Here is a 110,308-nt window from a genome sequence, read left to right as displayed (position 1 = left end):
GGCGCTGCCGCAGATACGGCGGAGGGCGTCGGGCCCGGTGGCCGGCGGCGAGGACTCCGGCTCCTTCGACCGGCGCCGAATCCGGCTCGCCCTCGCCATCTCCCTCGGTGCGGGACTCCTCCAGTACGCCGCCCAGGACCTGCGCTGGCTCTCCCTGCTCCCCGGCCTCGCCGGAGCCGCCCTGCTCGTGCCCGCCGTCCTCGGCCTGCTGCCGCGCGGCACCTACCGCGCCGCCCGCGGCCTGCCCTCCGTCGTACTGCTGCGCGGGGTGGCCGCCGGGTCCTTCATCGCCGCGGAGTCCTTCGTGCCGCTGATGCTGGTCACCCAGCGGGGGCTGTCGCCGACGCTGGCCGGGTTCTCGCTGGCCGCGGGCGGGGTGACGTGGGCGCTGGGCTCGTGGGTGCAGTCCAGGCCGCGCCTGGAGCAGTACCGGGACCGGCTGATGACCGTCGGGATGGTGCTGGTCGCCGCCGCGATCGTCACCGCGCCGAGTGTGCTCGTGCAGGCCGTGCCCGTCTGGACCGTCGCCGTCGCCTGGGCCTTCGGCTGCTTCGGCATGGGGCTGGTGATCGCCTCCGCCAGCGTGCTCCTGCTCCAGCTGTCCGCCCCCGAGGAGGCCGGCGCCAACTCCGCCGCCCTGCAGATCTCCGACGCCCTCTCCAACGTGGTCCTCCTGGCCGCGACCGGCGCCGCCTTCGCCGCCCTCGGCGGCGGCAGCAGCACGGCCACGACAGCCGACCCCACCCGCCCCGCCGCCTTCGCCGCCGTGTTCCTGCCGATGGCGGGGGTGGCGCTGGTGGGGGCGTGGGTGACGACGCGGCTGCGGGAACGGGAGGGGGAGCGGGGGCGGGAGCGGTGAGGCTGCGGCAAATTGATCGCCGAGTGGTGACGACAGACCCTAGTCTTCCCGCATGTACGAGCTGTACGAGCTGACTCTCTCCCTCGACCCTGCCCTCCGGCACGCGCTGGACGACCTCGCGGACGCGTCCGGGCGCCGTACCGAGGAGGTGGTGCTGGAGGCCGTACGCCGGTATCTGGGCGAGGAAGGGGCGGCCGTCCGCGCCCACGCCGAGCGCCTCGCGCTCAGCCACGCCGGCCTGTTGCGGAGGCTGGGCGAATGAGCCGCCACCTCACCGTCGCCGACGTCACCGCCATCGCCGAGATCGCGTTCGGCGGCCGACCGCCCGAGGCGCGGGAGCCCGGGCTGCTGGCCTCCGCCGTACACCGGCCGCGCGCCCGGATGTTCGGTACGGCCGCCTACGAGGACCTGTACGAGCAGGCCGCCGCCCTGCTGCACGCCCTCGCCGCCAACCACCCCTTGGTCGACGGCAACAAGCGCACCGCCTGGCTGGCCACGGTCACCTTCCTCGCCCGCAACGGGGTCGATCTCGCCGACGTCGACCAGGACATGGCATACGACCTGGTCATCGATGTGGCCTCCGGCGACCGCAGCGACATCCCGCAGATCGCGGGGCGGCTGCGGGAGTTGTGACGTGGGTCCCACCTACGGGCGACCCGGCCTCGTCCGGGCGTTGACGGGGAGGGGGCGCCGGTAGGGTGGCCCGGTTGTCATACGTAGCCGAGCCGCCCCAACCCCCCATCCACGGAGACCGTGACTACCACCGCCGCTTCCTCGACGCACTCCCACCACCTCTCGCCCGCCTTCCCGGGCCGCGCGCCCTGGGGTACCGCCAGCAAGCTGCGTGCCTGGCAGCAGGGGGCGATGGAGAAGTACATCCAGGAGCAGCCGCGTGACTTCCTCGCGGTCGCCACGCCCGGCGCCGGCAAGACGACCTTCGCGCTGACCCTCGCCTCCTGGCTGCTGCACCACCACGTCGTGCAGCAGGTCACCGTGGTCGCACCGACCGAGCACCTGAAGAAGCAGTGGGCCGAGGCCGCGGCGCGGATAGGGATCAAGCTCGACCCCGAGTACAGCGCGGGCCCGCTCGGCAAGGACTACGACGGTGTCGCCGTCACGTACGCCGGTGTCGGCGTGCGCCCCATGCTGCACCGCAACCGGGTCGAGCAGCGCAAGACGCTCGTGATCCTCGACGAGATCCACCATGCCGGTGACTCCAAGTCCTGGGGCGAGGCGTGCCTGGAGGCGTTCGAGCCCGCGACCCGCCGGCTCGCGCTGACCGGTACGCCGTTCCGGTCCGACACCAACCCCATCCCCTTCGTCACGTACGAGGAGGACAACGCCGGCATCCGGCGGTCCGCCGCCGACTACACCTACGGGTACGGCAACGCCCTCGCCGACCATGTCGTCCGGCCGGTGATCTTCCTCAGCTACAGCGGCAACATGCGCTGGCGTACGAAGGCCGGTGACGAGATCGCCGCCCGGCTCGGCGAGCCCATGACCAAGGACGCCGTCAGCCAGGCCTGGCGCACCGCCCTCGACCCGCGCGGCGAGTGGATGCCCAGCGTGCTGCGCGCCGCCGACCAGCGGCTGACCGAGGTCAGGAAGGCCATCCCGGACGCGGGCGCGCTCGTCATCGCCTCCGACCAGGAGTCCGCGCGCGCCTACGCCAAGCTGATCCGCGAGATCACGGGGACCAAGGCGACGCTCGTGCTGTCCGACGACGCCGGCGCGTCCGGCCGGATCGACGAGTTCAGCGGCAGCAACGACCGCTGGATGGTCGCGGTGCGGATGGTGTCCGAGGGCGTCGACGTGCCCCGGCTCGCGGTCGGGGTGTACGCCACCACCATCTCGACTCCGCTGTTCTTCGCGCAGGCCGTGGGCCGTTTCGTGCGGTCCCGGCGGCGCGGCGAGACCGCCTCCGTGTTCCTCCCGACCATCCCCGACCTGCTCACCTTCGCCAACGAGATGGAGGTGGAGCGGGACCACGCCCTCGACAAGCCGAAGAAGGAGGGTGAGGAGGACCCGTACGCCGAGTCCGAGAAGGAGATGGACGAGGCGAACAAGGAGCAGGACGAGGACACCGGCGAGCAGGACATGCTGCCCTTCGAGGCGCTGGAGTCCGACGCCGTCTTCGACCGGGTGCTCTACGACGGCGCCGAGTTCGGGATGCAGGCCCACCCCGGGAGCGAGGAGGAGCAGGACTACCTCGGCATCCCCGGACTGCTGGAGCCCGAGCAGGTGCAGCTGCTGCTGCAGAAGCGGCAGGCCCGGCAGATCGCGCACAGCCGCAAGAAGCCGGACGACCAGGCCGACCTGCTCGAACTGCCCGCCGAGCGGCGGCCGGTGGTCAGCCACAAGGAGATGATGGAGCTGCGCAAGCAGCTCAACACGATGGTCAGCGCGTACGTCCACCAGAGCGGCAAGCCGCACGGGGTGATCCACACCGAGCTGCGGCGGGTGTGCGGGGGGCCGCCGAGTGCGGAGGCGACCCCGGGACAGCTGCGGCAGCGGATCGCCAAGGTCCAGGAGTGGGCCACCCGTATGAGGTGACCCCCACCTGAGGTGACTCCCACCTCCGTGTGTGCATCGCGTCCATGCGTGTATGCGGACGAATGCTGGCAGTCCGTCCCCGCCCTTGCCCGGATTCTGGACGGAGGCTTCCGCTCAGCGAACCGGCTTCGCTACTGTCCCGCTACGCACACGCCCCGTGGCAGCGCCGCCGCGGAGCGCAGCCGTGAAGCGACATGGTCCGGAGCCGCCGGGCCGTCCTGCCGATCGGCGGCCTCTGAAGCGCGTCGCCGACGGGACTCGGTCACGCATCTGCCGCTCAGAGGTTGCCGACCTCACCGCCGAAGGAGTGGGCGTCGTGACCGCGGAGACATCCCAGACGCTCGACCGGGGACTACGTGTCCTCAAGTTGCTGGCCGACACGGACCATGGCCTGACCGTCACCGAGCTTTCCAACAAACTGGGCGTGAACCGGACCGTGGTGTACCGGTTGCTCGCCACGCTGGAGCAGCACGCGCTCGTACGCCGTGATCTGGGCGGGCGAGCCCGGGTCGGGCTCGGGGTGCTGCGGCTCGGCCGGCAGGTGCATCCGCTGGTCCGGGAGGCCGCGCTGCCCGCACTGCGCTCGCTCGCCGAGGACATCGGGGCGACGGCGCACCTGACGCTGGTGGACGGGACGGAGGCGCTGGCCGTCGCCGTGGTCGAGCCGTCGTGGACGGACTATCACGTGGCCTACCGCGCCGGTTTCCGGCATCCGCTGGACCGGGGAGCCGCCGGCAAGGCGATTCTCTCCGCGCGCCAGTCGCCGTCCGCCGATCCCGGGTACACGCTGACGCACGGCGAGCTGGAGGCCGGTGCCAGCGGGGCCGCCGCGCCGCTCGTCGGTGTGACGGGTGTCGAGGGCAGTGTGGGTGTGGTGATGCTCGCGGACTCCGTCCCGGAGAGGGTGGGGCCGCGGGTGGTCGACGCGGCGCGGGAAGTCGCGGAAGCGTTGCGCTGAGCGGTACACGACCGTCCGCAGCTACCTACAGCCACCTGGCTTTGGCCGTCGCTCCAATCCGTCCCCTCAACCTTTGGCCGTTCCCCTCACCTCCTGCCGGACCCCCCTCCGCATCATCAAGGGCCATACAAGCCCCAATGCGGAGGGAGCGGCACGGTGGAGAGAGTCGGGACCAGGCCACGGGCCGAGGAACAGACAGGGAAGAGCAGGCTCACGCGGCGGCAAGCCGTGGGCACGCTCGTAGGTGAGGCCGCTGCCAGTCCGCTCAAGCGGACCATGGGAGTCGCACAGCTCACGCTGCTCAGCGTGGGGGCCACGCTCGGTACCGGGATCTTCGTCGTGCTCGGGGAGGCCGTGCCGGAGGCCGGTCCCGCGATCGTCGTGTCCTTCGTGCTCGCCGGAGTCACCGCTCTGTTCTCGGCGCTCTCCTACGCCGAGCTGGCAGGCATGATCCCCGGGTCGGGATCGTCGTACAGCTACGCCTACGCCACCCTCGGCGAGCTGGTCGCCTGGGTGTGCGGCTGGTGTCTGATCCTGGAGTACGGGGTGTCCGTGGCCGCGGTGGCCGTGGGCTGGGGGCAGTACGTCAACGAGCTGCTCGACCTGGCCTTCGGTGTCACCCTGCCCGACTCGCTCAGCGCCCCGCCCGGTCTCGGCGGCACCCTCAACATCCCGGCCGCCCTCATCGTCGTACTCGCGATGGTGGTCCTGCTGCGCGGGGCCAAGGAGAGTGCCCTCGCCAACACGATCATGGTCGGCGTCAAGATCGCCGCGCTCGTGATGTTCTGCGCCGTCGCCTTCACCGCCTTCCGCGCCGGGAACTTCCACCCCCTCTTCCCGCTCGGCGCCGCCGGCATGAGCGCAGGGGCCGCCTCCCTCTTCTTCTCCTACATCGGCTTCGACGCCGCCTCCACGGCCGGTGAGGAGGCCAGGAACCCCCAACGGGACCTGCCGCGCGCGATCATTCTCTCCCTCGTCCTCGTCACCGCGCTCTACGTCCTCGTCGCCGTCGCCGCGCTCGGCGCCATGCCGTGGAAGCAGTTCGCGGGGACCGAGGCGACCCTGAGCCAGGTCCTCGTGCGGTCCGTCGGGGGCGGGAACCTGTGGCCGATCCTGCTGTCGATCGGGGCCGTCGTCGCCACCACCAGCGTGGTGCTCACCGTGCAGTACGGGCAGATCCGCATCCTGTTCGCGATGGCCAGGGACGGGCTGGTGCCTCCGCTGTTCGCCAAGGTCCACCCGCGCACCGGGGTGCCGCGTGCCAACACCGTCATCGTCTCCGGCTTCATCGCCGTACTCGCCGCCCTCGTCCCCCTCGGCAGCCTCGCCGATGCCACCAGCATCGGCACGCTCTTCGCGTTCATGCTGGTCAACCTGGCCGTCGTCATCCTGCGCCGGCGCAGCCCGGGCGCCCCGCGCTCCTTCCGGGTCCCGCTCTCGCCCCTCACACCCCTGCTCGGCGTCGGCTTCTGCGTCTACATGCTGTTCAGCCTGGGCACCGACACCTGGATCGCCTTCGGGGCGTGGATGGCGGCCGGGCTCGTGATCTACGGCCTCTACGGCATCCGGCACTCCAAGCTGAACAAGCTCGACGCACCGCACGAGGACCCCGCATGACCGTCCTCGACCTCACCGCCGACGTCGTCACGCTCACCCGGGCCCTCGTCGACCTGCCCTCCGAGAGCGGACAGGAGGAGCGGATCGCGGACGCCGTGGAGGCGTCCCTGCGTGACCTGCCCCACCTCACCGTCGACCGGGTCGGCAATTCCGTCGTCGCCCGCACCACCCTCGGCCGGCCCGAACGCGCCCTGCTGGCCGGTCACCTGGACACCGTCCCCGCCGCCGGGAACCTGCCCTCCCGGCTCGACGGCGGGCGCGTCCACGGGCTCGGTGCCTGCGACATGAAGGGCGGGGTGGCGGTGGCGCTGCGGATCGCCGCGACCGTCACCGAGCCCGTCCGCGACCTCACCTACGTCTTCTACGAGTGCGAGGAGGTCGAGGGGGAGCGCAACGGGCTCGCCCGGATCGGTGCCGCGCGGCCGGAGCTGCTGGCGCAGGCCGGCCTGGCGATCCTCATGGAGCCCTCCGACGCCGGTGTCGAGGCCGGCTGCCAGGGCATCCTCACCGCCGACATCGTCGTCAAGGGCGCCCGCGCCCACACCGCCCGCGCCTGGCAGGGCGTCAACGCCGCCCACAAGGCCGCCCGGGTGCTCCAGCGGCTCGACGAGCACACGCCCGAGCGGGTCGTCGTGGACGGGCTGGAGTACCGGGAGGGGCTGAGCGCGGTCGCGGTGCGCGCCGGGGTCGCCGGGAACGTCGTACCGGACGAGTGTGTCGTCACCGTCAACTGCCGTTTTGCGCCCAGTCGCTCGGCCGAGGAGGCGGAGGCGTACGTGCGCGGGCTGTTCCCGGAGTACGAGGTCCGGGTCACCGAGGTCGTCGCGGGCGCCCTGCCCCGGCTGGACCGGGTCGGCGATCTGGTCGCCGCGCTCGGCGCCGAGCCCCGGCCCAAGCTCGGCTGGACGGACGTGGCCCGGTTCGCCGCGCTCGGCGTGCCCGCGCTCAACTACGGCCCCGGGGACCCCTCGCTGGCCCACACGGCGGGCGAGTACGTGCCCGTCGAGCACCTGGAGCAGTGCGAGGAGCGGCTCAGGCGGTGGCTCCGCTGAGCCCGGCCAGCACCCTCAACTGAAGCCACAGCACCAGCCGTTCGTCGGGGTCGTCCAGGTCGACCCCGGCGTGCTGCTGGAGTTGCCTGAGCCGGTAGCGGCAGGTGTTGGGGTGCACGGCGAGGAGCTTGGCCGCGCCCGCCATGTCGCAGCCCGCGTCGAACCAGCACACCAGCGTGCGGGCGTACTCCGTGCCGTTGGCGGCGTCGTACGCCAGCACCCGCCGCCATGCGCCCGCGCTCAACTCCCGTCGCTCGCCCATCACTTCGGCCAGCCGCAGCAGGGTCACGCGCGGGCGCACCTCGTCCACCGTGGCGAGGGGCAGCTCCGCGTCCAGCACCCGCAGCACCAGGTCCGCGTCCGCCCGGGAGTCCGCGAGGCCTGCCGCGTCCGGCACCACCTCGCCCAGCGCCGCCCGCACCGGCACCCGCAGCGCCTGCCCGGCCCGCCCGACGATGTCCTCGGCCAGTGTCCGATGCCGCTCTCCGGGCGCCGGGAGCACGGCGTACACCACCCCGTCCACCAGCACGCACGCGTGCCGGCCGTAGCGCGCCTCGCACTGCAGGCGTACGACGTCCAGCAGGCGCAGCGCGGTGCGTTCGGCGTCCGGGACGCTCGCGGCGGAGTCCAGCACGAACGCGGCCACCCGGGCCGGGCCCGGGACACCGAGCCGCCGGGCGGCCGTCGGCGCGTCCGTCGTGCCCTCCAGCAGGCGGCGCAGCAGGTCGCTGCCCCGGTGCCGGGCCAGTTCGCGGGCCGCGCGGGCCCGGAGCAGGAGCAGGGCGGCCGTGGAGGCGCCCTGGACGAGGGTGTCCTCGGCGTCGGGGGCGAGCGAGCCGCCGTCGATCACCCAGACGGAGCCGAGCGTCTCCCCGCCGGCCCGCACCGGCATCGCGAGCCGGGGCAGGCCCGAGGCGGTCAGCGCGGGCAGCCGCACCGGCCGGTCGGCCGCGAACAGCCGCCGGTACTGCTCGGTGTTCTCCGCGCTGGGCGGCACCTGGAGGCCGAGGATGCCCTGCCGCCGGTCCTCGTCCACCGCCTGCCCGGGGACGGTCGAGTAGGCCAGGATCCGCTGCCGCGGGTCCTCGATCGCCGTGGCCCCGCCGGTCCCCGCCGCGATCGCGTCGGCCAGCGCGAACAGGTCACCGAGGCCGGTGTCCGAGGCGGTGGCGGGCCGTGCGCCGATGGCCGAGGCCAGCAGCAGGTGCACCTGGTGCCAGGCCGCGTCCTCGGCGACCGACAGCAGTGCCACACCGTGCGCCTCCGCCTCCCCGACCGGCCCGTCCGGGCCCCGCACCACCACTCCGGTCAGCCCGGCCTCCGCCGCGGCCCGCACCAGGGGGCCCGCCTGTGCCGCAGGTACCCCGACCGCCAGCAGCAGCCCGCCGGGCAGCCGGGGGAGCGGGGTCCGGCCGTCGTGGAGCAACGCCTCGGTGACCGGTACGCCCTGCCCGGCGGGGGCGGTGTGCAGGTGCAGGGCGGGGCCGCCGACGACGTCCAGGAGGTCGCCGAGGGTGCACGCGTCCATGGGAGTCCTCGCGGGGTCGGCTTGGCTGATGCTGAAATGAACGTACGCACCCCTTGGCCGCTCGCACAACACACGGCTCTGCGCATCCTCCGAGACTCGTGCCATGACAGCAGGAGTCATGACCACAGGAGTCACCGTCCGCACGGTCCACGACGTCGCCGGGCTCGCGGCCGTGGCCGATCACTTCAGCGACGTCTGGCACACCCCCCGTACCGCCCCGCCCTACCCGGCCGAGGTGCTGCACAGCCTGGTGCACGCCGGTGGCGCCGTGCACGCGGTGTACGACGGGCAGCGGCTGGCCGGGGCCGCCGTGGCCGTGCTCGGAGCGGAGCGCAGCACGTACTCGCTAGTGGCGGCCGCCGACCGGGGCCTCGGGTACGCCGTGAAGCAGGCGCAGCGCGACTGGGCCGTCGGGCTCGGCGCCCGCACCATGCGCTGGACCTTCGACCCGCTGGTCGGCCGCAACGCCCGCTTCAACCTGGTCAAGCTGGGCGCCGTCGGCACGGAGTACCTGGTCGACTTCTACGGCGCCATGACGGACGGCGTGAACGACGGCGACGAGAGCGACCGGCTGACGGTCACCTGGGATCTGACGGCCACCTGGCATCTGGCGGCGCCGAGACCGCTGTACGACCCGGACACGGACACGGGCGCCCACGGTCCGGTCACCCGGACCGCCCCGGACGGCGGCGCGCTCGCCCGCCGTGACCTCGCCGACCGGTACGTCTGGTGCCGGGTTCCCGACGACATCGTCCAGCTCCGCGCGGCCGACCCCGCGCTCGCCCTGCGCTGGCGGCACGCCGTGCGCGAGGTGTTCCTGGAGGCCTTCGCGGAGGGCTTCCGGGCGACGGGCATGTCCCGCGACGGTTGGTACACGCTCACCCGGACGGAGGCGGCCGCGTGAAGCTGGAGCGTGTGGAGATCGTGCACGTGGCGATCCCGCTGGTCACGCCCTTCCGTACGTCCTTCGGCACGATGACGACGAAGGACACCTTCCTCCTGCACGTCGTCACGGACGCGGCCGAGGGCTGGTCGGAGTTCGCCGCCGACCCCGAGCCGCTGTACTGCTCCGAGTTCGTGGCCGGCGCCGAGATCGTGCTGCGCGACTTCCTGCTGCCCCGCGTGGCCGCCCTGCCGCACCTCACGACGGCCGCGCTGGCCCCGGCCATGGCGAAGATCAAGGGGCACGAGCTGGCGAAGGCGGCCCTGGAGACGGCGGTGCTCGACGCCGAGCTGCGGGCGTACGGCATGCCGCTCGCGACCTACCTCGGCGCCGTACGGGACCGGGTGCCCGCCGGGGTCTCCGTCGGCATCAAGAACTCCGTGCCCGAGCTGCTGGACGACGTCGAGCGCTACCTCGCCGAGGGGTACGTCCGCATCAAGCTGAAGATCGAGCCCGGCTGGGACGTCGAGCCGGTCCGGGCGGTCCGCGAGCGCTTCGGCGCCGGGCTGCCCCTCCAGGTCGACGCCAACACCGCCTACACCCTCGCGGATGCCGAGCACCTGCGCAGGCTGGACGAGTTCGGGCTGCTGCTGATCGAGGAGCCGCTGGAGGAGAACAACCTCCACGCCCACGCACAGCTCCAGAAGCGCCTGGCGACCCCGGTCTGCCTGGACGAGTCCCTGCACCACGCCCGGGACGCCGCCGCCGCGATCGCCATGGACGCCTGCCGGGTGGTGAACGTCAAGCCCGCCCGGGTCGGCGGCTACCTGGAGGCCCGCCGGGTCCACGACGTGGCCCACGCGCACGGGGTCCCGGTCTGGTGCGGCGGGATGCTGGAGACGGGCATCGGCCGCGCCCCCAACCTGGCCCTGGCCGCCCTCCCCGGCTTCACCCTGCCGGGCGACACCTCGGCCTCCTCGCGCTACTTCGCCGAGGACATCACCGAGCCGTTCGTCCTGGCGGACGGCCACCTCCTGGTGCCGACCACGCCCGGCATCGGCGTCGAGCCGCTTCCGGACGCGCTGCGCCGGTTCACCCGGGAGCGACGGGATCTTTACGCCGCATAGGGAGGCATGGGAGACGCATAGGAGACAGGGGGAGGCGGGTGGCCGTCACGTAGATTGATTACGTGCTCTCACGTCTCACGCGTTCCCAGGCCGTCGCCGTCTGCGCCGTGCCCGTCGTGGCCCTGCTCGCCACGGCGGTCTTCGCGCCGCTGCCGTTCTCGGTGGCGCAGCCCGGGATGACGGCGAACGTGCTCGGGAAGAACCAGGGCACCCCGGTGATCACCGTCTCCGGCGCGCCCACCCGGACGACCGGCGGGCAGCTACGGATGACGACCATCGAGGCGACCGGCCCGGACGCCCCGGTTTCCCTCAAGGACGTGATCGGCAACTGGTTCCGCACGGACCGGGCCGTGATGCCCCGCGACTCGGTCTACCCGAGCGGCAACAGCGTCAAGGAGATCGAGAAGCACAACGCGGAGCAGATGCAGCAGTCCCAGGACGCGGCGACCCAGGCGGCGCTGAAGTACCTGGACCTGAGCGCCGACAAGGTCAAGGTCGACCTGAAGCTCGCCGACGTGGGCGGTCCCAGTGCGGGGCTGCTGTTCACTCTGGGGATCATCGACAAGCTGAACGGCGACGGCAGCGGCGGCGACCTCACGGGTGGCCGCACCATCGCCGGTACGGGGACGATCGACGCCGCCGGGCAGGTCGGCGCGGTCGGCGGGGTGGCCCTGAAGACGCAGGCCGCCCGACGGGACGGGGCCACCGTCTTCCTGGTGCCGAAGGCCGAGTGCGGCGATGCCAAGTCCGAGCTGCCCAAGGGGCTGCGGCTGGTCCCGGTGACCACGCTCAAGAGCGCGGTGGACTCCCTGGTGGCGCTGGAGAAGGGGAAGGGCTCGGTTCCGAGCTGTTAGGCGATCACCGGCTTAGGGACGGCCGCGAGACGCAGGCCGAGCTCTACGAGGGTCCAGCCGACGCGGGTGAGTAGTTCGACCTGGGGCTTCGTCTCGGTGGCGAGGCGGTGGGCGGCGGCCTGGGCGCGGAGGTCGGTGGCGTGGAACTGAGCGAGCTGGGCGTTCGTCTGCATCGCGGGGCCTCTCACTTCGTCTCGATGGGGAACAGGTGCGTGTGGATGCGTACTTGCTCGGAACCGGGCGTGTCCGTGTCGGAGACACGGCCCCGGTAGTCGTCGATCAGGGCGTGCATCTTCTCGACGAGTTCGGCGGCCAGCCCGGGTGTGAGCCGTAGCGTCGCGTCGCTCATGTCGGAGGCGGCGCGGGTCCAGTCCCCGGACCACTGGTCCCGGGTGCTGAGCCAGGTGGACAGTTCGCGGGCGTGGTTTCCGGCGACCTCGTGCAGGAAGGCCTCGGCCATCCCACGCACTTCCGGTCCGGCACCCTCGAAGTCGGCGCTGTCGAAGACGATCCCCTGGTCCACGGCCCGCCACCAGCGCTCCCGGCCCTTGCCGTGCTCGGGTGCGTCCTCGACGAAGCCGTGGGCGGCGAGTTGGCGCAGGTGGTAGCTGGTCGCGCCGCTGGACTCGCCGAGCCGCTCCGCCAGTTGGGAGGCGGTGGCGGGTCCGCTCCGGCGCAGCGTGTCCAGCAGCTGCATCCGCAGCGGGTGTGCGAGCCCCCGCAGCGAGCGGGGATCCAGCCGGCGCTGCTTGCGTTCCTCGTGCTCCGTCATGCGTACAAAGATAGCTATGCAAAGAGTCCTTTGCAAGGACTTCTTTGTATCGAATCGGGTCCGCGCGGCCGCAGCAGCATCTCCGCCAGCGAGGCCAGCCAGTCGACCAGCAGGGCGAGGGCGAGGGTGAGAACCGAGCCGAGCACCAGCACCGGCATCCGGTGGTCGGCGATGCCCGTGGTGATCAGCACGCCCAGGCCGCCGCCTCCGCCGAACGCCGCCAGAGTGGCCGTACCGACGTTGAGGACCAGGGCCGTACGGACGCCCGCGAGGATCAGTGGGGCGGCGAGGGGGAGTTCGACGCGGGTGAGGATGACGAGCGGGGACATGCCGATGCCGCGGGCCGCCTCCAGCAGGGTGGGGTCGTTGGCCCTCAGGCCCGCGACGGTGTGGGCGAGGACGGGCAGGACCGCGTAGACGGCGATGCCGATCAGGACCGCCCTCGTGCCCGAACCGAGCGCGATCACCAGCAGGGCGAGCAGGCCGATCGCCGGGGTCGCCCGGCCCAGGCCGGCGACCGCCGTCGCCGCCGGGGTGACCCTCAGGAACGCCCGGCGGGTCAGCAGGACGCCCAGGGGGATCGCGACGGCCAGGACGAGCAAGGCCGAGAGCGCCGTCAGCCGCACGTGCTGCCACAGCGCCCCGGAGACCCGCCCACCGGACAGCGCGTCCGCGGAGACGGGGTCGAGGTCGGCCTGCCGGAACCACAGCCAGGTACCGAGCAGCAGGGCGACCAGGAACGCTGGCAGCAGGGTCAGCCGCTGCCAGCTCAGCCGGCGCGCGGGCTGGTCCGGCCGGGACGATGGAGCCTCCTGCTCCGCGGCGCCCGCGTCGCGGCGGGCGGACGTGGCCTTGCGCTTGCCCTCGTCGCGGGGGGTGCACCTGGCCTTGTGCCTGCCCGCGTTGCGAGGGGCGGGCCCGGCCTTGTGCTTGTGCCCGGCCGCGTGCTCGCTCTCGGGGTGGAGGGTGAGGCGGGGCTCGTACTCGCCCTCGTGGCGGCGGGCGATTCCGGCTTCGTGCTCGACCTCGTCGTGCCGGGCGAGCCCGGCCTCATGCTTGCCCGCGTCGCGGTCGGCGATCCTGACCTCGTGTTTGCCCTCGTTGCGGTCGGCGATCCTGACCTCGTGTTCGCCCGCGTTGCGGTCGGCGATCCTGACCTCGTGCTCGGCCTCGTTGCGGCGGGTGAGCCCGGCCTCATGCTTGCCCTCCGTGTGGCGGGCGAGCCCGGCCCCGCGCCTGCCCCCGACACGCCGGGTCGGCCGGATCGCGTGCTCGCCTCCGGGGCGCCGGGCGGTGCTCATGCCGTCCTCCACCCTCCCCTCCACCCTCCGTCGCGCCGGGCGCGGGCCGGCGCCGGTTCGTGCTGGTGCTCCACGGCGTCGAGGCGGTCGGTCTCCGGCAGCCTGTGCACGGAGTTCATGAAGGTCTTCATGTCGACGCCACCGAGGTACTCCCCGTGACGCCCTGTGACCGCGACCCGCCCCGCCCACGCGCTGCGGTACGTGACGATCCCGACGAGCACCCCCGACGGCAGCCGCCACGACCAGGCACAGCAGGACCGCACCCGCGTGCTCGCAGGCGTCCGTGAGCAGGTGCCGGCGGCGGCTGCTCAGGTACTCCCAGAGGCTCAAGGGTGCTCCAGGTCGGCTGGCTAGGTTCCTTCCCGACTGTCCTCGGCTGCCTGCTCCACCAGCGGGATGATCCGCAGCGGAACGGGGTTCTCCATGACGATCGCCGTGGAGGCCCGGACGATGCCATCAAAACCGACGACCCGGTCGATCACCCGCTGAAGATCGGCGTTCGAGCGGGCCACCAGGCGGCACAGCATGTCCCCGCTGCCGGTGGTGGTGAGCAGTTCCAGCACCTCCGGCACGGTCGCCAAGTGCGCCCGGACATCGGGCCCTTGGCCCTGCCGGATCTGCAGCGTGGCGAACGCGGTGACCGGGTAGCCGAGGGCCGCCGGGTCCACCTGGGGCCCGAAGCCGCGGATCACTCCATTCGACTGAAGCCGGTCCAGCCGGGCCTGCACCGTCCCCCGGGCGACCCCCAGCCGCCGGGACATCTCCAGCACGCCGATGCGCGGCTCCCGGGCCAGCAGCACGATGATCCGGCCGTCCAGATGATCGATCGCCACGGCGCCTCCCGGGGTGGTCATCCTGTACAGAGGGACTGCAGAAACGGTCACACCACTGAGCAGATTGCCCAGTGAACAAAGAAACTATTGCGCACCTTGCAGGGCGGGGCCACCCTTCCGGCATGACGCAGACCACACACCACACTCCCGACACCGCCCGGCAGGCCGACCCCTTCCCGGTCAAGGGAATGGACGCGGTCGTCTTCGCCGTGGGCAACGCCAAGCAGGCGGCGCACTACTACTCCACCGCCTTCGGCATGAAGCTGGTCGCCTACTCCGGACCGGAGAACGGCAGCCGCGAGACCGCGAGCTACGTGCTCGAGAACGGCTCCGCCCGCTTCGTGTTCACCTCGGTGATCAAGGCGAGCACCGCCTGGGGCGAGTTCCTCGCCCGGCACGTGGCCGAGCACGGCGACGGCGTCATCGACCTGGCCATCGAGGTCCCGGACGCCCGCCGTGCCTACGCCTACGCGATCGAGCACGGCGCCCGCTCGGTCGCCGAGCCGTACGAGCTGAAGGACGAGCACGGCACCGTCGTCCTCGCCTCGATCGCCACCTACGGCGAGACCCGCCACACCCTCGTCGACCGCTCCGGCTACGACGGCCCGTACCTGCCCGGGTTCGTGGCCGCCGCGCCGATCGTCGAGCCGCCCGCCCAGCGCACCTTCCAGGCCATCGACCACTGCGTCGGCAACGTCGAACTCGGCCACATGAACGAGTGGGTCGGCTTCTACAACAAGGTCATGGGCTTCACGAACATGAAGGAGTTCGTGGGCGACGACATCGCCACCGAGTACAGCGCGCTGATGTCGAAGGTCGTCGCGGACGGCACCCTCAAGGTGAAGTTCCCGATCAACGAGCCCGCGATCGCCAAGAAGAAGTCCCAGATCGACGAGTACCTGGAGTTCTACGGCGGTGCCGGCGTCCAGCACATCGCGCTGAACACCAATGACATCGTCGCGACCGTCCGCACCATGCGCGCGGCCGGAGTCAAGTTCCTCGACACCCCCGACTCGTACTACGACACCCTCGGCGAGTGGGTGGGCGACACCCGCGTGCCGATCGAGACCCTGCGCGAACTGAAGATCCTCGCCGACCGCGACGAGGACGGCTACCTGCTGCAGATCTTCACCAAGCCGGTCCAGGACAAGCCGACCGTCTTCTTCGAACTCATCGAGCGGCACGGCTCGATGGGCTTCGGCAAGGGCAACTTCAAGGCCCTGTTCGAGGCGATCGAGCGCGAGCAGGCCAAGCGCGGCAACCTGTGACGCGGCAACCCGCACCGCACCTGGGCAACCCGCACCGCGCCTAGGACAGGTCGGCGGGCAGGGGCTCCTCCGGCAGTTCGTCGAGCCCCTGCAACGCCGCCCGTGCCGCCGGGACCTGCAGCGGCGAGAAGTACGGGTTGATCCGCAGCGCCTCCTCCAGGTGCCGCCGGGCGGGCCCGTACAGGTCCAGCTCGCGCTCGATCATGCCCCGGTGGTACGTGTACAGCGCGCTGCGCACCCCGCCGCCCTCCGTCTTGTCGGTCGCGGTCGTGGCGTATTCCAGCGCCTCCTCGTCGTCGCCGGCCCGGTGCAGCGCCCAGCCGAGGGCGTCGGCCACCTCGATCCCGGGCTGGCGCTGCCACTCCTCCTCCAGGCGCGCCACCGCGTCCTCCGGGTCCTCGTGGTCGGCCTCGAACTGCCCGATCAGCAGCTCCTCGTCGACCCCGCCCGCGGCCGCCTGCCGTACCCGCTCGCGCAGCAGCGCGTACTGCTCCTGGGCCGGTCCGAACTGCCCCAGCGACTCGTACAACTCGCCGAGTTCCAGCGCGACCTGCGGGTCCGCCCGCTTGGCCAGGGCCGCCCGGTACGCGGCGAGCGCCTCGTCGGTGCGGCCCAGCGCGGCCAGCGCCCGCCCCTGCCCGGCGAGTGCCGCCCGCTGGTCCGGGTCGAGGCGTACGGCCGCCCGGAAGTGCCGCAGCGCGTCCTCCCGGTCGCCCCGCTCCCAGGCCAGCTGCCCGACCCCGGTCAGATAGGCGGCCTGCTCGGCGGGGGTGCGGGCGGTCGACGCCGCGTCCGTCAGCTGGGCCACGGCGTCCTCGCGCCAGCCCCGGTCCCGGTAGACCGCCGAGGCCTGCGCCATCACCGCGGGCCGCTCGGCCGCGTCGGTGCGCAGCCCCATCAGCTTGTCCAGGGCGCTGCGGGCCGCCTTGTAGTCGCCGAGCCCGTTGTAGGCCTCGATCAGCGGTGCGTACGACGTCCACCGCTTCGGCGCCAGCTTCAGCGCCTGCTCGCCGTACCGCTTGGCCGCCGGGAAGTCCCGGCGCGCGTTCGCTAGCGCGGCCAGCCCGCCCAGCGCCTGGGCGTTGCCCGTGCCCCGCACCTCCAGCGAGGTCTGCAGCGCCCGCTCGGCCTTCGGATAGTTCGCCGCGTCGGCGCTGTGCCGCCCCTGCTCCAGGTACGCGCTCCCCAGCACCGCCCACGCCCGGGCGTCCCGCGGCTGCGCCCGCACCCGGCTCTCCTGCTGCCCGATCAGCGCCGCCAGCTCCGGCAGCGCGGCCGGCAGCCCGGAGGTGACCGCGGCCAGCGTCTGCGCCTGCGCCCGGGCCTGGGCCTGCGGGCCGGGCGCGGCCGGTGCGGCCCGGTGGTGCGGCTCGGCCGGCAGCAGGATCAGGGTCACGCCCGTGGCGACCCCGCAGACACACGCGGTGACCAGCATGCGCCGCAGCCACCGCCGGGGGCGGCGCGGCGGAGGCGGCTCGCCCACCAAGGACGTACCGGGGACGGAGTGGTCGTACGGTCGGATCTCCATGCCGCTCACTGTGCGGCAGTACGACCGGCACGTCCGGGTGGCCCAAGGGCGGCACGGACGGGGTTCACACCGATGGCCCCGGGTGCGACGCTGTGATCATGAGCCGTATCGAAGCGCGTCGTGACGAAGACGCAGCACCCACCGGTAACCTCACCGACCGGCTCCTGGCCGGCCTGCCCGCCGAGGCCGTCCTCACCGACCCCGACGTCACTTCCTCCTACGCCAACGACATGGCGAGCTTCTGCCCGGCCGGCGCCCCGGCCGTGGTCGTCCTGCCGCGCACCGTCGAAGAGGTCCAGCACGTCATGCGCACCGCCACGGAGCTGCGCGTCCCGGTGGTCCCGCAGGGCGCCCGCTCCGGTCTGTCCGGGGGCGCCAACGCCACGGACGGCTGCATCGTGCTGTCCCTCACCAGGATGGACCGCATCCTGGAGATCAGCCCCGTCGACCGGATCGCCGTCGTCGAACCGGGCGTCATCAACGCCACCCTCTCCCGCGCCGTCGAGGAACACGGCCTGTACTACCCGCCCGACCCCTCCAGCTGGGAGATGTGCACCATCGGCGGCAACATCGGCACGGGGTCGGGCGGCCTGTGCTGTGTGAAGTACGGCGTGACCGCCGAGTACGTCCTCGGCCTGGAGGTCGTCCTCGCCGACGGCCGCCTGATGTCCACCGGCCGGCGCACCGCGAAGGGCGTGGCGGGCTACGACCTCACCCGGCTCTTCGTCGGCTCCGAGGGCTCGCTCGGCATCGTCGTCCGCGCGGTTCTCGGGCTGCGGCCCAAGCCGCCCCAGCAGCTCGTCCTGGCCGCGGAGTTCGGCTCGGCCGCCGACGCCTGCGAAGCCGTGTGCCGGATCATGGAGGGCGGCCACGTGCCCTCCCTCCTCGAACTGATGGACCGTACGACCGTCAAGGCGGTCAACGACCTTGCCCACATGGGTCTCCCGGAGACCACCGAGGCGCTGCTGCTGGCCGCCTTCGACACCCCGGACCCCACCGCCGACCTCGCCGCCGTCGGCGCGCTGTGCGAGGCCGCCGGCGCCACCCAGGTCGTCCCGGCCGACGACGCCGCCGAGTCCGAACTCCTCCTCCAGGCGCGGCGGCTCTCGCTGACCGCGCTGGAGGCGGTGAAGGGCACGACGATGATCGACGACGTGTGCGTGCCCCGCTCGAAGCTCGGCGCGATGCTCGTCGGCATCGACCAGATCGCCGCCAAGTACGGGCTCACCATCGGGGTCTGCGCACACGCCGGCGACGGCAACACGCACCCCACCGTCTGCTTCGACGCCCAGGACCCCGACGAGTCCCGGCGGGCCCGCGAGTCCTTCGACGAGATCATGGCCCTCGGCCTGGAACTCGGCGGCACCATCACCGGCGAACACGGGGTGGGCGTCCTGAAGAAGGACTGGCTGGCGCGGGAGATCGGCCCGGTCGGCGTGGAGATGCAGCGGGCGGTGAAGCAGGTCTTCGACCCGCTCGGCATCCTCAACCCCGGCAAACTGTTCTGACCCTGCCTTCTCAGACCCTGCCCTCACTGGGCGAGCAGTTGGTCGAGCGCGTCGTCGATGCCCAGCTGCCCGGCCTCGCTCCCCGGGGGCACCACGCGCAGCGTCCGCTCCAGCCAGGCCGACACCGGGGCGGACGGCGCCTCCAGCAGGGCGTCCCCGTCCGGCGAACTCAGCGCCATCAGCACGACGCTGCGCCCGTCGACCTTGGTCGGCCACACCCGCACGTCCCCGTGCCCGCACGGCCGGAACACCCCCTCCACCAGCAGTTCCCGGGCGAACGTCCAGTTGACGGGGTGCTCGGAGTTGATGTGGAAGGTGATGTGGATCGCATAGGGGTCGTCGCAGCGGTAGCTGAGCCGGGCCGGGACCGGGATGCTCCGCTCGGGCGACAGGATGAGCCTCAACTCCAGCTCCCGCTCCACCTCGGTGTGCTGCATGACCTGCTTCTCCTCTGTGCCGGGGCCCTTCGGACCGGGCCCGTACCAGGGGAGAGGGGGCAGGGGCACGGGCATTACGCGGGTTCGGGAAACTTTTTCGGGCCAGGTGTGGGACCCGTGCACGGCGTTGCCCGGAAAGGGGTGGGTACGGCGGGACTGGCGGTGCGGCGTGCCCCGGTCTGATAGATGTGGGGGACCCCATCCCACCCCCGAGCAGATACGGGACGACGGACATGAGCGCCCCAACCCCGGCCCCCGGTGACGACAGGCCCCGCGAGGGCTACTACCCGGACCCGTCCATCCCCGGCTACGTCCGGTACTGGAACGGCGCCTCCTGGGTGCCGGGCACCAGCCGGCCGGCGCCGAAGGACGGCGAACCGCTCACCCCGCCGCCCGGCGCCCGCCCGGCGGCGCCGTCCGTCGAGGAGACGGGCCCGCACTTCTTCGACGAGGACCCGCAGCCGGAACCCTCCGGGCAGGACCAGCCGTCCGCCTGGGGCACCGACCCCCGCGTGCCCGCGGACAACCCCGCCCAGCCGTCCGGCCACGCCGCCCGCACCGACGGCACGGCGTCGATCCCGCCCGCGGACGACGGCGCTCCCGACCCCGGCACCTTCATCTTCCGCCGCCCGGTCCCGGGCCCCGCGGCGGTCACGGACGACGGCACGATGACGTTCGGCCCGGGTCAGGGCCGGCAGCCCGGCGCGGCCGGCTCCTCGGGCCCGGCGGCCTCGGGCTCCTCCGGCACGCCCGGAGCACCCGGCTTCGGCCCACAGGCCTCCGGCCCGGCGGCCGCGGGCGGTCCCGGCGCGGGGGGCTTCGGCCCGGGGCCGGCAGGGCCCGGTGCGGGTGCGGGCTTCGGTGCGTCGGCCTCCGGTCCGGGGGCGGCGTCCGGTGGGTCCGGTAGCGCGGGCCCTGCCGCGCGGGCGTCCGGCTCGGCGGCTGCCGGTGGCTTCGCGGCCCAGGGTCCGGTCGGGGCGCCGCACACGGGGCCAGGTGGCCCAAGCGGTGCTGCCGCGGGCGGACTTGGCGGTCCCGGTGCGCAGGGCCCGACCGGGGCGCCCGGCGCAGGGCCGGCGGCGCCCACCGGTCCCGGGTTCGGTGCCGGGAAGGCCGCAGCCGCTCGTGCCGCGGCCGCACAGCCTCCTCAGGCGCCCCAGGCCTCCGCCGCGGTGGCCCCCTCGGTGCCGCAACAGGCCGGCCCCGGCACCCCGGTGACCTCGGGGGCGGGTGGCGGGCAGGCCTCCTGGGCCCAGCAGGTGCACCAGCTGGCCGGGGGCGCGGACGAGCAGGTCGCGCCGTGGAAGCCGCCGGTGGAGGACATCTTCCAGGCGGCCGCCCGCCGGCAGGCCGCGGCCCGTCCGGCCGGACTCGGCAGACGGTTCGCCGCCCGCCTGATCGACAGCCTGGTCGTCGGCGCCGTGACCGCCGCCGCTGCGGTCCCGTTCGGTGCACCGGCGGTCGACCACGTCCAGCAGAAGATCGACGAGGCCAAGCTGTCCGGCCGTACCGTCACGGTCTGGCTGCTCGACGGCACCACCGGCACCGCCCTCGGCATCGTCCTCGCCGTCCTTCTCCTCTTCGGCGTCCTGTACGAGGTGCTGCCCACCTCCAAGTGGGGCCGCACTCTGGGCAAGAAGCTGTGTGGCCTGGAGGTCCGGGACATAGAGGCGCACGAGCCCCCGACGTTCGGCGCGGCCCTGCGCCGCTGGCTGGTCTACAGCATCCCGGGCCTGCTCGGCATCGGGATCGTCGGCGTGCTGTGGTGCCTGTTCGACCGGCCCTGGCACCAGTGCTGGCACGACAAGGCGGCTCACACCTTCGTCGCGAGCTGACCCGACGGGCGGCCCCGTACCCCGTACGGCCGCCCGCCGGATGCGGAGCCGGGGCGTTCGCGGTCAACTCGGGCCATGAGCAGTGAACCGCCCCCCGGCTCCGGAGAGCAGCCCCCCGAGGACGACCCGTTCAGGAAGCGGCCCCCTGCGGACCAGGGGTCGGGCTCGCCGTACGACACCCCGTCCGGAGCCCAGCAACCCCCACCGCCCGGCGGCCCGCCCCCGCCTCCGGGCGGTGAGCAACCCCCGCCCGGAGGGCAGCAGCCTCCGCCCTGGGGAGGCCAGCAACCCCCGCCCTACGGCGGCCAGCCACCCCCTTACGGCGGTGGCGGTCCCTACGGTGGGGGTGGCCCGTACGGCGGTCCCGGTGGTCCCGGTGGTCCGGGCTACCCGGCCGACCCGCTCGCCGGCATGCCCCCGCTCGCCGACAGCGTCAAGCGGACCATCGCGCGCATCATCGACATGATCCTCGTGGGCATCGTCGTCTGGCTGGTCACCTGGCCCCTCGGGGTCCACCAGTACTCCATGAACGGAGAGCGGGTCGAGGTCAGCCGGTCCCTGTGGCAGTCCTTCGCCGCCGCCGTCCTCTACGTCGCCTACGACACGATCATGATCGCCAGGACGGGGCAGACCCTCGGCAAGAAGTGGTTCAAGATGCGGGTGGCCAACCTGAACGACGGTGCCACGCCCTCGATGCAGACCTCGCTGATCCGCGCCCTGGTGCTGTGGCTGCCGTTCGCCTTCTGCTGCGCCTGCATCTGGACGGTGATCTGCGGTGGCTGGAGCTACTTCGACAAGCCCTACAAGCAGGGCCTGCACGACAAGGCCGCCAAGACCGTGGAGGTCAGCACCGAGTGAGCACCGCCGTGTGAGAAGTGCCGTGTGAGAAGCGCGGTGTGAGAAGTACGGCGTACCGCGCACGCGAGAGCGGCGGGTCCGAACTCCCACGGACCCGCCGCTCTCGTGTGCGTCGTGCGTGCGCGCCGTTCACAACGTGGTCGGGACGCGCTCGCTCTCGGGCGCGGTCTCGGCCGGCGGGGCGATCGTGCGCGGCCTGGGCAGGGGCACCGTCATCGCGACGAGCAGCCCCAGCGCGAGCGCGGCCAGGGCGATGACGGTGACCCCGAGGCCCGAACTCGTCTGGGACAGCAGCAGCATGGCTAGCGTCGAGAAGATCACGGTGCACGAACCGTAGGCGAGCTGTGCGGCGGTCGGACGAGGCATGGCAATCGTGTCCTCGGAAGAAAGGTGGGGGCGCCATTCGACTCTTATCGCGTGCATGCCCGAGCCGGACGCTTGGTAAGCGTGACCTAACCCACGGTACCGGTGCACGGGGGGCGCACGGAGTCATGGGGTCCGGGAAGTGGACGGGCGTACGCGCCCGTTGACCGACAGGCAAGCGCGTTCGTAAAGCGAACGTCCGCTCCGCATAGTGCACTTGTCCTGCTCAAGTCAAGATCTGTCTTTTCTTCTAAACCTCTAGTCAAATGTCGTCACTTGATTACACGCGTTGATCGTGCGTGCACGGACCCTTCCATGACCAGGACCCCCTGTCCGTGTGCGCGGCGCGGGGGAGGAACTCATCAAGTGACCAGCAGACCCTGGACGTTCAGAGCTGCCGCCATCGGTGTGACGCTCGCCACGGCCTCTGCCACCTTCGCGACGTTCGCCGTCGCCGAGGCGAGCACCACGGCCCGCCCGGCTGCCGCGAACCGGCACGACCCGGCCCCGGTGAAGCAGCAGAAGCACGACCTCGACGGTCCCCTGAGCAAGACGCAGAAGGCCCAGCGTCAGGAGGCCCTGAACCAGCTCATATCGGGGAAGGCCAAGGCCAAGGACCGCAACGGCTCGAAGGTCGTCCAGCTCAAGAGCAAGAAGGGCGACAGCAAGTACGTCGAGCTGAGCCGCGAGAAGACCGACAAGATCTTCACCATCCTGGTGGAGTTCGGGAACCAGACCGACCCCAAGTTCGGTGGCACCGCGGGCCCGCTGCACAACAAGATCGCCCAGCCGGACCGTAAGAAGGACAACTCGACGGCCTGGCAGAAGGACTACAACCGGAAGCACTACCAGGACCTCTACTTCGGCACCGGCAAGAACGTCGAGTCGATGAAGAAGTTCTACGAGAAGCAGTCCTCGGGCCGCTACTCCGTCAACGGCGAGGTCTCGGACTGGGTCAAGGTCCCCTACAACGAGGCCCGTTACGGCAACAACGCCTGCGGCTCCACCAACTGCCCGAGCGTGTGGAACGTCGTCAGCGACGGCCTGACCTCCTGGGTGGCCAAGCAGAAGGCGGCCGGCCGGTCGGACGCGCAGATCAAGGCGGACGTGGCCAAGTACGACCAGTGGGACCGCTACGACTTCGACGGCGACGGCAACTTCAACGAGCCGGACGGCTACATCGACCACTTCCAGATCGTGCACGCCGGCGAGGACGAGTCCGCGGGCGGCGGTGCGCAGGGCAAGGACGCGATCTGGGCGCACCGCTGGTACGCCTTCGGCACCGACACCGGCGCCACGGGCCCCGCGAACAACAAGCTGGGTGGCGCGCAGATCGGCGGCACCGGCATCTGGGTCGGCGACTACACCATCCAGCCGGAGAACGGCGGCCTCGGCGTCTTCGCGCACGAGTACGGCCACGACCTCGGCCTGCCGGACCACTACGACACCACCGGCAACGGTGACAACTCCACCGGCTTCTGGACGCTGATGTCCTCCGGCTCCTGGCTCGGCCGGGGCAAGGACACCATCGGCGACCTGCCGGGCGACTTCAGCGCCTGGGACAAGCTGCAGCTCGGCTGGCTGAACTACGACACGGCCAAGGCCGGCAAGCAGTCCACGCACAAGCTGGGTGTCGCCGAGTACAACACCTGGGACAAGCAGGCCCTCGTGGTCAACCTGCCGGAGAAGGCGGTCACCACCACGCTCGTCACCCCGGCGCAGGGCGCGACCCAGTGGTGGAGCGGCAGCGGCGACAACCTCAAGAACACGCTGACCCGTTCGGTGGATCTGACCGGCAAGTCCTCGGCCGCGCTGAGCCTGGACGGCTGGTACGACATCGAGGCCAACTACGACTTCCTCTACGCCGAGGTGTCGACGGACGGCGGCGCCAACTGGACTGCGCTCGACGGCACGGTGGACGGCCAGGCCATCCCGCGTGACGCCAGCGGCGCACCGGCTCTGACCGGCACGGTCGACGCGTACAAGAAGCTGTCGTACTCGCTGGACGCCTACGCGGGCAAGAAGATCGACGTCCGCTTCCGCTACCAGACCGACGGCGGTGTGGCGCAGAAGGGCTTCGCGGCGGACGAGATCACGCTGACCGCGGACGGCGCGACGGTGTTCTCCGACAACGCGGAGAGCGTGGACGCCGGTTGGACCGCGAACGGCTTCTCCCGGGTCGGCGCGTCCTTCACCAAGGACTACGCGCAGTACTACATCGCCGAGAACCGCCAGTACGTGTCGTACGACAAGACCCTCAAGGTCGGCCCGTACAACTTCGGCTTCTCGAACACCAAGCCTTCCTGGGTCGAGCACTACCCGTACCAGAACGGCCTGTTGATCTGGAAGTGGGACACCTCGCAGGCGGACAACAACACCAGCGTCCACCCGGGTGTCGGCCTGGTCCTGCCGGTCGACTCGCACCCGAAGGCGCTGAAGTGGTCCGACGGCACGCTGCTGCGCAACCGCATCCAGGCCTACGACTCGCCCTTCAGTCTGTACCGCACGGACGGCATCACGCTGCACAACGCGGGCGTCGAGCTGAAGATCCCGTCGTCGAAGGGTGTGTCGTTCTTCAACGACCACACCAGCACCTACTACGACGCGGCGACCCCGACCGCCGGTGTCAAGATCACTGACACCAACACCAAGATCAAGATCGTCAAGGAGGCCAAGGATGGCTCGACGATCCTGCTCAAGGTCGGCCCCGCGGTGAAGTAGCGGACATTTCCGCAGGTCAGGAGCGTATCGGCGGTGACCCCCTGGCGGGTCGCCGCCGATCGTGTTTAGGTGCGTCCTGTGGCTCGCTTATTGACACCGACCGAAACGGGGATGTGACCGCATGGCCGCAGGAGGCTTCTGCAAGTTGCCGAACGGCACAGTGGTGGTGGCACTGAATCTGCCCAGCCCAGGGCCTGCCGGCGGCCCGACCGGGGTGCGTGTGCTGGTCCACGCCCAGAACCGCGCCCGGGCCCTGACCCGCCTGCGGAACCTGGGTCTGCGCGCCGTGTACCTCCGGGGCAACGCCGCGCCCCCGACCCCGGACGAGATCACCGCGGTGCTGCATCACCCCGACGGCCTGATATGGCGCACCGCACCCGACAACGGTGTCATCGTGACGGAGCTGTGGCATCCCATCCGGGCGCTGCTTCGCAGGTCGGCGGTGGTGCAGCAGGGCTGAGGGCGGCTCCGCCGGGTCGGCTGTCCGGCCCGGCGTCATCCATGGCCCGGCACCCCCGCCTGCTAGCCGCTGACGACCGGCTTGCCCGTGAGTTCCACGCCTGCCTCGCGCAGCTCCTCCAGAGCGCGGTCGGTCGTCTCCCGGGACACTCCTGCGGTCAGGTCCAGGAGCACCTGGGTGCGGAAGCCCTCTCTGGCCGCGTCCAGGGCGGTGGCGCGGACGCAGTGGTCCGTCGCTATGCCGACCACGTCGACCTCGTCGATGTGGCGCTCCCGGAGCCACTCGGCGAGGCTGAGTCCGTTCTCGTCGGTGCCCTCGAAGCCGCTGTAGGCCGCCGAGTACGCGCCCTTCTCGAAGACCGCGTCCACCGCCCCGGAGGCGACCGCCGGGGCGAAGTTCGGGTGGAAGCCCACCCCCTCCGTGCCCGCGACACAGTGTGCGGGCCAGGAGTGGACGAAGTCGGGGTTGTCCGCGAAGTGGCCGCCGGGCGCGATGTGGTGGTCCCGGGTGGCGACCACGTGGCGGTAGCAGGTACCCGCCGCCTGGCCGATCAGCTCGGTGATCGCGGCGGCCACGTCCGCGCCCCCGGAGACGGCGAGGCTGCCCCCTTCGCAGAAGTCGTTCTGCACATCTACGACGATCAACGCGCGACGCATGATGGGTGTCCTTCGACCGAGGGTTAAGTAACTGAGCCTAGAGACTTTGCAGCCCGTTCGGGAGGGGGCGTTGACAGGGTGCGGACGGCGGTCGCGGTCTAGCTACCCGAGCGCCCCTGGACGTACTCCGTCGGAATCACGGGTTCCCCGCGGGAGAGCTGTGTAGCGGACAGCGGCAGGTTGGCCCGCGCCGCGATGTGCCGCGCACGGGGCACGTCGAGCGGCTCGCGGGCGACGACCTCGCCGCCCTTGACCAGCTGCACGAGCAGCTGCCGGTCGGCCAGCTCGGCCGGCACCGGTCCGGTGCCGATCACCTCGGCCTCGGCCACCCCCGCGTCGTCCAGCCGCCGCGCCGCCCACTTGCGCCCGCCGATGGAGGTCTTGCCCCCGCTGGACTTCTTCGCGACCGGCACCAGCGGCGCCGCCGGGTCGGCGGACTCCGCGCGGGCGACCAGCTTGTAGACCATCGAGCAGGTCGGATGCCCGGAGCCGGTCACCAGCTGAGTGCCGACGCCGTACGCGTCCACCGGCGCCGCGGCCAGCGAGGCGATGGCGTACTCGTCCAGGTCGGAGGTCACGACGATCTTCGTGCCGGTCGCCCCCAGCTCGTCCAGCTGATGCCGGACCCGGTGGGCCACCAGGAGCAGGTCGCCGGAGTCGATGCGCACCGCGCCCAGACCGGGCCCGGCCACCTCCACCGCCGTACGGACCGCCTCGGCGACGTCGTAGGTGTCGACCAGCAGGGTGGTGCCCCGGCCGAGGGTGGCCACCTGGGCCTTGAAGGCATCCCGCTCGTGGTCGTGCAGCAGGGTGAAGGCGTGCGCGGAGGTGCCGACGGTCGGGATGCCGTACCGGAAGCCGGCCGCGAGGTCGGAGGTGGTGGTGAAGCCGCCGACGTACGCCGCCCGGGCCGCGGCCACCGCCGCCAGCTCGTGGGTGCGGCGGGCACCCATCTCGATCAGCGGGCGGTCGCCCGCGGCAGAGGCCATCCGGGAGGCCGCGGCCGCGATCGCCGAGTCGTGGTTGAGGATGGAGAGGATCACGGTCTCCAGCAGCACACACTCGGCGAAGGTGCCCTCGACCCGGACGATCGGCGAGCCGGGGAAGTACACCTCGCCCTCGGGGTAGCCCCAGATGTCACCGCTGAAGCGGTAGTCGGCGAGCCACTTCAGGGTCTCCTCGTCCACGATGTTCCGCTCCCGCAGGAAGCCGAGGACACCCTCGTCGAAGCGGAAGTTCTCGACCGCGTCCAGGACCCGCCCGGTGCCCGCCACCACGCCGTAGCGGCGCCCGTCCGGCAGCCGCCGGGTGAAGACCTCGAACACGCTGCGCCGCTCGGCCGTACCGGCCCGCAGCGCGGCCTGCAGCATCGTCAGCTCGTACTGGTCCGTGAAGAGCGCCGTAGAGGGAACGTCCACCGGCAGCCCAAGGTCCGCTGTGTTCATGGCAAGGGATCGTACCCCCATTTCGTCAGTGTGACGATTTATCAAGCGCGTGGCAGCATGGGGGGTGTGACGTCACCCGCGCCCGTAGAGATCGAACGCACCGAATCGGCGGAGGAGGTCTTCGCCGTACCCGAGCCCGACGTCCCCTGGGTCACGATCGTCCACAACGACCCGGTCAACCTCATGAGCTATGTGACGTACGTCTTCCAGGCGTACTTCGGCTATCCGAAGGACAAGGCCACCAAGCTCATGCTCGACGTCCACCACAAGGGCCGGGCGGTCGTCTCCAGCGGCACTCGCGAGGAGATGGAACGCGACGTGCAGGCGATGCACGGCTACGGACTGTGGGCCACCCTCCAGCAGGACCGGAAGTAGCGAATCCTCTTCATGTCCGGACACTTCGAACACATCCCCGGCGGCGGCGCGGCTGTCGCACTCGACGACGTCGAGATCTCCATCATCCGGTCGCTGGCCGTCCAGCTCCTGGAGCTGATCGGCCCGGGGCCCGCCGCGGACGCCCCCGCCGACCCCCTGGCCGAGCTGTTCGCCGAGGGTCCGAGCGAGCCGCCCACCGACCCCGTCCTGCGCAGGCTCTTCCCGGATGCCTACAACGACCCGGAGCAGGCGCCCGGCTCCCCGGCCGAGGCCGAGGAGCTCCTGGCGCACTCGGCCGAGTTCCGCCGCTACACCGAGAACGACCTCAGGGCCGGCAAGCGGGAGAACGCCCTCGCGGTGATCCGCAGCCTGGACGCGCTGTCCCCGGTGGACGAGGGCGGGGCCGTCCTCAAGCTGTCCTCGGAGGAGTCGAGGTACTGGCTCGGTGCCCTCAACGACCTGCGCCTGGCGATCGGCGCCCGGCTGGAGATCACGGACGAGGACGACACCGATCTGCTCTACCGGCTCCCGGATGAGGACCCGCGCAAGCCGATGGTGATGGCGTACCTGTGGCTCGGCGGCCTCCAGGAGACGCTCGTCACCACCCTTATGCCGTAACTTGTCCCGATTTTGAGTGCATGTGGTGTTCGCTCAGAGGACGCTCAAATCCAGATAACGATCATGTCACCGTTGCGGCCTGGTTTGCCGCTTTAGGGCGTTCTTTGTCCCCTTCTTCCTGTGCGGTGCGTCACATCGTGCTTCAGTGATCAATGTTGCGGCCGTGATAAATCTTCACGACCGCCCGGCCAACACCACCCATGTTCGGCCGGGTGCGCCACCGAGCCGGCGACCGCCGGCCAGGCACGAGCGGGCTCGCGAAACCCGCTCAGCTCCATCAATCCGGGGGGATCGAAACCCGATCCGAGGCCGACGAAAGGCCCGGGTCGGCATGGAGAAAGGCGCACCACGACATGACCTCTGAGAGGGTCACCGAAGCCCCTGAGGAGGGCTACGAGCGAGGGCTCGGCAGCCGCCAGGTCCAGATGATCGCGATCGGCGGCGCCATCGGCGTCGGTCTGTTCCTCAAGGCCGGGGCCAACATCGAGAAGGCGGGCCCCAGCCTCATCCTGATGTACGCCCTCGCAGGCGTGATCATCTTCTTCATCATGCGAGCCCTGGGCGAGCTGCTGCTCTACCGCCCGGTCTCCGGCTCCTTCGCGGACTACTCCCGCGAGTTCCTCGGCCCGTTCTTCGGCTACTTCACGGCCTGGACGTACTGGCTGATGTGGGTGGTCACCGGCATGGCCGAGCTGACGGCCGCCGCGATCTACATCAACTACTGGTTCCCGGCCGTACCGCAGTGGGTGACGGCACTCGTCTTCCTGGTGATCCTCTTCGGGGTCAACCTGATCTCCGTGAAGCTCTTCGGCGAGCTGGAGTTCTGGTTCTCGATGGTCAAGGTCACCGCCCTGATCGGCATGATCGTGATCGGTCTCGGTGTGCTCACCTTCGGCTTCAGCGCCGCCGGTGACACCGCGTCGGTCTCCAACCTGTGGCAGTTCGACGGCTTCTTCCCCAAGGGCATCGGCTCCTCGCTGATGACCCTGCAGGGCGTCATGTTCGCCTACCTCGCCGTCGAGCTGGTCGGCGTCACCGCGGGCGAGTCCGAGAACCCGGAGAAGACCCTCCCGAAGGCCATCAACACGCTGCCCTGGCGCATCGGCCTGTTCTACGTCGGTGCCCTCACCGTCATCCTGTGCGTGGTGAAGTGGACCGAGTTCACCGAGGGCGTCAGTCCCTTCGTGAAGGCCTTCGCCATGATCGGCATCCCGGCCGGCGCCGGCATCGTCAACTTCGTGGTGCTCACCGCGGCCCTGTCGTCCTGCAACTCGGGCATGTACTCCACCGGCCGCATGCTGCGCACCCTGGCCGACAACGGCGAGGCCCCGCGGGTCTTCTCGAAGCTGTCGGCGACCAAGACCCCGGCGCTCGGCATCACCGTCTCGGTGCTGTTCATGGGCATCGGCGTGGTCCTGAACTACGTCGTCCCGGAGAAGGCGTTCGGCTACGTCACCTCCGTCGCCACCGCGGCCGGCATCTGGACCTGGCTGATGATCCTGGTCAGCCACGTCCTGTACCGTCGCGCGGTCGACGCGGGCCGGCTGCCCGCCTCGTCCTTCCCGGCGCCGGGCGGTGCGCTGTGCTCGTACATCGCCATCGCGTTCCTGCTCTTCGTCACCGGCCTGATCGCCTACGACGCCGACTCCCGTGTCTGCCTGTACGTGATGGCGGTCTGGGCGGTCGCGCTCGGCATCGGCTGGCTGTTCCTGAAGAAGCGCACGCCGGAGATCGCAGACCGGCGTGAGCCGGAGCTGGAGCAGGTGGGCTGACCACCGGGGAGACCAACCCCAGGACGTCCGGCCGCCGGGAGTACTCGTGGCACCCCCGGAGGCTGCCGCTCAGGACGTCCGACATATGGGCCGCCCCGTACCATCCCTCGGTACGGGGTGGCCCGTCTGCTTATCCTGACGGACATGCTGACCATCACCCAGGCCCTCGTCGACCAGATCGTCGCGCACGCGCGCAAGGACCACCCCGACGAGGCGTGCGGCGTCGTCGCGGGCCCGGCCGGTTCGGACCGCCCCGAGCGCTTCGTCCCGATGCTGAACGCGGCCATGTCGCCCACGTTCTACGAGTTCGACTCCGGCGACCTCCTCAAGCTCTACCGCGAGCTGGACGACCGGGACGAGGAGCCGGTGGTCATCTACCACTCCCACACGGCGACCGAGGCGTACCCCTCGCGCACCGACATCTCGTACGCGAACGAGCCCGGCGCCCACTACGTCCTGGTGTCCACCGCCGACACCGACGGCCTCGGCGACTTCCAGTTCCGCTCCTACCGCATCGTGGAAGGCGAGGTCACGGAGGAGGAGGTCAAGGTCGTGGAGGCCTACTGATCCCGCGATTCGGTCAGAATGCATCCACCATGCGAGATCACACTCCGGGACCGGGACCGGGAATCGATACGATGAGCCCATGGTTCTGAACGACGTGAGCGAGAAGACGCCGGGCATCCTGCTCGTGGCGCGGCTGCACGTCGACCTGTGCAGGCTGAACAGCGCCATCTGTTGACGTTCCCCGCCGCCGTACGGCCGTGCCGCGGCGCTCACCCGGTGCCGAAAGCCTGGGGGACCCAGGCGCGCCCACACCGATTCGACGAACCAACCCTTTCCGACAGGAGCCCTGAGCCATGGCCATCGAGGTCCGCATCCCGACCATCCTCCGCCAGTACACCGACGGCCAGAAGGCGGTGGAGGGCAGCGGTGAGACCCTCGCCGACCTGTTCACCGACCTCGAGACCCGGCACGCGGGCATCCTGGCCCGCATCGTGGACAACGGCCAGCTGCGCCGCTTCGTCAACGTGTACCTGAACGACGAGGACGTCCGCTTCGTCGACGGCATCGACACCAAGCTGTCCGACGGCGACACCGTGACGATCCTGCCGGCCGTGGCCGGCGGCATGGCCTGAGACCGGCATGCGCTACGACTCCCCGCTGGCCGCGGTGGGCAACACCCCCCTGGTGCGCCTGCCGCGGTTGTCGCCGTCCCCGGACGTCCGCATCTGGGCCAAGCTGGAGGACCGCAACCCGACCGGCTCGGTCAAGGACCGCCCGGCCCTGCACATGATCGAGCAGGCGGAGAAGGACGGCCGGCTCACCCCGGGCTGCACGATCCTGGAGCCGACCTCCGGCAACACGGGCATCTCCCTGGCCATGGCGGCGAAGCTCAAGGGCTACCGCATGGTGTGCGTGATGCCCGAGAACACCTCGCAGGAGCGCCGGGACCTGCTCGGCATGTGGGGCGCCGAGATCATCTCCTCGCCGGCCGCGGGCGGCTCCAACACGGCCGTGCGCGTGGCCAAGGAGCTGGCCGCCGAGCACCCCGACTGGGTGATGCTCTACCAGTACGGCAACCCGGACAACGCGGGCGCCCACTACGCGACGACCGGCCCGGAGATCCTCGCCGACCTCCCCTCCATCACCCACTTCGTCGCGGGCCTCGGCACCACCGGCACCCTGATGGGCGTCGGCCGCTACCTGCGCGAGCACAAGCCGGACGTGAAGATCGTCGCCGCCGAACCGCGCTACGACGACCTGGTCTACGGCCTGCGCAACCTCGACGAGGGCTTCGTACCGGAGCTGTACGACGCCTCCGTGCTCACCACCCGCTTCTCGGTCGGCTCCGCCGACGCGGTCACCCGCACCCGTGAACTCCTGCAGCAGGAGGGCATCTTCGCGGGCGTCTCCACCGGCGCCGCCCTGCACGCGGCGATCGGCGTCGGCAAGAAGGCGGTGAAGGCCGGCGAGAGCGCCGACATCGTCTTCATCGTGGCCGACGGCGGCTGGAAGTACCTCTCCACCGGCGTCTACACGGCGGCCACCACCGAGGAGGCCATCGAGACGCTCCAGGGCCAGCTCTGGGCATAGCCCGCCTCAAGCGCAGGCCAGCCCCCTCCTATGAGGGGGCCAATCCCGTCCTATGGAGGGGCAAAGAATTCCCTCCGGTACTGCCGGTGACTCTCGGGCCAGGGCTACGGTCCTCCCCGACCCTGTCATGTCACGCTCACTCGACATATGGGGCGTCTGAAGTGTCATGCTCATGATTGCGCGGTACTGCCGCCGCTACGCGCGTCACGGGCCTGCCCACCCAGAGCGAGAAACCCCACTTCCCCATGGAGGCAGTACCCATGCGTGAGTCACGCCCGAGCGGGCGGAGACGGAGTCTGCGAAGACTCGTCTCCGTCGCCCTCCCCGCCCTCGCCCTGACCGTCGCCGGACTGGCGGCGGCACCGACGGCCGGGGCCCAGGCCGCCGCCGCTCCCGCGCCCCACATCTCGCGGGCCGCGCAGAACGCCAAGGCTCTGACCGCCCCCGAGCACCAGATCTTCCACTCGACCGGCAAGGCCGGGCAGAAGGTCCCGACGACCCATCTGTGCGCCACCGCCAAGCCGGGCCACGCGTCCTGCTTCGCCCAGCGCCGCACCGACATCAAGCAGCGGCTCGCCTCGGCGCTCGCCGCCGCCGCGCCCTCCGGCCTCTCCCCGGCCAACCTGCACAGTGCCTACAACCTGCCCTCGACGGGCGGCTCCGGCCTGACCGTTGCCATCGTCGACGCCTACAACGACCCCAACGCCGAGGCGGACCTGGCCACTTACCGCTCCACCTACGGCCTGTCCGCGTGCACCAAGGCCAACGGCTGCTTCAAGCAGGTCAGCCAGACCGGCTCCACCACCTCGCTGCCGACCAACGACACCGGCTGGGCCGGTGAAGAGGCGCTCGACCTCGACATGGTCAGCGCGGTCTGCCCGAACTGCAACATCATCCTGGTCGAGGCGAACTCGGCGAACGACACCGACCTCGGCATCGCCGAGAACGAGGCCGTCACCCTCGGCGCCAAGGTCGTCTCCAACAGCTGGGGCGGCTCCGAGTCCTCCTCCCAGACCACCGAGGACACCCAGTACTTCAAGCACCCGGGCGTCGCCATCACCGTCTCCTCCGGTGACTCCGCCTACGGCGCCGAGTACCCGGCGACCTCCCAGTACGTGACCGCCGTCGGCGGCACCGCGCTCACCACCGCCTCCAACTCCCGTGGCTGGAGCGAGTCGGTGTGGCACACCAGCTCCACCGAGGGCACCGGCTCCGGCTGCTCGGCGTACGACCCGAAGCCGAGCTGGCAGACCGACACCGGCTGCTCCAAGCGCATGGAGGCCGACGTCTCCGCGGTCGCCGACCCGGCCACCGGTGTGGCGGTCTACGACACCTACGGCGGCTCCGGCTGGGCGGTCTACGGCGGCACCAGCGCCTCCGCCCCGATCGTCGCCGGCGTCTACGCCCTCGCGGGCACCCCGGGCTCCAGCGACTACCCGGCGAAGTACCCGTACTCCCACACCAGCAACCTGTACGACGTGACCAGCGGCAGCAACGGCTCCTGCTCCACCTCGTACTTCTGCACCGCGGGCACCGGCTACGACGGCCCGACCGGCTGGGGCACCCCGAACGGCACCACCGCCTTCACCGCCGGCACCAGCACCGGCAACACGGTGACCGTCACCAACCCCGGCAGCCAGTCGACCACCACCGGCGGTTCGGCAAGCCTGCAGATCCACGCCACCGACAGCGCGGGCGCGACCCTGACCTACAGCGCCTCCGGCCTGCCGACCGGCCTGTCGATCAACAGCTCCTCCGGCCTGATCTCCGGTACGGCGTCCACCGCGGGCACCTACCAGGTCACGGTCACCGCGAAGGACTCCACCGGCGCCTCCGGCTCGACCTCCTTCACCTGGACGGTCGGCTCCTCCGGCGGCACCTGCACCTCGGCCCAGCTGCTCGGCAACGCGGGCTTCGAGTCGGGCAACACCACCTGGACCGCGAGCAGCGGCGTCATCACCAATGACTCCGGTGAGGCCGCGCACGGCGGTTCCTACAAGGCCTGGCTCGACGGGTACGGCTCCTCGCACACCGACACGCTGTCCCAGTCGGTGACCGTCCCGACCGGCTGCAAGGCCAGCTTCACCTTCTACCTGCACATCGACACCGCCGAGACCACCAGCAGCACCGCGTACGACAAGCTGACGGTGACCGCCGGTTCGACCACCCTCGCGACCTACTCGAACCTCAACGCCGCCTCCGGGTACGCGCAGAAGACCTTCGACCTGTCCTCGTTCGCGGGTCAGACGGTCACCCTGAAGTTCAGCGGGGTGGAGGACTCCTCCCTGCAGACCAGCTTCGTCGTGGACGACACCGCCCTGACGACCGGCTGAGCCGTACGGCAACCGGATCCCGCACCCGGAAGACAGCCTTCCGGGTGCGGGATCCGTCCGTGCCGGTGGTACGTCTCATCTGCACCAGGAGACCGGCAGGTCGGCCGGCCACGGCAGAAAGGCGGACCCCCATGCGCCGTACGACGACCGTCGCCCTCGCGGCGGCAGCGCTGCTGCTCGCGGGCTGCGGCTCCCAGAGCGGCGGGGACAACGGCAGCGGCAGCGGCGACAACGGCAAGGTGTCGCCCTCGGCGTCCGCCCCGTCGTCCGGCGGCGGCTGCGTCACCCACGTGGAGCTGACCGCCGCCGACAACGGCCGTACCGTCTGCCTGTCCAAGGGCGGCGAGCTGCGGCTCACCCTCGACGGGACCAGGAGCCGCCCCTGGAAGCCGGTCGCGGCCAGCGGCACCGCTCTGAGGGCGATCAACGCGGGCTTCGTCCTCCAGCCGGGCGACGCGAGCGCCGCCTACCAGGCGGTGGCGGCCGGAAAGGCCGAGCTGACGTCCTCCCGCCCCCTGTGCCCCGAGCCCACGGCCCCCGGCCAGGTCTCCTGCAAGGGCATCGAGGAGTGGAAGGTCACCGTGACGGTGAGCTAGCCGGCGAGGTGTCTGACCTGGTCCCACAGGACCGGGTCGACCACGCCCACCCGGCGGCGGAAGTCCCACACCGGCACCTCCCGCAGTTCGTCCGTCTGCAGGAAGCTGGGCCGGCCGTGGGCGTCGCCGACCGAGCCGGGCGGCAGCGGGATCACCCCGGCGCGCTCGTCGTGGTACTTGCTGGTGATCTTCGCGACCGTGGCCCGGTTGCCGCGCACGGACAGCACCAGACAGGGCCGGTCCTTGACGTCGGCGCGGTCCTCGTAGGGCACGTTCGCCCACCAGATGTCCCCCGGGTGCGGACGTGTCGTCACCCGGGTCCGGCCGCCGGGGCGCCCGGGCGGACGCAGCCGGCGCCCGCCGGGCCGGCGGCCCCGGCCCCAGCCGTCGACGAGCGTGGCGACCAGCGCGAGCAGTACCACCGCCGCGAGCGCCAGCCACCATGACGTGTCCATACGGACGACGTTACCGGCGTGCGCTCGGCGGCGCGCGCCCTCTTGTGAGCTACCTGCGCCCCCGGTCCAGCCGAACCGGTGACACCACAGGTGAGTTCGCCCACAACGGCCCCTGGCGGAGGAGCGACCGGCCCTTTTGCGCCTTACGCTCAACAAACCGCACGACCCCCGTCTGCCCCCTTCCCGACCCCTCTCCTCGCATCCCGCCCATCGGTTTCCGCCAACGGAGGTTTCTGCTTCATGAAGCTCACCGTCGTCGGCTGCTCGGGGTCGTTCCCGTCCGCGGAATCGGCCTGCTCGAGCTACCTCGTCGAGGCCGACGGCTTCCGGCTGCTCCTCGACATGGGCAACGGCGCCCTCGGCGAGTTGCAGCGCCACTGCGGTCTCTACGACCTCGACGCCATCTTCCTGAGTCATCTGCACGCCGATCACTGCATCGACATGCTCGGGTACTTCGTCGCGCGCTACTACCGTCACGAAGGCGGCCGCTGCGACCCGATCCCGGTCTACGGCCCTGAAGGCACCGAACACCGTCTGACCACGGCCTACGCCGACACCCCCTCCGCCTCCTCCATGAGCGAGGTCTTCGACTTCCACACGGTCAAGCCGTCCACGTTCGAGATCGGCCCGTTCACCGTGCACACCGAGCGGGTCCGGCACCCCGTGGAGGCGTACGCCATCCGCATCGAGCACGGCGGAAAGTCCCTGACGTACTCCGGCGACACGGGCGTCAGCGAGGCGCTGGACGAGCTGGCCCGGGACACCGACCTGTTCCTGTGCGAGGCGGCGTTCACGCACGGCAAGGAGAACATCCCCGACCTGCACCTCAACGGCCGTGAGGCAGGCGGGACGGCGGCTCGTGCGGGCGCCCGCCGGCTGGTCCTCACCCACATCCCGCCGTGGACGGACCCGCAGGTCAATCTCGCGGACGCGCGCGAGGTCTTCGCGGGGCCGGTGGAGCTGGCCGCGCCGCGGGTCACGTACGAGGTCTAGCCGGTACGCGCACGAAGGCCCCGGAACCTCATCGGTTCCGGGGCCTTGGTCTGCGGGGCGGCGGGCCTCACGCCTTGGTGAGGTCCTCGACCTCCTCCTCGGGCTCGCGGCCCGGGGTGGGCAGGTTGAACTTGATGATCGCGAAGCGGAAGACCACGTAGTAGATCACCGCGAACACCAGGCCGATCGGGATGATCATCCAGGGCTTGGTGGCCAGGCCCCAGTTGAGGAAGTAGTCGATCGCGCCGGCCGAGAAGCTGAAGCCGTGGTGCACGCCCAGCGACCAGGTGACGGCCATCGAGACGGCGGTGAGGACCGCGTGGATCGCGTACAGCAGCGGGGCGATGAACATGAACGCGAACTCGATCGGCTCGGTGATACCGGTGACGAAGGAGGTCAGGGCCAGGGAGAGCATCATGCCGCCGACGGCCTTGCGGCGCTCGGGCCGGGCGCAGTGCGTGATCGCCAGGGCGGCGGCCGGCAGGGCGAACATCATGATCGGGAAGAAGCCCGTCATGAACTGGCCGGCGCTCGGGTCGCCGTGGAAGAAGCGCGGCAGGTCACCGTGCCACGTGGCACCGGCGGAGTCCTTGTAGCTGCCGATCTCCTGCCACGCCACGGTGTTGACGAACTGGTGCATACCGATGGGCAGCAGACCGCGGTTGATGAGGCCGAAGAGGGCCGCGCCGACCGCTCCGAGGCCGGTCATCCACTTGCCGAAGTCGGTGATGACGGTGCCGATCGGCTCCCAGACCAGACCGAAGACCACGCCGACGCCGGTGCCGATGAAGGCCATCAGGATCGGGACCAGACGGCGGCCGTTGAAGAAGCCCAGCCAGTCGGGGAGCTTGGTCCGGTGGAAGCGCTGCCAGGTCACGGCGGCGATGAGGCCCATGATGATGCCGCCGAAGACCTTGGGGTCGTTGTAGGTGGCGGCGATGTCCGCACCCTTGGTCACCTTGGCCTCGGTGATCGGGAACGCGGTCAGCACGTTCTTGTACACCAGGAAGCCGACCAGCGCCGCCAGCGCGGTGGAACCGTCGGCCTTCTTGGCGAAGCCGATGGCGATGCCCACGCAGAACAGCAGCGGCAGGTTGCTGAACACGGCGTCGCCGGCGGTGGCGAACACGGCCGCGACCTTGTTCCAGCCGAGGCCGTCCTTGCCGAAGACGTCGTCCTGGCCGAGTCGCAGCAGAATGCCCGCCGCCGGAAGTACGGCGATCGGAAGCTGCAGGCTGCGGCCGACCTTCTGCAGGCCCTGGAACAGGCCCGATCCCCGCTTCTTTGCGGGAGCCGCCGTTGACGCGGTGGCGGTGCTCATGGTTCCTCCATCGGGTGGTGGTCTACACCACTCAGTGGTGTAGACCTGTTGTAGCACGGTGAAGGCGGTATAAGGAACCCGTCAATCCGCTGTCGTGGGATTACGCGCTGTGCTGGTCACAGGGCCCGCCGGCGGGGACGCCGAAAGGCCCCCGGACCGGCTGCTCCGGGGGCTCAACTCGGACAGGACGTCAGACCTTTGTGACGTCCTCGACCTGGTCCTCGGGTTCGCGGCCGGGTGTTCGCAGGTCGAACTTCGTGATGGCGAACCGGAAGACGACGTAGTAGACGGCCGCGAAGCACAGGCCGATCGGGATGATCAGCCATGGTTTGGTGGCCAGGTTCCAGTTGATGATGTAGTCGATGAGACCGGCCGAGAAGCTGAAGCCGTCGTGCACCCCGAGCCCCCAGGTCACCGCCATCGACACCCCGGTGAGCACCGCGTGGACCGCGTACAGCAGGGGTGCGATGAACAGGAACGAGTACTCGATCGGCTCGGTGATGCCGGTCACGAACGAGGTCAGTGCCACCGAGAGCATCAGACCGCCCACCTCCTTGCGGCGGTTCGGCCGCGCGCAGTGTGTCATCGCCAGCGCGGCCGCCGGCAGCGCGAACATCATGATGGGGAAGAAGCCCGAGGTGAACTGGCCCGCGTGCGGGTCGCCCGCCAGGAACATGTTGATGTCGCCGTGCACGACTTTGCCGTCGGGTGTCGTGTAACTGCCGAACTGGAACCAGATGGGCACGTTCAGGAACTGGTGCAGGCCGATGACGAGCAGCCCCCGGTTCGCGACGCCGAAGATGCCCGCGCCCCACGACCCGGCGTCCCGAAGCCAGCGACTGAAGCTCTCGAGAGCGTCGCCGACCGGCGGCCAGATCCACAGGCACACCGCCGCGAAGACGATGGCGACGAACGACATGATGATCGGGACCAGCCGGCGGCCGTTGAAGAAGCCCAGCCAGTCCACCAGCTTGGTGCGGTGGAAGCGGGCCCAGAAGAACGCGGCCAGCAGACCCAGGACGATGCCGCCGAAGACACCCGGGTTCTGGAAGGTGAAGGTGCTCACCGTCCCTGCCTGGACCTGGCAGCCGACGTCCGGGATCGTCTTCGAGCCGGCCGGGCACTGCTCCGGGAACTGGTGCAGCACGCCGTAGTAGACGAGGAAGCCCGCCACCGCCGCGAGCGCCGTCGAGCCGTCCGACTTGCGGGCCATACCGATCGCGACGCCCACACAGAACAGCAGCGGAAGGCCGATCGAGCCGTCGAGCAGCGCGCCGCCCGCCCCCTTCATCACCTTCGAGACGTCCGTCCAGCCCAGGCCGTCGACCCCGAACACGTCCGGCTGCCCCAGCCGGTTCAGGATGCCCGCCGCCGGCAGCACCGCGATCGGCAGCTGGAGGCTGCGGCCCATCTTCTGCAGGCCCTGGAAGAGGGTGTTCCAGCGGGCGCGCGCGGGGCTGACCGTGCTGTCGGCGCTCATGGACGTCCTCCCGGACCGCTCGACTCGGACGCGGTTTGGCGACCGTACCGGCTGTGGTGTAGACCAGTTGGCGGACGGTTCCGCTGTCGTGATCGCCATCATTCGGCACGCACGGCATGACCGCTCGCAAAGATGGGCCAACTGTGGGTTACTGCGACAAAGCGGTTCGGATCAGGGAGAAGGAACATGGCCAGCAAGGCTGAGAAGATCGTCGCCGGCCTCGGCGGGATCGACAACATCGAGGAGATCGAGGGCTGCATCACCCGGCTGCGCACCGAGGTCACGGACCCCTCGCTCGTCGACGACGCCGCCCTGAAGGCCGCCGGCGCCCACGGCGTCGTCAAGATGGGCACCGCCATCCAGGTCGTCATCGGCACCGACGCCGACCCGATCGCCGCGGAGATCGAAGACATGATGTGAGACCCCGTTCGAGCCGGGGTCACCTGTAAGGGGCTCTTCCCACCGCGGGAGGAGCCCCTTGTGTCACTCCGGATAGGCTCGTGGCCATGTCTCGAATCGACGGCCGCACCCCCGAACAGCTCCGCCCGGTCACCATCGAACGCGGCTGGAGCAAGCACGCCGAGGGCTCCGTCCTCGTCTCCTTCGGCGACACCAAGGTCTTCTGCACCGCCTCGGTCACCGAAGGCGTCCCGCGCTGGCGCAAGGGCAGCGGCGAGGGCTGGGTCACCGCGGAGTACGCCATGCTGCCCCGCGCCACCAACACCCGCGGCGACCGAGAGTCCGTCAAGGGCAGGATCGGCGGCCGGACCCACGAGATCTCCCGGCTCATCGGCCGCTCCCTGCGCGCCGTCATCGACTACAAGGCGCTCGGCGAGAACACCATCGTCCTCGACTGCGACGTCCTCCAGGCCGACGGCGGCACGCGCACGGCGGCCATCACCGGTGCGTACGTCGCCCTCGCCGACGCCATCTCCTGGGCCCAGGGCAGGAAGCTCATCCGGGCCGGCCGCCAGCCGCTGACCGGCACGGTGTCGGCGGTCTCCGTCGGCATCGTCGGCGGCGTGCCCCTCCTCGACCTCTGCTACGAGGAGGACGTGCGCGCCGAGACCGACATGAACGTCGTCTGCACCGGCGACGGCCGCTTCGTCGAGGTCCAGGGCACCGCCGAGGCCGAGCCCTTCGCCCGCGAGGAACTCAACGCCCTGCTCGACCTCGCCGTCACCGGCTGCACCGAGCTGACCGCGATCCAGAAGACCGCGCTGGCCGCCACGCTCGAAAAGTAAAGGACGCGCCAACACTCGGGGTGCGGGAGGGCAACCCCCGCCCGCTCCCCGACGTCCCTATGGGTACGGGCGTACGACCACCAGCGTGCGCCCGGTCAGCCACACCAGGGGAGGGAACACCACCATGGCCGCCAGCCGACGCCGAGGCCGTCTCGCCGCCGTCGCCGCCGTCATAGCGACCGCCGCGCTCACCGCCGGCCTCACCACCGGCTGCGACGCCGTGAACAAGGCTCTGGACTGCATGCAGACCGCCGACTCCGTCGCCGACAGCGTCGCCGACCTGCAGACGGCCGTGGAGAAGGCCTCGGACGACCCGACGCAGCTCGACCAGTCCCTCGCCTCGATCGACAAGAACCTCGAGAAGATCGGCGACAAGACCGACGACGCCGACGTCAACAAGGCGGTCGACAACCTGAACAAGGCCGTGGACAACGTCCGTACGGCCATCAAGAACGGCGACAACACGCCGGACGTCAGCCCGGTGACGGACGCGGCGGGCGAACTGACGAAGGTGTGTACGTCGTAGCCTTTCAGCCGACCGAGTCGGGTGGTGGGTGGGCATAGGCCGGGGTCTGGGGCGGAGCCCCAGGGACCTCAGCCCCCACCCACGGGGCGTATTACTTGCCGAGCCTGCGCCGCTGCTTGCGCTCCACGCCGACCCCGCCCCAGAAGGCGAAGCCGCCGATGACGACCCGCGGTGCGCCCAGTTCGGCCGTCTCGTCGCCCTTGGGGTGCTCGAAGCCGCCCATGATGCCGAGCCCGCGTACGACGACCTCGACGCCCGGCGGCACGATCACCTGCATCCCGCCCATGATCGCCACACAGTTGATGTGGACCTCGGCGGCCGCGAAGTCCGCCTCCCGCAGATCGATCTCGCCACCGCCCCAGAAGGCGAAGGCGGTGAACTTCCTCGGCACCGTCCAGCGGCCCTTGCGCTGGAAGCCGGACATGATGGCGACCGCCCCCGTGGACGACCCCTCACCCCCGACGACCCGGCCCGCCCAACTCCCGTCCTTCTGCACCGGTTCCTTGGTGAAGGAGACCGGAGCGTGCGCCACGGCCCCGCTGGTCGGCAGGTCACGGGTGATCGGCGTCAGCTCGGCGTACGTACGCGCCTTGTACGTCGCCTCCAGCCGCTCCTCGAACTCCGCCATGTCCAGCCGCCCCTCGGCGACGGCGTCCCGCAGGACCTCGGCGACCCGCTCACGGTCGGCGTCGGAGGCACGGAGTTCCGGCACTGCGTCGTCGGTCATGGCAGAAGCCTACGAGAAGATGCCCGCGAAGAGATGCCCAAGAGATGCCCACGAGAAGACACCTGCGGAGACACCTGCGGAGACACCTGCGGAGACACCTACGAGACCGCCTTCTCGGCGTACATCTTCGCGATGACGGCCTCGATGTCCGGCTCCCGCACCGACAGGTCCACCAGCGGATACTCGGCCGCGACGGCCGCCACCAGCGGCGCCGCCGACTGCCCCGCCGGGAACGCCAGCCACTGCCGCGGCCCCTCCACCCGCACCACCCGGCACGACGGCACCTCGATCGGCGGCAGCTCCCGCTCCAGGTCCACCACCAGCGTCCGCTCGCCCTCCCCGGCCTCGTGCAGCCCCGCGAGCGGACCGTCGTACATCAGCCGCCCATGGTCGATCACCATCACCCGCGAGCACACCTGCTCGATGTCCTGCAGATCGTGCGTCGTCAGCAGCACCGTCGTCCCGCGCTCGGCGTTCAACTCCCGCAGGAATCCCCGCACCTTCGCCTTCGACACCACATCCAGGCCGATCGTCGGCTCGTCCAGGTACAGCACCTCCGGATCGTGCAGCAGGGCCGCCGCGATGTCCCCGCGCATCCGCTGGCCCAGCGACAGCTGCCGCACCGGCACGTCCAACAGGGCCTCCAGCTCCAGCAGTTCCACGCAGCGGTCCAGGTTCTGCCGGTAACGGGCGTCCGGGATGCGGTACATGCGGTGCGCCAGCCGGTAGGAGTCGATCAGCGGCAGGTCCCACCACAGCGTCGTCCGCTGCCCGAACACCACCCCGATCCGGTGCGCCAAACGCGTCCGCTCCCGCGAGGGATCGATCCCCGCCACCCGCAGCCGGCCCGCGCTCGGCGTCAGGATGCCGGTCAGCATCTTGATCGTCGTCGACTTCCCGGCCCCGTTCGGACCGATGTAGCCGACCATCTCACCGCGCGCCACGCTGAAGGAGATCGAGTCCACCGCCCGCACCTGCCGCCGCTCCCGCTTCAGGAACCCGGTCCTCCTGCGCACCTCGAAGACCTTCTCGACCCCGTCCACCTCGATGAAGGCGTCCACCGCTAACTCCCTGTACTCCGATACGACCGAAGGCCCACCCGCCACGCCAGCCCCGCCGCCGCGCAGCACACCACCGCCACCAGCGGCGGCGCGAACGCCGCCCACTGCGGCACGCCGTCCAGCGGATACGGCTGCCCCAGCACATAGGCCGCCGGCACCCAGTTGACGAAGGCCAGCGGGAGCATGAACGTCACCCCGCGCACCAACTCCTTGCCGAACACGGTTGGCGGGTACTGCAACAGCGTCTGGCCGCCGTACGTGAACGCGTTCTGCACCTCGGACGCGTCCTGTGCCACGAACTGGAAAGCCGCCCCCGCCACGAACACCGCCGAGAAGATCACCCCACCGCAGACCAGCATCCCCGGCACCATCAGCACCTTGACCGGCGTCCAGCCGATGTCCGACGCGACCAGCGCGTAGCCCAGCACCAGCGACCCCTGCATGATCCGGCTGATCCGGCGCAACGCGAACCGGTCGGCAGCGACCTGCGCCAGCACCGGCGCGGGCCGCACCAGCAGGGTGTCGAGCGTGCCGTCGCGCACCCGCTTGCCGAGCCGGTCCGCCGAGCCGATCACCAGGTCCGCGAACCCGAACGAGGTCGCCGACAGCCCGTACAGGAACGCGACCTCGGGCAGCGAGTAGCCGCCGAGGACGTCGACCCGCGAGAACATCAGCAGGATCGACACGAAGTCGAGGCCGGTCACCAGCAGGCCACCGACCACGCTGATCGCGAAGGACACCCGGTAGGTCAGCGTGGAGCGGATCCACATCCCGGAGATCAACCGGTAGGCGCGCAGCCCCTCGGCCAGGGCGTTGTACTCAGCCACCCTGCACCACCACCCGTCGCGCCGCCGCCGTCTGCGCCAGCCGTCCGGCCGCCAGCAGCACCACCGCCCACGCCGCCTGGAAGACGAAGGCGGGCAGCGGGTCGGCCTCGCCCATCAGCACGTCCGCGGGCACCTGGAGCTGCGCCGCCCACGGCAGCACCCGTACGACCTCACCGAGCGTCCCCGGGAAGGCGTTCAGCGGCAGGACCATCCCCGAACAGAAGATGCCCGTGATCATCAGCGTCTGCAGCGCCCCCGTGCCGTCCAGCAGCCAGAACCCGCTCAGCGCCACCAGGTAGCGGATCCCGAAGCTGACGATCATCGCGAGCGCGACAGAAATCAGGAAGGCCAGCCACCTGCCCGGATCGTCCGGGAGCGCCGTCGGGAACACCAGCGCCCCGAAGGCGAACGGGATCACTCCACGCCCGAGCAGCTGGAACAGCGCCCGTCCCAAATCGTTCGCGAGCCACCACACTTGGAGATCCGCCGGCCGGTACAGATCGATCGCGACCTCACCCGTACGGATGCGTTCCATGAACTCGGTCTCGAAGCCGCCCCCCTGAATCGACAAAGTCGCGTACAGTGCCTGCCCCAGCCACACGAAGGTGACCGCCTGTGCCTGGTCATAGCCTCCGAGGTGCGGTTTCTGGTCCCACAGCGCCAGGTAGGTGTAGACGAGAATCAGCCCGAAGACCGTGTTGGTGAACACCCCTGCCGCAGTGGCCGCCCGATACGTCGCGTACCGTCTGAATCCACCCGCCGCGACGGCCGCGTACAACCGTCCCGCGCCCACGCCAGTCGACCTCCCTGGACCGCTCGACACCGAAGCGCAGGAGCCTAGTCCGGAGGACCGGCGACCGGCCACGCATTTTCCGCCCCGGAAGCGTGCCGGAATCCGGGAACGGAACGCCAGGTGCGACAGTCTTCAAACCGGGGGCGCTAGTAAGGCGTACGAGGCGTACGGGAAACGTACGACGCGAAACAGGAGTCCGTGCACGAGATGAGCGACGAGCCGCAGCCGCAGCAGCACACCCAGGGCGGGGCCCCAGAAGAACCGCTGCAGGCTGAAGGGCCCGGAGAGCCGGGGTCCACCGCCCGGAGCCGCGAGGAGCGGACTCCGAAGACGCCCGCCGGCGAAACCGCCGCCGAGAAGGACGGGTCCGGGGACCGGAAGGGCCAGGACGGGGGCCGAGAGCAGGGCAGCTCGCAGCAGGACCGTCCGGGTTCGGCCTCGGCCGCCGGGTCGGCTCGGGGTGCCCAGGGCCAGGACGGTTCGGCGGCTTCGGGTGCCGAGGGCCGGGACGGTTCGGCGGCTCCGGGTGCCCGGGGCCAGGCGGGTGCGGCGGACCGGACGTCCGGGGGGCAGCCGCTTCCGGCCGCCGGTGCCGGTGCCGACCAGGCCGCGCGGGCTCGTCGGGCGGCTCAGGCGAGCCGTGCGGGGAGGACGGAAGGCCGGGGCATCCAGGTGGGTACGGGAGCCGAGGAGTCCCAGAAGTCCCAGAAGTCCGAGTCGTCCGTGGAGTCGCAGGGTTCTACCGAGTCCCGTCAGCCCGAGCAGCCTCCGGCGTCCGGCAGGTCGCAGGCGTCCGGGAACGCCGAGGGGCCCGAGAAGTCCCAGGGGTCTGGCGGGTTCCGTGCGTTCGACAAGGCGCAGGCGTCGTCCGACAGGCCTCAGGCGTCCGGCAAGGCTCAGGGTGCTGAGAAGCCCCGGGCAGCGGGGAACGCCCAGGGGTCCGACAAGCCCCAGGGATCTGCCGAGTTCCGTCCGTTCGAGAAGGCCCAGGGCTCCCAGTCATCGGTGGGGTCCCGGCTCCCCGGGCAGTCGCAGGGCTCGGCGAAGTCCGACGAGTCCCAGAAGCAGGCCGACTCGGCCACGACGTCCCAGCGGGCCGGAGTGCCCCAGCAGTCCGGGCGGGCCCAGGCGGACGACAGGTCGCACGAGTCCGGGCAGCCCAACGCGGCGGAGAGCACCCAGGTCCTCCGGCGTATCAAGGCACCCCGGGCTTCCCAGGAGGGGAACCAGGGAGCCGCCGCCTCCCAGGCCTCCGGCGAGGCTCCGGCACCCGCCGAGAGCACGCAGGTCCTCCGCCGGATCAAGGCTCCTGGCCAGGCCGCGTCGGCTCAGCCGAACCGGCCGAACCAGTCGAGTCCGTCGAGCCCGTCGAGCCCGTCGGCCCAGCCGGGCCAGCCGAACCGGCCGGGCCAGCCGAACCGGCCCGGCAAGGGGAGCGCCGCTGCTCAGGCCGCCGCGGCCGGCGGTGCTGCGGCGAGCGCCGCCGCCATGGCCGCCGGGGCCGCTGCCTCCGCCGCCCCGAAGTCCCCGGCCGCCTCCGCGGCCGGTGCCGGTGCTGCGGCCGGTGCCGGTGCTGCAGCTGCGGCCGACGCTGCGGCTGCGGGTGGCCCCGCTGCCGCCCGCGCCGCCCGCGCCGCCCGCGCCACCTCCACGACCTCCACCACCCAGACCCCCGACGGCCCCCCCACCCCCCTCCCGGACAGCGGCGGCCCCGGCGGTCCCGACGGCCCTGGTGGCCCCGACGGCCCCGGCGGCGGCAAGGGCAAGAAGCCCAAGCGGCCCAAGCGGACCGGATGGCGGCGGATCATCCCCACCTGGCGGATGGTGCTCAGCACCTTCGTGATCGGCGTCCTGCTGGTCATCGGCCTGTTCTTCCTCGGCTACTCGCTCGTGAAGATCCCGCCCGCCAACGCCCTCGCCACCAAGCAGAGCAACGTCTACCTCTACGCCGACGGCTCCCAGCTCGCCCGCGACGGCCAGATCAACCGCGAGAACGTCGACCTCTCCCAGGTCTCCAAGGCCGCCCAGCACGCCGTCCTGGCCGCCGAGGACCGCGACTTCTACACCGAGTCCGCCATCGACCCCAAGGCCATGCTCCGCGCCGGCTGGAACACCGCCACCGGCAAGGGCAAGCAGTCCGGCTCGACGATCACCCAGCAGTACGTGAAGAACTACTACCTGGCCCAGGAACAGACGGTCACCCGTAAGGCCAAGGAGTTCTTCATCTCGATCAAGCTGGACCGCAACAAGTCCAAGGCCGACATCCTCGAGGGCTACCTCAACACCAGCTACTTCGGCCGCAACGCCTACGGCATCCAGGCCGCCGCCCAGGCCTACTACGGCGTGGACGCCGCCGACCTCGACCCGGCCCGCGCCGCCTACCTCGCCGCCCTCGTCAACGCACCGAGCGAGTACGACGTCGTAGCCCACCCCGAGAACAAGGCCGCCGCCCTCGCCCGCTGGAACTACGTCCTGGACGGCATGGTCACGAAGGGCTGGCTCAGCGAGACCAAGCGCGCCGGCATGAAGTTCCCCATGCCGAAGGAGCAGACCATCTCCACCGGTCTCTCCGGCCAGCGCGGCTACCTCGTCGAGGCGGTCAAGCACTACCTGACCACCAACAACATCATCGACCCCGACAAGCTGGCCCTCGGCGGCTACCGCATCACCACCACCATCCAGAAGGACAAGCAGGACGCCTTCGTCAAGGCCGTCGACGACCAGCTGATGTCCAAGCTGGACAAGAAGAACAACAAGGTCGACAACGCCGTCCGCGCCGGCGGCGCCTCCGTCGACCCCAAGACCGGCAAGGTCGTCGCCATGTACGGCGGCGTCGACTACGTGAAGCAGTACACCAACGGCGCCACCCGCGGTGACTTCCAGGTCGGTTCCACCTTCAAGCCGTTCGTGTTCACCTCGGCGGTCCAGAACGGCTCGACCACCCAGGCCGGCCAGACCATCACCCCGAACACCTACTACGACGGCACCAACAAGCGGTCCGTCCAGGGCTGGAGCGGCGGCCCCTACGCCCCCGAGAACGAGGACTCCAAGTCCTACGGCAACATCACCGTCCGCAAGGCCACCGACCTGTCGGTGAACTCCGTGTACGCGCAGATGGCCGTCGACGTCGGCCCGTCCAAGGTCAAGCAGACCGCCGTGGCCCTCGGTGTCCCCGCCGACACCAAGGACCTCCAGCCCTACCCGTCCATCGCCCTCGGCACCGCCACCGCCAGCGTCCTGGACATGGCGGAGTCGTACGCGACCCTCGCCAACCACGGCAAGCACGGCACGTACACGATGATCGAGAAGATCACCAAGGCCGGCAGCGAGGAGATCAAGCTCCCCGACGAGCCCGTCAAGCAGGCCGTCAGCCGCGAGGCCGCCGACACCACCACCTCCGTCCTGCAGAGCGTGGTCCAGTCCGGCACCGCCACCGCCGCCCAGGCCGCCGGCCGCCCCGCCGCCGGCAAGACCGGCACCGCCGAGGAGGACACCGCCGCCTGGTTCGCGGGCTACACCCCCGACCTCGCCACCGTCGTCTCCGTCATGGGCCAGGACCCGGTCACCGCGGCCCACAAGCCGCTGTACGGCGCGATGGGCCTGCCGCGCATCAACGGCGGCGGCGCGCCCACCCAGATCTGGGCCCAGTTCACCAAGGACGCCCTCAAGGGCAAGCCGGTCACCGACTTCGACCTCCAGCTGCAGCAGGGCGCCGAGGTCCAGGCACCCGGCACGCAGGCCCCGACCGACGCCCCGACCGACGGCGCCACCACCGACGGCGGCCAGGACACCGGCGGCGCCACCACCACCGGCGGCCAGGACAACGGCGGCCCGACGGGCACCCCGACCGACGGCACCACCACCGGCGGCGGCGCCACCACCGACGGCACCACCACCGGGGGCACGACGGACGGCGGTACGACCACCACCACCGGCGGCACCACCGGGGGCGACACGGCCGGCGGCACCACGGCCGGCGACACGACCACCGGCGGAGGCACCCCCGCCGGAGGCACGACCACCGGCGGGGGTGCCCCAGGCGGCACCACAGGCACCACCGGCGGCGACGCCGGAGGCCAACCCTAGGAAGGGAAGCGCCCTAGGAAGGGAAGGGCCCTAGGAAGGAAAGGGTCACTGACCGCTGGTCGCCTTCAGCCCCACCACGGCGACCAGCAGCAGACAGACGAAGAAGATCCGGGCGGCGGTGACCGGCTCACCCAGCACCACCATGCCGAGCACCGCCGCCCCGGCCGCCCCGATCCCCACCCACACGCCATAGGCGGTACCGATCGGCAGCGACCTGGCGGCGTACGACAGCAGCACCATGCTGGCGACGATCCCGGCACCGGTGAGCACACTGGGCACGACCCGCGTGAACCCGTCGGTGTACTTCATCCCGATCGACCAGCCGACCTCGAGCAGACCGGCCACGACAAGCAGCACCCAGGCCACGACAACACACCTCCGAGACGAACGGACGACTCTCTGCGGTGCGTCGTCTTTGCCTGCATCCCGGTACGGCGCGTCTCGTCGGGCTCCTTCGAACATAGCAAGGGAACGACAAAGGGGCTGGTGACAACCGTCACCAGCCCCTCCTCAGCTTCTGATCAAAGATAAAGACCGGTGGAGTCCTCGCCGCCCTCGAACCGGTCGGCGGCCACCGCGTGCAGATCACGCTCCCGCATGAGCACGTACGCCACGCCCCGCACCTCGACCTCGGCCCGGTCCTCCGGATCGAACAGAACCCGGTCACCCGGCTCCACGGTCCGTACGTTCTGCCCCACCGCGACGACCTCGGCCCAGGCCAGCCGCCGCCCGACCGCCGCGGTCGCGGGAATCAGGATGCCGCCGCCCGACCTCCGCTCGCCCTCACCGGCGTCCTGCCGCACGAGAACCCGGTCGTGCAGCATCCGGATGGGCAGCTTGTCGTGCTGAGGGTTGCTGTTTCTGTTGGCGCTCACGCCTCGAACCTACCTGCCTGGGACGGACTCGTACGACCTCGGGCCACCACTCGTCTCCGCCCTGGTCAGCGCTTACGCCGCCGCGACCCCACCGCGAGCAGCCCCACGACCCCCACCACAACCAGTGCGACCGGCACGACCCGCTCCAGCCGCGGCGCACCCTCCTCGTCCACGAACTGCGCCCGCACCTCACTGACCACCCGGTTGACCTGGACGTAGGCCCGCCCGACCGTGTGATCGATATTGGCGACGACCTTGGCCTTGGCGTCCGCGACGATCGTCTGCGGATGCACCCGCACCCCGATCTCGTCGAGCGTCTCGGCCAGCGCTTCGCGACGGCGCCTGATGTCCGCCTCGATCTGCGCCGGGGTTCTGGTGTCCGACGTGTCCGCCACCGTACGGCCTCCGAAGTCTCCTGATGCTGTCCCGGACAGTCTGTCAGCTCCACCCTCCACCGCGCCGCAACGCCCCCCGTTACGCTGGACCGATGAGCGAGCGACTCCAGCCCGGGGACGTGGCCCCCGCCTTCACCCTGCCCGACGCCGACGGCAACGAGGTGTCCCTGTCGGACCACAAGGGCCGCAAGGTCATCGTCTACTTCTACCCCGCGGCCCTGACTCCCGGCTGCACCAAGCAGGCCTGCGACTTCACCGACAACCTCCAGGTCCTGGCCTCCGCCGGCTACGACGTCATCGGCGTCTCCCCCGACAAGCCCGAGAAGCTGGCCAAGTTCCGCGACAAGGAGTCCCTGAAGGTCACGCTGGTGGCCGACCCCGACAAGAAGGTCCTGGAGGCGTACGGCGCCTTCGGCGAGAAGAAGCTCTACGGCAAGACTGTCGTCGGAGTCATCCGCTCCACAGTGATCGTCGACGAGGACGGCAAGGTCGAACGAGCCCTCTACAACGTCAAGGCCACCGGCCACGTGGCCAAGATCATCAAGGACCTGGGGATCTGAGGGTCCGATCTTGCCGACGGACGGCTCGCACTGGGGTACTCCAGTGCGAGCCGCTTTCCATTTCCGTGCGTGACTGTCCGATAACCGGTTCGTTACTCCGTACGAGCTGCGAACGTGCAGCCAGGACGGAGGGGGCATGACCGTCAGGTACACCCGCGAACTGCTGGAGGAAGCCGCCCGCGAGACGGGGCACATCGACGACGCCGTTCGATTGTGCGGCGGCAGACCGACTCCCGGGAGCAGGCGCTACCTGCGCGAGAAGATGGCCGAGGCCGGCATAGACATCTCGCACTTCGCCACGAACCAGGTTCGGCACACGGAAGAGCGTCTACGCGCGGCTGTGGCAGTGTCGAGCAGCATCAAGGACGTCGTGCGCCATCTCGGAATCAGCCAGGTCGGGGGCAACCAGACGCACATCAGTCGCCGCATCGCTGCGCTCGGAATCGACACCTCGCACTTCACACCTGTACGCAAGGGGCGCCCGAAGGGATCGCTCGGCGGCCCGCTCACCCTGCGCGGCCCCGAAGACGGAAGGGTCCCTGGCGAGCGGCTGCTCCGAGAGCTTCTGCGTACCGGAGTCCGTGAAGTCTGCGCGGCGTGTGGCACAGGGCCGGAGTGGAACAGTAAACCGCTCCGCCTCGAAGTCGACCACATCAGCGGTGACTGGTGGGACAACCGCCCGGAGAATCTGCGGCTGCTGTGCCCTAACTGCCATGCCACGACCGACACTTACCGGGGGCGCCGGAGGCGGAGGGACGCATGAGGACTCCCAAGTACCCCAGGGATGTGCTGATGAGGACCGCCGCCGTCTCGACCAGCCTGGTGGACCTGATGCGACGGCTGGGCACGACGTTGGGCAGCGGTCCTCGGTGCTACCTGCGCCACAGGCTGGAGCACTATGGGATCGACACGTCGCACTTCGTTGAAGAGCCGCTTCCACCCCGAGAGAAGCGGTCCTATGCGCGCGAGCTGTTGGAAGAAGCGGCAGCCCGGTCCCACAAGCATCCGCGAGATGTTCGAGTATCTGGGCTATCCGCCGGATGACAGCCCTTACGGGCTCGTCAGAAAGCGACTGGAACAATTCGGCATCGACACGTCCCACTTCACACGTGGTTGCGGACGCAGTCTCGAAAATCTTCCCCGGGACGTTCTCGCATCGGCAGCCGCCCGAGCTGTCAGTGTTGCCGGCCTCCTCAGGATCCTCGGCTACCGCGACAACAATGGCGCCGCCCGCGCACGAGTGAAGCGAAGTCTGCAGGCACACGGCATCGCCACTGATCACTTCACCGGGCAAGGCCACTCTCGCGGCTCCGTGTCGCGGCACCGAAAGTCTGCCGACCAGATCCTGCGTCGAGAGGAACCAGGTTCAAACCGCACCAAGACGGTCCTGCTACGACGTGCCCTCGACGACCTCGGTGTGCCGCACATCTGTGCCGAGTGCGGCATCAGCGACATCTGGCACGGTAAGCCACTGGTCCTTGAGATCGATCACATCAACGGTGACCGGCTGGACAACCGCCGCGAAAACCTCCGGTATCTCTGCCCTTCATGCCACAGCCAGACGGACACCTACGCGAATCGATCTCGCCGTAAACCTGGTGCCCGAGGGCCGGTAGAGTAGCCAGCGCTGCGGGCCCGTACCCCAGCTGGCCAAGAGGGCGCCGGTTTAGGTCCGGTGTGTCGTGGGTTCGAGTCCCACCGGGCCCACAGGAAAGGTAGGCCCCGCACCTCCGTTTCAAGGGGTGCGGGGCCTGACCGTGAAGTCAGCCCAACAACTCCCGAACAACCGGCACCAACGCCCGAAACGCCTTCCCCCGATGGCTGATCGCGTTCTTCTCCTCAGAGGTCAGCTCGGCGCAAGTCCGCGTCTCGCCCTCCGGCTGCAGGATCGGGTCGTACCCGAAGCCGTTCGTGCCGACCGGGGCGTGCCGCAGCACCCCCCGCAGCTGCCCCTCGACCACACGCTCCCGGCCGTCCGGCAGCGCCAGGGCCGCCGCGCAGGCGAAGTGGGCGCCCCGGTGCTCCTCCGTGATGTCGGCCAGCTGGGCCAGCAGCAGCTCCAGGTTGGCGCGATCGTCCCCATGTCGTCCCGCCCAGCGGGCGGAGAAGATGCCGGGGGCGCCGTTCAGGACGTCGACGCAGAGGCCGGAGTCGTCGGCGACGGCGGGCAGGCCGGTGGCCTGGGCCAGGGCGTGTGCCTTCAGCAAGGCGTTCTCCGCGAACGTCACGCCGGTTTCCTTGACGTCGGGGATGTCGGGGTAGGCGTCGGCGCCGACCAGTTCGTGCGGCAAGCCTGCTTCGGCGAGGATGGCCCTCAGCTCGGTGATCTTTCCGGTGTTGCGGGTGGCGAGGATCAGGCGGGTCATGGGTGTCAGTATTCCTGGTCGGGATTCCTGGTCGGGATTCCTGGTCAGGCTCCGAGGCTTCTTGAGATCACGTAGATCAGCAGACCCGCGAGCGAGCCGACCACCGTGCCGTTGATCCGGATGAACTGCAGGTCGCGGCCGATGTGGGCCTCGATCTTGCGGGTGGTGTGCTCGGCGTCCCAGCCGGCCACGGTGTCGGTGATCAGGGAGGTGATCTCCTTGCGGTAGGTCGTGACGATGTGCACGGCCACGCCCTCGACCCAGCTGTCGACCTTCTCCTGCACCTTCGGTTCGGCGGCCATCCGGGAGCCCAGGGAGAGCAGGGCGGCCCGTACCCGCAGCCGCAGCTCGCTGCGTTCGTCCTCGGCCGCGGCGACGATCATGGAGCGTACGGCCGTCCAGGCGGAGGCGATCAGGTCCTGCACCTCGCCGCGGCCCAGCACCTCGCCCTTGAGCCGCTCGACCCGCGCCCGGGTGTCCGTGTCGGACTGGAGGTCGGAGGCGAAGTCGGTGAGGAAGCGGTCGAGGGCGCCGCGTGCGGGGTGGGAGGGCATGTCGCGCATCTCGGTGACGAAGCGCAGCAGCTCCTTGTAGACGCGGTCGCCGACCTTCCGGTCCACGAACCGCGGGGTCCAGCCGGGTGCGCCGCCCTCCACGGCGACCATCACGTCGTCCCGGTGGATGACCAGCCAGTCGTGGGCGCGGGTGACCACGAGGTCGACCACCCGTTTGTGGCCGCCGTCGGCGACGATCTTCTCCAGCATCTTGCCGATGCCGGGTGCGATCTCCTGGGCCTCGGCGCGCCGGGTGATCGCCTCTGCGACGACCGCCTGTACGTCGGAGTCGCGCAGCACGGTCAGGGCGCCTCTGAGGGCGGTGGCCAGTTCCGCGGTGACCCGGTCGGCGTGGTCGGGTTCGGCGAGCCAGGCGCCGAGCCGGCTGCCGATGCCGACGGCGCGCAGTCGCTGTCGTACGACGTCCTGGGAGAGGAAGTTCTCGCCGACGAACTCGCCGAGCGAGACGCCGAGCTGGTCCTTCTTGGTCGGGATGATCGCGGTGTGCGGGATGGGCAGCCCGAGGGGGTGCCGGAAGAGGGCGGTGACCGCGAACCAGTCGGCCAGGGCGCCGACCATGCCGGCTTCGGCGGCGGCGGCCACGTAGCCCGTCCAGGGGCCGGCGCCTTCGTGCGAGGCCCAGGTGGCCAGCGCGTAGACGACCGCCACGAACAGCAGCAGGCCGGCCGCCGTCAGTTTCATGTGCCGTACCCCGCGCCGGCGCTCCTCGTCGGCCGGGGTGAAGGCGGTCATGGTCCGGTACGACGTGGTCCGGCTCGGTGTTTCCGTCTCCGTACGTTCCATCAGCTCCACCCGTTCAGCTCCACCCGTCCGGTGATCCCGCACACAATTGTCCCTTCCTGACCGACTCCCGGAACGGAACAGGAGTTCCCGGCGTCTGTCCGGAGGGGGGTTTTGGGCAGGGCCCTGTCAGCTCTCCCGGGCCCATGAGCGATCATGGGCTCTTCAGACCGGAGCCTCGGGCTCCCATTTCCCGGGGGAGAACAACGGAAGCATGACCAAGAGTCGTGGTTATGCCGTTCTCAGTGCGGTTGTCGCGCTGGTCGTGGCCGTGTGCGCCGTCATCTACGTCACCGTGGCGGCCGACGACGGCACCCCTCGCGGCGTCTTCGCGGGCGGCCGCCCGCACCACGACTCGTCGGTCGCTCCCGCCTCGACCGGCACCTGGGTCGGCGCCTGGTCCACGGCGCCCGCGGGCGGCGAGCCGGGCACGGAGACCGAGGGCCTGGCCGGCCGCTCGGTGCGGAACGTGGTGCACGCGAGCACCGGAGGGACGAGCGCCCGGATCACGCTGTCGAACCTGTACGGCCAGTCCCCGCTGACGATCACGCACGCCTCCCTCGCCCTCTCGGCGGGTGACGGCACCGCCGCGGCCGACGCGGAAACGATGCGGCGCCTCACCTTCAACGGCAGCGTCGGCGTCGTCATACCGGCCGGCGGCCAGGTGCTCAGCGACGCGGTGCGTCTGACCATCCCGCACGGCACGGACGTCCTGGTCACCACGTACTCGCCGACCCCGTCCGGCCCGGTGACGTACCACCCGCACGCGCGGCAGCTGTCGTACGTCGCCCAGGGCGACCGCACCGAGGACGCGACCGGCACCCCGTACACCGAACAGACCCCGTACTGGCGCTATCTGACGGCCCTCGACGTCCTGAGCAACGAGGCCACCGGCACGGTCGTCGTGTTCGGTGACTCCATCACCGACGGCATAACCTCCACCGTCGGCGCCAACCACCGCTGGACCGACGTCCTCTCCGGCCGCCTGCGCACGGCCGTAGAGAGCGGCGACACGCTGCCCCGCTACGGCATCGTCAACGAGGGCATCAGCGGCAACCAGGTCCTCGCCGACGGCCTCGGCCGGCCCGCCGAGAACCAGAGCGGCCTGGGCCGCTTCGGCCGGGACGCGCTCTCCCGGACCAACGTCAAGGTCGTCGTCATCGACCTCGGCATCAACGACATCCTGCGCAACCCGAAGCTCGCCGACCCGGACCGGATCGCCGACGGCCTGCGCACCCTGGTCCGCCAGGCTCACGCCCGCGGTCTGAAGGTCGTCGGCGCCACCCTCATGCCGTTCGAGGGCCACCGCGGCTGGACTCCGGCCCGGGAGGCGGTGCGCCAGCAGGTCAACGCGCAGATCCGGGCGGGCCGGGTGTACGACGCCGTAGTCGACTTCGACAAGTCCCTCAGGGACCCCTACGACCCGCGCCGCCTGCGCTCCGAGTACGACTCCGGGGATCATCTGCACCCCAGCGACCTGGGCTTCGGCAAGATGGGCGAGGTCTTCGACCTGAACGCGCTCAAGGGCGCGGGGCAGACGGAGCTGTAGGGACCGGGACTGCCGTCACTGTTCCGGGCGCCGGGCGCCGGGCGGTCCTGTCCCGTCGCCGGAGCAGCAGCAGCCCGCCGGCCATGGCGGTGACGCTCGCTGCTCCCGCGGCCTTGACGAGACTCCGGCGGCTGATGGTCTGAGGTGTCACGCGCATGTCCCGGAGACGGACGACATCCGCCGCCGATAACAGAAACTCAGGCTCCGGTCGTCGACCCCGGCCGCACGATCATCAGGATCGTCACGGCCGCCCACAGCAGGTTGAACACCCCTGTGAACATGGCCAGTCGTACGGTCTTCTCGCGTGTCCCCTCACCTTCCACGAGCGCGGTCTGGGCGGGCAGCACCAGCGCGGCGAGCACGAGGGCGGCCAGCGCCGTGAGTGCGATGGACGCGATCAGCCAGGCGCCGCCGAGCACGCCCATGGTGCTTGCGGTGGCGAACCCGAAGACCGGGACGACGACACCGGCGACGGCGTAGACCTTGCAGATACGGTGCAGCAGCTGCAGCGTCTCCGCGGCCCGGGCGTCGTCCGGGGCGGCCAGGGCCCGGCGGGCGGCGGGCGGGAACATGCTGGCGGCGACGGTTACGGGCCCGATGGCGACGATCGCGGCGAGGACGTGGACGGCGAGGAGGAACTTGGTCACGGGGGGAGGCTAGGCGGGCGGCGGATCCCGGGAAAAGTGGCGGGATTGCCAGCGGGTGACGGATTCTCGCCAGTTCCTTGTCCTCAGGTATCAGGGGAGACGGGCTGCTCTGTCAGGTTGGCGACAATCCGCTGTACGGCTAGTTTCCTGCCATGCACACCGTGGCCGTCCTGGCGCTGGACCAGGTGATCCCCTTCGACCTGTCCGTCCCGATCGACACCTTCGGCTGGGCCCGGCTGCCGGACGGGCGGCCCGCCTACCGGGTGCGGGTCTGCTCCCCGGCGGGGGAGGTGAGCGCGGGTGCGGGGGTCTTCACGGTGCGGGCGCCGTACGGCCTGGAAGCGCTGGCGGAGGCGGACACGATCATGCTGCCGGGCGTGGCCGACCCGACCGCGCCGCTGCCGCCGGGCGTCGCGCAGGCGGTGTGCGCGGCGGCGGCGAACGGGACGCGCGTCGCGTCGATCTGCGTGGGCGCGTTCGTGTTCGCGGCGACGGGGCTGCTGGACGGGTGGCGGGCGACGACGCACTGGAGGGCGGCCGGGGACCTCGCCGCGATGTACCCGAAGATCACCGTCGACCCGAACGTCCTCTACGTCGACAACGGCCAGTTCCTCACCTCGGCGGGCGCGGCCGCGGCCATGGACATGCGCCTGCACATGATCCGCAAGGACCACGGCTCGGCGGTCGCCGCGCACGCGGCCCGGATGTCCGTGATGCCGCTGGAACGGGAGGGCGGGCAGGCCCAGTTCATCGTCCACGACCTGCCTCCGGCCCCGGCCGGCGCGACTCTGGAGCCCCTCCTGGCCTGGCTGGAGGACAACTGCGACCGCGACCTCACCCTGGACGAGATCGCGGCACAGGCCCGCATGAGCAGCCGTACCCTCAACCGCCGCTTCCGCGAGCAGACCGGTACGACGCCGCTGCAGTGGCTGCGTCGGGCGCGGGTGCGTCGGGCCCAGTACCTGCTGGAGACGACGCCGTACCCGGTGGAACGGATCGCTGCCCAGGCGGGCTTCGGGTCGCCGACGGCGTTCCGGGAACGCTTCCGCCGGGTGGTGGGGACGAGTCCGCAGGCTTATCGGCGGGCGTTCAGGACGGGTGTTTTGGGGGCGGACGAGAAGCCGACCATGATCGGTTAGGATGCCGGGCCGTGGCACGCGCCCACGCGTGAATCACGGAACGTTTCTCGGGGGAGTACACGTGAATACCAGCCGCCGGGGCGCGCCCGCCGCGTCCCTCCGGTCCATACCCAACCCTTTCGCGGTCGCGACGACGATGACCGCACCCTCCCGCCCCGACCGCATCGAGGACCCGGTCGTCTCCGGACTGCAGTGGGCCCGTACGGCGGTGGGCCTGGTGGCGACGGTGTGGCTGCTGATGGCGTACCCGCTGGCCGAGGGCCGCGAGCAGCTCGTCATGGGCAAGTTGGAGGACTTGCTGATCGGCAGCGGTCTCACCCTGGCCGTCGGCCTTGTCGCCGTGACGGTCTTCATCGTCGGAGCGCGCTCACCGCTGGGCCGCCTGTACGCGAGCCGTCTGATCGGCCCGCTCACCGCGGTGGGCGCGATCGCGCTCGGCGCCGGGATGTCCTGGCTGATGGTGAAGATGCTGAAGGGCGAGATCATCTCGACGGCCGACTTCAGTTACCACGGCATCCTGTACGGCCTGCTGATCATGATCCTGTTCTTCATCGGGGCCCTGGTCTGCGCGCTGATGCTGGTCTTCGCGATCCTCTTCACCCTGATCGCGCTGATCTACGGCCTGAACTCCTGCTTCCGCCTGGCCGACGTGCACGAGCTGCTGCCGGCCCTGATCTCCCCGCTCCTGGTCTGGTCCCTCTTCGCCCTGGGCCTGTTCGACGGCCCGGACGTAGCGGCCCCGCCCGTCGTGCTCTGGACGTTCCTGCTGGGCGGCCCGTTGTCGGTGACGGCGCTGTCGGTGTGGGAGGTGCGGAGGCTGCGGGGCCAGTACGGGATCACTCTGCGGACGGCACTGGGCAGGTAGGGCCTTACCGGGAAGTCCTCCTGGTAAGTCATTCCCAGGAAGTCATTCCCAGGAAGTCCTTCCCGGTAAGTCATCCCCCTGCCCGGCGCCCGGCGCCCGGCGCTTACGCCCGCCGGTCGGCGACGGCCCAGGAGGCCAGGGCCACGGCGCCCGCGACACCGAAGACCGACGGCCAGGCGCCGACCTTCTTCGCCAGCGGGTGCGATCCGGCGAACGCGGCGACGTACGCGGCGGTCAGCGCACCGGCGGCCTTACCGCCCGCCCGCTGCCGCCACTGCTGCGCGGCGGCGGCACCGGCGACGGCCAGGACGGCCCCGCCGAGCTGCCGCTTCTTGGTCCAGCGAGCGACGCCGTAACCACCGACGAGCCCGGTCGCGGCGATCACCGAGCTGGGAACCTTCGCCATGTCTGCCTCCCTTTGTCTGTGCCCTGAGGCTAACGCCGGGGTCGGCAGACAGGCTGAACCTGAGTCGAGGCTTGTCAAGTTTCCGACGACCCAGGAGGAGCCGAGGGTCAGTCCCACTGCTCGTCCGCGAGGGAGCTGACCGGCTGCGGCTTGCCGATGACGGCCAGGGCGATGAAGAAGCTGATCTGGCCGATCGCGATGGTGAGGGTGGCCAGCGCCTTCTTGTCGTAGTGCTTCGCCACCTCGGCGTACAGCTCGTCGGAGACGCGCTCCTGGCCGTGCGGGGCGGGCTGGAGGGTGGCCTCCACCAGGGCGAGGGCGGCGCGCTCGGCGTCCGTGAAGTACGGGGCGTCCTGCCAGGAGGAGACGGCCGTGATGCGCTCCTCGGACTCCCCGGCCTTGCGCAGGAAACCGGTGTTCAGGACCGTCAGGTAGGTGTTCCCGACGATCTGCCCGGCGCGCAGGTGGACGAGGCTCATCGTGGCGCGCGGCACCGAGCGGTTGCCCGTGGCCCGGAAGAGGGCGGCGCTGATGTCGTTCAGCTCGGGAACGAACTCGGCCGGGTTGGGCATACGGGAGATCGAGGTGTTCGTCATGGCTGCGCTCCTTGGTGTGGGCTTGATCGGCGTCTTCACAGCACTGACGGACGGGCGCACGGAGATGTGACAGGAATCGGGAGAGATTTTTCCGGCGTGCTCCGAGCCTGCTCCGGGCGTGCTCCGACCCTGCTTCTGGCCTGGTGGCAGCCCTTCCCGTGCCTCAACTACTCTCGAAAAACGAGCCGTTGATGCCGGCAGCGCATGGCATGGCGACGGAGAGGGCGGAGGGCGGAGGGCGGCGAGGGAGTCGCGCACGCATTACGAGAGTGGCGCGGCAGCACCCTCACCGCGTCCTCGTTGGGCCCGACGGGTGCTCCGGCCCCTTCATCGTCGAGCCGCATGACGGGCATGGCTTTCGAGCCGTGGAAGGATCGGTGCCATGGGTGGCACCGAGAAGCGCTGGGTGTACCGGGTCGACGAGCCGCACGGTTCGGAGGGCTGGCGCCCCTACGGCGGCCACCCCGGGCGCCGACGGGGGACCGTCACCACCGACGACCCGGCCCATGGCGCGAAGTACGTCGCCGCGCTCGTCGTCACCGACCTGGTGACCGAGTGGGAGGTGCGCGGCGTCGGGGAGAGGCATGTGCGCGTGATCGTCTGGGAGGACGAGGAAGGCGTCGGCCCCGAGGACGCGGTTTTCACCGTGGAGATCCAGCCCGACCTCGACTCCTGAGAGGGCGCCTCTCAGACCCGCTCAAGCGCCCGATGAGGGCGGTCGGGCAGCTCCACGGCGATGGCGTCCCCGGGCCGCACAACACCCCCCGCCTTCACCACACCCATGACCCCGGCCCTGTACACGATGCGCCCGTCCTCACCGCGCCCCACGACCTCCTTCAGGAGCCCCTTCTGGAAGTTGTCGATCTGAGCACAGGGATTGCGCAGCCCGGTCACCTCGACGACGGCGTCGTCCCCGATCCGCAGCAACGCCCCGGTGGGCAGCCCCAGCAGATCGATCCCCCGGGTGGTGATGTTCTCCCCGAGCTGCCCGGCCGCCACCCGGAACCCGTCGCCCGCGACCTCCTCGAAAAGCTCCTCATGAATGAGGTGCACCTGACGCAGGTTGGGCTGAGTCGGGTCCTGAGCAACGCGGGACCGATGCTTGACGGTGACGCCGGCATGCACGTCCCCCTCGACCCCGAGCCCGGCGAGCAGCGTGATGCTCTCCCGATTCGGCTTGGTGAAGGAGTACTCCCCGTTACTGCTCACGGCAGTGACAGTCCCACCCATGTCGCAACCCCCGCTTCTGCTTGTCAGCTCTCGGCTCCGAGACCAGCCGAGAGCCTAACCCGCCTCCACATGTGACCCGATGGTGGTGGCCTGGGGAGGGGCGGGTGCTCGCCCGACGCGTGATCCGCCGGACAAGCACCCGAAGGTACGGTGACGTCCTACTTCTCGGCGCGGAGGGTGTCGAGGAGTCCGTTGTCCTCGTCGTTGATGCCCGCGGCGAACCAGATGCTGTTACGGCCGCCTGACTTGTCGGTGCCCGTGGCCCCGGCCGGCGCAGCGGCGACGAGCGCACCGAGGGCAAGCGTGTCCGTAGTCAGCCGTCGCAAATTGGGACGGGGTCTACGGGCGGGTACGGCGACATGCAGGGCCTGTGATCGTGGACGGAATTTGACGCCGCCCTCCACCGGTGACCGCGGCTTGCACCGGTGCGGGGCCATGGCATCCTTCCCGAGGACCGTCCCTGACCCGACCGGCGGTGAACCCCAGTGAACGACCACGACCACGACCGCGACCACGCCCTGGACCTGAACCTGGATCTGGACCGGGCTCTGGCGGTCGCGACCGACTTGGCAGCCTGGGCATCAGAGACGATCCGCCGCCCGCGTGACGGTGGGGTGCGGGAGAAGGCAAGCCCGGCAGACATCGTCACGCAGACGGACGAGACCATCGAGGCCCACGTCCGCTCGGTCCTACGGTCGGCCTTCCCGACCCACGGCATCGAGGGCGAGGAATACGGCACCGACAAGCCGACAACCCCGAACGCCCCGTACTGGGTGGTGGACCCGGTGGACGGCACGACAAACTACGCCCACGGCATCGGCTGGTGCTCCTTCTCCCTCGGCCTGGCGGCCGCCGACGGCACCCCCCTACTCGGCTTGGTGGCCGACCCTTGGCGAGGAGAGACCTTCACGGCAATCCGAGGAAGAGGCGCCCACCTGAACGGCACCCCGACCCGCGCAGCCACCCACACCACCCTCACAGGCCACCTCTTCCTCACAGAATGGGCAGCCCACGCCCACTGGCCGGGCCTGGACCCCCTCCTCACCGCCCTCTCGGCCCGCCACTGCACGGCAAGGGTGATGGGCTCGACGGCCCTGTCCCTGGCCCAGGTGGCAGCAGGTCGGGCCACCGTCGCAGCCATCGGTGAGTTCCATGCGGTGGACGGGCTTCCGGCGTACCTGATTGCGAGGGAGGCGGGGGCGGTGGCACTCCCTGAGGTGCCTGCGTATGACGAGCCGTTGCTGCTGATAGCGCCTGGCGTTGCGGAGGAGATGACGGAGCTGTGGCGCACTATCCAGACCGGAGAGGCATAGAAGGCCGCCGCTCACAGGTCGTCACCCCTTGCTCCAGAAGGCCAGAGCTTTGCTGATCAGCCTGCTGGCAGCATCTCCGTAGCTCGCGGCGCTGCTCAGGGCATCGAATGCCTTCTCGTGGAGCGCGAGTTCGTCGGTGTCAGTGATGTCCACACCTGACGACACGAGTTCGTAGTGGACCCGCCCGCCGTCGTACATGTTGAAGCCGGGCATCGGGATCACACCCACCTCGGCCGTGGCGGGCAGGACGCCGAGAGTGAGTGAGGGCAGATCGATGTCGCGGAGCACCCGCTCCATCTGCTCGCGCATGACCTCCGGCCCACCGACATTGGTGTACAGGGGCCTGCTCGCCAAGGATCACGTCGTAGTGATGCTCCCCGTCGTACAGAACCTGCTGACGCTCCATGCGCTTGGCTACACCAGCTGCCACGTCGTTCGGCACACCGAGAAATTCGACGACCTTGCGCAGGATCACGCCCGCGTAGGCCTCGGTCTGGAGCGTGCCCCAGATCATCTCGGGTACATACGCCTTGCCGTGCCGCGTCTGTTGGTACCAGTGGATGACCTCGTCCTGGATGTCTTCCGTACCGGTGGACAGCCGCTGCTGCCAGGGAATCAAGCTGGTCACACTGACTCTCCTTGCTCAATGGGACAGGCCAGTTCAGGCTTCGAACGGTTCGGAGAACACGTCACGACGGCGAGCGACAGGTACAAGGGACGCTCAAGGTAGAACCCGAGCGACACATCGCAGCTCGAACTCAGCCTCTCAGCCGTGGAGTTGACCAGCAACGGGAGATCGATGAAGGCGTGCTTCCATTCGGAGGCAAACCGGGGCGCGTACTCGGCCACGCGCGCCTCGATCCAGGCGGCCGCGTCCTTCGCCTCATCCCACGTGTCACGAACCAAGGAACGCGGTTTGGCGAGCCAGTAGGCCGTCTCCAACGGAGGGAGATCCACGGTCAGGAACTCCGCTGCCACCTCGCGATAGCGCTGGATCAGCTCCGGCTTACTTCCGGCCGGCGGCGGCTCGGGATGCGGAGGCCGCCGGAGGGCCTCCTGGTCGAAACGCTCTTTCGCCCCAACCCATTGATAGCCGTGGTAGTGCACCAGTCGTTCCTGTCGGGCGTCGAAGGTCGGAGGAGGACCGGTCCCGGTTCCACGCGGGAGCCGGGACCGGCCAGGGGCAGATCAGACAGGCAGCCCGAACCTCGCCGGATCGATGCCGGCTGCGTCCAGCTCCTCCGTGGTGAACCGCAGCGGCTCCACATCCGGCCGCTTGCTGTCACCCAGCGCCCAGGCGTCGTCGCCGATCCGGGCGAGGGTCACGCACCCCTCGGTGCAGGGACCTCCGCACGCTTTCACGAAGGAGGCCCCGCTGATGTCGAGCCCGTACAGCTTGGTTCCGTCCAGCATCACTGCACCTTCCTGCTCAGCTGACGCGGCCGTGTCTGACCGCCGCCGCCCTTGGCGGGCGGGAGTTCATGGGGATGCGAGGCACAAAAGCCAAAGTGGCCGGAGCCCTTACCGCGCCCGGTACAGCGCTGGCACTGACACGGCGGCCACTCCGTGGTGATCAGGGGCGGAGGGGCATCCGTAGGGAATACGGCGCGTTCGGGCCCCCACGTCCTGCCGGAGTCCTGCGAGATGCGGATGGTCATTAGCGGGCGATCAGGAAAGAGCGCCGTCACCTTTCCGTATCTCACAGCACGTGCCCGTTGGCCCGCTGTTGGCACGCGTAAATCCCCTGAGCTTTTCTGGATATTCGCCATCGCCTCTCCCAGGATCTTGTGACGCACTCATGATCCAGCGATGGGGTGGGGAGGGCGAGCCCTATTCCCGTTGTCTACTAAAGATCAACGGTAGAGTGCGGCCCATTCTTGAAGGAGGGTCCTGGCTGCCTCTCCGAAGTGAGAGTTCTGCTCGTACTGATTGAACACGTCCAGATGTTCGGCAACATCACGGGAGTCGCGGAAGACTGTCCGCCCGGTGAACGTCTCGATGGTGGCGAGCCTGTCGTCGTAGACCGTGAAAGTGTTCATGGGGCCACGACTTATGGCCGTGCCAGTGGGGATGAGACCTATTCGTATGTTGGGAAGGTGGGACAGCGAACCCAGTCGATCGATCTGCACGGCCATGGCCGGCGGAGGGACCACAGCCCATCGGACTGCCTGCTCTGTGAGCAGAAAAGTGAAGCGCTTGGTGGTGTCGTACAGCACTGTCTGCCGCTCCAGCTTCCGCGCCACCGTCTTCGAGATATCTCCAGGTGAGTACGCGAGGCTGGCGCGAATATATTCAGGTGTGGCCAGCAAGCCAGTGATCATTGCAGGCAGGAAATAACGAAGCTCCCTGGCGTCAGCCTCAAGACCGGCCAACTCTGCCTGGCGCTTCTCCAGGCCGCGCCGCCACAACGACCGGATGGGCTCCCACTCGGTGTTCGCCAGCCGGGCCAGCGACGTTATTTCGGCAACCAGTTGCTCTGGGGCGTTGAGCGCCCGCAGGATGAGTTCGACGTCGACCAGACTCGGCGTAATCTCGGCAGTCTCGATCTTACTGATCTTGGACTGCGACACATTGCAACGCTTGGCGAGCCGGACTTGGGACAGTCCGGCTCGCTTGCGCAGCGTTCGCAGCGTCTCGGCCAGGTCGGCTTTCGATTGCCCCAGCTGCTGAGGATCAAGCGCCAAGGCCCTTCACGTACTCCTCGAATGGCACCGATTCCGCGAGGGCGATGCGCTGGTACTCCCGGTACGGTACCGGGTCGCCTTCGTGCACTTCCCGGCTGATCTGAGTCCCGTCCGGCTCGTAGTGCATCAGAACGATCTGTGAACGGTCGAACATCCAGAAGTCCTGAACGCCGGCGAGAGGATTGGGCCGATCGGTCACGTCGAGGATGCGGATCGCCTCGCCGGCTTCGACGTTGTGGCGGTAGTGCTCGAACTCGAAGCGAAGGTAGTCACTGAGGGGCTGAGTGACGATGTGCACTCGCCCGACACTGCGGCCACTCGCCACGTACACTCTGACCCGGTCGAACCAAGGCTGCGTCGCTTCACGCGTCACCGGCTCCCCCGCCAAGAATCGGCGGATGGCCTCTTCCTCCTGCGGCACACGGTAGACGGGCAGAGTCTCCAAACGCCACGCCTCATCTTGCATGGCGTCGAATGTCCTCCGCCAGTCCTCACCAGCCAAGAGCACGGACAGCCTCCCTCAGGACCGCCTCCGGGATCTCCACGAGCGCCTCTCCTTCGGACGGGTCGAAGGCATTCGACAGGCTCCCCTGGACCACGAACGACCCCGAGCCGGTTCGGTACACGTTGGGGCAGTCATCGCCCCCGCACTCCCCGTTCCCATTGCCGGTCAGCCGCGTCAGATCCGCACGTGCCATTGTGCCCCCTGTACGACGGGCAGGGCCTGTCCCTGCCTCCCAGGATGACGCTAGGTCGGCTCGGTACAGGGCGTCCATGACGACAGGGAAATATTCCCGTAGTGGGGTAGTTGATCTACTGTGCTCGGCTGCAGCTGGCCTCTTCAGCTACTGGTGCACTGTCGACTGAGAAGACGTGCTTACTACGCTGCGCCCATGATTCGTGCCGTTGTGTTCGACGTCGGCGAGTGCCTCGTAGACGAAACCAGGGAGTACAGTGCCTGGGCCGACTGGCTCGGTGTGGCCCGCCACACCTTCCACGCCGTGTTCGGAGCGGTCATCGCTCAGGGGCGTGACTACCGAGAGGTCTTCCAGGAGTTCCGCCCCGGCTTCAACCTGAACGAGGAACGTGAGAGGCGATCCGCGTCCGGTCAGCCGGAGACGTTCGGCGAAGAGGACCTTTACGAAGACGTCCGGCCCGCACTGACCAGGCTGCGGGCGGACGGCGTATGGCTGGGTATCGCAGGCAACCAGACGATCCGGGCCGGCACGATCCTGCAGGAACTGTTCGCGGATGAGGTCGACTTGATCGGAACCTCGGATGACTGGGGAGCCAGCAAGCCAGATCCGACCTTCTTTCACCGTGTTGCCGAGGTGGTCCCCTTCAGCAAGGACGAGATCCTCTACGTCGGCGACCGCATCGACAACGACATCCGGCCGGCCGCCGCCGCAGGCATGTGCACTGCCTTGGTCCACCGAGGGCCATGGGCCACGACCCAGTGGCGCTCGGCGGAAGCCGAGAGGCTCCCGACCTTCAGAGTCGAGAGCCTTGGGGAACTGTCAGGACTGATCAAGACCTTCAACGACTCAACGGACTGACACCCGCCGTCAGGCAGGGAGCCGTACAGTTGCCGTCAGCCCTCGACGTCGTGCATCACGGAACGTATGAAGGAGAGCCAAGCCCTGCTGCCGACGGTGATCTCAGCTTCTTCCGCATTCTTCGAGTCCCGCACACGGGCCCTGTCATCCGCCAGCGCGCACTGGACGCACTCCCCTCCCGCACCGTTGCTGTACGACGACGTACGCCACACCGGTCGGCTGCTCCCGCTCGGGGCTGCATTGCTCAACTCGCGTATTCCTTCAAGACCGTTTGGATGCGTTGGGCCGAGCGCTGAGGGCTCAGGGCGGCAGCCCGAAGGCCGTCGAAGGCCCGGGTGTACTCACGAACATGATGCTCGCCCTCCAAGTAGACAGCATCAGTGATGCCGTCCCGGTAGACGATGTCAGGGTCCTCCGGGGCAGGAAAGCCCAGCATGGTGAATGAGCCCGTGGCCGGATAGGTGCCTGAGTCGAAGGGAAGGACCTGCAGGGTAACGGTCGGCAACTGGGCTGTGTCCAGGACGTGTTCGATCTGTTCGCGCATCAATCCCCGATCTCCGATGACGTTGCGCAGAGCGCCCTCGTTCACGATGAACCAGGCTTCGGGAGCATCGGGCCGCTTCAGCATGGCTTGACGCTCCATACGTACTTGTACGGCCCTGTCGATGTCCTCGGCGGACATGTGCGCACCGGTTTTGTGGAGCTCTGAGGCGTAGGCGTGGGTCTGCATGAGGCCGGGTACCAACTCGCACTGGTACTGGCGGAAGTTGGACGCGTCCTGTTCCAGGCCGATATAGATGTTGAACCATTCCGGAACACCAGAGCCGTGGACCTGCCACCAGCCCCGCACCTTGGCCTGGCGAGCCAGCGACTTGAGAAACTCTCGTAGCTCGTCGCTGGCGCCGTAGAACCGGCAGAGCGCATCGATGTCGGATGGCTGGACCCGACCTGTCCCCGTCTCCATCCGATTGACCTTGGAGCCGCTCCAGTCCAGGGCCTCACCAACCTGGGCGCAGGTCAGCGCGCTCTTCTCGCGGAGCTTCTTCAGCTCGATGGACAGACGGCGACGGCGCGCCGTCGGTGAACCGGCCATCACAACCCTCTTTCCAGTACCGGGTGTTCAGTCTCGCGCCAAGGGGTGGGCTTGCCAATCACTCGTAGGTGGGAATCCCGCCGTGCACATTGCACAAAGGGATGTGCACGCAGCACTCTGGTCGGCGACGCAACTCACAGTGAGTTTTCGTGACACTCCGCTGTTCGTGCAGCGTCGGCTGCGACGAGAGGAGCTTTCGTGAGCCAGGAAGCATGCATGTCACGTAGGCCGTGGGACTTGGCCTTCACCGCTGAGCCCGAGGGAGTGGCAGCCTTGCGGCGCATCATGCGGCTGCACCTGGGGATCTGGGGTCTGCAGGATCTTACCGACGACGCTCAGCTCTGCCTGAGCGAGTTGGTGTCGAACGTCATCACACACGTCGGCAACGGCACACCGGCCACCCTGGCCGTCTCCATGAGCGGCACCCGTTTGCGCATCGAGGTCCACGACCCCGACACCCGCGTCCTCCCCACCCTCGCCGATGCCGACTCCAATTCCGAGGCCGGACGAGGCATGGCTCTCGTCGATGCCGTCGCCGACCGCTGGGGCGTGCAACTCCGGGGCGACCGCAAAGTCACCTGGTGCGAGCTGGCAACGGGGCTTGCTTCGCCGAACGGTCATGTGGAAAGGCCTGGTGTGTCGCGGGCCGAGTCCTTGCTGAGCGTCTACGTCGGAGCCCAGATGTCCCGCAGTACGGACTTGAGCTGGCTGGGCGCGGCCGTGGCGGAGGAAGCAGTGATCACGGCCATCACCGACTTCCTCCACTGGCTAAGGGCACACGGCTTTGATGTCGACGAAGTCCTGGACCATGCCCAAGCACGCTTCGAGGGGCAGATCACGGAGGTCGGAGGCCTTCCGTGTCGCATCGCGCGATGAAGACTCCATCGTTCAAGTTGACCAGCAATCAATTTTGTTGATCCGGCACGCTTTCAAATATCCCTTGATACGATCGCTTCTTCAGACTGGTTGATCAAGGAGATGCGGTGGAAGCAGTCGACCGCCGGGAGGGCTTCGGCGTCTGGCTGGAGCGGCAACTGCGAACGCGGCAGATGACCCAGACCTCGCTGGCAGACGCCCTTAATGTCACTCCAGCCGCGGTATCAGCTTGGATCACGGGGCGCGCCGAGCCTCGCGAAGACAGGAAGCGAGCGGTGGCAGCCGTCCTCGGTCTGGACGAGGAGACCGTTCATCGTCGTGCCGCAGAAGTTGCTGCTGCTTCGTCCCTCAAGTGGCACCACCGGCCGGCGCATGCGGACGGCGGCCGAGAGTTCGGAAATGCAGCGGCGTTCGCGTTCGACGCGGACGTTGCCGTGCTTGCCCGTGAGGCGACGCAGAACAGCCTTGATGAGCAGCATGATCCAAACCAGCCCGTCCGCGTCCGGTACACACTCAACGAGCTGTCGGGCGAGCATCGAAGGGCGTTTCTCGACGCCCTTCGATGGAGCGAGATCGAGCCGCACTTCGAGGCCGCTGCCACGCAGAGACACAAGGTCGGCCGAGTCATCGCCGAGGGCCTGCGCGAGATGCGTGAGTCCGATTCGCTGCTACTGCTTCGAGTCGACGATTACAACTGCACAGGTCTGACCGGCGCCGACTACGGGGACAACAGCAAGTTTGCCGCCGTCCTTCGGGACCAGCTCAACAGCCACAAGGGCAGCGGAACCGCGGGCGGTTCATACGGCCTGGGCAAGATCACGCTTTGGGCAACGAGCCGTCTGGGTCTTGTCCTCGTCAACAGCACCCTGTCCCGCCCTCATGAGGGACGCACGGAACGTCGACTCTACGGGCGTCTCGAGTTGCCCTGGCACGAGGACAACGGACGTGCCTATGCGGGCTTGGCCGGGTTCGGTGAGACCGATACGGAGCCGGGGCGCGAGGGCACGGCCCGATCGTGGTGGGCGCACGAGGAAACAACCAGATCACTCCATCTCGAACGCGAAAGCCGTGATCCCGGCACGTCCTTCCTGATAGTCGGTGCACACGATGCCGCAGGTGATGCGCAGAGCCTGCAGGAGATGCACGAGAAGCTTGTCAGGGCGCTTGCCGACAACTTCTGGGCTGCGATGACCTCCGGGCGAGAAAGCAGTCCTGTTCTGGAGGCGTCTGTCACGACACTGCGCAATGGTCAGGTCGTGATCCCCGAACAGCGAGTCGACCCCGCCGATCACCAACCTGCGCGTACGCGTGCGCTCCGAGCGTTCCTCAACGGCGAGACGGTCGAGCAGCGCACCGAGACCAGTCAGGTTGCGATGGCTCACGTGCCTCTACTCGTTCCTCCTGAGAAGGGCAGCGGTCGTGCCGGCGCCAGTACTGAACACAGAGCTGTGCTGCTCATAACGGCAGCCGACGACAATGATCGGGAGCCGAATCGTCTGGTGTGCATGCGTGGCAACCGCATGACGGTCCTGAGACGGCGTGTGACTGATCTTCCTCTGAGCACCGACGCCTTCCAGGCCGTTCTCCTGGCCGGCAGGGCGACCGGATCAGACAGCCATGACGCCGAGTTGGCCGAACGTTTCCTGCGCGCTGCGGAGCCCCCCGAGCACGATGACTGGACCAAGACCGAAGACCTCGGCACCACGTACGCCCGAGGCGCGCGCCAACGGATCGAGGACTTCCGCAGGGACATGATGGCCGCGGTCCGCGCGCTTGTCGGTCGCCGTGAAACGAAGAACAACACGGACGGACCGGCAGTGCTCAGGGAACTGCTGCGCATCGACGGACACTCGATGGGCGCCCGTCGTCCGGACAGGCATCCCGTAGTTCGTCACGTGGAAGGCGAGGTCGATGCGCGGGGCGCCTGGAACGTGAAGGTCGAGGTCAAACTGCCGCGGCGTGAGGATCCGTGGTCGCTGACTCCTGTGGCCAAGTTCGACGTGCGCTCGGGCGCCAAGCCCGTCGTCACGTGGGCGAAACTCATCGCAGGTGAGAACTGTCGAGTCGAGGACGGGACGCTGCACTTCGACGCCGGGGCTGGAAATGCCTCCTTCGGAGGAGTGACGGATGTATCCAGCCACCCGGTCACAGGTCAGATGGCACGGCTGATCGTCGACTTGCAGAAGGCGAAGGGACCCACGACGTGAATATCGTGTTCCCGTACAGGACCTTGGCGGGAGACATCGGCTTCGAGGTCACGTCCGCGAAGTTGGACGGCCGGGCTCTCCCTCTCACCATGATTTCGCGGGATCAACGGGCTGTGGCCCTGCATGAGGCGGAGCGATCTCGATGGGACGAGGCCCGCCTGGACATCAAGGCCACTCTGCCCGAGAAGGAGCTTGCAGGGGGACCGTGGGGTGACCTCGTCTGCCTCGCGGTACTGACCGAGTCCGTGACCAACGCAAGAACGGTCGCTCGACTTGCCCCTGGCGGAGGCAGTTGGAGTGGCAGCCTCGTTTTCGCCAGGGAAGCGCACCACGTGCGCGCAGCCCTCACAGTTGTCGTGGTCGCCACCGTCGATGGTGAAGCCGGACGGCTGATCGGCACGGCGGAAGAGACCTGGACCGTTGAACTCAATGAACGTGTGCCTGCGCGCAAACAGGAATTGAACATCCACGAGGTGGACTTCCGGACCGGTCCCCCCGAGTGGTTGCAGCAGTTCCAGGATGCCCCGTGGGTGGTAGAGCCCAGCGGTGACATGCCGACCGTTCATCTCAACTCCGGTTTCGAGGGCCTTACCGAATTCCTGGGTGGAGGCGGTACCCCTGCGGAGAAGGCCGTTCGCGGCATGCTTGCGGCGCAGATCGCAACCGAGGCTTGGACGGCCATGTTCCATGCGGCGGTTGGCGATTTGGAGTGGGATGACGAGGGGACACCGCAGTGGCCGGCGGGCTGGAAGGACGGAGTGCTGCGTTCCATGCTCCCCGATGTTCTGCCGGAGCTGTCAGCGAGCGATGCCCTCTTGGAGATACACCTGCGTAGAACCGAGGGGGGTTGGCAGGAACTCCAGCCCCGCATACAGTACGCGGCTGCCCGGCGCGCCAAGGCTGCCAGGAACATTGGTAACAGCTTGCGGGCGATGAGCCGTGTCGCGGAGGGCGACTGACAATGAATCGTTCATTCATCGATCTCCCGGAGCAGATGGCGCTGCTGCCGGACATTGTTGCGTCCAAGTACCTCACACACAGCGTTCTTTCGGGTAGCGAGCGACCGCCCAGAGTGGCTCTCCTGCGAGCGAGCACGACGATCGAACCTGCCGGAGCACGCTGGAATGTTGGCCCTGTGCGAGACCTGGTCGACGTCGCGATGCGGCGGCATGACGGTGACCGCGCCGCTGCTGACGCATGGCTTGCTCCGAGACTGCACGCGACACTCCGAATGACGAGGAGGGAGGCGGCGGACACCGGGCTTTGGAACTTCCTGGCCCTGGTGGTGGCGCCGGACTACGTCCTGTGGCGGCACAAGGGGCACACCAAGGAAGGCGAACGGGCCACAGCGGACCGCTTTGTCGGTGTGCACTACAAGCAGACGTTTGCTCGGCTGTGGTGGGCCGCCGAGATGTTCAGGGACGGAGACGACTACGAGCCTTCCTGTATTGCCTGTGGCAATCAGGATGTCCTGAACACCATGCTGCGTCTTGAGGTCATTGACCACAGGCCGACAGCTCGAGCCGTTGTGCGGCTGTTGGAGAAGGGCGTGGTGAGTACAGGCCGACAGGTGAACGGCCTGGCCACGGCGATCAATGCGGCGGCAAGCACGCTCGTGTACGACGTCGTCGCTCCGGATGACGGACCAGACTCCGAAGCGCGCCGCTACTGGATCGACGAGGCCGAGAACGCCAGTCCTGCGCCCAGGGACAACCTGCCCTTCGGGCCGGACGACGGCCAAGTTCCGGCCAACTCGGTCGACGTGCTGGTCCACCGCTTCACAGAGCTTTTCGCCGAGGCTCCGATTCGCGGGAAGGAGAAGGAGACGACAACGCCCATGCCGAGCGAGGGCGTCAGCCTCGACAAGCCCTACTCACCCTTTTAGGCGCTCGTGGATGGCCTGGGCCAGGGATCGGCCCAGGCCGACGGGAACCGCGTTGCCGATCTGACGAGCAATCTGAACCTTGCTGCCGAACCACTTGAAGTCGTCGGGGAAGCCTTGGATCAGCGCGGCCTCGTAGTGGGTGATCGGCCGGTTTTCCACCGGATGCAGGTAGCGTCCCTTTTCCGGCTTGTAGAACTCCGTGCGGATCGTCACGGACGGGCGGTCGACGTGCATGCGCCCCATCACATCGCCGGAGCCGCTGTTGTGCTTGTCCCAACTCGGCGTCGACAGGTAAGTGTTGACACCGTCGACCTCGGCCCACTGGCCTCTCAGGTCGTGGCGATTGCCGCCCTTGGGAATGGCTCGGTATCGAGCCAACGACTTAGCCGTGGGGCTGCGGCCGATGTGGAGTTCGGTGGTCTTGTAGGGGCCTGGCAGAACGACGCCCAGCGGCTTGTCAGTGCGATCCGGAAGCTCCAAATTCGGAGCGTCCTTGGGGGTGAGGTCGAAAACGGTCGGACCGACCCTGATCCAGGGGAGGAGTTCGGTCGACAGGCCGTCCGGATCATCGAGGCTGGGTTGGGCGGGGCCGGCATCACGGGCGTGCGTGGGACGGGGATGCTCCAGAGGTTCGCCGAGGTCGTTCCGTGTCGCGATGACGATGGCCCGTCGACGCGCCTGAGGGACGCCGTAGTCGGCGGCGTTGAGTACCTTCCATCGCAGTGTGTAATTGGCCAGTGCTCCGCCCTTGGCAGTCGCTTCCCTGAGGCTCTCAAACTCTTGGGATGCCAGGAAACGATCGACGTTCTCCAGAACGAAGATCTTGGGCTGAATGGCCTTGACCACCCGCACGTACTCGACCCACAGCCGGTTGCGAGGGTCGTCCACCTTGGGCTTGTCGGGATTGTTCCTGTGGAGCGCCGAGAATCCCTGACACGGCGGTCCCCCCATGATCACGTCGACATTGCCCGCGTACGGCTTCGGGTCCCAGTCCGTGATGTCCACATTGGCTACATGAGCGCTGCCGAAATTGGCTGCGTACGTGGCGGCCGCGGCCTCGTCGAACTCGACCGCGGCAACAGACGTGAACGGTGAGGAGCCGGGACCGGCCGGCTCGTAGGCACGAAATCCCGCCGAGAACCCGCCCGCGCCGGAGAACAGGTCGATCACTGTGATCGAAGAGCCGGACGGCATGGGACCGGCTACGGCGTCAGGCGAGATGGTGGACATGGGAAGACAGTCTACTGGTGATCAAGCAACTGTCGGCTGGGACTCTGGGCATGCGCGGTGAGTGAGCCTGCTGTCGCCTGCTGTTACTGGGGGGGTGCGATTACGTACGAGGTGACCGACGGAGTGCCATGGCGATCCGGCGCCCCAGAGCTGCGGCGATGGGAGGCGGCGTTGTCTGGCTGATCTGCCGGTATGCGGACGTCTTCTTGCCGAGGATCTTCCAGTCGGAAGTGAAACCCTGCAACAGAGCCACCTGGTCGACGGTAAGGCGTGGCAGGCCGAAGCGAGGTTCGATTTCTCGGTTCAGTCGGAAGTCTGGCCCTGGGACCGTGTCGCCGATACTCCCGCCATATACGCCCCAGCGAGCCCAGATGGCCTTTGCTCGACTTGCGCCGAGATCGGCACCACCGCGCCCGGTGGCACCTCCCATGATCAACGGGGCGGGCTCGCAGGCACGAGCCGCCCAATCCGCTGCCTCTGGCCAACCCCTGGAAGACATGGACTCGTGCAAGGTCTCGCCGAGAGTGGGGCAACAGCCCTGGATCGGGCCTGGCCACTCGAAGAAGGCCAAGTCCTCGGGGTGCATGGCGACCATGAATCCATGCGGTCGATGTTGAGGCACACCGAAGTCGGTCGCTGTGAGAACGGATGACGTCATCGCGTAGCCCAGGTCCTCGACCGCCTCAGTGACCTTTCGTCGCTCGGCCTCGAACTTGCCGGCACGAAGGAATGTCGGGATGTTCTCGATGAGGAGAACGCGCGGACGCACGAAAGACGCCATGTCCAGTACCGCTTGCAGCGTGTCGCGCTTGTCGACGGTGGCCAGTTGCTTGCCCGCGATTGTGTACGGGGACCGGGGTAGTCCGCAGCTCAACACATCCGCATGGTCCAGAGGCGCGTGGTCCAGGGGGTCGATGCGTTTCAGGTCTCCGTGAATCATGTACCAGTGGGGCCGGTTGTGCGAGACCGTGTTGCAGCTGTCCTCGTCGATGTCGATCGCTGCCGCCACATCGAATCCTGCCCGCTCGAGTCCGAGAGCCTGGCCTCCGACTCCCACGCACAGTTCGATCACGGTGAATCGGCCCGTTTGCATGCGCCTGTGCCCCCTGCCCCCTATGCGCGACCCGCTCGCGCGGTTTCAGGGTAGAGGGACAGGACAACACTCATTGCCCTGTAAGGCGCGAGCAGCGGCGCCGCGCCCCACAGAACGACTGTTTCAAGTCAGGAGGGCTCATGCCTGCTTTCTGGTGATGATGGCCTCGTCGGAGGAGTCGATGGTGGTGAAGACCACCACCTTCCCGTCGTGGCCCCTGGCAGAAGCCGGGGCGACGAAGGCGAAGGCCACGACCATCTTGCTGGGGTCGATACGACCTGAACTCTCAGCTTCCGCCCTGTGTTGAGGCTCGATGATCGGGTAGAGGACCACGGCTCCTCGCCGCTCCGCGACGTACCGCTCGGTGGCGGCGTCGCCGCTCGGGGGGAGCGCGCCTGCGATCCGAAATGCGGTGGCCGTGTGCTTCGGGTCACGGATGGCACCGAATACCGGACCGCGCCGGCGCTGCCGGGCGAACCACGAGAAGGCGCGACTTGACGTGCCGATGGAGACCGTCTTGTTCCCGGAAGCGTGCTGGGGAGCGATGACCACCCAGTCGTCGACCTCAGGCTGCGGCGATCCGCAGATTTCGGTCAAGTAGGCAAGATGCGGAGCGAACTGCGCTTCGGCTCCCCATTCCAATGAGCGCACCAGGGTGAGGAACGACGCGGCGGAGAGCGTTCCTGTCAGTGCGTTGAACCGGTGGCTCGACCCGTCAAACGTGTATTGGAAGGCGCTGGGGGTCGGTGACAGGGATTCGAGCACAGGAAGCCACAGGCCGGTGTTGTGACGCAGCGCCGCAGTGCCGACGGGGTAGGCAGTGGGCTCTTCCCACTGCCCCGGCGACCGCTTGTTGACGAGTCGCGCATTGAACATCTTGTTGGGGCTGGTGGGCTTCAGCCATGACAAGTGCTGTGACACGAGCGGCGGTACCTGAGCAGGCGTTACCTGCGGCATACCATCGACGAGTTCTGCGTACTGCCGCAGTTCTCGGCGAAAGGTCTCCTCGTCGCGGCAGATCGCCTCGAAGGCCTCGTACAGGTCGATCTCCTTGGCACCCATGGTCTCCTCTCGTCCGAGGTACAACCGCACCAGGTCCTGGTATCCCTTGCGGAAACCGAACCATCGACCCATCTGCATCAGTGTCGAGGCGTTGTTCGTGCGGCGTCGGTAGTAGGTGACGGTGAGCCCCTCGATGGTGAAGCCACGGGAGAGCTTCTGGCCGCCGATCAGGATCTTCCAGATGGAGCGCTTGTCGAAGTCGGCTTCGCCTGTCTCGATGTCCTTGTCGCCGTTCACGACGATGATTGGCTGGTCGTCGCCGCCAATGCGTGTGGCGGCAGCGCCGATGTATCGAGCCAGATCGTCGTAGGAGGCAGGGACGGAGTGGCCGCCGCCCCGCGCCTGGGACACCGGGAGGAGGTCGGTCTCGAAGAGGCTACGCAGCCGTTGGTGGCCACTGGCCCCCGTGTAGCCGGAGTTCCACCACAACTTGGTCACTCGGCCCAGGAGTTCGCGGTGTGCTGCAGTGCGAACGGACTCGTGGATTAGCATTGTGTGGTGCTGGAAGTACCGGTCACCCAGACCGTTTTCCTCGCGATAGAGCTTCATTGCCGCAGTCAGGACGAACATGTCCATGGCTTGCTGCAGCGCGGTGTCGTCCTCATCGTCCGACAGGACGATGTCGCGCACGTGAGCCTTCTCGTTCGAGTTTGCGAACGTGCGTTCCTCGAATGGGACCGTCGAGTCCAGATCATGGAAGTCCTGCACGCCCATGTACCCGTGGGGGCGCGGCAGCGAGACGATGAAATCCTTCGGAAAGATGTCCTCGGTGTCGCTCGGATCGACGAAGACGTTGGCGAAGGGCGTAGCGGTGTAGCCGACGTACTGAGCTCGGGGCAGCATGCGTAGAAGCTCCGAGATCTTTTGATTGATCGCGGTGCGTTCGGCGTCCGGCTTGCTCGGATTGGTCGTATTGACAGAGGCCTCGTCCGACTCGTCGTCGATGATGAGGACGGGGATCTCCGAGAGTGGTGTCTTGATCTTGTTGAGATCCTTGACGAGCTTGGTGAGGACGGTCTTGTTCTTCTTCACGACCATCAGGCGTGCAGAGGAACGGTGCAGATTCTGCGGATGGTACAGCGGGAGTGCAGGTTCCTGCTTTTCGAATTCAAGGGCAACGATTCCCTGCAGGAGGCTCTTGTAGTCGTTGTCCCTCGTCGTCATACGAACGATGTCGAATGCTCCGAGAGTGGACGGCAGGCCGCCATGGGAGAGGAACTTACCCTTCGACCAGGCAGGATCGTCCGCGTAGTCGGATTCGTACTCCGCCGCACCGCGCAGGATGTTCTCACGACCGACGAGTTCCATGTCGAGTCGGCGCTGGGTCTGGGCGCGCAGCAGGTTGAGCGTGCCACCGAGCACGATGACCAGGCGATAACCGGCATCCACCGCCTTGGCGATGACGCCTGTGAAGTTTGCGGTCTTCCCGGACTGCACGTATCCGACCACCAGGCCCTTGGACTGGTAGGCCGCTTCGTCGGTTGGGTTTGCGAGCCGTTCCACGACACGGTCCGAAGCCGCGTCGAGTGCGGCTACCGCGGTTTCCTGCCAGCGCTTTTCCTCGGTCAGAAGGCGTCGATAGGCCGGCCAGTACCAGCTTCGTCCTTGTTGTGACTGCGGGGTGTACCAGGGCGTGAACTCGTCACTGATGACCACTGCGCCGGTATCGCGTGGTACCGGGATCAAGGTGTTCAGCAGCTCGCGGGTCTCCTCATGCAGGCCCAACAGCTCGAAGACCGCGGTTCGGCGGTCATCGGTACGTGGCTCCGTGTCCGACCAGACAGGCCCTTCTGCGTAGTCCCATTGCGTCAGCTGCTTACGCCAGAGCTCCACCAGTTGGTCCGTGGAGTGCGAGGAGCGAAGCGCTTGCTGGAAGTCCGACTCGGTGGCAAGGGATTCAGCCTCCGGCCCTTCGTCTTCCGCTTGATACTCCAGCGCACGCTGCAGATTCTTGGGCCGGTTGGCCTGCATGCCCCCCAGAGCCGATTTGTGGAGCGTGATCCGAACGATTTCTTGATTGTTCATGGAGAGGAGCCCTCAGGTCTTATGGGAGGCGGAAGTCATCCAGGACAGCAGGTGGTTCGATGGTCGGATGCAAGCCCGTGACGTCGATTGTGTATTGGATGTCGGATATTCGTTCCCAGGCGAAGTCGGAGAGTGACGAGGCATCCAGCCGGGGCAAGGTGGAAGCATCGAGAAGGACCGGGGCGGATCGAGGAGTCCAACGCTCGTCGTCGGCCGGGTCTTCCGACCAACCAGATGCCGCCAGTTGGCGATCCAGGCGGCTGAGCGATGCCGGCGCATGCCCAGCCACCGAAGCGCGAACGGCTTGGATGCACTCGGAGAGGGTCCGCCCGTCCGCACCTCCCCGGGTGAGCTGCACCGACACGAACCACAATGGGCGCCCCGGTGTTGAATCGAGTTGGTTGATGCCGTGAATCGTGTGGCGGCGTCGCTCGGATGCGGTGGTCTTCACCTCGAGGTCGAAGCCTGAGATTCCGAAATCGTGCTCCTCGGCTTCGGGACCTGTCCACGCCTCAACGGCGGACGCCCATCCGTACTTTTCGGCGATGCAGCGCATCATCGCCAGTTCTCCCATAAGGCCGAGACGTTTCTGCGTGCTCAAACCCCGGGGGCGACTCAACAGCGCGCTCCAGGCTCGAACCGTCTCTTCGAAGGCTTGGTCAAGCGTGCGGCCGTGCGTCACGATGCGGTCGGCGACGGCTGTGAGCAAGTCATGAAAATCGCGCATCAGCGTCACCTGAGTGGTGCTGATGCGTGCCAGTCTCATGCCCCGTTCCGCAATCTGATCTATGCGAATGGTCGGCAGAGAGGAGCGGGGCGGGCGGTGCCGACGGTCGAGTTCGACGTGCAGGGCTATGTCCCGTCCGCCGTGGCCGACGACGTACGAGACCTGCGGACGGGCAGAACGAGGAGAGAGGGGGAACGTAGTGGCCTGACCCTTGCCGAGGAAATACTCGACCTCCGTCCAAGGCACGTAAGGACTGTCAGACATCTTCGGCCACCCTGTCGAGTTCGGCGCGAGCTGCAGACACCAGGATTGCCTGCCACAACTGGAGGTTGTCCTTCTCGCGACTGCCGCTGTATTCCTTCTCGAAGACATCGTGCAACAGGATGTACATCAGAGACTTCAACAGGGGTGCGTCGTTGAGGCCACCGCGTCGACCGCCCAGGATGGCCGCCCGGTAGTGCTGGTTGAGGGTGATCGTTCGGCTCTCGCGGTCGATGTCGAAGAAGAAGCTGTTGTCGAGCTTCTGCCAACGCATCGAGATCGGCTCTTCGTACGGAATTGCAGGGAGTTCGTCGGCGATGGTTTCGCGTACGGCGGGATCGAAGCCCTTGCCCGGAGGGATGACGGGCTTGCGTGCGCTGCCGGAGCGCTTGCGTGCGTCTCGGTAGACCTTGTCCGCTGCGGTCAGGTAGTCGAGGAAGGTACGGCCATCGGAGTCGGCCGCCCTCTCAAGGGAAGAAGTGAATTCCGACGAGGTATCCACGCCCGCCTTTTTCACTGTGAGACGGAAGACGTCGTTGGTCCCGTGGGGCAGATCGACGGCCACGCGAGCGAGGGAGAGGTGCTGCTCCGGCTGTCGGAAGTTGTTCCAACCACCCGCCTGAACCAAGCGGTTGTGTCGATAGAAGTAGAAGCCCTGACGGTCGATGACGGAACCAACGGCCTTGTACTCGTCAACGTTCGACTTGGGCGTCCAGATGTGGGCCTGGAGCGACACGTCTCCTGTGGAAGGCACAGATGCTGTGAATCGGCGCGGATACTCGGGATGGCCGCTGACCGGATAGCCGAAGGGATCCAGGGGCTCGACGCCGAAGTCCAGATAGACGGTGCTCGTACGCACGTCCTCGACGGCGATGGTGATGTTGAAGTCGTCTCGCGCGAGAAACCGATGCAGGTACAGGCCCAGATGGAGCCCCAACCTGTTGATGGTGCGCTGCAGGTAGCGGTCCGTCTGACCGCCCCCACCATGCTTCGGAAAGTCCTTCACCCCGTCCCAGCGGACCGCCGTGCCCTGCCAGACAATGGGCCGCTGGGCATACCGATCGACGAGCGACTGGGCGTAGGACGGGTCCACGATGTCGCACTCGAAACCGGAAACGGCGCGCTCCATCAACCAGCGGCGCCCCGTGGCGCGGGTGCGCTTGGTCGTGCTGACGACCGTCACCGAGGAAGCATGGCTGAGGGACGCTGATTTCAGGCCGGTGCCGAACATGCCAAGGGCGCCGTCGGCGTAATCGCGGCGGCCTCCGACCGTCATGGCAACGTCCAGCTCTTCATCGGTCATGCCCCTGCCGTCGTCCACGACAAGAAGACTGACGAGCTGGTCGCCGTCCCGCAGGAAGTGGATCACGACGTCCTTCGCACCGGCGTCGATGGAGTTGTCGACGAGGTCGGCGATGGCAACTTCGAAGCCGTACCCCTGACTGCTGAGCGCCTCCATGTAGCGCGCGTCGGGTGGAAGGCGCTTGCTGCCGGCGGTCGGGACCTCGAATTGCCAGTCAGTCGTCATTTCCTCGCCTCGGTGTACCGCCAATTGATACGAGCAATGGTGACCATAGTGTGAGGGTCGGACAATAGGTAGAAGTTCCCTACATCAGCCCCAACGCGAGAGTCACTGCCGGATGTTGGGCTGCGATGCCGAGCCGATGGCCTGCTGCCTGGCCTCGGCCACGGCTCGGGCAACCGCATCAGGGCGTTCGTGTTCCCAGAAGCGCAGGACGGTCCAGCCCGCTGCTTCCAGATGGCGAGTGGTCTCGCTGTCACGGGCGATGTTCTTGTCGAGCTTCTTGCGCCACCACTCTGCGTTCGCCTTGGGTTGCGTTGCGTGTTCGGGGCAGCCGTGCCAGAAGCAGCCGTCCATGAAGATCGCGATTTTGGCTTTGGGGAAGACGATGTCGATCGTCCGGCGAGGCATGCCAGGGACGGGCACGTTCACTCGGTAGCGCAAACCCGCTGCATGCAGGAGTTGTCGGACCGCGACTTCGGGAGCCGTGTCACGAGAGCCTTGCCGGCTCATGCGAGCCGAGACTGCAGGGGAGGAAGGGACGGCGGCGTCTGACACGGAAGCATTCTGCCGGCGTGCCAGAGGTGTCGCGTGTGTGTCTGGGCATTACCTGGGCAAGGGGCGGAGCTCGACGCCGTCGCCCTGGACCCGCGAGTCACACTGTCCACACCCGCGATCTCAGAATGGGCATGATCGTGCCTCTCTGGATGGAGGAGCTCAGAGACGACGGAGGAGCCACCGCTGTTGCATACGTCGGAGCAGCACAGAACCACCTCACGTGCGGTTGGAGCAGGCCTCGCCCACTCGTCACCTGCCGTGGCAGTCCTCGTAGACCCGCCCGTGCCCGCACCAACACACAGCCCCCCTCTGAGGCGGCCACCCCACAGCCCTCCCCCGCGCCGCCAAAGTAGTCGCATACTGCGGCAGCAACGTCACATCCCCCGGCGACGACCCCTCCGACGCCGCGAACGCCTCGTACGACGGGACGGTGCCCGTGACGATGCCGAGGTTCGGAGTGCCGGAACCCGCCAGCTCCCTCAGTGAGGACTCTATGGTCGTGAGGTGCTCGGGGTGGGAGGGGTACTCGTCGGCCAGGTCCGGGTACGCCGAGAGCAGTTCGCCCAGTTCGTCGGCCGGCCAGTGGAGTACGGCCACGGGGAAGGGCCGGGACAGGGCCTGCCGGTAGGCGCCCAGCTCCGCTCGCAGGCGGGAGATCTCGGCCTTGAGGTCTGCCGGGTTGTCCGAGCCCAAGGACCAGACACGCTTGGGGTCGTGCAGCTCGTCCAGGGACACCGGCGACGAGTGGAGGGTGTCCGCCAGGGTGTCCCAGTCGTCGTGGGCCAGGCCCAGCATCCTGCGTACGCGGTGGCGGCCGAAGAGGAGTGGGTGGGTCGAGTAGGGGGGCTCCGAGTCGTCCGGCAGGAGCAGGCTCGCCGCCTCCGTGAAGGTCTCCGCCGCCGCCTGCAGCTCGTCGTGCGACTCCAGGGACTCGGCCACGATCACCCAGGGGGCCGGGTCGCGGGGCGCTGATGCCCGGATTCCGTCGATGATCGCCCTTGCCTCTGCCTCGTGGTCGTACTCCCAGAGGTTCGACGCCTTCAGGGCCCGCACCAGGTGCGGGTTGTCCAGCGAAGCGGGATCGGACAGCAGGCGGTCGTAGAGCGTCGTCGCGGCTGGGCGGTCGCCGGAGAGTTCGAGGTGGGCTGCGGCGCGCAGGAGCAGGGCCTCGGCGTCCTCGGGGTACAGGCCGGCGGTCCGCTCCAGGCGTGCCGCCTCGGCGGTGTGGTCGACATTCTCGGCAGGCGTGTCGGGGCGCATGGGTGACACCGTACTGCCGGGCGCTGACAAACGTGAGGCGCAAAGGGGAGGGAAAGAGGTGAGAAAGGGGAGGTGGGGAAGTTGCTCCCGGCGCGCGGGAGATGGTGGGACGGGCGATATGGACCGCTATCTTCGAGGCGGACATCGACAAGCGGAGTCGGCATGGAGAAGACAGGCGCGCTGGTCGCCGAGGAGCAGGCGGCGGCGGTCGGCGCTGTAGCGGATGGTGTGGGAGAGCGTGATGCGAGGCAGGAGCGGGGCCGGTACTGGCCGCTCCTGCTCGTCGGTGCCGCTGTCGTGCCCGGCACGGTCGTGGTTCTTCTCGGGCGCTGGGGGGACGCCCCTGCCGTGCAGGCCTGGCGGACCGTGTGTCTGGCCGTCACGGTGCAGGCCCTGCCCTTCCTGCTGCTCGGCACGGCCCTGTCCGGCGCGATCAACGCGTTCGTACCGGAGCGCGTGTTCACCCGGGTGCTGCCGCGGCGGCCCGTGCTCGCCGTACCGGTCGCCGGTGTCGCCGGGGCCGTGCTGCCCGGGTGTGAGTGCGCTTCCGTGCCGGTTGCCAGCAGTTTGATCGGGCGGGGGGTCGCCCCGGCCGCCGCCTTCGCGTTCCTGCTGTCCGCTCCGGCCATCAATCCGGTCGTGCTCACCGCCACCGCCATCGCGTTCCCCCAGAGCCCCGCCATGGTGCTGGCCCGCTTGCTCGCCTCGCTCGCCGCCGCCGTCGTCATGGGGTGGCTCTGGCTCCGGTTCGGGCGGGAGGAGTGGCTGCGGCCCTCCGTACGGCACACCGGGCACCAGGAGGGGCACAGCCGGTGGAACGAGTTCCGGCTCGGGTTCCAGCACGACTTCCTGCACGCCGGCGGGTTCCTCGTCCTCGGGGCCATGGCGGCCGCCACCTTCAATGTCGCCGTTCCCCGCTCCGTCCTCGACACCTTCGCCGGGGCGCCCTGGCTGTCCGTGCTCTTCCTGGCCGGTCTGGCTGTGCTGCTCGCCGTGTGTTCCGAGGCGGATGCCTTTCTGGCCGCCTCGCTGACCGGGTTCCCGCCGATCGCGCGGCTGGCGTTCATGGTGGTGGGGCCCATGGTCGACCTGAAGCTCATCGCCCTGCAGGCGGGCACCTTCGGGCGGGCCTTCGCCGTACGGTTCTCCGCCGCCACCGTCGTCGTGGCCATCGCGTGCAGCTCGGTGATCGGCGGGGTGCTGCTGTGAAGCGATTCCTCCAGCCGCTCCTGCTCGTGCTCTGCGGGCTCGGACTGCTGCACGTCTCCCTCTTCACCGACCTGTACCTGAGGTACGTCAAGGAGGGGATGCGGCCCCTGCTGATTGCCTCCGGGGCGGTGCTGCTCCTGCTGGGCCTGGCCGGCGCCCTCCTCGACAAGCAGAAGGAGGAGGACGAGGACGAAGAGGGGCACGGTGGGCACGGGCATGATCACTCCGGCATGCCTCGCGTCGCCTGGCTGCTCCTTCTTCCGGCGCTCAGTCTGCTCTTCTACGCGCCTCCCGCCCTCGGCGCCTACACCGCCTCCCGGCAGCCGCCCAAGGCTGTCCCCGAGGAGAGTGACTTCGATCCGCTCCCCGCCACCTCGCCCCTCCCCATGACCCTCTCCGACTTCACCAGCCGGGTACGGCAGGACCGGGACGACCAGGACATCAAGGGGCGCAGCATCCTGATGACCGGGTTCGTCACACCCGGGGGGCCGGACGGGAGCTGGGACCTGACGCGGGTCGTCCTCAACTGCTGTGCGGCGGACGCCCAGTCCGTGAAGGTGCGGATCTACGGCGGTCCCGCGCTGTCCGCCAACACCTGGGTGACGGTCACCGGGACCTGGCACCCGGGTGGGAGGCTGGGTACCAGGTCCGCGCCGGTCGCGCTCGACGCCCGTACGGTCAAGGAGGTGCCCCGTCCGTGGAACGCGTACCAGGACTCGCTCCCTCCCGAGCGCTGAGCCGCGGGGCTACACGGTGACCCCGTCCACCTGCAGCGTCTGTACCGACTTCGCCGCGAAGGGGACGGCCACGGTCCTGCCGGACAGGTTTGTGTCCGAGTGGGAGGTGTAGAGGTCCCCGCCGCCCGTGGTCACCGTGTTCCAGCGGGGGACCAGGCCGCCCGTCCCGCCCGTCACCGTCGTGAAGCGAGAGAGGTCGAAGGTGAGCGTCTGGGCCGAGGATGAGGTGTTCGCCGCCACTATCACCAGCCGCTTCGCCGACTTGTCCAGCGCTGCCACCGCGTAGCTCACGCCCGTGTCCAGGATCGTCATCCCCGGGCGGATGTGGCGGCTGAACTGGGCCATCACGTAGTACTTGGTCTGGATCGCCCCGGGCTGCAGCGTGCTCGCGTCGTACGCGATCATCGCCCAGCCCGCGCTCGGGTCCATCACCTGCCAGTAGACCCACGCCGTGGGGTGCAGCCAGCGGAAGTCGTAGAGGAGGTTGCCGGCCAGGGTCATCCCGGTGCCGTCGCTGTCCCCCGTTTCCGAGTTCCACAGGGCCTTGCCCGCCGTCGTCACCACGTCCGTGTACAGCAGGTCCCTGCGGCCGCCCGAGCCCTGGTAGCCGTGGACGTTGACCCGGTTCACATAGCCCTTCGTCGTGGCGGAGAAGGAGTTCCAGGTGGTGCGGGCCAGGTCGTAGCTCGTCTCGTCCGATGCCGAGATCTTCGTGGCCGTCAGGCCGCGCTTGTCCAACTCGCTGCGTAGATACGGCAGTACGGCCGACTGGACCGTCGCGTCCATGTGGCAGCCCTCCTGGGTGCCGGTCGCCGTCCACCAGGACGACGACGGCTCGTTGAAGGCCTCCACCGTCGCGAAGTTCACGCCCCAGTTCTGCTTCGCGTAGAGGGCCACCGACGCCAGGTGCGAGGCGTGCTGGCGGTAGTTCCAGGACTGGAGGTTGTTGCCGCCGCCGGAGGCGCCGGAGGGGTTGTGGTTGAGGCACATCCACCACATGGGCGAGTTGGCGAACAGCTCGGTCGTCGCGCCCCGCGCCGTCGCCTTCAGCAGCATCGCTCGCTGCGTCGCGTCCGCCGTCCACTTCCACGCCGAGGACGTGGGGTCCTCGTTGTTCCAGTCCTGCCAGTAGCCCTCGATCTGCTTGAAGGACGGGATGTTGGGGGAGGCCACCATCGACTCGCCGCCGACGCTGTTCGAGCTGCACGCGCCCAGGTTGTAGCGGGCGATGTTGAGGCCCAGGCCTGGGAGGGCCGTGCCGTTGTACGTCGTTGTTCTGGTGGTGAAGAAGAGGTCCGCGAAGTCGTCCCGGGCGCCGAAGACGTTCGCCCACCAGGCCAGGGAGGTGCCCCAGCCCTCCCAAGTGCCGTAGGTCGTCGACGGGTTGACGGCGATCGTGGCGTCGGCGCGGGCCGTGCCCGTGGCCAGGGCGCTGCCCAGGAGGCCGCCGCCCGCGGCGGTCAGTAGCGTTCTGCGTCGGATCATGGCTTCTTCTCTGCCTCTCCGTGCGGCTCAAACACCGGTTCCCGCACCGGCGTCGACTCGCCCCCCCCGCATGCCAACAGGAAGCATCGGGTGTGGCGTGTGAGGTTGTCGAGAGTTGTGACAGCCCTTTCTAAAACCTGTTGAGGAAGCCGACGTCAGCGGCCGGAGGCCTTACGGCTCTGGTGAGTTCACCCGACTCGCCCTATCGTGCGGGCGGCTCCTGGGAGGTGGGTGTGCGGATGCGTGTCGTGCAGCACCGTGATCGGCGCAGGCGGGCCAGGTGGCGGCGGGGGCTGTGGGGTGGCGGCGAGGTGCTCGTCACCGTCGGGGCCGTGCTCATGCTGCTTGTCGTCCACCAGTTGTGGTGGACCAACCGGGAGGCGCGGCAGGGGGCCGAGCGGAAGGTCGCCGCCCTGGAGAAGGAGTGGGGGAGTGGTAGTTCCGCTTCGGGTGGCGCGCCCTCTGCGTCGCCGCCTGCGTCGGTGTCGCCTTCGGTGGCCGCCAAGGCTCCCGGGAGTGCGCGGCAGCGGTCGTACACCCCCGTCCCCGTCCTCGTCTCCGGCACGCCCCGCCGCTCCCAGGCGTACGCCATCCTCACCATCCCCCGGCTGCACCTCCGCGTCCCCGTCGCCGAAGGCGTGAGCAAGCCGGACGTCCTCAACAAGGGGTACGTCGGTCACTACCCGGGCACCCAACAGCCCGGTCAGGCAGGGAACTTCGCGCTCGCCGGGCATCGGAACACCCACGGCGAGCCCTTCCGGTATCTGCCGGCGCTCCGGCCCGAGGACATCCTCCAGGTGGAGACGAAGGCGGCCACGTACACGTACGCCGTCGACAAGATCCTTCCGCAGACGTCCGCCCGGGACTCCGGGGTCGTACGGCCCGTGCCGCGGTCGCTCGTCCGGCCCTCCTACGGGTACGACCGGCCGGGCTACTACATCACCCTGACCACCTGCACCCCCGAGTTCACCTCGCGCTACCGGATGGTGGTCTGGGGGGAGCTGGTGTCGATGCGGCCCAGGCCCAGGGGATAGCCCAGGGGATGGCAGGCCGGACCGAGGTGACTTACGCCCGCTCCCGCAGCACCGCCACGGCCACGGCGCCGAGCGCCGCCAGGCTCGCCGACACCACCATCGCCACGTCCGCGCCGCGCGCCAGGCCGCCGCCCGACGACGTGACGAGGGCGATGGTCAGGGCCACGCCGGCGCAGGAGCCGATGTAGCGGAACGTCTGCTGGGCGCCGGAGCCCATGGCCGCCCGGGCGGCCGGTACCGACTCCACCGCCAGGAGGGGCAGGGCGGCGTTCAGGAGGCCGCTGCCCACGCCGCCGAGCACCAGTCCGGGCAGGAGCCGCGTCCAGGAGCCCGCGCCGATCGAGCCCAGCATCGCCAGCGCGCCGACCGCGTGAAGCAGGAAGCCGGCCGCCAGCTGTCGGCGCGGTGCCACCCGCCCCGCCAGCCGCTTCGCCTGCAGCGCGACGATGAAGGAGACGCCGGACCAGAGCAGGAACAGCCACGCCGTGTCCATCGCCGACATGCCCAGGGCCTGCTGCAACAGGGCCGGCAGGAAGCTGAACAGGCCGATCACGGTCAGCCCGGTGAACAGGCCGCCGGCGGAGGAGGCCAGGAAGCGGGGGTGGCGCAGCAGGCCCAGGTCGATCATCGGGGTCTTCGACACACGGGTCTCCACCAGGGCGAACAGCCCGAGCAACACCACGGCCGCCGCCAGCAGCAGGCCGACCGGCGCCCGCAGCCACCCGTCCCGGCCCAGCGTCAGCGCGGCCACCAGGGCCACCAGCGCCAGCCCGAAGGTGAGGGCACCGAGCACGTCGGGGCGTCCGCCCCTCGGCGCCCGCGACTCGGACAGCCGGCCGAGGGCCAGGCCCGCCACGAGCAGCGCGGCCGCGCCGAGGACGACGTAGGCCAGCCGCCAGTTCGGTATCGCGCCCGAGACCAGCGGGCCGACCGCTATGCCACCGCTCACGAAGGCGCCCCACACACCGGTCGCGTGCAGCCGGCCGCGTGGGCTCGGGAACGCCGTCACGATCAGGCCCAGGCTGCTGGCCAGGATCGCCGCGCTCGCCGCGCCCTGGGCGACCCGGGTCAGCGTGAAGGCCCAGGTGGAGGTGGTCAGCCCGCTCAGCGCGGTGGTGAGGCCCAGGGCCAGGGTGCCGGCGAGGAAGACGCGGCGGCGGCCGTAGTCGTCGGCCAGGCTGCCGGCCACCAGGAGCAGGGCGGCGAGGCCCAGCGGGGTGCCGTTCAGGAGCCAGGCCTGGGCGGAGAGGGGGGTGTGCAGCGCGGCCGCGGTGTCCGGGAGGGAGACCGCCGGTGCCGTGTACGTCATCAGGGCCACGCCGGTCGCGGCGCTGGTCAGGGCCAGGGTCGCCCGGGGATGGTGCGGGGGTGCCGAGGGGTGGGAGTCCGGTCGCGCGGCCGTGCTCGCAGGGCTCGCAGTGAGAGTTCTTTCATTGAACCTAGACATGGATGTACCGTAACACCGTAGGTTCGGTCATTGAACCAAGATGTCGGAAAGTGGCTAAGGTGGACGCCATGGCACTGGGCAAGGACTATGCGACGCAGGAATGCTCGATCGCCCGCGCGCTGGAGGTCGTCGGCGAGCGGTGGACGCTCCTCGTCGTCCGCGACGCGATCTACGGCGTCCGGCGCTACAACGACTTCCTCGTCCACCTCGGCATCCCGCGCGCGGTCCTCTCGGCCCGGCTGAGGACGCTCACCGAGGAGGGGGTCCTCGACAAGCGCCGGTACCAGGAGTCGCCGCCGCGCGACGAGTACGTCATCACCGAGCGCGGTATCGCGCTGTGGCCGGCGCTGCGGGCCCTCGCGCTCTGGGGCCGCGAGAACTTCCAGACGAGCCGGCTGCGGTCCTTCCGGCATGCGGAGTGCGGCACCGAACTCGGGCCGTACGGCGAATGTCCCGCCTGCGGAACCGTCGTACCCGTCTCGGACGTTGTCATGATGCCGGGCCCGGGACTCGATCCCGACCCGGCGGATCCGGTCAGCAGGGCGCTGCTCAAGCCGAAGAGGCTCCTGGAGCCCCTGGAGATCGATCCTGTATAACCGGAAGCGAGCAGAAACAGCAGGTCAGCGAAGGGGGAGGAAATGGATCGCAGTCGTGTCGTCGGCACGCGTCCCCTCGCCCTGCTGCTCGTCCTGGTGAATCTGCTCCTGCTCCAGGCCGCGCTCCTCGACACCGGCAGCCTCTCCACCACCGTCGCGCTCGCCGCGACCGCCGCCGCCGGTTCCGCGCTCGCCGCAAGCTCGCTCGTCGCCGCCCGCTGCGCACCCGCCGTCCCGCCCACCCGGGTCCGTACGGCGATACGCGACCGGGCCCGGCGCACGGCCTTCCTGCCCCAGCGCGACCCCGACGCCTCGGGACGCCGCCGGCCCCGGGCACCGGGACAGGCCCTCGCGACGATCTGCGCGTAGGGCTCCGCCGGGGCTGGGTTGCTGATTGTCCTCGCCGGACCCGGTTACTGCTGGTCCCGGCCGGACTCGGTGTGGTCCCTGCTGGGCTCGGTGACACCTGGTCCCCGCCGGATTCGGCCACAGCTGGTCTCCGTCGGTGAGGGCCCACCTGGCCCAGCCGAATCCGGTCACATCTGGCTCCAGCTGCACCCGGTCACGCATGGCTCCAGCCGAATCCGGTCACGCCCGGCTCCAGCCGAATCCGGTCACGCCCGGCCCCAGCTGAACCCGGTCACGCCCGGCCCCAGCCGAACCCGGTCACGCCCGGCTCCAGCCGAACCCGGTCACGCCCGGCCCCAGCCGAACCCGGTCACCCCCTGCCCCGCGCGGGTCGTCATGCCGCCCTGCCATCTCCGGTCACCCCGGCACGACGACACACCCTGCACGGAGGGTCCCACCATGTCCGCGTTCATGTCCGTTTTCGCCCGCCTGGTCGAGCAGCTCGCCGACCTGCTCCAGCCGCTCTTCCACGCCTCCGCGGCCGCCGCCGCGATCGTCCTGTTCACCGCGCTCGTACGACTGCTCGTGCATCCCCTGTCCCGGGCCGCCGCCCGCGGTCAGCGTGCCCGGGCCGAGCTGCAGCCGAGGATCGCCGAGCTGCGCAAGAAGCACGCCAAGGACCCCGAGCGGTTGCAGAAGGCGGTGCTGGAACTGCACGCCGAGGAGAAGGTCTCACCGCTCTCCGGCTGCCTGCCCAGCCTGCTCCAGCTGCCCGCCTTCTTCCTCCTCTACCAGCTGTTCTCCAACACCTCGATCGGCGGCGAGGCCAATGCGCTGCTGAGCCACTCGCTGTTCGCCGCGCCGCTCGGCGGACGCTGGGCCGACGCCCTCTCGGGCGGCGGGGTCTTCGGGGCGGCCGGGATCGTCTACCTCGCGCTGTTCGCCCTCGTCGCGGCTGTCGCGGCCTTCAACTACCGGCGCACCAAGCTGATGATGGCCAAGAACCCGGTCACGGTCACCGTCGGTGAGGGCGAGCAGGTGCCGGGGCTCGGTGCGGTCAACAAGCTCATGCCGTTCATGTCCTTCTTCACGCTCGTCACCGTGGCGGTGGTGCCGCTCGCGGCCGCGCTGTACGTCGTCACCAGTACGACGTGGAGCGCGGTGGAGCGGGCCGCGCTCTACCGCTGAGCCGACTGCTCGGCGGGCTGTGGTGACGGTCCAGTCCGTGAACAGGGTCTTGCGGACTGGACACCCGGATTGGAGGATCGACCAGTCCTCCGATGGCTGCACCCATTGGCGGGCGCTCGCGATCGAGGGAGATTGTGACCATGAAGCTGCTGCGAGTCGGTACGGCAGGGGTTGAGCGCCCCGCGCTGCTCGACGCCGAGGGGACCCTGCGGGATCTGTCGGGGATCGTGGACGACATCGACGGGGCGCTGCTCGCGGACGCCGCCGCGCTCGGCCGGGTACGGGCGGCTGCCGAGGCCGGTGAGCTGCCCGCGCTGGACGGGGAGGGTCTCAGGATCGGGCCCCCGCTCGGCCGGATCGGCAAGATCGTGTGCATCGGGCTCAACTACCACGACCACGCCCGCGAGACCGGGGCCGAGCCGCCCGCCGAGCCCGTGATCTTCTTCAAGGCCGCGGACACGGTCGTCGGACCGAACGACACCGTGCTCGTGCCGCGCCGGTCCGCCAAGACCGACTGGGAGGTGGAGCTGGCCGTGGTCATCGGACGTACGGCCCGCTACCTGGAGTCGGCCGAGGAGGGGCTCGCGCATGTCGCCGGGTACGCGGTGGCGCACGACGTGTCCGAGCGGGAGTTCCAGATCGAGCGGGGCGGGACCTGGGACAAGGGGAAGAACTGCGAGACGTTCAACCCGCTGGGGCCGTGGCTGGTGACCGCCGACGAGATCGCCGACCCGCAGGCTCTGCCGCTGCGGCTGTGGGTCAACGGGGAGCTGAAGCAGGACGGGACCACCGCCGACCAGATCTTCCCGGTGGGCGAAGTCGTCCGCTGCGTAAGCCAGTTCATGACCCTGTACCCCGGCGACGTCATCAACACCGGTACGCCGGCGGGCGTCGCGCTCGGCCGGCCCGAGCCGAAGCCGTTCCTGCGTGCCGGGGACGTGGTGGAGCTGGAGATCGAGGGGCTCGGCCGTCAGCGGCAGGAGTTCAAGGACGCCTGAGGCGCCGGGGCGTCGTGCTTGCCAAGCGACACGTCCGCGGGCAAGCATGGCGCCGTTGCCGGCAGTGCTGAAGGGTGGGCGATGGCCGCTACGGAGGCGGACGAGGCTTCGACGACCGGTCGGAGAGCACTCAAGCCGTTCGAGTGGGTGGCCGCTTCGCTGGCGGTCCTCGCCGCGGGCGCGGCCATCGTCCTGTTCTTCACCGCCGAGGTGTGCGACCAGCAGCTGGCCTCGAAAGGGAACGTCGTCAGGGTGTGCCGGCACCCGCAGATGACGGATCCTCCGATGGTCGTCCTCGGCCTCGTGATCCTGGTGCTCCTGGGTGTCTTCTTCTCCGAGGTCTCCGGATTCGGCATCACCTTGAAGCGCCAGGTGGAGGAAGCGCGGAGTGCGGCGCAGGAGGCCATCCGCGAGACGCGGGACATCGACGCCAGGCATCAGGAGGCGACGGGGGATCTGGCCGAAGGGGTCGCGGAGGCGCTCAACAGAGCGCAGTCGGGCGACCGGGCCGCCGCGTCGACGCCGCCCGACCCGGTCGATCAGCTGGCGGCGCGGTACAACGAGATCCGCTGGACCATGTCCAGCGGACGTGCGCGGACGCACGCGATGTCCGAAGTGGCGGACGAGATGGTCCGTCTGCTGCGAGGCGCCCAGGACTTCGACGTGGCGAGCCATCTCCGCAGCAGCGACCGCGGGTTGCGACTGGCCGCCGCCGCATACCTGTACGCCAATCCTGATCCGGCGTGGGTGGGCCCGCTCGCCGAGGCGGCGGTGTCCGAGGACAAGCCATTCAACGAGTACTGGGGGCTCAAGGCCCTGCGCGAGGTGCTCCGGGGGCACTGCGAGGCACTCGACGAGGAGACGAGGGGCCTGCTCCGACGCCGCATGCGTCAGCTGCCCCCGGGTACCGACCGCGCCGAGCAGATCGGGAAGCTGCTGCGCGACTGCCCGGACGGGAGCGGCGGTCAGGACGCGATCTGAGGCACCGTGACCCCCTGACCGACCGGGGTACGGCTTCTTGGTCCAGGGGCCTTTCGGTCCAGTGCTTCTCAGTCCAGCGCTTCTCAGTCCAGTACGGACGCCAGCCTGCGCCATGTCTCGCGCGGCAGCGCGTCGCGCGCACCCCCGTCCACCACCTGGATCGCCACATGGTCCGCGCCCGCCTCGTGGAACGCGTGGATCCGCTCCCGGATCCGGTTCTCGTCACCCCACGCGTAGAGCGCGTCGACGAGGCGGTCGCTGCCGCCGGCGGTCAGGTCGTCCTCGGTGAAGCCGATGCGCAGGAAGCTGTTGGTGTAGTTGGGGAGCGTGAGGTACATGGCGAGGTGGTCGCGGGCCAGGGCGCGGGCGCGGGCCGGGTCGGCCTCCCAGACGACCCCGAACTCGGGGGCCAGCAGTGGCTCTTCGCCCAGGATCTCGCGGGCCCGGGCGGTGTGCTCGGGGGTGACGAGGTAGGGGATCGCGCCCGCTGCCCGGTCCCGGGACAGCTCCAGGGTCTTCGGGCCGAGGGCCGCCAGGACCCGGTGCCCGGCCGGGACTCCGGCCGCGTCCAGCGCGTCCAGGTAGGCGACCAGCGCCGAGTACGGGCGTCGGTACTGGTCCGCGAGCTTGGCGTGGCTCACGCCGAGGCCGAGCAGGAAACGGCCGGGGTGGGCCGACTTCACCTCGGCGAAGGAAGCCGCGCTCGCGTCGGCCTCGTACTGCCAGATGCTCTGGATGCTCGTGCCGACGACCAGCCGGGACGTCGCCTCCAGGAGCGGGACGGCATGCCGGGCGGCGCTGCTGCCGCCCAGCCAGGCGGCGCCGTACCCGAGTTGTTCCAGTTCCGCCGCGGCCTCGGCGATGTCGCCGCGCCGGGCCGGGTCCTCCGAGCGGAGGCCCACGCTCCAGACGCCGTACCGGCCGATCGACTCCTTGAAGGCGCGTGCGCTGCTCGTCGACTCGTTCATCGGGTCCGTTCCCTCCGGGTGGGTGTGGTGCCGTGATCGTCGTGCACGTCGGTGCCAACCGGAGGGAGCCGCGCGGTAATCCTGCGTACGGGCTACTTGGCCAGGAACTGCTCCAGCGCCTCCACCACGAAGCGGTGGTCCTGCAGCTGGGGCAGGCCGGACACGGTCACCGTGCCGATGACGCCCACGTCCTCGACGTGGATCGGGAACGAGCCGCCGTGGGCCGCGTAGGTGTCCGGGTCCAGGCGGGAGGAGTCCTCGAACGTCGTGCCCTTGGCGCGGAAGCGGGCGCCGACCAGGTAGGAGGAGGCGCCGTAGCGCTCCACCACCCGGCGCTTGCGGTCGATCCAGGCGTCGTTGTCGGGCGTGGAACCGGGCAGGGCCGCGTGGAAGAGCTGCTGGCCGGCGCGGTGGATGTCGATGGCCACCGGCGCCTGGCGCTCCCTGGCCAGCTCGACCAGGAGGGAGCCGAGGGCCCAGGCGTCGTCGTGGGTGAACCGGCGGAAGACCAGGCGGCGTTCCTGCGCCTCCAGCTCCTCCACGCTCGGGGTGATCTCGGGGGCGAACTTCGGGGTGATCTTCGGGTGGTGCATCAGAGGGTCACCGTCACCTTGTCGCGGGCGGAGCGCCGGGCTGCTTCCAGCACGTCGAGGGCGGCGGCCGCCTCCAGGGCGGTCACCGGGTTTGGGCCGGCGCCGGTCAGGGCCGCGGCCACGGCCGCATAGTAGGCCGGGTAGTCGCCGGGGACGGTCGGTACGGGGCGGCCGCCGCCGGTCAGCGGGGACTCGCCGGAGCCGATGCGGCCCCACAGGGACTCGGGTTCGGCGCCCCAGGAGGGGCCCGGTCGCAGGCCTTCCCTGAGCGCCGCCTCCTGCGGGTCCAGGCCATACTTCACGAAGCCCGCCTGCGAGCCGAGGACCCGGAAGCGCGGGCCGAGCTGGGCCGTGGTGGCGGAGACGTAGAGGTGGGAGCGGACGCCGTTCGCGTGGGTCAGCGCGATGAAGGTGTCGTCGTCCGTCTCGGCGCCGGGGCGGCGGATGTCCGTCTCGGCGTACACCTCGGTGACCGGACCGAAGAGGACCAGGGCCTGGTCGACGACATGGCTGCCGAGGTCGTAGAGCAGACCTCCGATCTCTGCCGGGTCGCCGGACTCGCGCCAGCCGCCCTTCGGCTGCGGGCGCCAGCGCTCGAAGCGGGACTCGAAGCGCCAGGCGTCGCCGAGTTCGCCCTTCTCCAGCAGCCCGCGCAGGGTCAGGAAGTCGCTGTCCCAGCGGCGGTTCTGGAAGACCGAGAGCAGCAGGCCGCGCTCCTTGGCGAGGGCGGCCAGCTCGCGCGCCTCGGCCGCCGTACCCGCCACCGGCTTGTCCACGACCACCGGCAGGCCCGCTTCGAGGGCGGTGGTGGCGAGCGGGACGTGCGTCTTGTTCGGGGAGGCGACGACGATCAGGTCCAGCTCGTCGGCGCGGTCGAACAGCTCGTCGGGGGTGCTGACGATGTGGACGCCCGGGAACTCGGCCTGGGCCTGCTGCTGCCGCTCGGGGTACGAGGTGACCACCGTGTCCAGGGCGAGGCCCTCGGTGGCGCCGATCAGCGGGGCGTGGAAGACGGAGCCTGCGAGGCCGTAGCCGACCAGGCCGACGCGGAGGGGGGTACCAGTCATGCATCCTACTTTCGCAACGCTGTTGCCAAAGTGCAAGCGGCGGGGAGAATGGGTGGCGTGAACAGGACGAAGAGTGGCAGCGGGCCGGTGGGAGCGAATCTCTTCGCCGTGCGCAGTCACAACACCGCGCTGGTGCTGGATCTGCTGCGCGCGGCGGGGGTGGAGGGCATCAGCCGTCTGGAGCTGGCCGAGCGGACCGGGCTGACCCCGCAGGCCGTCAGCAAGATCACCGCACGGCTGCGCGAGGAGGGGTTCGCGGCGGAGGCCGGACGCCGGGCGTCCACCGGGGGCAAGCCGCGCACCGTGCTGCGGCTCGTGCCGGAGGCCGGGCATGCGGTGGGGGTGCATCTGGACCGGGACGAGCTGCGGGCCGTGCTGGTGGATCTCGACGGGGCGGTGGTCGGGGAGCGGCGCGGGGGCGTGGACCTGGGGGCCGGGGCGGAGGCCGTGCTGGGGGTGGTCACCGACGCGGTGACCGGGCTGGTCGGGGAGGTTCTGGGCGGCGCCGACGCAGGACTTCCCGCCGCCGGGTCGCTGCTCGGTGTGGGGGTCGCTCTGCCCGGGCCGCTCGATCACGCGCGCGGGGTACTGCACCGGGTCACCGGGTTTCCTGAGGAGTGGGACGGGTTCCCGCTGCGGGAAGCGCTGAGCGAGCGGCTGGGGGTGCCGGTCGTGGTGGACAAGGACACCAACGCGGCGGCGCTCGGGCTCTCGGTGGGGGGCGAGGGCGGATCCTTCGCCTATCTGCATCTCGGTACGGGCCTGGGCGCCGGCCTGGTGATCGGCGGCAGCGTGCACCGGGGGGCGCGGACCGGGGCCGGGGAGTTCGGGCACCAGGTGCTGCAGCTGGACGGGCCGCTGTGCGAGTGCGGGAACCGGGGCTGCGTGGAGGTGCTGTGCCTGGGGGCCGTGGCGCGGGGCGAGGTGGCTGAGGCCGCCCGGGTGCTGGGGGTCGGGGCCGGGAATCTGGTGGGGTTGCTGGACATCGACCTGGTGCTGCTCGGCGGGCGGACGATCTCCGGAGCGCCGGAGCCGTTCGTCCGCGGGGTCGCCGAGATGCTCGACGCACGGGCCCGGCGGGAGGGTGTGCCCGGCGGGACGGTCCCCGTGCGGGTCGCTCCGCGAGGGGAGCGGGTCGTCGCGGAGGGCGCCGCACAGCTGCTGCTGGCGCCGGTGTTCGGGCGGTCGGACGGTTGATTCGGGCGGGCGGCTGCTTCCGGCGGGCCGTCCGCTGATGCGGGCGGACGGTCGGTTGATTCGGGCGGGCGGTCCGCTGATTCGAATGGGCGGTTGATTTGAGTGGGCGGTCGGCTGAGTCGAGTGCGCGGTCGCCTGACTTGGGCGGGCGGGCGGTCGGTCGGTTGATTCGGGCGGGCGCGGACGGCTGATGCGCACGGACGTCTGATGCGGCCGGCGGCTGTGCGGTGCACCGTCCGGACCACTCGCAGACCCCTTCAGGTGACAGCCGGACGACTCGCGGGCGGAGCACGCGTCGCACGGGTACGGCGTCTGCGCACCGGATCACCGGATGCCCCGGACTCGTGAGGAGAACAGCGTGTACGCAGCCGTCAGACGGTACGAAGGGGTCACCGATCCGGCCGAGGCCGGCCGCCGGGTGAACGAGGGATTCGTGCCGCTCATCCGTGACATTCCGGGCCTGCTGGCCTACTACTGGGTCGACGCCGGCAACGGAGTCATGGTCTCGACCAGCGTCTTCGAGGACGAGGCGGGAGCCGACGAATCGATCAGGAAGGCGGCGGTCTTCGTGCGCGACCACCTTGCGTCGCTGCTCCCCAACCCTCCCCAGGTCATGTCCGGCCGGATCGTGGCTTCCCTCTAGCCCGTCGGCCGATCGAGCGGACCTGCCTGCGCCCCCGGAGTGGCACGCTCGCCCGCGCTCCCCGCCCGGCCAGGTTATGTGTTCATGCGACCGTGCACGTCCCTGCCCCTCTGTCTCGCCACAGCCGCCGCTCTCGTGCCCGTGTCGTCGGTTGCCGCGCACGCGGACGCGTCCCCTTCCTGCGCGGCCCCCGGCGGCCGTGCCTTTCCGGTGACCACCCGGATCCACGGCGGGCCCGCCTCCTACGAGGCGGGCGGCGGCTTCGGCACCTGGTACATCGACCTCACCAACACCACCACCCGCGCCTGCACCGACGTCCACCCCGTCGTCGTCCTCGTCGACGACAAACGCACCCTGAAGCCGTCGCAGCCCCAGCTGGACTTCTACGACGGCTCACGCGCCCGGCCGGTCACCTTCGAGACCACCGACGAGCAGGAGTTGGTCGGCGTACTGGACGGCGCGGGGTTCGACGGGTTCAGCGTGGCGCCCGGCGCGACCGTCACCGTCAAGGTCAGGCTCTCGCTCACCTCCGACGCCGTATCCGACGACATCACCGTCAACGCGGCCGTCGTCCAGCGCCGGGGCGAGGACGGCGACTGGATCGGGGAGTCCAACGACTACCGGTTCGGCATCGGACACGAGCCGGAGGACCCCGCGGGGACGCAGGACCCGCAGGCATCGGAGGAGCCGGAGGCGACGGCGACCAGCCCGTCCGGCACTCCCGAGGCCACCCCGAGCAGCACCGACGACCCTGACGCATCCCACGACCCCGACGAATTCGATGACCCTGACGAATTCGACGACCGCGACGACCCCGCCTTCCCCTTCGCCGCGGAGGCCGAGGAAGCCGGAGAGCGGGCCCGGGAGCTGGCCCGTACCGGTCTCGGGCTCGCGCACGGGCTGCTCGCGGCGGGCGCCGCCCTGCTCGCCGTCGGCACCGGCGCGTTCCTGCTGGCCCGCCGACGCCGCTGAGGCGCGGGCCGCCGTACACGGGCCGCCGTACAACCGACCCGCCCCCGTCTGCGACGATCCCTGCGTGGACTACCCGAACGACCAGGCCCCCGGCGCCCCCGTCCGCTCCGGCATCCCCGAGCACGGGCGCATCCCGAAGTACTACGCGGTCAAGGCGCGCATCGCCGCACTGCTGGAGGAGCTGGGGGAGGGTGGCCTCATCCCGACCGAGCGCGATCTCGCCGAGCGGTACGACGTCGCCCGCGAGACCGTACGGCAGGCCGTACGGGAGCTGGTGCTGGAGGGGCGCCTCCAGCGGCGCGGCCGGGGAACCGTCGTCGCCGGGCCCAAGCTGGCCCAGCCGCTGTCCCTCGCCAGCTACACCGAAGGCGTGCGCCGGCAGGGCCGTACGCCCGGACGTACGCTCGTCACCCTCGACCGCTTCCCGTGCCCGGAGCCCCTCGCCGCCGAGACCGGGCTGACCCGGGGTGAACCCGTCTGGCACCTGGAGCGCGTGCTGCTCGCCGACGACGAGCGGGTCGGCCTGGAGAGCACCTACGTCGCCGTCGACCGGGTCCCCGACCTCGACTCCCGCTTCGACCCCGACTCCTCCTTCTACGCCTATCTGAAGGACCAGGGCATCGAGTTCGGCGACGCCGACGAGCGCATCGAGACCGTGCTGGCCACCCCCCGCGAGGCTCTGCTCATCGGCACCCCGCCCGCCCTTCCGATGCTGCTGATCCACCGCGTGTCGCGGGACACGGAGGGGCGCCCGCTGGAGCGCGTACGCACCCTGTACCGGGGTGACCGGTTCTCCTTCACCACGCACCTGAGGGGCTGAAAACCGCCCTCCCGAAGGGTCGAAAACCGTCCAAAAACCACCCATCACCCACCCCCTTTATTGTCACGAGAAGATAACGGGTCTAGCCCAAACGTGATGGGTCGTTCACGCTCTCGTTGTCAGCCGGACCCTTCCGGTTCCCTGTGCGCGAGGAGCGTTGCCGCCGTGAGAGTGACAGTCGTCGGAGCAGGCGTGGTGGGCACCATGCACGCCTGGCAAGCAGTGGAGCGCGGCCACCAGGTCGTCCAGATCGAGCGTGAGGCGGAGGCGCGCGGCGCCTCGCTGCGCAACTTCGGGCAGATCTGGGTCAGCGGGCGCGCCGGTGGAGAAGAGCTGGAGACCGCGCTGCGGGCGCGGGAGTTGTGGGAAGGGATCGGCGGGCGCGTGCCCGGGCTCGGCTTCCGGGCCAACGGGTCGCTCACCCCGGTGCGCGGCCCCCTCGAACTCGCCGTCGCCGAGGCCGCCTTGGCCCGCCCGGACGCCGCCGAACGCGGCTACAAGCTGCTGACCCCCGGCGAGGCACGGGCCCTCAACCCCGCCCTGCGCGGCGAGTTCACCGCCGCCCTGCACTGCGAGCGCGACGCCGCCGTGGAGCCGCGCACCGCCCAACTGGCGCTGCGCGCAGAGCTGCTGAAGTCCCCGAACTACACGTTCCTGCCGGGGCGCGAGGTGCGCGATTTGGTCGGAGCCGGGGCCGTCCGGGACGACCACGGCGACGTGCACCACGCGGACGCCGTCGTGCTGTGCACCGGCGCCTGGCTCGGCGGACTGGTACGGGAGCTGGCCGGGCCCGAGCTGCCCGTGCGCCGCGTCCGCCTCCAGATGATGCAGACCGACCCGCTCGGCGAGCCGCTCACCACCTCGGTCGCGGACGCCGACAGCTTCCGCTACTACCCGGCCTACGCCTCCCCGGCGCTCGACGCGCTCAACGCCGGCCTGCCACAGTCGGCGACCGCCGCCGAGCACAAGATGCAGCTGCTGATGGTGCAGCGCGCCGACGGCGGCCTGACCATCGGCGACACCCACGAGTACGAGCACCCCTTCGCCTTCGACACGCTGGAGGACCCCTACGACCACCTCACCGAGGTCGTCGAGTCCCTCCTCGGCCGGCCGCTGCCGAAGATCCGGCGCCGCTGGGCCGGTGTGTACGCGCAGTGCACCGACCCGAGCCGGGTCGTGCACCGGCAGCAGGTGAGCGACGGCGTGTGGCTGGTCACCGGGCCCGGCGGGCGCGGCATGACCTGCTCGCCGGCGATCGCCGAGACGACCGCGAACGAACTGGGCTGGTGAGGGAGTTGACCACCGAAATGACCGCAGACACGACCGCAGACACGACCACCGGCGCCCGCGACATCCGTCTCGTCGTCCTCGACATGGCCGGCACCACCGTCGCCGACGGCGGCCTGGTCGAGCGCGCCTTCGCGGCGGCCGCCGCCGAACTGGGCGTCGAGCCCGGCTCCGCCGACCACGCCGAGAAACTGGACTACGTCCGCGCCACCATGGGCGAGTCCAAGATCTCCGTCTTCCGGCACCTGTTCGGGGACGAGAGCCTCGCCCAGCGCGCCAACACCGCCTTCGAGAAGGCGTACGGCGACCTCGTCGACGCGGGCCTGATCGCCCCGGTCCCCGGCGCCCGCGAGGCGATCGAGGAACTTGCCGGCAGCGGCCGTACCGTCGTCCTGACCACCGGCTTCGCCCGCGTCACCCAGGACGCCATCCTGGCCGCCCTCGGCTGGCAGGACCTCGTACCGCTCACCCTCTGCCCGGCCGACGCGGGCGGGCGCGGACGGCCCTTCCCGGACATGGTCCTTGAGGCTTTCGTGCGGACCAAGGCCGCGGCGGACGTCCGGCAGGTCGCCGTGGCCGGCGACACCTCCTACGACGTGCTGAGCGGCGTACGGGCCGGGGCGGGCCTGATCGCGGGCGTGCGCACCGGGGCCCACGGGGACGCCGAGTTCCGGGCTGCCGGCGCCACCCACGTCCTCGACTCCGTCGCCGCCCTGCCCGCGCTGCTCACAGGAGCCCGGTGAGATGGGCATCCGCTTCGACTCCGTCACGGTCGCCTACGACGGCAACGTCGTCCTCGACTCCCTCGACCTGACCGTCGAACCCGGCGAGGTCATGGCGCTGCTCGGGCCGTCCGGCTCCGGCAAGACCACCGCGCTGCGGGCGGTCGCCGGGTTCGTACGGCCCGCCTCCGGGCGGGTGTTCCTCGGCGACCGGGACGTGACGGACCTGCCGCCCCACCGGCGGGGCATCGGCATGGTCGTCCAGCAGTACGCCCTCTTCCCGCACATGCGGGTGGACGAGAACGTGGCCTTCGGCCTGAAGGCCCGCAAGACTCCCAAGAGCGAGATACGGGGGCGGGTCGCCGAGGCGCTGGAGATGACCGGCATGGCCGCCTACGCCCGCCGCTACCCGCGCGAGCTGTCCGGCGGGCAGCAGCAGCGCGTCGCCATCGCCCGCGCGCTCGCCATCCGGCCTCACGTGCTGCTCCTGGACGAGCCGCTGTCCGCGCTGGACGCCCAGCTGCGGTCCGGGATGCTGGCCGAACTCGCCCGGCTGCACCGTGAGTTGCCGGACGTGTCGATGCTGTACGTCACCCATGACCAGGTCGAGGCGCTGACCCTGGCCGACCGGATCGCCGTGATGGACGCGGCGCGGCTTCAGCAGTGCGGGACTCCTCGCGAGCTGTACCGGGCGCCGAAGAGTGAGTTCACGGCTTCGTTTGTGGGCGGGGCGAATCTGTTGCCGGTGACGGTGGGTTCCGGGGGAGTCGACTTCGCGGGCACGGAGCTGAAGGTCGACACGGGGGGCGTGGTCGCGCAGGCGCGGGCCACGTTGTGCGTACGGCCGCATCTGGTCGGGCTCGGGGAGGGACCCAACCGGATCGTCGGCACGGTCAGCGAGATTCAGTGGCGGGGGGCCACACACCGGCTGTACGTGGAGGTCGGTGGGCACACGGTCATGGCGGACCTGCGCGAGCTGAAGGCTCCGCCGGTGCATGGGGACTCCGTGAGCCTGCACTTCGCTTCCGAGGACGCGGTGTTGCTGCCCGCAGGGGTGGTCGGCGATGGCAAGTGACCCGGCGCTGCAGGCCGTGCCCACCCTCCCCCAAGGGCCTCCGACAAGCTCCGGTCCAGGGGGGACCCCCATCGCCCTGCGGAACGACTGCCCACGGCGGGAGCGGACACGGCGGGAGCGGGCACGGCGGGAGCGGACGCGGCGGCTGGCGCGCGGCCTCTGGACTCTCCCCCCAGTCGCCCTCCTAGCCCTCTTCTTCCTCTACCCCCTCGCCCTCGTCGTCCAGCAGTCCCTCCGCCCCGACACCGGTGGGACCTCCTTTCAGCCGTACGTCGACGTCTTCGCCTCCGAGGCGTTCCGGCACGCGCTGTGGACCACCGTGTGGCTCGCGCTGGGTTCCACGGCCGGGTGTCTGGTGCTCGGGTTTCTGCTGGCGCTGGTCATCGCGTTCGTGCCGTTTCCCGGGGCGAAGGCGGTCGCGCGGTTCGTCGACGTGTACCTGTCCTTCCCGTCCTTCCTCATCACGCTGGCGCTGCTGTTCATCTACGGCACCACCGGCATCATCGGTTCCTTCCAGTTCCTCACCACGCCGTGGGGCGTGCTGCTGGCGGAGGTCACCTACTTCACGCCGTTCGTGATGCGGCCGCTGCTCGCCGCCTTCTCGCAGCTCGACACCGCGCAGCTGGAGGCGGCCAGTTCCCTCGGCGCCCGCGCGCCCCGCATCGTGCGACGGGTGATCCTGCCGGAGGCGCTGCCCGCGCTCGCGGCCGGCGGGAGCCTCGTCCTGGTGCTGTGCCTCAACGAGTTCGGGATCGTGCTGTTCACCGGCGCGAAAGGGGTCACGACCCTGCCGATGCTCGTCTACAGCAAGGCGATCCTGGAGTCCGACTATCCGGGCGCGTGTGTGGTCGCCGTCGTCAACGTCCTGATCTCCGTGGGGCTGTACGGCCTCTACCGGGTGGTGAGCCGTCGTGCTGGTGCATAGCCGCAAGGGCAGGTGGGCCGTGTGGGCGGTGTTCCTCGTCCTCTTCGTACCGCTGTTCGCCCTGCCCCTCCTCGTCGTTCTCGGCGCCTCCTTCGCCACCCACTGGTCCGGCGTCCTGCCCTCGGGCCCGACCACGGCCAACTACCGCTCCGCCACCCGCGGCGAGGCCCTCCAGGCGCTGACCACCAGCCTGGTCACCGCCGTCACCGCGAGCCTGCTCGCCCTGGCCGTCGGCACCTGGGCCGCGCTGGCCGGTGCGGCCCTGAAGAAGCGCCACCGCCGACTCCTCGACGCGCTGTTCGTGCTGCCGGTCGCCGTGCCTTCGGTGGTCGTCGGACTGTCGGTCCTGGTGGCCTTCTCCCAGCCGCCGCTGCTGCTCAACGGCACCCGGTGGATCGTGATCGTCGCCCACACGGTGCTGGTCACCGCCTTCGCCCACCAGTCCGTGTCGGCGGCGATCACCCGCCTCGACCCGGCCTACGAACAGGCCGCCGCCTCCCTCGGCGCCCGGCCCGCTTATGTCCTGTGGCGGGTGCGGCTGCCGCTCCTGCTGCCCTCGCTCACCGCCGCCGCCGGCCTCTGCTTCGCCCTGTCCATGGGTGAGCTGAGCGCCACGATGATGCTCTATCCGCCGGACTGGACCCCGCTTCCCGTCCTGATCTACGCGGCCACCGACCGCGGCGCCCTGTTCACCGGGTCGGCCGTCGCGGTGGTGCTGATGGCCGCGACCCTGCTCGTCCTGTTCGCCGTCTCCCGGGTCCGCACCCGGGCGTCGTACCGCTGAGCCACCACCCGCCCAACCCACCTTCATCCGCAAGGAGTTCGCCTCGCCATGCCCAGAAACAGCGTCCCGCTCGCCATAGCCCTCACCCTCCTCGCCACCCCGCTGCTGTCCGCCTGCGGCGGCTCCTCCGCCGCCTCCGACGAGAAGGTCGTCACCGTCTACAGCGCCGACGGCCTCAAGGGCGAGAACGGCGACGGCTGGTACGACAAGGTCTTCGCCGACTTCCAGAAGCAGACCGGCATCAAGGTCAAGTACGTCGAGGGCGGCTCCGGCGAGATGGTGCAGCGCGCCGTCCGCGAGAAGAGCAACCCGCAGGCCGACGTGCTGGTCACCCTCCCGCCGTTCATCCAGCAGGCCGACAGCAAGGGCCTGCTGGAGAAGTACGAGCCGAAGGACGCCGTGATGGTCGGCGGAGGCGACAAGGCCCCCGACGGCACCTGGACCTCCGTCGTCAACAACTACTTCGGCTTCGTCTACAACAAGAAGGAGCTGAAGCAGGCGCCGAAGACCTGGGACGAACTGCTCGACGCCCAGTACAAGAACAAGCTCCAGTACTCCACCCCGGGCGTCGCCGGTGATGGCACGGCCGTCCTGATCAAGGCGATGCACGACTTCGGCGGCAAGGACGCGGCCCTCGCCTACCTGAAGAAGCTCCAGGCCAACAACGTCGGCCCGTCCGCCTCCACGGGCAAGCTCGCCCCCAAGGTCGACAAGGGCGAACTCCTCGTCGCCAACGGGGACGTGCAGATGAACTACGCCCAGTCCAAGGACATGCCAAACCTCGGCATCTGGTTCCCGGCCGGGAAGGACGGCAAGCCCACCACCTTCGCCCTGCCCTACGCGGCCGGCCTGGTCACCAAGGCCCCGCACAGCGAGAACGGCCGGAAGCTGCTCGACTTCATGCTCGCGCAGAAGCAGCAGCAGGAGGTCAGCGAGATCGGCGGCGGCTTCAGCGCCCGCCAGGACGTCAAGGCCACCGACGCCAACGCCGTCGCGCTCACCAAGCTGATGAACGGCGTGGACATCTTCCAGCCGGACTGGAAGGACATCGACAAGAACCTCACGACCTACGTCGAGGACTGGAAGTCCGCCACCGGTAGCTGACCCGACGACACCTGCGACACCCGCAACGCCCCTGGCACCACCGGGGGCGTTGCCATGCCCGCACACGTTCACCCGTCTCCCACGGAGGTCTCCGTGTCGTACCGCATGTCCCGCCGCACCTTCCTCGTCTCCGCCGCCGCAGTCGCCGTATCGGCCGGCCCGCTCACCACCCTCGCCCGCGCTGCCGCCAGGGCCCAAAAGGTCCTCGTCATCGGCCTGGACGGCGCGCTGCTCAAGCGCATCAAGGACGCCGACGCCCCGAACCTCGACGCCCTGATGGCCGCGGGACTCACCGCGCCCAGCAGCATCTACGCCAACCCGCTCGCCCCGACCATGTCCGGGCCCGGCTGGTCCACGATCATCACCGGTGTCTGGCCGGACAAGCACAACGTCAAGGACAACACCTTCAGCGGGGCGAAGTTCGCCCAGTACCCCGACTTCCTGACCCGGGCCGAGACGGCGAAGCCGTCGCTGAACACGTACGCCGTCGCCTCCTGGGCGCCGATCACCGACACCGTCTTCTCGTCGAAGGTCGACAGCCGCGTCTCCACCCCGAGCGCCGAGTACGACACCGGCACCACCGCCCGCGCGGTCGCCAAGCTCCGGGACGGCAACCCGGACGCGGTCTTCGTGCAGCTCGACAACATCGACCACGCGGGACACAGCTACGGCGCCGCCTCCCAGCAGTACCTGGACGCCATCCACGGCGCCGATGCCCAGGTCGGGCAGCTGGTGGCCGCCGTAAGGTCCCGGGCGACCTATGCCGACGAGGACTGGCTGATCATGATCACGGCGGACCACGGCCACACCGACGCCGGCGGCCACGGCGGCTCCACCCTGCAGGAGCGCCAGACCTTCCTCATCGCCACCGGGCCCACGCTGGCGGCCGGTTCGGTCCGCCACGACGTGAAGATGCCGGACGTCGCCGCCTCCGCGCTCGCGCACCTCGGCATCGCGATCGACCCCGCCTGGGACCTCGACGGCCGGCCCGTCCAGCAGCCCGCACCCGACGACTTCGACGCGCTGCGCGGCCAGTTGCAGACCCGCGTCGACGAGACCGGCATCCCGACGACCGTCCTCGGCTTCACCCACACCCCGCCCGCCGGCTGGTCCGTCGACAACTCCGCGATGGGCGGCGGCGGGGTCACCGAGTGGCGTGGCTGGTCCTTCACCACGGACGAGTTCTGGACCCAGGCGCAGCGCGACCAGAACCGCGAGTGCAACGTCCGTGCCCGGAACGTGTTCGCGGTCGCCGACGGCGACGAGTGGAACGACAAGGCCCTCACCGGCACCTTCGACTCCACGCTCGTCAGCCCCGCCTACCCGGTCACCGGCGGCACCACCGCCACCCTGACCTACACCACGTACTACCGGCAGGAGTCCCCGCAGAAGGGCGAGGTCCTCGTCTCCTACGACGGCGCGGCCCCCGTCTCCGTGCGCACCTACACCGCCGACGTCCCCTCCCGCACCGAGACCGTCCCGCTCCAGGTCCCGCCCGGGGCCCGCTCGGTCCGGGTCCGCTTCCGCTACACCGGAGGAAACAACTGGTACTGGGTGATCGACGGCGTACGGATCGGCCAGTGATCGGTCGGTGATGAGTCGGTCCTGACCAGGGTCAGGATCAGGCCTTCCTCATTAGGCTGGGGGGCGTCGGTACGCCGTGGTTCCGGCGCCCCCGCTTCTTGACCGTACGCACGCAGGAGACGCAAGCACATGGCAGACCGCAAGCCCATCGAGTCGTGGCTCACCGACATGGACGGCGTCCTGATCCACGAGGGCGTCCCGATCCCCGGCGCCGAAGCCTTCCTGAAGAAGCTGCGCGACTCCGGGCGGCCTTTCCTGGTGCTCACCAACAACTCCATCTACACCGCCCGGGACCTGCACGCCCGGCTGCGCCGGATGGGCCTGGACGTGCCGGTGGAGAACATCTGGACCTCCGCCCTGGCCACCGCCCAGTTCCTGGACGACCAGCGGCCCGGCGGCAGCGCCTATGTCATCGGTGAGGCGGGCCTGACCACCGCACTGCACGACATCGGCTACATCCTCACCGACCACGACCCCGACTTCGTGATCCTCGGCGAGACCCGCACCTACTCGTTCGAGGCCCTGACCAAGGCCGTACGCCTGATCAACGGCGGCGCCCGGTTCATCGCCACCAACCCCGACAACGTCGGCCCCTCCACCGAGGGCGACCTGCCCGCCACCGGCTCGGTCGCCGCGCTGATCACCGCCGCGACCGGCAAGCAGCCGTACTTCGTCGGCAAGCCCAACCCGCTGATGATGCGGGCCGGGCTCAACGCGATCGGCGCCCACTCCGAGAACTCCGCGATGATCGGCGACCGCATGGACACCGACGTCCTCGCGGGCCTGGAGGCCGGGATGCGCACCTTCCTGGTGCTGACCGGCGTCACCCAGCCCGGTGACGTCGACCGCCACCCCTTCCGCCCCTCGCAGGTCGTCGACTCCATCGCGGACCTCGTCGACCTCATCTGAGCGGGCGGTCAAACCTGGCCCGTAGCCCGTACCACCCGTATGGAGCAGTCGCGCGCCTCCCCGGGATGCGGAGGCGCGCCGTACGGGGGAGCCTCCCACTATCTGGAGGTTCACGATGGGCTCAGCACGCCTCACTCTCTGTACAGCGCTCCTGGCCGTCACCGCCCTGACCCCGGCGGCGTACGCGGCCGACGGCGGCCCCGCCGTCACGGTGACCCCGGCCTCCCCGGCCCCGGGCGGTGATGTGTCCCTGCGGGTGCGGGGCTGCACCGGAGCCCAGGGCACCGCCGTCTCCGACGCCTTCGTCTCCGACGCACGGCTCACCGGCAGCCAGGGCGCACTGGCCGGGCAGACCCGCATCCGCACCTCGCTCGTACCGGGCGCCCACCAGGTGCGGATCAGCTGTTCCGGGACGGTCGTCACCGGCAGCATCACCGTCGTCCAGGCGTCCTCGGGCCAGGGCAAGGAGCCGTCCGACATCGCCGCCTCGCCCATCGCCCCCGTCCAGGCGGGTGGCGGCGGCACCGCACACTTCGCCACGGTGGCCACCAGCGGGTCCGCCCCCGACGCCGGCCAGGCGGTGACCGGCCTGGCCCTCGCCGGGATCGCCGCGGCCGCCGTCGGGCTGCTCAGGGCCCGCCGGAGCCGCGGCACGGACTGAGGGCGTACCCCGGCCATGTCCGACGAACCCGGGCCCACCACCGGCGCCGCGCGCCTGATCACCCTCCTGGCCTGGACGCTCCTGCTGCTCGGGCTGTGGCTGTGGGGCCGGGGCGTGACCGACGTACCCGAGAGCTCGTCCGGCCCGGGTGACGTGGCCGGGCTCGGCGCCGACGCGGTCCGGCTGCCGCCCGCGGCGAAGCCGCTCGGCGCCGCGACCCCGCAGCGCATCGACATCCCCCAACTGGGCGTGCAGGCCCCGGTGACGGCCCGCGGCCTGGACAGCCGGGGCGCCGTCGACCCGCCGCCGTTCGACCGGCCGGGAGTGGTCGGCTGGTACGGCGCCGGGACCGCGCCCGGCGCGGCGGGCGCCGCGCTGATGGTGGGTCACGTCGACACCGCGACCCGGCCCGCCGTCTTCTACAAGCTCAGCACCCTGAAGCCGGGCGAGACGGTCCGGGTGGTCCGCTCGGACGGCAAGGTCGCCCACTTCACCATCGACGGCATCCGCGTCCTGGCCCGCGACGACTTCGACGCCCGGCAGGCCTACGGCCCCCACCAGCCGGGCCGCGCCGAACTCCGCCTGATCACCTGCGGCGGCACCTTCGACCGGACCAGCCACAGCTACACCGCCAACGTGGTGGTCTCCGCGTACCTCACGGGCACCGGTCCGTGACACCGCTGACACCCCCCGCGCGACCTCGTGACCGGCACGGCCGGTATGCCACGATTGGTACTCGGTCGACCGGGCCGGAACGATGCGCTCAGGGATGTGCTCAGGGGGGAATCGCATGTACGACACCAGGGGGGCCCGCTCTTCGGCGCGGGCACGGGCGTCCGCGGCGGTGCTGGGGGCGGCACTGCTGCTCGCCGGGTGCTCCTCCTCGGACGGGGACAAGGCGGCCGACACGGGCGCCCGGATCACTCAACAGCCCAAGGCCGCCGACCCGTTCTGGGTGAACCCGGACGGCACCGCGGCCCGCCGCCTCGCCGCCTACGAGAAGGCCGGCAAGAAGACCGAGGCCACGCAGATCCGCAAGATCGCCGAGCAGCCGGTGGGGGAGTGGATCGGCCCGGAGAACCCGGAGCGGGAGGCCCGCGGCTTCACCGAGGCCGCCGAGAAGTCCGACCGCACGGCCCTGCTCGTGCTGTACGACATCCCGCACCGCGACTGCGGCCAGTACTCCCAGGGCGGCGCGGCCGACGGCAACGCCTACCGCGCCTGGATCGACGGCGTCGCCCGGGGCATCGGGGACCGCCCCGCCACCGTCGTCCTCGAACCCGACGCCGTGCTCCACCTCGTCGACGGCTGCACCCCGGACGAGTTCCGCGAGGAGCGCTACGACCTCCTCAAGGGCGCCGTCGCCAAGCTCAAGTCCCTGAAGAACACCAAGGTCTACCTGGACGCGGGCAACGCCGGCTGGGGCCACCCCGACCAGATCTTCCAGCCCCTCCAGCAGGCCGGCATCGACCAGGCCGACGGCTTCGCCGTCAACGTCTCCAACTTCTACTCCACCGAGGACTCCATCGCCTACGGCAAGCAGCTCTCCGCCAAGGTGGGCGGCAAGCACTTCGTCGTCGACACCAGCCGCAACGGCAACGGCCCCTATACGGAGGGCGATCCGGCCCAGAAGTGGTGCAACCCGCCCGGCCGGGCCCTGGGCGAGACGCCGACGACGAAGACGGCGGACCCTCTCGTGGACGCCTACCTGTGGGTCAAGCGTCCAGGAGAGTCGGACGGCACCTGCAAGGGCGGCCCGAAGGCGGGCCAGTGGTGGGCGAGTTACGCACTCGCCCTGGCCACGAACAGCAAGTAGCTACGGCACCCTGACCCACTGCGCCGTGGACGGCGTCCCCTGGTCGTCGTCCACGAACAGCATGTACCAGCCCGACTGCACCAGGTTCCGGCTCTTCGGGACGGTGACCGTGACCTTGTCGCCGGCGGTCTTGAAGTCCAGGGCGATCGACCGCTGATCCACGTCGGTCACATGGGTCGAGGCGCTCGGCCGGATCAGCCGCACCTTCTTGATGCTGGAGGCGTGCTTCGAGGTGAACGTCCCCGAAGCACCCCGGGCGATCGTCCGCGGTCCTCCGCTGAACGACGGGCGGGAGTCCCGGTACAGGTAGGGAGGCGTGTAGATCTCGATGCGCTGCTCGAACTTCCCCGGCTTGGTGTTCGCCTTGTCCGCGTACAACGAGTCGGACCCGAAGAACATCACCCGGCCGTCGGGCAGCAGGATCGACCCGGAGTGGTAGTTGCGCCCGACCAGCGGATCGGCGACCCGGGTGAAGCTGTTGCTGTCCGGGTGGTACAGCCGGGCCTGACGGATGTTGGAGTCGCCGCGCCCGCGGTAGTCCTCCGAACCCCCGGAGACCAGCAGGGTGTCGTCGGGCAGGATCGAGGTCTGCGGGTACCGGGTGCCCTTCTCCAGTTGGGGCCCGTCGACGAAGTGCGGGTTCTTCGCCTTCAGGTCGATGAGCCGCGTCTTCTTGCTCGACAGCTTGGACTCGCCGACCCCGCCCCCGCCGATCACCATGAACTTCTCGTCCTGGGCCGGAGGCAGCAGCACCGTCCCGGACGTCTCCATCATGTTGGGGTCGCCGAGCCCGGGCAGCTTGGTGAACTTGTTGGTGTCGACGTCCCAGATGCCGGGCACACGGCCCACGTTGTCGGGTCCGTAGCCCGCGTTGGAACCCGAGTAGAAGATCTTCCCGTTCTGCATCAGGAACAGCGCCGGGTACGTCGGGAACTGCCGGATCTTCTGCGTGTACGTCCACTTCTTGGTCTTGGGGTCGAAGATCTCGTTCTTCCCCGGGACCAGCTGACCGATGTCGTCGAGACCGGAGACGCTGAGGATCTTCCCGTCCGACAGGGTCGTGAGCGTCGGATACCAGCGGGCCTCGTTCATCGGGTCGACCT

Annotated in this window: 113 protein-coding genes, 1 tRNA gene, 3 pseudogenes and 1 riboswitch (2 of these 118 only partly in view); of the genes and pseudogenes, 67 read left to right on the top strand and 50 right to left on the bottom strand. The window is 69.6% G+C overall.

From position 1 onward, the window contains the following. The 7 genes from ACFYZZ_RS15020 to dapE all read left to right on the top strand — a co-directional run. On the top strand, positions 1-859 hold the 3' portion of the coding sequence (locus tag ACFYZZ_RS15020) for an MFS transporter (RefSeq protein ID WP_389175550.1). 593 nt of this gene lie to the left of the window's left edge; only the last 859 of its 1,452 coding nucleotides appear in the window; its start codon lies beyond the left edge, outside the window; it ends in the stop codon at positions 857-859. A gap of 52 nt (positions 860-911) precedes the next feature. After that, positions 912-1,121, top strand: a complete 210-nt coding sequence (locus ACFYZZ_RS15015) for a hypothetical protein (protein ID WP_389175548.1) — start codon at positions 912-914, stop codon at positions 1,119-1,121. Next, the gene (locus ACFYZZ_RS15010) at positions 1,118-1,492 is read left to right on the top strand and encodes a type II toxin-antitoxin system death-on-curing family toxin (RefSeq protein ID WP_389175546.1); all 375 of its coding nucleotides are present in this window, start codon (positions 1,118-1,120) and stop codon (positions 1,490-1,492) included. The genes ACFYZZ_RS15015 and ACFYZZ_RS15010 overlap by 4 nt, the downstream gene beginning before the upstream one ends. Positions 1,493-1,612: 120 nt before the next feature. Continuing rightward, a complete protein-coding gene (locus ACFYZZ_RS15005; protein ID WP_389175544.1) occupies positions 1,613-3,412 on the top strand; it encodes a DEAD/DEAH box helicase in 1,800 nt (599 codons plus the stop codon). A 316-nt stretch (positions 3,413-3,728) separates the two neighbouring features. Continuing rightward, a complete protein-coding gene (locus ACFYZZ_RS15000; RefSeq protein ID WP_386580891.1) occupies positions 3,729-4,370 on the top strand; it encodes an IclR family transcriptional regulator in 642 nt (213 codons plus the stop codon). Between the two features lie 156 nt (positions 4,371-4,526). Next, complete coding sequence (locus ACFYZZ_RS14995; RefSeq protein ID WP_389175542.1) at positions 4,527-5,987, top strand: amino acid permease; 1,461 nt, start codon at positions 4,527-4,529, stop codon at positions 5,985-5,987. After that, positions 5,984-7,039 carry a succinyl-diaminopimelate desuccinylase gene (dapE, locus tag ACFYZZ_RS14990; RefSeq protein ID WP_389175540.1) on the top strand — a complete coding sequence of 352 codons (1,056 nt, stop codon included), beginning with the start codon at positions 5,984-5,986 and terminating at the stop codon, positions 7,037-7,039. The genes ACFYZZ_RS14995 and dapE overlap by 4 nt, the downstream gene beginning before the upstream one ends. Here the strand turns inward: dapE and ACFYZZ_RS14985 are convergent. Then, positions 7,020-8,567, bottom strand: coding sequence for a PucR family transcriptional regulator (locus tag ACFYZZ_RS14985; RefSeq protein WP_389175538.1), 1,548 nt, complete (start codon positions 8,565-8,567; stop codon positions 7,020-7,022). The genes dapE and ACFYZZ_RS14985 overlap by 20 nt on opposite strands. 118 nt (positions 8,568-8,685) lie before the next feature. Here ACFYZZ_RS14985 and ACFYZZ_RS14980 point away from each other — a divergent pair, with 118 nt between their 5' ends. From ACFYZZ_RS14980 to ACFYZZ_RS14970, 3 genes are all read left to right on the top strand, one after another. Beyond that, on the top strand, positions 8,686-9,471 hold the full coding sequence (locus ACFYZZ_RS14980; protein ID WP_389175536.1) for a chorismate synthase: 786 nt from the start codon (positions 8,686-8,688) through the stop codon (positions 9,469-9,471). Beyond that, the gene (gene menC, locus ACFYZZ_RS14975) at positions 9,468-10,577 is read left to right on the top strand and encodes an o-succinylbenzoate synthase (RefSeq protein WP_389175534.1); all 1,110 of its coding nucleotides are present in this window, start codon (positions 9,468-9,470) and stop codon (positions 10,575-10,577) included. Before ACFYZZ_RS14980 ends, menC begins: the two co-directional genes overlap by 4 nt. 62 nt (positions 10,578-10,639) lie before the next feature. After that, positions 10,640-11,431, top strand: coding sequence for a S16 family serine protease (locus ACFYZZ_RS14970; protein ID WP_389175532.1), 792 nt, complete (start codon positions 10,640-10,642; stop codon positions 11,429-11,431). Here the strand turns inward: ACFYZZ_RS14970 and ACFYZZ_RS14965 are convergent. The 5 genes and pseudogenes from ACFYZZ_RS14965 to ACFYZZ_RS14945 all read right to left on the bottom strand — a co-directional run bounded on the left by ACFYZZ_RS14965 (position 11,428) and on the right by ACFYZZ_RS14945 (position 14,337). Further along, positions 11,428-11,604, bottom strand: coding sequence for a hypothetical protein (locus ACFYZZ_RS14965; RefSeq protein WP_389175531.1), 177 nt, complete (start codon positions 11,602-11,604; stop codon positions 11,428-11,430). The two genes, ACFYZZ_RS14970 and ACFYZZ_RS14965, sit on opposite strands and share 4 nt — an antisense overlap. An 11-nt stretch (positions 11,605-11,615) precedes the next feature. Further along, complete coding sequence (locus tag ACFYZZ_RS14960; protein ID WP_389175529.1) at positions 11,616-12,203, bottom strand: ArsR/SmtB family transcription factor; 588 nt, start codon at positions 12,201-12,203, stop codon at positions 11,616-11,618. 14 nt (positions 12,204-12,217) lie between these two features. Then, on the bottom strand, positions 12,218-13,210 hold the full coding sequence (locus tag ACFYZZ_RS14955; protein ID WP_389175778.1) for an ABC transporter permease: 993 nt from the start codon (positions 13,208-13,210) through the stop codon (positions 12,218-12,220). Positions 13,211-13,500: 290 nt separating this feature from the next. Further along, positions 13,501-13,689 (bottom strand): annotated as a pseudogene (locus tag ACFYZZ_RS14950) (polyamine ABC transporter ATP-binding protein); the annotation flags it as partial. Between the two features lie 165 nt (positions 13,690-13,854). Next, the gene (locus tag ACFYZZ_RS14945; protein ID WP_179851671.1) at positions 13,855-14,337 is read right to left on the bottom strand and encodes an Lrp/AsnC family transcriptional regulator; all 483 of its coding nucleotides are present in this window, start codon (positions 14,335-14,337) and stop codon (positions 13,855-13,857) included. Positions 14,338-14,459: 122 nt separating this feature from the next. On the opposite strand from ACFYZZ_RS14945, the gene hppD reads away from it, so the two are divergent. Further along, complete coding sequence (gene hppD / locus ACFYZZ_RS14940; protein ID WP_389175527.1) at positions 14,460-15,605, top strand: 4-hydroxyphenylpyruvate dioxygenase; 1,146 nt, start codon at positions 14,460-14,462, stop codon at positions 15,603-15,605. 40 nt (positions 15,606-15,645) lie between these two features. Here hppD and ACFYZZ_RS14935 read toward each other — a convergent pair whose 3' ends face one another. Then, entirely contained in the window at positions 15,646-17,133 is a 1,488-nt protein-coding gene (locus tag ACFYZZ_RS14935; protein ID WP_389175525.1) for a tetratricopeptide repeat protein, read from the bottom strand. A gap of 92 nt (positions 17,134-17,225) precedes the next feature. On the opposite strand from ACFYZZ_RS14935, the gene ACFYZZ_RS14930 reads away from it, so the two are divergent. Continuing rightward, positions 17,226-18,641 (top strand): FAD-binding oxidoreductase, encoded by a 1,416-nt coding sequence (locus ACFYZZ_RS14930; protein WP_389175523.1) that lies wholly within the window; start codon positions 17,226-17,228, stop codon positions 18,639-18,641. Positions 18,642-18,664: 23 nt separating this feature from the next. Here the strand turns inward: ACFYZZ_RS14930 and ACFYZZ_RS14925 are convergent, their stop codons facing one another. Then, entirely contained in the window at positions 18,665-19,078 is a 414-nt protein-coding gene (locus ACFYZZ_RS14925) for an SsgA family sporulation/cell division regulator (RefSeq protein ID WP_389175521.1), read from the bottom strand. Positions 19,079-19,311: 233 nt separating this feature from the next. Between ACFYZZ_RS14925 and ACFYZZ_RS14920 the strand changes: the two genes are divergently transcribed. Together ACFYZZ_RS14920 and ACFYZZ_RS14915 are read left to right on the top strand one after the other, a co-directional pair. Continuing rightward, entirely contained in the window at positions 19,312-20,913 is a 1,602-nt protein-coding gene (locus ACFYZZ_RS14920) for an RDD family protein (protein WP_389175519.1), read from the top strand. A gap of 75 nt (positions 20,914-20,988) precedes the next feature. Then, on the top strand, positions 20,989-21,771 hold the full coding sequence (locus ACFYZZ_RS14915) for an RDD family protein (protein ID WP_389175516.1): 783 nt from the start codon (positions 20,989-20,991) through the stop codon (positions 21,769-21,771). A 129-nt stretch (positions 21,772-21,900) separates the two neighbouring features. On the opposite strand, the gene ACFYZZ_RS14910 is transcribed toward ACFYZZ_RS14915, so the two are convergent. Further along, positions 21,901-22,137: a hypothetical protein gene (locus ACFYZZ_RS14910; RefSeq protein WP_145882537.1), complete on the bottom strand. Its 237-nt coding sequence runs from the start codon at positions 22,135-22,137 to the stop codon at positions 21,901-21,903. A 363-nt stretch (positions 22,138-22,500) separates the two neighbouring features. On the opposite strand from ACFYZZ_RS14910, the gene ACFYZZ_RS14905 reads away from it, so the two are divergent. Continuing rightward, a complete protein-coding gene (locus tag ACFYZZ_RS14905) occupies positions 22,501-24,855 on the top strand; it encodes an immune inhibitor A domain-containing protein (protein WP_389175513.1) in 2,355 nt (784 codons plus the stop codon). Between the two features lie 121 nt (positions 24,856-24,976). Further along, on the top strand, positions 24,977-25,315 hold the full coding sequence (locus ACFYZZ_RS14900) for a hypothetical protein (protein ID WP_389175510.1): 339 nt from the start codon (positions 24,977-24,979) through the stop codon (positions 25,313-25,315). A 62-nt stretch (positions 25,316-25,377) separates the two neighbouring features. On the opposite strand, the gene ACFYZZ_RS14895 is transcribed toward ACFYZZ_RS14900, so the two are convergent. Both ACFYZZ_RS14895 and ACFYZZ_RS14890 read right to left on the bottom strand, forming a co-directional pair. Further along, positions 25,378-25,971, bottom strand: coding sequence for a nicotinamidase (locus ACFYZZ_RS14895; protein WP_389175508.1), 594 nt, complete (start codon positions 25,969-25,971; stop codon positions 25,378-25,380). 98 nt (positions 25,972-26,069) lie between these two features. After that, the gene (locus ACFYZZ_RS14890) at positions 26,070-27,416 is read right to left on the bottom strand and encodes a nicotinate phosphoribosyltransferase (RefSeq protein WP_389175505.1); all 1,347 of its coding nucleotides are present in this window, start codon (positions 27,414-27,416) and stop codon (positions 26,070-26,072) included. A gap of 57 nt (positions 27,417-27,473) precedes the next feature. Between ACFYZZ_RS14890 and clpS the strand changes: the two genes are divergently transcribed. The 9 genes from clpS (at position 27,474) to ACFYZZ_RS14845 (ending at position 35,207) form a co-directional block, all read left to right on the top strand. Then, the gene (gene clpS, locus ACFYZZ_RS14885; RefSeq protein WP_386580920.1) at positions 27,474-27,791 is read left to right on the top strand and encodes an ATP-dependent Clp protease adapter ClpS; all 318 of its coding nucleotides are present in this window, start codon (positions 27,474-27,476) and stop codon (positions 27,789-27,791) included. 12 nt (positions 27,792-27,803) lie between these two features. Further along, positions 27,804-28,409 carry a DUF2017 domain-containing protein gene (locus ACFYZZ_RS14880; protein WP_389175502.1) on the top strand — a complete coding sequence of 202 codons (606 nt, stop codon included), beginning with the start codon at positions 27,804-27,806 and terminating at the stop codon, positions 28,407-28,409. A 353-nt stretch (positions 28,410-28,762) separates the two neighbouring features. Continuing rightward, positions 28,763-30,181 carry an amino acid permease gene (locus tag ACFYZZ_RS14875; protein WP_389175500.1) on the top strand — a complete coding sequence of 473 codons (1,419 nt, stop codon included), beginning with the start codon at positions 28,763-28,765 and terminating at the stop codon, positions 30,179-30,181. Between the two features lie 144 nt (positions 30,182-30,325). Further along, positions 30,326-30,748, top strand: coding sequence for a Mov34/MPN/PAD-1 family protein (locus tag ACFYZZ_RS14870; protein WP_386580925.1), 423 nt, complete (start codon positions 30,326-30,328; stop codon positions 30,746-30,748). Between the two features lie 79 nt (positions 30,749-30,827). Further along, positions 30,828-30,923 (top strand): putative leader peptide, encoded by a 96-nt coding sequence (locus ACFYZZ_RS14865; RefSeq protein ID WP_020940333.1) that lies wholly within the window; start codon positions 30,828-30,830, stop codon positions 30,921-30,923. A 118-nt stretch (positions 30,924-31,041) separates the two neighbouring features. Further along, complete coding sequence (locus ACFYZZ_RS14860) at positions 31,042-31,320, top strand: MoaD/ThiS family protein (protein WP_386580927.1); 279 nt, start codon at positions 31,042-31,044, stop codon at positions 31,318-31,320. A 7-nt stretch (positions 31,321-31,327) separates the two neighbouring features. Next, positions 31,328-32,278, top strand: coding sequence for a PLP-dependent cysteine synthase family protein (locus ACFYZZ_RS14855; protein ID WP_389175495.1), 951 nt, complete (start codon positions 31,328-31,330; stop codon positions 32,276-32,278). A gap of 260 nt (positions 32,279-32,538) precedes the next feature. Continuing rightward, on the top strand, positions 32,539-34,611 hold the full coding sequence (locus tag ACFYZZ_RS14850; RefSeq protein ID WP_389175492.1) for a putative Ig domain-containing protein: 2,073 nt from the start codon (positions 32,539-32,541) through the stop codon (positions 34,609-34,611). Positions 34,612-34,742: 131 nt separating this feature from the next. After that, positions 34,743-35,207 carry a hypothetical protein gene (locus tag ACFYZZ_RS14845; protein ID WP_389175489.1) on the top strand — a complete coding sequence of 155 codons (465 nt, stop codon included), beginning with the start codon at positions 34,743-34,745 and terminating at the stop codon, positions 35,205-35,207. Here ACFYZZ_RS14845 and ACFYZZ_RS14840 read toward each other — a convergent pair. Beyond that, complete coding sequence (locus ACFYZZ_RS14840; protein WP_389175486.1) at positions 35,204-35,662, bottom strand: type II toxin-antitoxin system PemK/MazF family toxin; 459 nt, start codon at positions 35,660-35,662, stop codon at positions 35,204-35,206. The two genes, ACFYZZ_RS14845 and ACFYZZ_RS14840, sit on opposite strands and share 4 nt — an antisense overlap. A gap of 240 nt (positions 35,663-35,902) precedes the next feature. Between ACFYZZ_RS14840 and ACFYZZ_RS14835 the strand changes: the two genes are divergently transcribed. Beyond that, on the top strand, positions 35,903-36,655 hold the full coding sequence (locus tag ACFYZZ_RS14835; RefSeq protein ID WP_389175483.1) for an MBL fold metallo-hydrolase: 753 nt from the start codon (positions 35,903-35,905) through the stop codon (positions 36,653-36,655). Positions 36,656-36,722: 67 nt separating this feature from the next. On the opposite strand, the gene ACFYZZ_RS14830 is transcribed toward ACFYZZ_RS14835, so the two are convergent. Further along, a complete protein-coding gene (locus tag ACFYZZ_RS14830; RefSeq protein WP_389175481.1) occupies positions 36,723-37,976 on the bottom strand; it encodes a PTS transporter subunit EIIC in 1,254 nt (417 codons plus the stop codon). A gap of 190 nt (positions 37,977-38,166) precedes the next feature. Next, positions 38,167-39,456 carry a PTS transporter subunit EIIC gene (locus ACFYZZ_RS14825; protein WP_389175479.1) on the bottom strand — a complete coding sequence of 430 codons (1,290 nt, stop codon included), beginning with the start codon at positions 39,454-39,456 and terminating at the stop codon, positions 38,167-38,169. A 186-nt stretch (positions 39,457-39,642) separates the two neighbouring features. Between ACFYZZ_RS14825 and ACFYZZ_RS14820 the strand changes: the two genes are divergently transcribed. The 3 genes from ACFYZZ_RS14820 to ACFYZZ_RS14810 all read left to right on the top strand — a co-directional run bounded on the left by ACFYZZ_RS14820 (position 39,643) and on the right by ACFYZZ_RS14810 (position 41,226). Further along, the gene (locus tag ACFYZZ_RS14820; protein WP_389175476.1) at positions 39,643-39,876 is read left to right on the top strand and encodes a glucose PTS transporter subunit EIIB; all 234 of its coding nucleotides are present in this window, start codon (positions 39,643-39,645) and stop codon (positions 39,874-39,876) included. 86 nt (positions 39,877-39,962) lie between these two features. Next, complete coding sequence (rph, locus tag ACFYZZ_RS14815; protein ID WP_389175473.1) at positions 39,963-40,700, top strand: ribonuclease PH; 738 nt, start codon at positions 39,963-39,965, stop codon at positions 40,698-40,700. Positions 40,701-40,824: 124 nt separating this feature from the next. Continuing rightward, positions 40,825-41,226, top strand: coding sequence for a hypothetical protein (locus tag ACFYZZ_RS14810; RefSeq protein WP_389175471.1), 402 nt, complete (start codon positions 40,825-40,827; stop codon positions 41,224-41,226). Positions 41,227-41,332: 106 nt separating this feature from the next. On the opposite strand, the pseudogene ACFYZZ_RS14805 reads toward ACFYZZ_RS14810, so the two are convergent. From ACFYZZ_RS14805 to ACFYZZ_RS14790, 4 genes and pseudogenes are all read right to left on the bottom strand, one after another. Then, positions 41,333-41,953, bottom strand: a pseudogene (locus tag ACFYZZ_RS14805) (DUF1707 domain-containing protein); the annotation flags it as partial. A 98-nt stretch (positions 41,954-42,051) separates the two neighbouring features. Continuing rightward, the gene (locus ACFYZZ_RS14800) at positions 42,052-43,059 is read right to left on the bottom strand and encodes an ATP-binding cassette domain-containing protein (protein WP_389175468.1); all 1,008 of its coding nucleotides are present in this window, start codon (positions 43,057-43,059) and stop codon (positions 42,052-42,054) included. Then, positions 43,017-43,784: an ABC transporter permease gene (locus ACFYZZ_RS14795; protein WP_389175776.1), complete on the bottom strand. Its 768-nt coding sequence runs from the start codon at positions 43,782-43,784 to the stop codon at positions 43,017-43,019. Before ACFYZZ_RS14795 ends, ACFYZZ_RS14800 begins: the two co-directional genes overlap by 43 nt. Positions 43,785-43,833: 49 nt before the next feature. After that, a complete protein-coding gene (locus ACFYZZ_RS14790) occupies positions 43,834-44,634 on the bottom strand; it encodes an ABC transporter permease (protein ID WP_389175465.1) in 801 nt (266 codons plus the stop codon). A gap of 1,488 nt (positions 44,635-46,122) precedes the next feature. Between ACFYZZ_RS14790 and ACFYZZ_RS14785 the strand changes: the two genes are divergently transcribed. Further along, positions 46,123-48,720: a transglycosylase domain-containing protein gene (locus tag ACFYZZ_RS14785; RefSeq protein WP_389175775.1), complete on the top strand. Its 2,598-nt coding sequence runs from the start codon at positions 46,123-46,125 to the stop codon at positions 48,718-48,720. A gap of 45 nt (positions 48,721-48,765) precedes the next feature. Here the strand turns inward: ACFYZZ_RS14785 and ACFYZZ_RS14780 are convergent, their stop codons facing one another. The 3 genes from ACFYZZ_RS14780 to ACFYZZ_RS14770 all read right to left on the bottom strand — a co-directional run bounded on the left by ACFYZZ_RS14780 (position 48,766) and on the right by ACFYZZ_RS14770 (position 49,990). Further along, complete coding sequence (locus ACFYZZ_RS14780; protein WP_389175463.1) at positions 48,766-49,086, bottom strand: DMT family transporter; 321 nt, start codon at positions 49,084-49,086, stop codon at positions 48,766-48,768. Between the two features lie 37 nt (positions 49,087-49,123). Next, a riboswitch (guanidine-III (ykkC-III) riboswitch) is annotated at positions 49,124-49,194 on the bottom strand. Positions 49,195-49,241: 47 nt separating this feature from the next. After that, entirely contained in the window at positions 49,242-49,544 is a 303-nt protein-coding gene (locus ACFYZZ_RS14775; RefSeq protein WP_385165896.1) for a GroES family chaperonin, read from the bottom strand. A 116-nt stretch (positions 49,545-49,660) separates the two neighbouring features. Then, positions 49,661-49,990, bottom strand: a complete 330-nt coding sequence (locus ACFYZZ_RS14770; protein ID WP_389175460.1) for a DUF3618 domain-containing protein — start codon at positions 49,988-49,990, stop codon at positions 49,661-49,663. Between the two features lie 92 nt (positions 49,991-50,082). Between ACFYZZ_RS14770 and bcp the strand changes: the two genes are divergently transcribed. From bcp to ACFYZZ_RS14750, 4 genes are all read left to right on the top strand, one after another. Then, positions 50,083-50,550 (top strand): thioredoxin-dependent thiol peroxidase, encoded by a 468-nt coding sequence (gene bcp, locus ACFYZZ_RS14765; RefSeq protein WP_389175459.1) that lies wholly within the window; start codon positions 50,083-50,085, stop codon positions 50,548-50,550. Between the two features lie 136 nt (positions 50,551-50,686). Further along, positions 50,687-51,313 carry an HNH endonuclease gene (locus ACFYZZ_RS14760; protein WP_389175456.1) on the top strand — a complete coding sequence of 209 codons (627 nt, stop codon included), beginning with the start codon at positions 50,687-50,689 and terminating at the stop codon, positions 51,311-51,313. Positions 51,314-51,562: 249 nt separating this feature from the next. Continuing rightward, a complete protein-coding gene (locus ACFYZZ_RS14755) occupies positions 51,563-52,171 on the top strand; it encodes an HNH endonuclease (protein ID WP_389175453.1) in 609 nt (202 codons plus the stop codon). A 10-nt stretch (positions 52,172-52,181) separates the two neighbouring features. Beyond that, positions 52,182-52,257, top strand: a tRNA-Leu gene (locus tag ACFYZZ_RS14750). Positions 52,258-52,313: 56 nt separating this feature from the next. Here ACFYZZ_RS14750 and rdgB read toward each other — a convergent pair. Then, the gene (gene rdgB / locus ACFYZZ_RS14745; protein WP_389175450.1) at positions 52,314-52,916 is read right to left on the bottom strand and encodes an RdgB/HAM1 family non-canonical purine NTP pyrophosphatase; all 603 of its coding nucleotides are present in this window, start codon (positions 52,914-52,916) and stop codon (positions 52,314-52,316) included. Positions 52,917-52,960: 44 nt separating this feature from the next. Next, positions 52,961-54,274 carry a DUF445 domain-containing protein gene (locus tag ACFYZZ_RS14740; RefSeq protein WP_389175448.1) on the bottom strand — a complete coding sequence of 438 codons (1,314 nt, stop codon included), beginning with the start codon at positions 54,272-54,274 and terminating at the stop codon, positions 52,961-52,963. 211 nt (positions 54,275-54,485) lie between these two features. Between ACFYZZ_RS14740 and ACFYZZ_RS14735 the strand changes: the two genes are divergently transcribed. Next, a complete protein-coding gene (locus tag ACFYZZ_RS14735; RefSeq protein ID WP_389175445.1) occupies positions 54,486-55,820 on the top strand; it encodes an SGNH/GDSL hydrolase family protein in 1,335 nt (444 codons plus the stop codon). A gap of 197 nt (positions 55,821-56,017) precedes the next feature. Here ACFYZZ_RS14735 and ACFYZZ_RS14730 read toward each other — a convergent pair whose 3' ends face one another. Beyond that, entirely contained in the window at positions 56,018-56,467 is a 450-nt protein-coding gene (locus ACFYZZ_RS14730; RefSeq protein ID WP_389175442.1) for a hypothetical protein, read from the bottom strand. A gap of 152 nt (positions 56,468-56,619) precedes the next feature. Between ACFYZZ_RS14730 and ACFYZZ_RS14725 the strand changes: the two genes are divergently transcribed. Together ACFYZZ_RS14725 and ACFYZZ_RS14720 are read left to right on the top strand one after the other, a co-directional pair. Continuing rightward, a complete protein-coding gene (locus ACFYZZ_RS14725; protein WP_389175439.1) occupies positions 56,620-57,606 on the top strand; it encodes a GlxA family transcriptional regulator in 987 nt (328 codons plus the stop codon). Between the two features lie 61 nt (positions 57,607-57,667). Further along, positions 57,668-58,471: a hypothetical protein gene (locus tag ACFYZZ_RS14720; protein WP_389175436.1), complete on the top strand. Its 804-nt coding sequence runs from the start codon at positions 57,668-57,670 to the stop codon at positions 58,469-58,471. Between the two features lie 103 nt (positions 58,472-58,574). On the opposite strand, the gene ACFYZZ_RS14715 is transcribed toward ACFYZZ_RS14720, so the two are convergent. Both ACFYZZ_RS14715 and ACFYZZ_RS14710 read right to left on the bottom strand, forming a co-directional pair. Then, entirely contained in the window at positions 58,575-58,877 is a 303-nt protein-coding gene (locus ACFYZZ_RS14715) for a hypothetical protein (RefSeq protein WP_389175433.1), read from the bottom strand. A gap of 107 nt (positions 58,878-58,984) precedes the next feature. Next, positions 58,985-59,473, bottom strand: a complete 489-nt coding sequence (locus tag ACFYZZ_RS14710; RefSeq protein WP_389175431.1) for a carboxymuconolactone decarboxylase family protein — start codon at positions 59,471-59,473, stop codon at positions 58,985-58,987. A 382-nt stretch (positions 59,474-59,855) separates the two neighbouring features. Between ACFYZZ_RS14710 and ACFYZZ_RS14705 the strand changes: the two genes are divergently transcribed. Then, positions 59,856-60,149 carry a hypothetical protein gene (locus ACFYZZ_RS14705; protein ID WP_389175428.1) on the top strand — a complete coding sequence of 98 codons (294 nt, stop codon included), beginning with the start codon at positions 59,856-59,858 and terminating at the stop codon, positions 60,147-60,149. An 11-nt stretch (positions 60,150-60,160) separates the two neighbouring features. Here the strand turns inward: ACFYZZ_RS14705 and ACFYZZ_RS14700 are convergent, their stop codons facing one another. Both ACFYZZ_RS14700 and ACFYZZ_RS14695 read right to left on the bottom strand, forming a co-directional pair. After that, a complete protein-coding gene (locus tag ACFYZZ_RS14700; RefSeq protein ID WP_389175425.1) occupies positions 60,161-60,703 on the bottom strand; it encodes an MOSC domain-containing protein in 543 nt (180 codons plus the stop codon). 158 nt (positions 60,704-60,861) lie between these two features. After that, positions 60,862-61,029 (bottom strand): hypothetical protein, encoded by a 168-nt coding sequence (locus ACFYZZ_RS14695; protein WP_389175422.1) that lies wholly within the window; start codon positions 61,027-61,029, stop codon positions 60,862-60,864. Between the two features lie 159 nt (positions 61,030-61,188). On the opposite strand from ACFYZZ_RS14695, the gene ACFYZZ_RS14690 reads away from it, so the two are divergent. Then, positions 61,189-62,016, top strand: a complete 828-nt coding sequence (locus ACFYZZ_RS14690; protein WP_389175419.1) for an inositol monophosphatase family protein — start codon at positions 61,189-61,191, stop codon at positions 62,014-62,016. A gap of 21 nt (positions 62,017-62,037) precedes the next feature. Here the strand turns inward: ACFYZZ_RS14690 and ACFYZZ_RS14685 are convergent, their stop codons facing one another. From ACFYZZ_RS14685 to ACFYZZ_RS14655, 7 genes and pseudogenes are all read right to left on the bottom strand, one after another. Next, the gene (locus ACFYZZ_RS14685; protein ID WP_389175416.1) at positions 62,038-62,370 is read right to left on the bottom strand and encodes a Scr1 family TA system antitoxin-like transcriptional regulator; all 333 of its coding nucleotides are present in this window, start codon (positions 62,368-62,370) and stop codon (positions 62,038-62,040) included. Positions 62,371-62,416: 46 nt separating this feature from the next. Continuing rightward, positions 62,417-62,530: pseudogene (locus ACFYZZ_RS14680) on the bottom strand (DNA-binding protein); the annotation flags it as partial. Between the two features lie 110 nt (positions 62,531-62,640). Further along, on the bottom strand, positions 62,641-63,123 hold the full coding sequence (locus ACFYZZ_RS14675; protein ID WP_389175413.1) for a hypothetical protein: 483 nt from the start codon (positions 63,121-63,123) through the stop codon (positions 62,641-62,643). Between the two features lie 81 nt (positions 63,124-63,204). Beyond that, positions 63,205-63,429: a DUF397 domain-containing protein gene (locus ACFYZZ_RS14670; RefSeq protein ID WP_389175410.1), complete on the bottom strand. Its 225-nt coding sequence runs from the start codon at positions 63,427-63,429 to the stop codon at positions 63,205-63,207. Between the two features lie 440 nt (positions 63,430-63,869). Next, the gene (locus ACFYZZ_RS14665) at positions 63,870-64,700 is read right to left on the bottom strand and encodes a helix-turn-helix domain-containing protein (RefSeq protein ID WP_389175407.1); all 831 of its coding nucleotides are present in this window, start codon (positions 64,698-64,700) and stop codon (positions 63,870-63,872) included. Next, a complete protein-coding gene (locus ACFYZZ_RS14660) occupies positions 64,690-65,208 on the bottom strand; it encodes a DUF6879 family protein (RefSeq protein WP_389175405.1) in 519 nt (172 codons plus the stop codon). Before ACFYZZ_RS14660 ends, ACFYZZ_RS14665 begins: the two co-directional genes overlap by 11 nt. Further along, on the bottom strand, positions 65,192-65,398 hold the full coding sequence (locus ACFYZZ_RS14655; protein WP_389175402.1) for a hypothetical protein: 207 nt from the start codon (positions 65,396-65,398) through the stop codon (positions 65,192-65,194). Before ACFYZZ_RS14655 ends, ACFYZZ_RS14660 begins: the two co-directional genes overlap by 17 nt. A 195-nt stretch (positions 65,399-65,593) precedes the next feature. Between ACFYZZ_RS14655 and ACFYZZ_RS14650 the strand changes: the two genes are divergently transcribed. Continuing rightward, the gene (locus ACFYZZ_RS14650; RefSeq protein WP_389175399.1) at positions 65,594-66,256 is read left to right on the top strand and encodes an HAD family hydrolase; all 663 of its coding nucleotides are present in this window, start codon (positions 65,594-65,596) and stop codon (positions 66,254-66,256) included. Positions 66,257-66,291: 35 nt separating this feature from the next. Here ACFYZZ_RS14650 and ACFYZZ_RS14645 read toward each other — a convergent pair whose 3' ends face one another. Together ACFYZZ_RS14645 and ACFYZZ_RS14640 are read right to left on the bottom strand one after the other, a co-directional pair. After that, positions 66,292-66,468 carry a DUF397 domain-containing protein gene (locus ACFYZZ_RS14645; RefSeq protein WP_389175773.1) on the bottom strand — a complete coding sequence of 59 codons (177 nt, stop codon included), beginning with the start codon at positions 66,466-66,468 and terminating at the stop codon, positions 66,292-66,294. 32 nt (positions 66,469-66,500) lie between these two features. Continuing rightward, positions 66,501-67,349, bottom strand: a complete 849-nt coding sequence (locus ACFYZZ_RS14640) for a helix-turn-helix domain-containing protein (RefSeq protein ID WP_389175396.1) — start codon at positions 67,347-67,349, stop codon at positions 66,501-66,503. Between the two features lie 216 nt (positions 67,350-67,565). On the opposite strand from ACFYZZ_RS14640, the gene ACFYZZ_RS14635 reads away from it, so the two are divergent. From ACFYZZ_RS14635 to ACFYZZ_RS14620, 4 genes are all read left to right on the top strand, one after another. Beyond that, positions 67,566-68,225, top strand: a complete 660-nt coding sequence (locus tag ACFYZZ_RS14635; RefSeq protein WP_389175771.1) for an ATP-binding protein — start codon at positions 67,566-67,568, stop codon at positions 68,223-68,225. Positions 68,226-68,332: 107 nt separating this feature from the next. Next, positions 68,333-70,432, top strand: a complete 2,100-nt coding sequence (locus tag ACFYZZ_RS14630) for a helix-turn-helix domain-containing protein (RefSeq protein WP_389175393.1) — start codon at positions 68,333-68,335, stop codon at positions 70,430-70,432. Continuing rightward, positions 70,429-71,391, top strand: a complete 963-nt coding sequence (locus tag ACFYZZ_RS14625) for a hypothetical protein (RefSeq protein WP_389175391.1) — start codon at positions 70,429-70,431, stop codon at positions 71,389-71,391. Before ACFYZZ_RS14630 ends, ACFYZZ_RS14625 begins: the two co-directional genes overlap by 4 nt. 2 nt (positions 71,392-71,393) lie before the next feature. After that, on the top strand, positions 71,394-72,317 hold the full coding sequence (locus ACFYZZ_RS14620; protein ID WP_389175389.1) for a DUF6339 family protein: 924 nt from the start codon (positions 71,394-71,396) through the stop codon (positions 72,315-72,317). Here the strand turns inward: ACFYZZ_RS14620 and ACFYZZ_RS14615 are convergent. The 7 genes from ACFYZZ_RS14615 to ACFYZZ_RS14585 form a co-directional block, all read right to left on the bottom strand. After that, a complete protein-coding gene (locus tag ACFYZZ_RS14615; RefSeq protein WP_389175386.1) occupies positions 72,306-73,547 on the bottom strand; it encodes a DNA cytosine methyltransferase in 1,242 nt (413 codons plus the stop codon). The genes ACFYZZ_RS14620 and ACFYZZ_RS14615 overlap by 12 nt on opposite strands. 100 nt (positions 73,548-73,647) lie before the next feature. Then, complete coding sequence (locus ACFYZZ_RS14610; RefSeq protein ID WP_389175383.1) at positions 73,648-74,640, bottom strand: DNA cytosine methyltransferase; 993 nt, start codon at positions 74,638-74,640, stop codon at positions 73,648-73,650. 138 nt (positions 74,641-74,778) lie between these two features. Then, entirely contained in the window at positions 74,779-77,727 is a 2,949-nt protein-coding gene (locus ACFYZZ_RS14605; protein WP_389175380.1) for a Z1 domain-containing protein, read from the bottom strand. 19 nt (positions 77,728-77,746) lie between these two features. Next, entirely contained in the window at positions 77,747-78,718 is a 972-nt protein-coding gene (locus tag ACFYZZ_RS14600; RefSeq protein ID WP_389175377.1) for a PD-(D/E)XK motif protein, read from the bottom strand. Further along, entirely contained in the window at positions 78,711-80,243 is a 1,533-nt protein-coding gene (locus ACFYZZ_RS14595) for an ATP-binding protein (protein ID WP_389175374.1), read from the bottom strand. The genes ACFYZZ_RS14600 and ACFYZZ_RS14595 overlap by 8 nt, the downstream gene beginning before the upstream one ends. Positions 80,244-80,345: 102 nt before the next feature. Beyond that, the gene (locus ACFYZZ_RS14590; RefSeq protein WP_389175371.1) at positions 80,346-80,750 is read right to left on the bottom strand and encodes a very short patch repair endonuclease; all 405 of its coding nucleotides are present in this window, start codon (positions 80,748-80,750) and stop codon (positions 80,346-80,348) included. A 294-nt stretch (positions 80,751-81,044) separates the two neighbouring features. Beyond that, complete coding sequence (locus ACFYZZ_RS14585) at positions 81,045-82,055, bottom strand: hypothetical protein (RefSeq protein ID WP_389175369.1); 1,011 nt, start codon at positions 82,053-82,055, stop codon at positions 81,045-81,047. A gap of 162 nt (positions 82,056-82,217) precedes the next feature. On the opposite strand from ACFYZZ_RS14585, the gene ACFYZZ_RS14580 reads away from it, so the two are divergent. Next, the gene (locus tag ACFYZZ_RS14580; protein ID WP_389175366.1) at positions 82,218-83,264 is read left to right on the top strand and encodes a permease; all 1,047 of its coding nucleotides are present in this window, start codon (positions 82,218-82,220) and stop codon (positions 83,262-83,264) included. Then, a complete protein-coding gene (locus ACFYZZ_RS14575) occupies positions 83,261-84,001 on the top strand; it encodes a TIGR03943 family putative permease subunit (protein ID WP_389175363.1) in 741 nt (246 codons plus the stop codon). The genes ACFYZZ_RS14580 and ACFYZZ_RS14575 overlap by 4 nt, the downstream gene beginning before the upstream one ends. Positions 84,002-84,010: 9 nt before the next feature. On the opposite strand, the gene ACFYZZ_RS14570 is transcribed toward ACFYZZ_RS14575, so the two are convergent. Continuing rightward, complete coding sequence (locus tag ACFYZZ_RS14570) at positions 84,011-85,486, bottom strand: beta-1,6-galactanase (protein WP_389175360.1); 1,476 nt, start codon at positions 85,484-85,486, stop codon at positions 84,011-84,013. Between the two features lie 239 nt (positions 85,487-85,725). Between ACFYZZ_RS14570 and ACFYZZ_RS14565 the strand changes: the two genes are divergently transcribed. Further along, positions 85,726-86,520 (top strand): class E sortase, encoded by a 795-nt coding sequence (locus ACFYZZ_RS14565; RefSeq protein WP_389175357.1) that lies wholly within the window; start codon positions 85,726-85,728, stop codon positions 86,518-86,520. Positions 86,521-86,551: 31 nt separating this feature from the next. Here the strand turns inward: ACFYZZ_RS14565 and ACFYZZ_RS14560 are convergent, their stop codons facing one another. Next, positions 86,552-87,967, bottom strand: a complete 1,416-nt coding sequence (locus tag ACFYZZ_RS14560; protein ID WP_389175354.1) for an MFS transporter — start codon at positions 87,965-87,967, stop codon at positions 86,552-86,554. Between the two features lie 68 nt (positions 87,968-88,035). Between ACFYZZ_RS14560 and ACFYZZ_RS14555 the strand changes: the two genes are divergently transcribed. The 5 genes from ACFYZZ_RS14555 (at position 88,036) to ACFYZZ_RS14535 (ending at position 92,078) form a co-directional block, all read left to right on the top strand. Beyond that, a complete protein-coding gene (locus tag ACFYZZ_RS14555) occupies positions 88,036-88,563 on the top strand; it encodes a winged helix-turn-helix transcriptional regulator (RefSeq protein WP_389175352.1) in 528 nt (175 codons plus the stop codon). 42 nt (positions 88,564-88,605) lie between these two features. Continuing rightward, positions 88,606-88,932, top strand: coding sequence for a DUF6412 domain-containing protein (locus tag ACFYZZ_RS14550; RefSeq protein ID WP_389175349.1), 327 nt, complete (start codon positions 88,606-88,608; stop codon positions 88,930-88,932). Positions 88,933-89,382: 450 nt separating this feature from the next. Beyond that, a complete protein-coding gene (locus ACFYZZ_RS14545; protein WP_389175769.1) occupies positions 89,383-90,099 on the top strand; it encodes a YidC/Oxa1 family membrane protein insertase in 717 nt (238 codons plus the stop codon). A gap of 140 nt (positions 90,100-90,239) precedes the next feature. Next, positions 90,240-91,097, top strand: a complete 858-nt coding sequence (locus ACFYZZ_RS14540) for a fumarylacetoacetate hydrolase family protein (RefSeq protein WP_389175346.1) — start codon at positions 90,240-90,242, stop codon at positions 91,095-91,097. Between the two features lie 81 nt (positions 91,098-91,178). Continuing rightward, on the top strand, positions 91,179-92,078 hold the full coding sequence (locus ACFYZZ_RS14535) for a hypothetical protein (protein ID WP_389175343.1): 900 nt from the start codon (positions 91,179-91,181) through the stop codon (positions 92,076-92,078). An 83-nt stretch (positions 92,079-92,161) separates the two neighbouring features. Here ACFYZZ_RS14535 and ACFYZZ_RS14530 read toward each other — a convergent pair whose 3' ends face one another. The 3 genes from ACFYZZ_RS14530 to ACFYZZ_RS14520 all read right to left on the bottom strand — a co-directional run bounded on the left by ACFYZZ_RS14530 (position 92,162) and on the right by ACFYZZ_RS14520 (position 94,706). Continuing rightward, complete coding sequence (locus tag ACFYZZ_RS14530; RefSeq protein WP_389175341.1) at positions 92,162-93,046, bottom strand: LLM class F420-dependent oxidoreductase; 885 nt, start codon at positions 93,044-93,046, stop codon at positions 92,162-92,164. Between the two features lie 92 nt (positions 93,047-93,138). After that, a complete protein-coding gene (locus ACFYZZ_RS14525) occupies positions 93,139-93,639 on the bottom strand; it encodes a heme-degrading domain-containing protein (protein ID WP_386580272.1) in 501 nt (166 codons plus the stop codon). Then, positions 93,639-94,706, bottom strand: coding sequence for a Gfo/Idh/MocA family oxidoreductase (locus tag ACFYZZ_RS14520; protein ID WP_389175338.1), 1,068 nt, complete (start codon positions 94,704-94,706; stop codon positions 93,639-93,641). Before ACFYZZ_RS14520 ends, ACFYZZ_RS14525 begins: the two co-directional genes overlap by 1 nt. Positions 94,707-94,754: 48 nt before the next feature. Between ACFYZZ_RS14520 and ACFYZZ_RS14515 the strand changes: the two genes are divergently transcribed. The 15 genes from ACFYZZ_RS14515 (at position 94,755) to ACFYZZ_RS14445 (ending at position 109,205) form a co-directional block, all read left to right on the top strand. Next, complete coding sequence (locus tag ACFYZZ_RS14515; RefSeq protein WP_389175335.1) at positions 94,755-95,903, top strand: ROK family protein; 1,149 nt, start codon at positions 94,755-94,757, stop codon at positions 95,901-95,903. Positions 95,904-96,261: 358 nt separating this feature from the next. Further along, a complete protein-coding gene (locus ACFYZZ_RS14510) occupies positions 96,262-96,546 on the top strand; it encodes a hypothetical protein (RefSeq protein WP_386580268.1) in 285 nt (94 codons plus the stop codon). Positions 96,547-96,624: 78 nt separating this feature from the next. Beyond that, a complete protein-coding gene (locus ACFYZZ_RS14505) occupies positions 96,625-97,518 on the top strand; it encodes a hypothetical protein (protein WP_389175332.1) in 894 nt (297 codons plus the stop codon). A gap of 64 nt (positions 97,519-97,582) precedes the next feature. Beyond that, on the top strand, positions 97,583-98,338 hold the full coding sequence (locus ACFYZZ_RS14500) for a GntR family transcriptional regulator (protein WP_389175329.1): 756 nt from the start codon (positions 97,583-97,585) through the stop codon (positions 98,336-98,338). A gap of 165 nt (positions 98,339-98,503) precedes the next feature. After that, a complete protein-coding gene (locus ACFYZZ_RS14495) occupies positions 98,504-99,628 on the top strand; it encodes a TIGR03364 family FAD-dependent oxidoreductase (protein ID WP_389175326.1) in 1,125 nt (374 codons plus the stop codon). A 17-nt stretch (positions 99,629-99,645) separates the two neighbouring features. Further along, positions 99,646-100,368, top strand: a complete 723-nt coding sequence (locus ACFYZZ_RS14490) for an HAD family hydrolase (RefSeq protein ID WP_389175323.1) — start codon at positions 99,646-99,648, stop codon at positions 100,366-100,368. 1 nt (position 100,369) lies between these two features. Then, positions 100,370-101,422: an ABC transporter ATP-binding protein gene (locus ACFYZZ_RS14485; RefSeq protein WP_389175320.1), complete on the top strand. Its 1,053-nt coding sequence runs from the start codon at positions 100,370-100,372 to the stop codon at positions 101,420-101,422. After that, positions 101,412-102,347 (top strand): 2-aminoethylphosphonate ABC transporter permease subunit, encoded by a 936-nt coding sequence (locus ACFYZZ_RS14480; RefSeq protein WP_389175318.1) that lies wholly within the window; start codon positions 101,412-101,414, stop codon positions 102,345-102,347. The genes ACFYZZ_RS14485 and ACFYZZ_RS14480 overlap by 11 nt, the downstream gene beginning before the upstream one ends. Continuing rightward, the gene (locus tag ACFYZZ_RS14475; protein ID WP_389175315.1) at positions 102,334-103,131 is read left to right on the top strand and encodes an ABC transporter permease; all 798 of its coding nucleotides are present in this window, start codon (positions 102,334-102,336) and stop codon (positions 103,129-103,131) included. Before ACFYZZ_RS14480 ends, ACFYZZ_RS14475 begins: the two co-directional genes overlap by 14 nt. Positions 103,132-103,179: 48 nt before the next feature. Next, positions 103,180-104,235, top strand: coding sequence for a 2-aminoethylphosphonate ABC transporter substrate-binding protein (locus ACFYZZ_RS14470; protein WP_389175312.1), 1,056 nt, complete (start codon positions 103,180-103,182; stop codon positions 104,233-104,235). 105 nt (positions 104,236-104,340) lie between these two features. Then, positions 104,341-105,819 (top strand): alkaline phosphatase family protein, encoded by a 1,479-nt coding sequence (locus ACFYZZ_RS14465; protein ID WP_389175767.1) that lies wholly within the window; start codon positions 104,341-104,343, stop codon positions 105,817-105,819. A gap of 129 nt (positions 105,820-105,948) precedes the next feature. After that, complete coding sequence (locus ACFYZZ_RS14460; RefSeq protein WP_389175310.1) at positions 105,949-106,728, top strand: HAD-IIA family hydrolase; 780 nt, start codon at positions 105,949-105,951, stop codon at positions 106,726-106,728. A gap of 115 nt (positions 106,729-106,843) precedes the next feature. Next, a complete protein-coding gene (locus ACFYZZ_RS14455; protein ID WP_389175307.1) occupies positions 106,844-107,389 on the top strand; it encodes a hypothetical protein in 546 nt (181 codons plus the stop codon). A gap of 15 nt (positions 107,390-107,404) precedes the next feature. After that, a complete protein-coding gene (locus ACFYZZ_RS14450; protein WP_389175304.1) occupies positions 107,405-108,064 on the top strand; it encodes a class F sortase in 660 nt (219 codons plus the stop codon). Positions 108,065-108,179: 115 nt separating this feature from the next. Continuing rightward, positions 108,180-109,205, top strand: coding sequence for a glycoside hydrolase family 6 protein (locus tag ACFYZZ_RS14445; protein ID WP_389175302.1), 1,026 nt, complete (start codon positions 108,180-108,182; stop codon positions 109,203-109,205). On the opposite strand, the gene ACFYZZ_RS14440 is transcribed toward ACFYZZ_RS14445, so the two are convergent. Further along, positions 109,206-110,308, bottom strand: the 3' portion of a protein-coding gene (locus tag ACFYZZ_RS14440; RefSeq protein WP_389175299.1) for a galactose oxidase-like domain-containing protein. 835 nt of this gene lie beyond the right edge of the window; 1,103 of the gene's 1,938 nt are visible here — the last part of the coding sequence; its start codon lies beyond the right edge, outside the window; the stop codon is at positions 109,206-109,208.

Origin of the sequence: Streptomyces sp. NPDC001816 (genome assembly GCF_042892235.1) — a bacterium.
Classification (GTDB): Bacteria; Actinomycetota; Actinomycetes; order Streptomycetales; family Streptomycetaceae; genus Streptomyces.
Note: the sequence above shows the minus strand (reverse complement) of the source record. Positions and strands in the feature narration are given on the sequence as shown.

Excerpts from the sequence above, each read along its gene's own strand:
- ACFYZZ_RS15015 (WP_389175548.1), top strand. The coding sequence starts at position 912 with ATGTACGAGCTGTACGAGCTGACTCTCTCCCTCGACCCTGCCCTCCGG.
- ACFYZZ_RS15010 (WP_389175546.1), top strand. The coding sequence starts at position 1,118 with ATGAGCCGCCACCTCACCGTCGCCGACGTCACCGCCATCGCCGAGATC.
- dapE (WP_389175540.1), top strand. The coding sequence starts at position 5,984 with ATGACCGTCCTCGACCTCACCGCCGACGTCGTCACGCTCACCCGGGCC.
- ACFYZZ_RS14985 (WP_389175538.1), bottom strand. The coding sequence starts at position 8,567 with ATGGACGCGTGCACCCTCGGCGACCTCCTGGACGTCGTCGGCGGCCCC.
- ACFYZZ_RS14980 (WP_389175536.1), top strand. The coding sequence starts at position 8,686 with ATGACCACAGGAGTCACCGTCCGCACGGTCCACGACGTCGCCGGGCTC.
- ACFYZZ_RS14965 (WP_389175531.1), bottom strand. The coding sequence starts at position 11,604 with ATGCAGACGAACGCCCAGCTCGCTCAGTTCCACGCCACCGACCTCCGC.
- ACFYZZ_RS14960 (WP_389175529.1), bottom strand. The coding sequence starts at position 12,203 with ATGACGGAGCACGAGGAACGCAAGCAGCGCCGGCTGGATCCCCGCTCG.
- hppD (WP_389175527.1), top strand. The coding sequence starts at position 14,460 with ATGACGCAGACCACACACCACACTCCCGACACCGCCCGGCAGGCCGAC.
- ACFYZZ_RS14935 (WP_389175525.1), bottom strand. The coding sequence starts at position 17,133 with ATGGAGATCCGACCGTACGACCACTCCGTCCCCGGTACGTCCTTGGTG.
- ACFYZZ_RS14925 (WP_389175521.1), bottom strand. The coding sequence starts at position 19,078 with ATGCAGCACACCGAGGTGGAGCGGGAGCTGGAGTTGAGGCTCATCCTG.
- ACFYZZ_RS14920 (WP_389175519.1), top strand. The coding sequence starts at position 19,312 with ATGAGCGCCCCAACCCCGGCCCCCGGTGACGACAGGCCCCGCGAGGGC.
- ACFYZZ_RS14915 (WP_389175516.1), top strand. The coding sequence starts at position 20,989 with ATGAGCAGTGAACCGCCCCCCGGCTCCGGAGAGCAGCCCCCCGAGGAC.
- ACFYZZ_RS14910 (WP_145882537.1), bottom strand. The coding sequence starts at position 22,137 with ATGCCTCGTCCGACCGCCGCACAGCTCGCCTACGGTTCGTGCACCGTG.
- ACFYZZ_RS14900 (WP_389175510.1), top strand. The coding sequence starts at position 24,977 with ATGGCCGCAGGAGGCTTCTGCAAGTTGCCGAACGGCACAGTGGTGGTG.
- ACFYZZ_RS14895 (WP_389175508.1), bottom strand. The coding sequence starts at position 25,971 with ATGCGTCGCGCGTTGATCGTCGTAGATGTGCAGAACGACTTCTGCGAA.
- ACFYZZ_RS14890 (WP_389175505.1), bottom strand. The coding sequence starts at position 27,416 with ATGAACACAGCGGACCTTGGGCTGCCGGTGGACGTTCCCTCTACGGCG.
- clpS (WP_386580920.1), top strand. The coding sequence starts at position 27,474 with ATGGGGGGTGTGACGTCACCCGCGCCCGTAGAGATCGAACGCACCGAA.
- ACFYZZ_RS14880 (WP_389175502.1), top strand. The coding sequence starts at position 27,804 with ATGTCCGGACACTTCGAACACATCCCCGGCGGCGGCGCGGCTGTCGCA.
- ACFYZZ_RS14875 (WP_389175500.1), top strand. The coding sequence starts at position 28,763 with ATGACCTCTGAGAGGGTCACCGAAGCCCCTGAGGAGGGCTACGAGCGA.
- ACFYZZ_RS14870 (WP_386580925.1), top strand. The coding sequence starts at position 30,326 with ATGCTGACCATCACCCAGGCCCTCGTCGACCAGATCGTCGCGCACGCG.
- ACFYZZ_RS14865 (WP_020940333.1), top strand. The coding sequence starts at position 30,828 with ATGGTTCTGAACGACGTGAGCGAGAAGACGCCGGGCATCCTGCTCGTG.
- ACFYZZ_RS14860 (WP_386580927.1), top strand. The coding sequence starts at position 31,042 with ATGGCCATCGAGGTCCGCATCCCGACCATCCTCCGCCAGTACACCGAC.
- ACFYZZ_RS14855 (WP_389175495.1), top strand. The coding sequence starts at position 31,328 with ATGCGCTACGACTCCCCGCTGGCCGCGGTGGGCAACACCCCCCTGGTG.
- ACFYZZ_RS14850 (WP_389175492.1), top strand. The coding sequence starts at position 32,539 with ATGCGTGAGTCACGCCCGAGCGGGCGGAGACGGAGTCTGCGAAGACTC.
- ACFYZZ_RS14845 (WP_389175489.1), top strand. The coding sequence starts at position 34,743 with ATGCGCCGTACGACGACCGTCGCCCTCGCGGCGGCAGCGCTGCTGCTC.
- ACFYZZ_RS14840 (WP_389175486.1), bottom strand. The coding sequence starts at position 35,662 with ATGGACACGTCATGGTGGCTGGCGCTCGCGGCGGTGGTACTGCTCGCG.
- ACFYZZ_RS14835 (WP_389175483.1), top strand. The coding sequence starts at position 35,903 with ATGAAGCTCACCGTCGTCGGCTGCTCGGGGTCGTTCCCGTCCGCGGAA.
- ACFYZZ_RS14830 (WP_389175481.1), bottom strand. The coding sequence starts at position 37,976 with ATGAGCACCGCCACCGCGTCAACGGCGGCTCCCGCAAAGAAGCGGGGA.
- ACFYZZ_RS14825 (WP_389175479.1), bottom strand. The coding sequence starts at position 39,456 with ATGAGCGCCGACAGCACGGTCAGCCCCGCGCGCGCCCGCTGGAACACC.
- ACFYZZ_RS14820 (WP_389175476.1), top strand. The coding sequence starts at position 39,643 with ATGGCCAGCAAGGCTGAGAAGATCGTCGCCGGCCTCGGCGGGATCGAC.
- rph (WP_389175473.1), top strand. The coding sequence starts at position 39,963 with ATGTCTCGAATCGACGGCCGCACCCCCGAACAGCTCCGCCCGGTCACC.
- ACFYZZ_RS14810 (WP_389175471.1), top strand. The coding sequence starts at position 40,825 with ATGGCCGCCAGCCGACGCCGAGGCCGTCTCGCCGCCGTCGCCGCCGTC.
- ACFYZZ_RS14795 (WP_389175776.1), bottom strand. The coding sequence starts at position 43,784 with ATGTGGATCCGCTCCACGCTGACCTACCGGGTGTCCTTCGCGATCAGC.
- ACFYZZ_RS14785 (WP_389175775.1), top strand. The coding sequence starts at position 46,123 with ATGGCCGCCGGGGCCGCTGCCTCCGCCGCCCCGAAGTCCCCGGCCGCC.
- ACFYZZ_RS14775 (WP_385165896.1), bottom strand. The coding sequence starts at position 49,544 with ATGCTGCACGACCGGGTTCTCGTGCGGCAGGACGCCGGTGAGGGCGAG.
- bcp (WP_389175459.1), top strand. The coding sequence starts at position 50,083 with ATGAGCGAGCGACTCCAGCCCGGGGACGTGGCCCCCGCCTTCACCCTG.
- ACFYZZ_RS14760 (WP_389175456.1), top strand. The coding sequence starts at position 50,687 with ATGACCGTCAGGTACACCCGCGAACTGCTGGAGGAAGCCGCCCGCGAG.
- ACFYZZ_RS14755 (WP_389175453.1), top strand. The coding sequence starts at position 51,563 with ATGTTCGAGTATCTGGGCTATCCGCCGGATGACAGCCCTTACGGGCTC.
- rdgB (WP_389175450.1), bottom strand. The coding sequence starts at position 52,916 with ATGACCCGCCTGATCCTCGCCACCCGCAACACCGGAAAGATCACCGAG.
- ACFYZZ_RS14740 (WP_389175448.1), bottom strand. The coding sequence starts at position 54,274 with ATGGAACGTACGGAGACGGAAACACCGAGCCGGACCACGTCGTACCGG.
- ACFYZZ_RS14735 (WP_389175445.1), top strand. The coding sequence starts at position 54,486 with ATGACCAAGAGTCGTGGTTATGCCGTTCTCAGTGCGGTTGTCGCGCTG.
- ACFYZZ_RS14725 (WP_389175439.1), top strand. The coding sequence starts at position 56,620 with ATGCACACCGTGGCCGTCCTGGCGCTGGACCAGGTGATCCCCTTCGAC.
- ACFYZZ_RS14715 (WP_389175433.1), bottom strand. The coding sequence starts at position 58,877 with ATGGCGAAGGTTCCCAGCTCGGTGATCGCCGCGACCGGGCTCGTCGGT.
- ACFYZZ_RS14710 (WP_389175431.1), bottom strand. The coding sequence starts at position 59,473 with ATGACGAACACCTCGATCTCCCGTATGCCCAACCCGGCCGAGTTCGTT.
- ACFYZZ_RS14705 (WP_389175428.1), top strand. The coding sequence starts at position 59,856 with ATGGGTGGCACCGAGAAGCGCTGGGTGTACCGGGTCGACGAGCCGCAC.
- ACFYZZ_RS14700 (WP_389175425.1), bottom strand. The coding sequence starts at position 60,703 with ATGGGTGGGACTGTCACTGCCGTGAGCAGTAACGGGGAGTACTCCTTC.
- ACFYZZ_RS14670 (WP_389175410.1), bottom strand. The coding sequence starts at position 63,429 with ATGCTGGACGGAACCAAGCTGTACGGGCTCGACATCAGCGGGGCCTCC.
- ACFYZZ_RS14655 (WP_389175402.1), bottom strand. The coding sequence starts at position 65,398 with ATGGCACGTGCGGATCTGACGCGGCTGACCGGCAATGGGAACGGGGAG.
- ACFYZZ_RS14650 (WP_389175399.1), top strand. The coding sequence starts at position 65,594 with ATGATTCGTGCCGTTGTGTTCGACGTCGGCGAGTGCCTCGTAGACGAA.
- ACFYZZ_RS14640 (WP_389175396.1), bottom strand. The coding sequence starts at position 67,349 with ATGGCCGGTTCACCGACGGCGCGCCGTCGCCGTCTGTCCATCGAGCTG.
- ACFYZZ_RS14635 (WP_389175771.1), top strand. The coding sequence starts at position 67,566 with ATGTCACGTAGGCCGTGGGACTTGGCCTTCACCGCTGAGCCCGAGGGA.
- ACFYZZ_RS14620 (WP_389175389.1), top strand. The coding sequence starts at position 71,394 with ATGAATCGTTCATTCATCGATCTCCCGGAGCAGATGGCGCTGCTGCCG.
- ACFYZZ_RS14615 (WP_389175386.1), bottom strand. The coding sequence starts at position 73,547 with ATGTCCACCATCTCGCCTGACGCCGTAGCCGGTCCCATGCCGTCCGGC.
- ACFYZZ_RS14610 (WP_389175383.1), bottom strand. The coding sequence starts at position 74,640 with ATGCAAACGGGCCGATTCACCGTGATCGAACTGTGCGTGGGAGTCGGA.
- ACFYZZ_RS14605 (WP_389175380.1), bottom strand. The coding sequence starts at position 77,727 with ATGAACAATCAAGAAATCGTTCGGATCACGCTCCACAAATCGGCTCTG.
- ACFYZZ_RS14600 (WP_389175377.1), bottom strand. The coding sequence starts at position 78,718 with ATGTCTGACAGTCCTTACGTGCCTTGGACGGAGGTCGAGTATTTCCTC.
- ACFYZZ_RS14595 (WP_389175374.1), bottom strand. The coding sequence starts at position 80,243 with ATGACGACTGACTGGCAATTCGAGGTCCCGACCGCCGGCAGCAAGCGC.
- ACFYZZ_RS14590 (WP_389175371.1), bottom strand. The coding sequence starts at position 80,750 with ATGAGCCGGCAAGGCTCTCGTGACACGGCTCCCGAAGTCGCGGTCCGA.
- ACFYZZ_RS14585 (WP_389175369.1), bottom strand. The coding sequence starts at position 82,055 with ATGCGCCCCGACACGCCTGCCGAGAATGTCGACCACACCGCCGAGGCG.
- ACFYZZ_RS14580 (WP_389175366.1), top strand. The coding sequence starts at position 82,218 with ATGGAGAAGACAGGCGCGCTGGTCGCCGAGGAGCAGGCGGCGGCGGTC.
- ACFYZZ_RS14570 (WP_389175360.1), bottom strand. The coding sequence starts at position 85,486 with ATGATCCGACGCAGAACGCTACTGACCGCCGCGGGCGGCGGCCTCCTG.
- ACFYZZ_RS14565 (WP_389175357.1), top strand. The coding sequence starts at position 85,726 with ATGCGTGTCGTGCAGCACCGTGATCGGCGCAGGCGGGCCAGGTGGCGG.
- ACFYZZ_RS14560 (WP_389175354.1), bottom strand. The coding sequence starts at position 87,967 with ATGTCTAGGTTCAATGAAAGAACTCTCACTGCGAGCCCTGCGAGCACG.
- ACFYZZ_RS14555 (WP_389175352.1), top strand. The coding sequence starts at position 88,036 with ATGGCACTGGGCAAGGACTATGCGACGCAGGAATGCTCGATCGCCCGC.
- ACFYZZ_RS14550 (WP_389175349.1), top strand. The coding sequence starts at position 88,606 with ATGGATCGCAGTCGTGTCGTCGGCACGCGTCCCCTCGCCCTGCTGCTC.
- ACFYZZ_RS14545 (WP_389175769.1), top strand. The coding sequence starts at position 89,383 with ATGTCCGTTTTCGCCCGCCTGGTCGAGCAGCTCGCCGACCTGCTCCAG.
- ACFYZZ_RS14540 (WP_389175346.1), top strand. The coding sequence starts at position 90,240 with ATGAAGCTGCTGCGAGTCGGTACGGCAGGGGTTGAGCGCCCCGCGCTG.
- ACFYZZ_RS14535 (WP_389175343.1), top strand. The coding sequence starts at position 91,179 with ATGGCCGCTACGGAGGCGGACGAGGCTTCGACGACCGGTCGGAGAGCA.
- ACFYZZ_RS14530 (WP_389175341.1), bottom strand. The coding sequence starts at position 93,046 with ATGAACGAGTCGACGAGCAGCGCACGCGCCTTCAAGGAGTCGATCGGC.
- ACFYZZ_RS14525 (WP_386580272.1), bottom strand. The coding sequence starts at position 93,639 with ATGCACCACCCGAAGATCACCCCGAAGTTCGCCCCCGAGATCACCCCG.
- ACFYZZ_RS14520 (WP_389175338.1), bottom strand. The coding sequence starts at position 94,706 with ATGACTGGTACCCCCCTCCGCGTCGGCCTGGTCGGCTACGGCCTCGCA.
- ACFYZZ_RS14515 (WP_389175335.1), top strand. The coding sequence starts at position 94,755 with ATGGGTGGCGTGAACAGGACGAAGAGTGGCAGCGGGCCGGTGGGAGCG.
- ACFYZZ_RS14490 (WP_389175323.1), top strand. The coding sequence starts at position 99,646 with ATGACCGCAGACACGACCGCAGACACGACCACCGGCGCCCGCGACATC.
- ACFYZZ_RS14485 (WP_389175320.1), top strand. The coding sequence starts at position 100,370 with ATGGGCATCCGCTTCGACTCCGTCACGGTCGCCTACGACGGCAACGTC.
- ACFYZZ_RS14480 (WP_389175318.1), top strand. The coding sequence starts at position 101,412 with ATGGCAAGTGACCCGGCGCTGCAGGCCGTGCCCACCCTCCCCCAAGGG.
- ACFYZZ_RS14470 (WP_389175312.1), top strand. The coding sequence starts at position 103,180 with ATGCCCAGAAACAGCGTCCCGCTCGCCATAGCCCTCACCCTCCTCGCC.
- ACFYZZ_RS14465 (WP_389175767.1), top strand. The coding sequence starts at position 104,341 with ATGTCCCGCCGCACCTTCCTCGTCTCCGCCGCCGCAGTCGCCGTATCG.
- ACFYZZ_RS14460 (WP_389175310.1), top strand. The coding sequence starts at position 105,949 with ATGGCAGACCGCAAGCCCATCGAGTCGTGGCTCACCGACATGGACGGC.
- ACFYZZ_RS14455 (WP_389175307.1), top strand. The coding sequence starts at position 106,844 with ATGGGCTCAGCACGCCTCACTCTCTGTACAGCGCTCCTGGCCGTCACC.
- ACFYZZ_RS14450 (WP_389175304.1), top strand. The coding sequence starts at position 107,405 with ATGTCCGACGAACCCGGGCCCACCACCGGCGCCGCGCGCCTGATCACC.
- ACFYZZ_RS14445 (WP_389175302.1), top strand. The coding sequence starts at position 108,180 with ATGTACGACACCAGGGGGGCCCGCTCTTCGGCGCGGGCACGGGCGTCC.